Source organism: Alkalisalibacterium limincola (assembly GCF_008017755.1).
GTDB lineage: Bacteria > Pseudomonadota > Gammaproteobacteria > Xanthomonadales > Xanthomonadaceae > Alkalisalibacterium > Alkalisalibacterium limincola.
In genome coordinates this window covers 55,627-169,787 of record NZ_VRTS01000008.1, presented here as the reverse complement: position 1 = coordinate 169,787, position 114,161 = coordinate 55,627, and the positions used below count along the sequence as shown (strand labels likewise).

The 114,161-nt window shown below is 70.8% G+C and carries 91 protein-coding genes and 19 pseudogenes (2 of these 110 only partly in view); 39 read left to right on the top strand and 71 right to left on the bottom strand.

Features of this window, described 5'->3' with window-relative positions; all coding sequences use genetic code 11:
• On the top strand, positions 1-350 hold the end of the coding sequence (locus tag FU658_RS11820; protein WP_147892260.1) for an anhydro-N-acetylmuramic acid kinase. Its footprint begins 772 nt before the window's first position; the window shows 350 of its 1,122 coding nt (coding positions 773-1,122); its start codon lies off the left edge, out of view; its stop codon occupies positions 348-350.
• Positions 351-386: 36 nt separating this feature from the next.
• Here FU658_RS11820 and FU658_RS11815 read toward each other — a convergent pair whose 3' ends face one another.
• From FU658_RS11815 to FU658_RS11805, 3 genes are all read right to left on the bottom strand, one after another.
• Complete coding sequence (locus tag FU658_RS11815; RefSeq protein WP_147892259.1) at positions 387-644, bottom strand: hypothetical protein; 258 nt, start codon at positions 642-644, stop codon at positions 387-389.
• A gap of 71 nt (positions 645-715) precedes the next feature.
• Positions 716-2,083 (bottom strand): AmpG family muropeptide MFS transporter, encoded by a 1,368-nt coding sequence (locus FU658_RS11810; protein ID WP_147892258.1) that lies wholly within the window; start codon positions 2,081-2,083, stop codon positions 716-718.
• Positions 2,080-2,850, bottom strand: coding sequence for an exodeoxyribonuclease III (locus FU658_RS11805; RefSeq protein WP_147892257.1), 771 nt, complete (start codon positions 2,848-2,850; stop codon positions 2,080-2,082). Before FU658_RS11805 ends, FU658_RS11810 begins: the two co-directional genes overlap by 4 nt.
• A gap of 185 nt (positions 2,851-3,035) precedes the next feature.
• On the opposite strand from FU658_RS11805, the gene pyrE reads away from it, so the two are divergent.
• From pyrE to FU658_RS11790, 3 genes are read left to right on the top strand one after another with little or no spacing between them, the layout of a single operon-like run.
• A complete protein-coding gene (gene pyrE, locus FU658_RS11800; protein ID WP_147892256.1) occupies positions 3,036-3,686 on the top strand; it encodes an orotate phosphoribosyltransferase in 651 nt (216 codons plus the stop codon).
• Positions 3,687-3,725: 39 nt separating this feature from the next.
• Positions 3,726-4,226, top strand: a complete 501-nt coding sequence (locus FU658_RS11795) for a DUF4124 domain-containing protein (RefSeq protein WP_187266083.1) — start codon at positions 3,726-3,728, stop codon at positions 4,224-4,226.
• Positions 4,178-4,432, top strand: a complete 255-nt coding sequence (locus tag FU658_RS11790; RefSeq protein WP_147892254.1) for a hypothetical protein — start codon at positions 4,178-4,180, stop codon at positions 4,430-4,432. The genes FU658_RS11795 and FU658_RS11790 overlap by 49 nt, the downstream gene beginning before the upstream one ends.
• Positions 4,433-4,547: 115 nt before the next feature.
• Here FU658_RS11790 and FU658_RS11785 read toward each other — a convergent pair whose 3' ends face one another.
• Genes FU658_RS11785 through coaBC form a run of 3 tightly spaced genes read right to left on the bottom strand, consistent with a single transcriptional unit; the run spans position 4,548 to position 8,677 of the window.
• Complete coding sequence (locus FU658_RS11785) at positions 4,548-6,920, bottom strand: phosphomannomutase/phosphoglucomutase (RefSeq protein WP_255505574.1); 2,373 nt, start codon at positions 6,918-6,920, stop codon at positions 4,548-4,550.
• A gap of 48 nt (positions 6,921-6,968) precedes the next feature.
• Entirely contained in the window at positions 6,969-7,439 is a 471-nt protein-coding gene (dut, locus tag FU658_RS11780) for a dUTP diphosphatase (RefSeq protein ID WP_147892253.1), read from the bottom strand.
• On the bottom strand, positions 7,436-8,677 hold the full coding sequence (gene coaBC / locus FU658_RS11775; RefSeq protein WP_425477611.1) for a bifunctional phosphopantothenoylcysteine decarboxylase/phosphopantothenate--cysteine ligase CoaBC: 1,242 nt from the start codon (positions 8,675-8,677) through the stop codon (positions 7,436-7,438). The genes dut and coaBC overlap by 4 nt, the downstream gene beginning before the upstream one ends.
• A gap of 195 nt (positions 8,678-8,872) precedes the next feature.
• On the opposite strand from coaBC, the gene FU658_RS11770 reads away from it, so the two are divergent.
• From FU658_RS11770 to FU658_RS11755, 5 genes and pseudogenes are all read left to right on the top strand, one after another.
• Positions 8,873-10,996 (top strand): TonB-dependent receptor family protein, encoded by a 2,124-nt coding sequence (locus FU658_RS11770; RefSeq protein ID WP_147892251.1) that lies wholly within the window; start codon positions 8,873-8,875, stop codon positions 10,994-10,996.
• A gap of 152 nt (positions 10,997-11,148) precedes the next feature.
• A complete protein-coding gene (radC, locus tag FU658_RS11765; RefSeq protein ID WP_147892250.1) occupies positions 11,149-11,823 on the top strand; it encodes a RadC family protein in 675 nt (224 codons plus the stop codon).
• A gap of 77 nt (positions 11,824-11,900) precedes the next feature.
• Entirely contained in the window at positions 11,901-12,782 is an 882-nt protein-coding gene (gene argS, locus FU658_RS15460; RefSeq protein ID WP_255505573.1) for an arginine--tRNA ligase domain-containing protein, read from the top strand.
• A complete protein-coding gene (gene argS / locus FU658_RS11760; protein ID WP_255505577.1) occupies positions 12,761-13,660 on the top strand; it encodes an arginine--tRNA ligase domain-containing protein in 900 nt (299 codons plus the stop codon). The genes argS (FU658_RS15460) and argS (FU658_RS11760) overlap by 22 nt, the downstream gene beginning before the upstream one ends.
• Positions 13,660-14,291, top strand: a pseudogene (locus tag FU658_RS11755) (SPOR domain-containing protein). The gene argS (FU658_RS11760) and the pseudogene FU658_RS11755 overlap by 1 nt, the downstream one beginning before the upstream one ends.
• A gap of 32 nt (positions 14,292-14,323) precedes the next feature.
• On the opposite strand, the gene FU658_RS11750 reads toward FU658_RS11755, so the two are convergent.
• Entirely contained in the window at positions 14,324-15,184 is an 861-nt protein-coding gene (locus tag FU658_RS11750) for an NAD(P)-dependent oxidoreductase (RefSeq protein ID WP_222708438.1), read from the bottom strand.
• Between the two features lie 28 nt (positions 15,185-15,212).
• A pseudogene (speA, locus tag FU658_RS11745) lies at positions 15,213-17,115 on the bottom strand (arginine decarboxylase).
• Between the two features lie 148 nt (positions 17,116-17,263).
• On the opposite strand from speA, the gene speE reads away from it, so the two are divergent.
• The gene (gene speE, locus FU658_RS11740) at positions 17,264-18,118 is read left to right on the top strand and encodes a polyamine aminopropyltransferase (RefSeq protein ID WP_147892249.1); all 855 of its coding nucleotides are present in this window, start codon (positions 17,264-17,266) and stop codon (positions 18,116-18,118) included.
• Positions 18,119-18,157: 39 nt separating this feature from the next.
• Here the strand turns inward: speE and FU658_RS11735 are convergent, their stop codons facing one another.
• Positions 18,158-18,496, bottom strand: a complete 339-nt coding sequence (locus FU658_RS11735) for a P-II family nitrogen regulator (protein ID WP_147892248.1) — start codon at positions 18,494-18,496, stop codon at positions 18,158-18,160.
• A 136-nt stretch (positions 18,497-18,632) separates the two neighbouring features.
• On the opposite strand from FU658_RS11735, the gene ubiK reads away from it, so the two are divergent.
• Positions 18,633-18,890, top strand: coding sequence for a ubiquinone biosynthesis accessory factor UbiK (gene ubiK / locus FU658_RS11730; RefSeq protein ID WP_147892247.1), 258 nt, complete (start codon positions 18,633-18,635; stop codon positions 18,888-18,890).
• A gap of 96 nt (positions 18,891-18,986) precedes the next feature.
• On the top strand, positions 18,987-20,492 hold the full coding sequence (locus FU658_RS11725; protein ID WP_147892246.1) for a YifB family Mg chelatase-like AAA ATPase: 1,506 nt from the start codon (positions 18,987-18,989) through the stop codon (positions 20,490-20,492).
• A 50-nt stretch (positions 20,493-20,542) separates the two neighbouring features.
• Here the strand turns inward: FU658_RS11725 and mgtE are convergent, their stop codons facing one another.
• Complete coding sequence (gene mgtE, locus FU658_RS11720; protein ID WP_222708437.1) at positions 20,543-21,910, bottom strand: magnesium transporter; 1,368 nt, start codon at positions 21,908-21,910, stop codon at positions 20,543-20,545.
• A gap of 282 nt (positions 21,911-22,192) precedes the next feature.
• On the opposite strand from mgtE, the gene FU658_RS11715 reads away from it, so the two are divergent.
• Positions 22,193-23,983: a potassium/proton antiporter gene (locus tag FU658_RS11715; protein WP_147892245.1), complete on the top strand. Its 1,791-nt coding sequence runs from the start codon at positions 22,193-22,195 to the stop codon at positions 23,981-23,983.
• 13 nt (positions 23,984-23,996) lie between these two features.
• Here FU658_RS11715 and FU658_RS14515 read toward each other — a convergent pair whose 3' ends face one another.
• Together FU658_RS14515 and FU658_RS15455 are read right to left on the bottom strand one after the other, a co-directional pair.
• Complete coding sequence (locus tag FU658_RS14515; protein ID WP_255505570.1) at positions 23,997-24,281, bottom strand: nitroreductase family protein; 285 nt, start codon at positions 24,279-24,281, stop codon at positions 23,997-23,999.
• Between the two features lie 101 nt (positions 24,282-24,382).
• Positions 24,383-25,162, bottom strand: a pseudogene (locus tag FU658_RS15455) (putative peptide maturation dehydrogenase); the annotation flags it as partial.
• Positions 25,163-25,248: 86 nt separating this feature from the next.
• On the opposite strand from FU658_RS15455, the gene FU658_RS11705 reads away from it, so the two are divergent.
• Complete coding sequence (locus FU658_RS11705; protein WP_147892243.1) at positions 25,249-25,551, top strand: NHLP-related RiPP peptide; 303 nt, start codon at positions 25,249-25,251, stop codon at positions 25,549-25,551.
• On the opposite strand, the gene FU658_RS11700 is transcribed toward FU658_RS11705, so the two are convergent.
• On the bottom strand, positions 25,538-27,151 hold the full coding sequence (locus FU658_RS11700; protein ID WP_147892242.1) for a tetratricopeptide repeat protein: 1,614 nt from the start codon (positions 27,149-27,151) through the stop codon (positions 25,538-25,540). The genes FU658_RS11705 and FU658_RS11700 overlap by 14 nt on opposite strands.
• Positions 27,152-27,171: 20 nt before the next feature.
• Between FU658_RS11700 and FU658_RS14510 the strand changes: the two genes are divergently transcribed.
• Positions 27,172-27,363, top strand: coding sequence for a hypothetical protein (locus FU658_RS14510; protein WP_187266082.1), 192 nt, complete (start codon positions 27,172-27,174; stop codon positions 27,361-27,363).
• 933 nt (positions 27,364-28,296) lie between these two features.
• Here the strand turns inward: FU658_RS14510 and FU658_RS11690 are convergent.
• From FU658_RS11690 to aceB, 3 genes are all read right to left on the bottom strand, one after another.
• Complete coding sequence (locus tag FU658_RS11690; RefSeq protein ID WP_147892240.1) at positions 28,297-29,340, bottom strand: GGDEF domain-containing protein; 1,044 nt, start codon at positions 29,338-29,340, stop codon at positions 28,297-28,299.
• 95 nt (positions 29,341-29,435) lie between these two features.
• Complete coding sequence (aceA, locus tag FU658_RS11685) at positions 29,436-30,734, bottom strand: isocitrate lyase (RefSeq protein WP_147892239.1); 1,299 nt, start codon at positions 30,732-30,734, stop codon at positions 29,436-29,438.
• A 90-nt stretch (positions 30,735-30,824) separates the two neighbouring features.
• On the bottom strand, positions 30,825-32,426 hold the full coding sequence (gene aceB / locus FU658_RS11680) for a malate synthase A (RefSeq protein WP_255505569.1): 1,602 nt from the start codon (positions 32,424-32,426) through the stop codon (positions 30,825-30,827).
• 146 nt (positions 32,427-32,572) lie between these two features.
• Here aceB and FU658_RS11675 point away from each other — a divergent pair, with 146 nt between their 5' ends.
• On the top strand, positions 32,573-33,532 hold the full coding sequence (locus tag FU658_RS11675) for a LysR family transcriptional regulator (protein ID WP_147892237.1): 960 nt from the start codon (positions 32,573-32,575) through the stop codon (positions 33,530-33,532).
• Between the two features lie 6 nt (positions 33,533-33,538).
• On the opposite strand, the gene FU658_RS11670 is transcribed toward FU658_RS11675, so the two are convergent.
• From FU658_RS11670 to FU658_RS11660, 3 genes are read right to left on the bottom strand one after another with little or no spacing between them, the layout of a single operon-like run.
• Entirely contained in the window at positions 33,539-34,126 is a 588-nt protein-coding gene (locus FU658_RS11670; RefSeq protein WP_147892236.1) for a 1-acyl-sn-glycerol-3-phosphate acyltransferase, read from the bottom strand.
• Positions 34,127-34,552, bottom strand: coding sequence for an alternative ribosome rescue aminoacyl-tRNA hydrolase ArfB (arfB, locus tag FU658_RS11665; RefSeq protein WP_147892270.1), 426 nt, complete (start codon positions 34,550-34,552; stop codon positions 34,127-34,129).
• Positions 34,553-34,602: 50 nt separating this feature from the next.
• Entirely contained in the window at positions 34,603-35,316 is a 714-nt protein-coding gene (locus FU658_RS11660) for a pseudouridine synthase (RefSeq protein ID WP_147892235.1), read from the bottom strand.
• 157 nt (positions 35,317-35,473) lie between these two features.
• Here FU658_RS11660 and FU658_RS11655 point away from each other — a divergent pair, with 157 nt between their 5' ends.
• Positions 35,474-38,242, top strand: a complete 2,769-nt coding sequence (locus tag FU658_RS11655) for a M16 family metallopeptidase (protein ID WP_147892234.1) — start codon at positions 35,474-35,476, stop codon at positions 38,240-38,242.
• Between the two features lie 27 nt (positions 38,243-38,269).
• Here the strand turns inward: FU658_RS11655 and ubiB are convergent.
• Together ubiB and FU658_RS11645 are read right to left on the bottom strand one after the other, a co-directional pair.
• Positions 38,270-39,924 (bottom strand): annotated as a pseudogene (gene ubiB, locus FU658_RS11650) (ubiquinone biosynthesis regulatory protein kinase UbiB).
• Between the two features lie 274 nt (positions 39,925-40,198).
• A pseudogene (locus FU658_RS11645) lies at positions 40,199-40,368 on the bottom strand (DUF1328 domain-containing protein).
• A 198-nt stretch (positions 40,369-40,566) separates the two neighbouring features.
• Here FU658_RS11645 and FU658_RS11640 point away from each other — a divergent pair.
• The 3 genes from FU658_RS11640 to FU658_RS14505 all read left to right on the top strand — a co-directional run bounded on the left by FU658_RS11640 (position 40,567) and on the right by FU658_RS14505 (position 44,375).
• A complete protein-coding gene (locus FU658_RS11640; protein WP_147892233.1) occupies positions 40,567-41,949 on the top strand; it encodes a sigma-54-dependent transcriptional regulator in 1,383 nt (460 codons plus the stop codon).
• A complete protein-coding gene (locus FU658_RS11635) occupies positions 41,946-43,766 on the top strand; it encodes a sensor histidine kinase (RefSeq protein WP_147892232.1) in 1,821 nt (606 codons plus the stop codon). The genes FU658_RS11640 and FU658_RS11635 overlap by 4 nt, the downstream gene beginning before the upstream one ends.
• A gap of 183 nt (positions 43,767-43,949) precedes the next feature.
• Positions 43,950-44,375 carry a flotillin family protein gene (locus FU658_RS14505; protein WP_187266081.1) on the top strand — a complete coding sequence of 142 codons (426 nt, stop codon included), beginning with the start codon at positions 43,950-43,952 and terminating at the stop codon, positions 44,373-44,375.
• A gap of 61 nt (positions 44,376-44,436) precedes the next feature.
• Here FU658_RS14505 and FU658_RS11620 read toward each other — a convergent pair whose 3' ends face one another.
• From FU658_RS11620 to FU658_RS11595, 6 genes and pseudogenes are all read right to left on the bottom strand, one after another.
• Positions 44,437-45,075: a ubiquinone biosynthesis accessory factor UbiJ gene (locus FU658_RS11620; protein WP_147892229.1), complete on the bottom strand. Its 639-nt coding sequence runs from the start codon at positions 45,073-45,075 to the stop codon at positions 44,437-44,439.
• Between the two features lie 12 nt (positions 45,076-45,087).
• A pseudogene (gene oleD / locus FU658_RS11615) lies at positions 45,088-46,100 on the bottom strand (2-alkyl-3-oxoalkanoate reductase).
• Positions 46,097-47,758, bottom strand: a complete 1,662-nt coding sequence (gene oleC / locus FU658_RS11610) for an olefin beta-lactone synthetase (protein WP_147892228.1) — start codon at positions 47,756-47,758, stop codon at positions 46,097-46,099. Before oleC ends, oleD begins: the two are co-directional and overlap by 4 nt.
• 82 nt (positions 47,759-47,840) lie before the next feature.
• Complete coding sequence (locus tag FU658_RS11605) at positions 47,841-48,665, bottom strand: alpha/beta fold hydrolase (RefSeq protein WP_147892269.1); 825 nt, start codon at positions 48,663-48,665, stop codon at positions 47,841-47,843.
• An 82-nt stretch (positions 48,666-48,747) separates the two neighbouring features.
• Complete coding sequence (locus FU658_RS11600) at positions 48,748-49,773, bottom strand: 3-oxoacyl-ACP synthase III (RefSeq protein ID WP_147892268.1); 1,026 nt, start codon at positions 49,771-49,773, stop codon at positions 48,748-48,750.
• A 174-nt stretch (positions 49,774-49,947) separates the two neighbouring features.
• A pseudogene (locus tag FU658_RS11595) lies at positions 49,948-50,262 on the bottom strand (DUF4156 domain-containing protein); the annotation flags it as partial.
• A 130-nt stretch (positions 50,263-50,392) separates the two neighbouring features.
• On the opposite strand from FU658_RS11595, the gene trmL reads away from it, so the two are divergent.
• On the top strand, positions 50,393-50,866 hold the full coding sequence (trmL, locus tag FU658_RS11590; protein ID WP_147892226.1) for a tRNA (uridine(34)/cytosine(34)/5-carboxymethylaminomethyluridine(34)-2'-O)-methyltransferase TrmL: 474 nt from the start codon (positions 50,393-50,395) through the stop codon (positions 50,864-50,866).
• 7 nt (positions 50,867-50,873) lie between these two features.
• Here trmL and FU658_RS11585 read toward each other — a convergent pair whose 3' ends face one another.
• The 5 genes and pseudogenes from FU658_RS11585 to FU658_RS15445 form a co-directional block, all read right to left on the bottom strand.
• The gene (locus FU658_RS11585; protein ID WP_147892225.1) at positions 50,874-51,902 is read right to left on the bottom strand and encodes an NAD(P)H-dependent glycerol-3-phosphate dehydrogenase; all 1,029 of its coding nucleotides are present in this window, start codon (positions 51,900-51,902) and stop codon (positions 50,874-50,876) included.
• A gap of 8 nt (positions 51,903-51,910) precedes the next feature.
• Positions 51,911-52,432 carry a protein-export chaperone SecB gene (gene secB, locus FU658_RS11580; protein ID WP_147892224.1) on the bottom strand — a complete coding sequence of 174 codons (522 nt, stop codon included), beginning with the start codon at positions 52,430-52,432 and terminating at the stop codon, positions 51,911-51,913.
• A 164-nt stretch (positions 52,433-52,596) separates the two neighbouring features.
• A pseudogene (locus tag FU658_RS11575) lies at positions 52,597-52,979 on the bottom strand (rhodanese-like domain-containing protein); the annotation flags it as partial.
• A 627-nt stretch (positions 52,980-53,606) separates the two neighbouring features.
• A pseudogene (locus tag FU658_RS15450) lies at positions 53,607-54,059 on the bottom strand (YiiD C-terminal domain-containing protein); the annotation flags it as partial.
• Entirely contained in the window at positions 54,056-54,529 is a 474-nt protein-coding gene (locus tag FU658_RS15445) for a hypothetical protein (protein WP_255505568.1), read from the bottom strand. The pseudogene FU658_RS15450 and the gene FU658_RS15445, both read right to left, overlap by 4 nt.
• A 34-nt stretch (positions 54,530-54,563) precedes the next feature.
• Between FU658_RS15445 and FU658_RS15440 the strand changes: the two genes are divergently transcribed.
• Positions 54,564-54,869, top strand: a complete 306-nt coding sequence (locus FU658_RS15440; protein WP_255505567.1) for a uroporphyrinogen-III synthase — start codon at positions 54,564-54,566, stop codon at positions 54,867-54,869.
• 13 nt (positions 54,870-54,882) lie between these two features.
• Here FU658_RS15440 and FU658_RS15435 read toward each other — a convergent pair whose 3' ends face one another.
• Entirely contained in the window at positions 54,883-55,548 is a 666-nt protein-coding gene (locus tag FU658_RS15435; protein ID WP_255505566.1) for a hypothetical protein, read from the bottom strand.
• A gap of 77 nt (positions 55,549-55,625) precedes the next feature.
• Here FU658_RS15435 and FU658_RS11555 point away from each other — a divergent pair, with 77 nt between their 5' ends.
• The 4 genes from FU658_RS11555 to FU658_RS11545 are packed head-to-tail and all read left to right on the top strand — an operon-like array spanning position 55,626 to position 57,595.
• The gene (locus tag FU658_RS11555) at positions 55,626-55,952 is read left to right on the top strand and encodes a uroporphyrinogen-III C-methyltransferase (protein ID WP_187266080.1); all 327 of its coding nucleotides are present in this window, start codon (positions 55,626-55,628) and stop codon (positions 55,950-55,952) included.
• A complete protein-coding gene (locus FU658_RS11550; RefSeq protein WP_147892222.1) occupies positions 55,949-56,725 on the top strand; it encodes a heme biosynthesis protein HemY in 777 nt (258 codons plus the stop codon). The genes FU658_RS11555 and FU658_RS11550 overlap by 4 nt, the downstream gene beginning before the upstream one ends.
• Positions 56,668-57,219 carry a heme biosynthesis protein HemY gene (locus tag FU658_RS14500; protein WP_187266087.1) on the top strand — a complete coding sequence of 184 codons (552 nt, stop codon included), beginning with the start codon at positions 56,668-56,670 and terminating at the stop codon, positions 57,217-57,219. Before FU658_RS11550 ends, FU658_RS14500 begins: the two co-directional genes overlap by 58 nt.
• A 28-nt stretch (positions 57,220-57,247) precedes the next feature.
• On the top strand, positions 57,248-57,595 hold the full coding sequence (locus FU658_RS11545) for a ribonuclease E inhibitor RraB (protein WP_147892221.1): 348 nt from the start codon (positions 57,248-57,250) through the stop codon (positions 57,593-57,595).
• Positions 57,596-57,599: 4 nt separating this feature from the next.
• Here FU658_RS11545 and FU658_RS11540 read toward each other — a convergent pair.
• Positions 57,600-58,876, bottom strand: a pseudogene (locus tag FU658_RS11540) (acetyl-CoA C-acetyltransferase).
• A gap of 114 nt (positions 58,877-58,990) precedes the next feature.
• On the opposite strand from FU658_RS11540, the pseudogene FU658_RS11535 reads away from it, so the two are divergent.
• Positions 58,991-59,883: pseudogene (locus tag FU658_RS11535) on the top strand (hypothetical protein).
• 9 nt (positions 59,884-59,892) lie between these two features.
• On the opposite strand, the gene FU658_RS15430 reads toward FU658_RS11535, so the two are convergent.
• From FU658_RS15430 to FU658_RS11465, 14 genes and pseudogenes are all read right to left on the bottom strand, one after another.
• Positions 59,893-60,285, bottom strand: a complete 393-nt coding sequence (locus FU658_RS15430) for a GNAT family N-acetyltransferase (RefSeq protein ID WP_343195877.1) — start codon at positions 60,283-60,285, stop codon at positions 59,893-59,895.
• Positions 60,286-60,457: 172 nt separating this feature from the next.
• A pseudogene (locus FU658_RS15425) lies at positions 60,458-60,808 on the bottom strand (superoxide dismutase family protein); the annotation flags it as partial.
• Between the two features lie 279 nt (positions 60,809-61,087).
• Positions 61,088-62,494, bottom strand: a pseudogene (gene ntrC / locus FU658_RS11520) (nitrogen regulation protein NR(I)); the annotation flags it as partial.
• Positions 62,484-63,581 (bottom strand): two-component system sensor histidine kinase NtrB, encoded by a 1,098-nt coding sequence (locus FU658_RS11515; protein ID WP_147892220.1) that lies wholly within the window; start codon positions 63,579-63,581, stop codon positions 62,484-62,486. The gene FU658_RS11515 and the pseudogene ntrC, both read right to left, overlap by 11 nt.
• Positions 63,582-63,665: 84 nt before the next feature.
• A complete protein-coding gene (gene glnA / locus FU658_RS11510; protein WP_147892219.1) occupies positions 63,666-65,075 on the bottom strand; it encodes a type I glutamate--ammonia ligase in 1,410 nt (469 codons plus the stop codon).
• 172 nt (positions 65,076-65,247) lie between these two features.
• Positions 65,248-65,865: a YbhB/YbcL family Raf kinase inhibitor-like protein gene (locus tag FU658_RS11505; RefSeq protein WP_147892218.1), complete on the bottom strand. Its 618-nt coding sequence runs from the start codon at positions 65,863-65,865 to the stop codon at positions 65,248-65,250.
• 22 nt (positions 65,866-65,887) lie between these two features.
• Positions 65,888-67,930 (bottom strand): tetratricopeptide repeat protein, encoded by a 2,043-nt coding sequence (locus tag FU658_RS11500; protein WP_147892217.1) that lies wholly within the window; start codon positions 67,928-67,930, stop codon positions 65,888-65,890.
• A gap of 45 nt (positions 67,931-67,975) precedes the next feature.
• A complete protein-coding gene (locus tag FU658_RS11495; protein WP_147892216.1) occupies positions 67,976-68,959 on the bottom strand; it encodes a YheT family hydrolase in 984 nt (327 codons plus the stop codon).
• Positions 68,959-69,756, bottom strand: a complete 798-nt coding sequence (locus FU658_RS11490) for a lysophospholipid acyltransferase family protein (RefSeq protein ID WP_147892215.1) — start codon at positions 69,754-69,756, stop codon at positions 68,959-68,961. Before FU658_RS11490 ends, FU658_RS11495 begins: the two co-directional genes overlap by 1 nt.
• Positions 69,757-69,815: 59 nt before the next feature.
• Positions 69,816-70,265: a hotdog fold thioesterase gene (locus FU658_RS11485; RefSeq protein WP_147892214.1), complete on the bottom strand. Its 450-nt coding sequence runs from the start codon at positions 70,263-70,265 to the stop codon at positions 69,816-69,818.
• A gap of 52 nt (positions 70,266-70,317) precedes the next feature.
• A complete protein-coding gene (locus tag FU658_RS11480) occupies positions 70,318-72,240 on the bottom strand; it encodes a phospholipase D family protein (RefSeq protein ID WP_187266079.1) in 1,923 nt (640 codons plus the stop codon).
• Entirely contained in the window at positions 72,237-72,872 is a 636-nt protein-coding gene (locus tag FU658_RS11475) for a YceI family protein (protein WP_187266078.1), read from the bottom strand. The genes FU658_RS11480 and FU658_RS11475 overlap by 4 nt, the downstream gene beginning before the upstream one ends.
• Positions 72,873-72,892: 20 nt before the next feature.
• Complete coding sequence (locus FU658_RS11470; protein WP_147892212.1) at positions 72,893-73,372, bottom strand: SixA phosphatase family protein; 480 nt, start codon at positions 73,370-73,372, stop codon at positions 72,893-72,895.
• 92 nt (positions 73,373-73,464) lie between these two features.
• Positions 73,465-74,097 carry a ParA family protein gene (locus FU658_RS11465; RefSeq protein WP_147892211.1) on the bottom strand — a complete coding sequence of 211 codons (633 nt, stop codon included), beginning with the start codon at positions 74,095-74,097 and terminating at the stop codon, positions 73,465-73,467.
• Positions 74,098-74,262: 165 nt separating this feature from the next.
• Between FU658_RS11465 and gltB the strand changes: the two are divergent.
• The 6 genes and pseudogenes from gltB (at position 74,263) to FU658_RS11435 (ending at position 82,858) form a co-directional block, all read left to right on the top strand.
• A pseudogene (gene gltB, locus FU658_RS11460) lies at positions 74,263-78,769 on the top strand (glutamate synthase large subunit).
• Positions 78,766-80,184: an FAD-dependent oxidoreductase gene (locus FU658_RS11455; protein ID WP_425477610.1), complete on the top strand. Its 1,419-nt coding sequence runs from the start codon at positions 78,766-78,768 to the stop codon at positions 80,182-80,184. Before gltB ends, FU658_RS11455 begins: the two are co-directional and overlap by 4 nt.
• Positions 80,185-80,280: 96 nt before the next feature.
• Positions 80,281-80,601: a hypothetical protein gene (locus tag FU658_RS11450; RefSeq protein ID WP_147892209.1), complete on the top strand. Its 321-nt coding sequence runs from the start codon at positions 80,281-80,283 to the stop codon at positions 80,599-80,601.
• Positions 80,598-80,948 (top strand): hypothetical protein, encoded by a 351-nt coding sequence (locus FU658_RS11445; RefSeq protein WP_147892208.1) that lies wholly within the window; start codon positions 80,598-80,600, stop codon positions 80,946-80,948. The genes FU658_RS11450 and FU658_RS11445 overlap by 4 nt, the downstream gene beginning before the upstream one ends.
• Positions 80,949-81,020: 72 nt before the next feature.
• Entirely contained in the window at positions 81,021-82,502 is a 1,482-nt protein-coding gene (locus FU658_RS11440) for an AAA family ATPase (protein WP_147892207.1), read from the top strand.
• A gap of 14 nt (positions 82,503-82,516) precedes the next feature.
• Positions 82,517-82,858: a nuclear transport factor 2 family protein gene (locus tag FU658_RS11435; RefSeq protein WP_147892206.1), complete on the top strand. Its 342-nt coding sequence runs from the start codon at positions 82,517-82,519 to the stop codon at positions 82,856-82,858.
• Positions 82,859-82,904: 46 nt separating this feature from the next.
• Here FU658_RS11435 and FU658_RS11430 read toward each other — a convergent pair whose 3' ends face one another.
• The 8 genes and pseudogenes from FU658_RS11430 to FU658_RS11395 form a co-directional block, all read right to left on the bottom strand.
• Positions 82,905-84,008 carry a hypothetical protein gene (locus FU658_RS11430; protein WP_147892205.1) on the bottom strand — a complete coding sequence of 368 codons (1,104 nt, stop codon included), beginning with the start codon at positions 84,006-84,008 and terminating at the stop codon, positions 82,905-82,907.
• 65 nt (positions 84,009-84,073) lie between these two features.
• Positions 84,074-84,991 carry an AEC family transporter gene (locus FU658_RS11425; RefSeq protein WP_147892204.1) on the bottom strand — a complete coding sequence of 306 codons (918 nt, stop codon included), beginning with the start codon at positions 84,989-84,991 and terminating at the stop codon, positions 84,074-84,076.
• A gap of 255 nt (positions 84,992-85,246) precedes the next feature.
• Positions 85,247-87,291 (bottom strand): annotated as a pseudogene (locus FU658_RS11420) (S9 family peptidase).
• Between the two features lie 147 nt (positions 87,292-87,438).
• A pseudogene (gene ggt, locus FU658_RS11415) lies at positions 87,439-89,102 on the bottom strand (gamma-glutamyltransferase).
• Between the two features lie 136 nt (positions 89,103-89,238).
• The gene (locus tag FU658_RS11410) at positions 89,239-90,855 is read right to left on the bottom strand and encodes an ATP-binding protein (protein WP_147892203.1); all 1,617 of its coding nucleotides are present in this window, start codon (positions 90,853-90,855) and stop codon (positions 89,239-89,241) included.
• Positions 90,777-91,640, bottom strand: a complete 864-nt coding sequence (locus FU658_RS11405) for a HAMP domain-containing protein (protein WP_147892202.1) — start codon at positions 91,638-91,640, stop codon at positions 90,777-90,779. The genes FU658_RS11410 and FU658_RS11405 overlap by 79 nt, the downstream gene beginning before the upstream one ends.
• Before the next feature lie 45 nt (positions 91,641-91,685).
• Positions 91,686-92,882 (bottom strand): EAL domain-containing response regulator, encoded by a 1,197-nt coding sequence (locus tag FU658_RS11400; RefSeq protein WP_187266077.1) that lies wholly within the window; start codon positions 92,880-92,882, stop codon positions 91,686-91,688.
• A 108-nt stretch (positions 92,883-92,990) separates the two neighbouring features.
• Positions 92,991-93,647, bottom strand: coding sequence for a tetratricopeptide repeat protein (locus FU658_RS11395; protein ID WP_147892200.1), 657 nt, complete (start codon positions 93,645-93,647; stop codon positions 92,991-92,993).
• 291 nt (positions 93,648-93,938) lie between these two features.
• On the opposite strand from FU658_RS11395, the pseudogene FU658_RS11390 reads away from it, so the two are divergent.
• Positions 93,939-97,477: pseudogene (locus FU658_RS11390) on the top strand (indolepyruvate ferredoxin oxidoreductase family protein).
• 87 nt (positions 97,478-97,564) lie between these two features.
• Here FU658_RS11390 and FU658_RS11385 read toward each other — a convergent pair.
• Both FU658_RS11385 and FU658_RS11380 read right to left on the bottom strand, forming a co-directional pair.
• Complete coding sequence (locus FU658_RS11385; RefSeq protein WP_147892199.1) at positions 97,565-98,161, bottom strand: YceI family protein; 597 nt, start codon at positions 98,159-98,161, stop codon at positions 97,565-97,567.
• Between the two features lie 65 nt (positions 98,162-98,226).
• Positions 98,227-99,333 carry a GTP cyclohydrolase II gene (locus FU658_RS11380; RefSeq protein WP_147892198.1) on the bottom strand — a complete coding sequence of 369 codons (1,107 nt, stop codon included), beginning with the start codon at positions 99,331-99,333 and terminating at the stop codon, positions 98,227-98,229.
• 94 nt (positions 99,334-99,427) lie between these two features.
• On the opposite strand from FU658_RS11380, the gene FU658_RS11375 reads away from it, so the two are divergent.
• On the top strand, positions 99,428-100,216 hold the full coding sequence (locus FU658_RS11375; protein WP_147892197.1) for a RibD family protein: 789 nt from the start codon (positions 99,428-99,430) through the stop codon (positions 100,214-100,216).
• On the opposite strand, the gene FU658_RS11370 is transcribed toward FU658_RS11375, so the two are convergent.
• The 5 genes from FU658_RS11370 to FU658_RS11350 are packed head-to-tail and all read right to left on the bottom strand — an operon-like array spanning position 100,174 to position 104,428.
• Complete coding sequence (locus FU658_RS11370; RefSeq protein WP_147892196.1) at positions 100,174-101,151, bottom strand: lysylphosphatidylglycerol synthase transmembrane domain-containing protein; 978 nt, start codon at positions 101,149-101,151, stop codon at positions 100,174-100,176. The two genes, FU658_RS11375 and FU658_RS11370, sit on opposite strands and share 43 nt — an antisense overlap.
• Complete coding sequence (locus FU658_RS11365) at positions 101,148-101,963, bottom strand: class I SAM-dependent methyltransferase (RefSeq protein ID WP_147892195.1); 816 nt, start codon at positions 101,961-101,963, stop codon at positions 101,148-101,150. Before FU658_RS11365 ends, FU658_RS11370 begins: the two co-directional genes overlap by 4 nt.
• Positions 101,960-103,006 (bottom strand): glycosyltransferase family 4 protein, encoded by a 1,047-nt coding sequence (locus tag FU658_RS11360; RefSeq protein ID WP_147892194.1) that lies wholly within the window; start codon positions 103,004-103,006, stop codon positions 101,960-101,962. Before FU658_RS11360 ends, FU658_RS11365 begins: the two co-directional genes overlap by 4 nt.
• Entirely contained in the window at positions 103,003-103,407 is a 405-nt protein-coding gene (locus FU658_RS11355; protein WP_147892193.1) for a 6-pyruvoyl trahydropterin synthase family protein, read from the bottom strand. Before FU658_RS11355 ends, FU658_RS11360 begins: the two co-directional genes overlap by 4 nt.
• Before the next feature lie 16 nt (positions 103,408-103,423).
• The gene (locus tag FU658_RS11350) at positions 103,424-104,428 is read right to left on the bottom strand and encodes a zinc-dependent alcohol dehydrogenase (RefSeq protein WP_222708435.1); all 1,005 of its coding nucleotides are present in this window, start codon (positions 104,426-104,428) and stop codon (positions 103,424-103,426) included.
• A 31-nt stretch (positions 104,429-104,459) separates the two neighbouring features.
• Here FU658_RS11350 and FU658_RS11345 point away from each other — a divergent pair, with 31 nt between their 5' ends.
• Entirely contained in the window at positions 104,460-105,254 is a 795-nt protein-coding gene (locus tag FU658_RS11345) for a CDP-alcohol phosphatidyltransferase family protein (protein ID WP_147892192.1), read from the top strand.
• Here FU658_RS11345 and FU658_RS11340 read toward each other — a convergent pair.
• From FU658_RS11340 to FU658_RS11330, 4 genes and pseudogenes are all read right to left on the bottom strand, one after another.
• Positions 105,197-106,155: pseudogene (locus tag FU658_RS11340) on the bottom strand (PQQ-dependent sugar dehydrogenase). The gene FU658_RS11345 and the pseudogene FU658_RS11340 sit on opposite strands and share 58 nt — an antisense overlap.
• 479 nt (positions 106,156-106,634) lie before the next feature.
• A complete protein-coding gene (locus FU658_RS11335; RefSeq protein ID WP_147892191.1) occupies positions 106,635-106,838 on the bottom strand; it encodes a hypothetical protein in 204 nt (67 codons plus the stop codon).
• A gap of 114 nt (positions 106,839-106,952) precedes the next feature.
• Positions 106,953-107,354 carry a peptidoglycan-binding domain-containing protein gene (locus FU658_RS14830; protein WP_222708441.1) on the bottom strand — a complete coding sequence of 134 codons (402 nt, stop codon included), beginning with the start codon at positions 107,352-107,354 and terminating at the stop codon, positions 106,953-106,955.
• Positions 107,334-108,295 (bottom strand): annotated as a pseudogene (locus FU658_RS11330) (lytic murein transglycosylase); the annotation flags it as partial. The gene FU658_RS14830 and the pseudogene FU658_RS11330, both read right to left, overlap by 21 nt.
• 148 nt (positions 108,296-108,443) lie before the next feature.
• On the opposite strand from FU658_RS11330, the gene FU658_RS11325 reads away from it, so the two are divergent.
• Both FU658_RS11325 and FU658_RS11320 read left to right on the top strand, forming a co-directional pair.
• Positions 108,444-109,346, top strand: a complete 903-nt coding sequence (locus tag FU658_RS11325) for a Na/Pi cotransporter family protein (RefSeq protein ID WP_147892190.1) — start codon at positions 108,444-108,446, stop codon at positions 109,344-109,346.
• Positions 109,328-110,086, top strand: coding sequence for a Na/Pi cotransporter family protein (locus tag FU658_RS11320; protein ID WP_147892189.1), 759 nt, complete (start codon positions 109,328-109,330; stop codon positions 110,084-110,086). Before FU658_RS11325 ends, FU658_RS11320 begins: the two co-directional genes overlap by 19 nt.
• A 28-nt stretch (positions 110,087-110,114) precedes the next feature.
• On the opposite strand, the gene FU658_RS11315 is transcribed toward FU658_RS11320, so the two are convergent.
• Together FU658_RS11315 and dinG are read right to left on the bottom strand one after the other, a co-directional pair.
• The gene (locus tag FU658_RS11315) at positions 110,115-110,891 is read right to left on the bottom strand and encodes an SDR family NAD(P)-dependent oxidoreductase (RefSeq protein ID WP_147892188.1); all 777 of its coding nucleotides are present in this window, start codon (positions 110,889-110,891) and stop codon (positions 110,115-110,117) included.
• Positions 110,892-110,961: 70 nt separating this feature from the next.
• Entirely contained in the window at positions 110,962-113,118 is a 2,157-nt protein-coding gene (dinG, locus tag FU658_RS11310) for an ATP-dependent DNA helicase DinG (RefSeq protein WP_147892187.1), read from the bottom strand.
• A 168-nt stretch (positions 113,119-113,286) separates the two neighbouring features.
• Between dinG and FU658_RS11305 the strand changes: the two genes are divergently transcribed.
• Complete coding sequence (locus FU658_RS11305; RefSeq protein WP_187266076.1) at positions 113,287-113,721, top strand: I78 family peptidase inhibitor; 435 nt, start codon at positions 113,287-113,289, stop codon at positions 113,719-113,721.
• A gap of 43 nt (positions 113,722-113,764) precedes the next feature.
• Here FU658_RS11305 and FU658_RS11300 read toward each other — a convergent pair whose 3' ends face one another.
• Positions 113,765-114,157, bottom strand: coding sequence for a YchJ family protein (locus FU658_RS11300; protein WP_147892185.1), 393 nt, complete (start codon positions 114,155-114,157; stop codon positions 113,765-113,767).
• On the bottom strand, positions 114,144-114,161 hold the 3' end of the coding sequence (locus FU658_RS11295) for a DUF938 domain-containing protein (RefSeq protein ID WP_147892184.1). It continues 612 nt past the right edge of the window; only the last 18 of its 630 coding nucleotides appear in the window; the start codon falls outside the window, past its right edge; it ends in the stop codon at positions 114,144-114,146. The genes FU658_RS11300 and FU658_RS11295 overlap by 14 nt, the downstream gene beginning before the upstream one ends.

Sequence of the window (114,161 nt, the reverse complement as noted above, 5' to 3'; positions counted from 1 at the left end):
AGCAGGCCCTCGGGGACCGGCAGTTGGCCCCGCAGGACCTGCAGGCCACGCTGTGCGAGCTGAGCGCCGCGACGATTGCCGACGCGCTGCGCCGTGACCTCCCCGGCGCGCGCCAGCTGATCGCCTGCGGGGGTGGCGTGCACAACGTCGAGCTGATGCGGCGCCTGCAGGCCCGCCTGCCCGGCGTGGTCGTGGCGTCCTCGGCGGGACACGGCCTCGACCCGGACTACGTGGAAGCAATGGGCTTTGCCTGGCTGGCACGGCAGACCCTGGCAGGCTTGCCCGGCAACTGCCCCTCGGTCAGCGGCGCGCGCGGGCCGCGCATACTGGGCGCGATCCACCCGGCCTGAGCCGGCGTCCACTGCACACGGCAACCACGCCCCCGCTCAGTACGGGGAATCGTCCGGCAGGTCCTTGAAAGCCTCCATCGCCTCGATCAGCGCGCGCGACTCGGAGTCGTCCCACGACCCGCCAAGACGGGAAATATCGGCTGGATCGCGCATGGGTTCGGGGTCGACCATGCCCAGCGACTGCTTGATCAGGTGGATCATCGTGTCGTTGAGCGGCCAGCCACGCTCGCGCGCGAACGCCTTGATGCGTTCGGCCACGTGGATATCGATGTCGCGAATCAGAAAATCAGGCACGCGTGGAAACTCCGTCTTCCTGAAACTCCCCCTACGCCGAGCATAGCCTCACCCGGGCGCGGTGCACAGTTTCAATGCGCCGCGCGTTCAGCCCGTCTTTCGCGCAGCATCAGGTAGACGCACAGCACGACGGCCGGCACGCCGATCGCCGCGACGTAGATGAAGTACTGGAAGTAGCCGATCGAATCGACCACCATCCCGCTGAAACCCCCGAGGAACTTGCCCGGCAGCGTCATCAGCGAGCTGAACAGCGCGTACTGGGTGGCGGTGTAGGCGGTGGAGGTGAGGCTGGACAACCACGCGATGAACACCGCCATCGCCAGCCCGCCGCAGAAGTTGTCGCCGGAGATCGTGATGACCAGCATCCAGGGTTCCGGGCCCACCAGCGCCATCACCGAGAACAGGAGGTTGGTGCCGGCCGACAGCACCGCGCCCAGGAGCAGCACCTTCAGCAGGCCGTAGCGCACGACCAGCAAGCCGCCCAGGAGCCCACCGAGGATCGTCATGGCGACGCCGAAGATGCCGGCGATGTTGGCGATCTGGGCCTTGTCGAAGCCCAGTTGAAGGTAGAACGGATTGGCCATGGCCCCCATCGAGATGTCGCTGATGCGGTAGCTGGCCACCAGCATCAGCACCACCAGCGAATGCAGGCCGTAACGCTGGAAGAAGTCGACGAACGGGCAGACCACCGCGCCGATCAGCCACGCGATGGACATGCGCACGGGCCGTGGCAGGTGGGCGTTGCGCGCCAGGAAGTCCTGCGCGCGTTGTTCAAGGAACGCCGCATCGGAGCTGCGCTTCACGCTCGGCTCGGCGCTGAGCAGCGTCGCCACCACGCCGATGCCCATCAGCAGCGCCATGAGCAGGTAGACATCCTCCCAGGCCATGCGCACCGCCAGGTGCAGGGCGCCGGCACTGGCCACCAGCAGCGCGATGCGATAGCCGAAGACGTAGGTGGCCGACATCGCGGCCTGCTCCTCGACCGGCGCGGCCTCGATGCGCCAGGCATCGATCGCGATGTCCTGGGTGGCCGAACCGAACGCCACGACCAGCGCGAACAGCGCCATGCGCACCAGGTCCTGGGCCGGATCGGTGAAGGCCATGCCGGCCAGGCCGAGGATGATCAGGGCCTGTGCCAGCAGGATCCAGCTGCGTCGCTGGCCCAGCAGTCGCCCAAGGATCGGCAGTCGCACCTTGTCCACGATGGGCGACCAGAACACCTTGATCGAATAGGTGATGCCGACCCAGCTGAAGAAGCCGATGGCGCTGCGCGCCACACCAGCCTCGGTGAGCCAGGCGGTCAGCGTGGTGAACACCAGCAGGAACGGCAGGCCGGCCGAGAACCCCAGCGCGAACATCGCCGCGATCCGGGGGCGACCATAGGTGGCGAGCGCCCTGCCCCATCGGGTGGTCGCTGGCGCGGCGGCGGGTTCGGTCATTCCCGGTAGTCCACCACGTAGGGTGCGTGGTCGGACAGCTTGGGTTCGGGGTGGATCGCACAGTCGACGAGCCGATCACGCAGGCCGGGACTGACCACCTGGTAGTCGATGCGCCAGCCCACGTTCTTCGCCCGCGCCTGCCCGCGCTGGCTCCACCAGGTGTAGTCCTCGCCCTCGGGGCGCAGGTGGCGGTAGGAGTCCACCCAGCCGTGCTCGTGGAACAGCTTGTCGAGCCAGGCGCGCTCCTCGGGCAGGCAGCCGGAGTTCTTCTGGTTGGAGGTCCAGTTGCGGATGTCGCGGCGGGTGTGGACGATGTTCCAGTCGCCGCAGATCACGTAGTCGCGACCGCTGGCGAGCCACTGCTCGAGAATCGGCGTGATCCAGTCCATGCAGCGGAACTTGTAGCCCTGGCGCACCTCGCCGGAGGAACCGGACGGAAAGTACATCGAGATGACGCTCAGGTTGCCGAAGCGCGCCTCGATGAAGCGCCCCTCCTCGTCGAAGTCCTCCCAGCCCAGCCCGGTGATGATCTCGTCGGGCTCGCGCCGCGAGTAGATCGCCACGCCGCTGTAGCCCTTCTTCGTGGTCGCGTCGCGGAACCATGCGCCATAGCCGGCAGGCCGGTAGTCGGCGCCCTGCAACTGGTGTTCCTGGGCCTTGGTTTCCTGGATGCAGGCGATGTCCGCGTCCTGCTGGCCGAACCAGTCGAAGAAACCCTTCTTCGTCGCCGAGCGCAGGCCGTTGGCGTTGAAACTGACGATTCTCAAGAAAACACGATCCGTGGGTGGGGGAGGCAACGCCTGAGAGTATGCCAGCGCAGACCGGTCGCGCCGAGACCGGCGCCCCACCCCGACGCCGATCCCCACGGCCCGGAGTCGCGCCCGCGGGGGCGGTATCATCCCGGGCTCGCGTCCCGGCGCCGTCGCGCCGCCTGAAGAAGACGAACCCGCCCATGCTCCAGCCCCACCAGACCCGATTCCTCGACCTCGCCATCGCCCGGCGCGTGCTGCGCTTCGGCGAGTTCACGCTCAAGTCCGGGCGCACCAGCCCGTATTTCTTCAATGCCGGCCTGTTCGACTCCGGCGGCGCGCTCAAGACCCTCTCGGAGTGCTACGCCGATGCGCTGGACGCCTCGGGCCTGGCCTTCGACATGCTGTTCGGCCCGGCCTACAAGGGCATCCCGCTGGCCAGCGCGCTGGCGGTGGCGCTGGCCGCGCGTGGCCGCGACCTGCCGCTGGCCTACAACCGCAAGGAGGCCAAGGCGCATGGCGAGGGCGGCACCCTGGTCGGCGCGCCGCTGGCGGGCCGGGTGCTGATCGTGGATGACGTGATCACCGCCGGCACCGCGATACGCGAGTCGATCACGCTGATCCGCGAGGCCGGCGCACGCCCCTGCGGCGTGCTGATCGCACTCGACCGCCAGGAACGCGGCCAGACTGGCGCGCGCTCGGCGGCGCAGGAAGTGGCGGCCGAGTTCGGCCTGCCGGTGGTCGCGATCGCCGGGCTCTCCGACCTGCTCGACTACACCGACGGCCACGATGAACTGGCCGCGCACCGCCCGGCGCTTTTGTCGTATCGTGAGCGCTACGGCAGCAGCGAATGACCACAGGGGGCCAGTATGCGCATGCCAAACCTTCTACCCATGGCCGTCGCAGCCGTATTGGCCGGCGCGCTGGTTGCGCCCGAGGCTGACGCCCAGAAGCTGTACCGCTGGGTCGACGAGGACGGCAAGGTGCACTACAGCCAGTCGCTGCCGCCCGAGGCGGTGGACCGTGCGCGGCGCGAGCTCAGCGCGCGCAGCGGCATGACCACCGGCCAGGTGGAGCGTGCACTGACCGACGAGGAGCGCGCCGAGGCCGCGGCCGAAGCCGCGATCATGGACGCCAGCCGCAAGCTGGCCGAGGAGCGCGCCCAGCGCGACCAGGTGCTGACCGGCTCGTATTCCAGCGAAAGCGACCTGCAGCGGGCCTACGACGAACGCTTCTCGCTGGTCGATGAAACCCTGAAGGCCACCCGCATCGGCATCGACAGCCAGCGCCAGACGCTGGCGAGCCTGCTGGCGAGCGCGGCCGACCGCGAGCTGGGCGGCAGGCGGTGGATGCGCGCACCCAGGAGTCGATCCGCAAGACCTACGCCGACCTGAGCAGCCAGCAGACCCTGATGCAACGCCGCGAGGCCGAGCAGGCCGCACTGCGGGCCGAGTTTGACGAAACCCTGGCGCGCTATCGCGAGCTCAAGGGCGACGCGCCGGCGGGTCGGGCCGGCAACGGCGGTGGCGCAGAGGCTGCAGCCGATAGCGGTGAACGGACCGAGGCCAGCGACGGGACCGGCACTGCCTCGCAAGGCTGAGCCGGGGGCCTGCGCCCCCGCCCGCGAAACGGACTTGAAAAAACGAAGGCCGGACACCCACGGGTGCCCGGCCTTCGTTTTTGCGCAAGCCGATTCCCGGCCGCGAACTGCCGGGTCAGAACGGCAGGATCAACTCCGGATCGATCGCCAGCAGCTGCTCGCGGAACGCCGCCTGGATCCGTGACAGGGCTTCGGCGCTGTCCGCATCGAAGCGCAGCACCACCACCGGCGTGGTGTTGGAGGCGCGCACCAGGCCCCAGCCATCGGGCCAGTCGGCGCGGATGCCGTCGATCGTGGCGATGCGCGCGCCCTCGAACTTCGCCCGCTCGCGGAACTTCTCGATGAAGGCGTAGTGGTCACCCTCCTCCATCTCGATCTTCAACTCCGGCGTGCTGACGCCCTTGGGCAGCTCGGCGAAGATCTCCTCCGGCTCGCGACCGTCGGAAGCGATGATCTCCAGCAGGCGCGCAGCGGCGTAGATGCCGTCGTCGAAGCCGTACCAGCGCTCGCGGAAGAAGAAGTGGCCGCTCATCTCGCCGGCCAGCTCGGCTTCGGTTTCGCGCATCTTGGCCTTGATCAACGAGTGCCCGGTCTTCCACATGACCGGCGAACCGCCATGCCGCAGGATGTGCCCGGCCAGGTGGCCGGTGCACTTCACGTCGTAGATCACGCACGCGCCCGGGTTGCGCACCAGCACGTCCTGCGCGAACAGCATCAGCAGGCGATCGGGGTAGATGATCTCGCCCTGGCGGGTGACAACGCCCAGACGGTCGCCGTCTCCGTCGAAAGCCAGGCCCAGGTCGGCGTCCATGCGCTGGACCATGTTGATCAGGTCGGTCAGGTTGGCCGGGTCGCTCGGGTCGGGGTGGTGGTTCGGGAAGGTCCCGTCCACCTCGCAGAACAGCGGCACCACCTCGCAGCCGATCGCTTCCAGCACATCCGGCGCGATCGCGCCGGGCACGCCGTTGCCGCAGTCCACCACCACCTTGATGCGGCGTTCGATCTGGATGTCGCCGGCGATGCGCTCGATGTAGTCCGCAGCCACTTCACGCTCATGCCGCAAGCCCGTCTCGGCCGCCGTGTGCAGCCTGCCCGCGCTGATGCGCTCGTACAGGTCGGTGATCGTACCGCCGGACAGCGTTTCCCCGCCGACGACGATCTTGAAGCCGTTGTAGTCGGGCGGATTGTGGCTGCCGGTGACCGCCACGCAGGAGCCGGTGCGCAGGTGGAACGCGGCGAAATAGACCACCGGGGTGGCCGCCTCGCCGATGTCTGTGACGTTGCGCCCGGCCGCGCGCAGACCCTCGATCAGGCCGTCGACCATCTCCGGGCCGGAAAGCCGCCCATCGCGGCCGACGACGATGTCGGTCTGTTCGCGCTCGTGCATCAGCGTGCCGATCGCCTGGCCCAGCAGCACCGCCACGCCGCGGTCGAGCGTCTTGCCGACCACGCCGCGCACGTCGTAGGCGCGGAAGATGCTTCGATCCAGCGCCACGCCGCCGCGCTTCGCGGCCACCGGCTTCGGCCGCTGCGGCGCGTCGGCATCGGCATCGGCATCCGCCGCCACGGCATCCGGCGCCGCCTGGGGGCGCGGCTGCTTCAGCGCGTCGGCAAAGATGACCTCCTCTCCGCCGCCCTCCCCGGCCGCGTCGGCGGGAGTGGTCCGCGCCCCGCGCACGGTGCGCAGGCCGTGGAGGATCGCACCGATGCCCGCCAGCAACAGCAGGCCACCCAGGATGTATCCCATCGGCCGGTCCATGATGCCGCTGGTGACGACCGGGGCCGCTGCCGTGATGCGCATCGGCGTGCCCTGCAGCGGCTGGGCCCGCGCCTCGGAGAGCGCGGCCAGTTCGCCGTCCCCCGCCTCGCCGACCACGAAGCGGCCCTGCTTCAGGCCGAGGTAGCCGCCGCCCGGCACCCGCTCGCGAAGTTCGGCGATCAGCGTGTCGGCCGGGCTGCGCAGCAGCGCCACCGCCAGCACGCGGCCCTCGGCGATCACCGGCCCGGCCAGTCCCAACCAGGGCTGGCCGCCCTCGCGCAGCATCGCCACCTGCGAGTCGCCGCTGTTGAGCGAGCGCTCCAGCAAGGCCAGGCGGCCGAAGCCGAATTCGGCCAGGTCGCCCTCGAAGATCGGCGCGAAATCCACCGGATGGAACTCGACGACGCTGTTGGCCGGCGCGCCGGCCAGGAACGCGCGACGCGCTTCCTCCTCGTCGCCGGCTTCCAGCGCGCTGGCGATGCCGGGATCGGCGCGGCGCTGGCCGAACCGCTCGCGTTGCGCGCCGATTTGCGCCAGAAGCGCCGCGGAGGCCCGATCGCGCTGGGTCAGCACGCGTTCCTCGACGGCCTCGGCGCGGTCCTGCCGCCAGCCATCCCAGACCAGCACGGCGCCGAACACCAGCAGGATTGCCCCGAGCACCGGCAACAACCGGCCGACGTTCGCCGGCATCTTCGGCAGCTCCAGCGTGCCCTTCTTCTTCTCGCTCATTCCCCGTATCCCCTGTCTGCGTCGGCCATCCCGGCCGCCGTCATGCGATCAGCCTACGCCGGTGTGGCCAAAGCCACCTTCGCCGCGCGCGCTGGCATCGAACGCGTCCACCTGCGTGAACGCCACCCGGGCCACCGGCATGAACACCAGCTGCGCTATGCGATCCCCCGGCTGGATCGTATAGGCGCTGCCGCCCCGGTTCCAGCAGCTCACCATCAGCGGCCCCTGGTAGTCGGCGTCGATCAACCCGACCAGGTTGCCCAGCACCAGGCCGTGCTTGTGCCCCAGGCCCGACCTCGGAAGGATCGTGGCGCACAGGGACGGGTCGCCGATGTGGATCGCCATGCCGGTGGGCAGCAGTTGCGTCTCGCCCGGCGCCAGCGTCAGCGGCGCCTCGATCATCGCCCGCAGGTCCATGCCGGCCGAAGCGGCGGTGGCGTAGTCGGGAATCGGGAAGTCGCGACCCAGGCGCGGGTCGAGGATGCGCAGTTCGACCCGGCGGCCGGAATCTGGATTCATCGGGAACGCTTCTCCATGTGCTCGACGACCTCGTCCAGCAGCTCCTGCGCCAGACGGGTCTTGGGTGCGGGTCCGAACCGGCGCTCGCCGTCGGCCCAGATCAGTTCGATGCTGTTTTCGTCGGCCTCGAAGCCGCTGCCGGCCACGCCGACGCGGTTGGCGGCGATCAGGTCGAGGCCCTTGGCCTGCAGCTTGCCGCGCGCGTAGGCGGCCACCTCGTCGGTTTCGGCGGCGAAGCCGAGCAGGAAGGGGCGCGACTCGCGCGCGGCCACATCGGCCAGGATGTCGCGTGTGCGCACCAGCTCGACCGAACGGCTGGCTTCGGACTTCTTGAGCTTGTGGCTGCTGGTGTGCACCGGGGCGTAGTCCGCCACCGCGGCGGCGGCAATGAACAGGTCCTGCGCGTCGATGGCGGCCATGACGGCGTCGTGCATCTGCTGCGCGGAACGGACATCGATGCGCTGCACGCCCACCGGCGTCGGCAGCGCGACCGGCCCGGCGACCAGGGTCACCTCGGCGCCGTGCCGGCGGGCGGCGGCGGCGAGCGCGAAGCCCATCTTCCCCGAGCTGCGGTTGCCGATGAAGCGCACCGGGTCGATGTCCTCGAAGGTCGGGCCGGCGGTGACCAGCACGCGCTTGCCCGACAGGCGGCCTGCCGTGGCGGTGTCGCTGCCGCCCGGCGCCAGCGCCGCGACGATCGCGGTCGGCTCGCTCATCCGGCCCGGCCCGGTCTCGCCGCAGGCCTGGTCGCCGCTGTCGGGACCGATCACGCGCGCGCCGCGTTCGACCAGCGTGGCCAGGTTGGCCTGCGTGGCCGGGTGCGCCCACATGCGGTGGTTCATCGCCGGCGCCAGCAGCAGCGGGGCGGTCGTGGCCAGGCACAGCGTCGACAACAGGTCGTCGGCATGCCCCTGGGCCAGCCGCGCCAGCGTGTCGGCGCTGGCCGGGGCGATGACCACGGCGGTGGCCCAGCGGGCCAGCTCGATGTGCCCCATCGCCGCCTCGGCGGCCGCATCCCACAGGCTGTCGCGCACCGGATGCCCGGACACCGCCTGCAGCGTGGTCGCGGTGATGAAATGCGCCGCACCGGCGGTCATGACCACGCGCACCTGGGCACCGGCCTCGCGCAGGCGGCGCACCAGGTCGGCGGATTTGTAGGCGGCGATGCCGCCGGTGACGCCTAGCAGGATGCGCTGGTCGGCAAGCGGCAGGGGCACGGTGGATTCCTGGGCGGGCAAACGCCGCTAGCTTACCCGATGTCCCTTGGCGGTCCGGAGCCCCTGGCGGTGTCGTGGCGGGGATCACGCAGGCGGCCCGGCCCACGGGAATCCCGGCGACCCGTTGTAAATGCAAATGCGAACCAGTATCGTTCGCATTACTGGCGCAGTGGCGTTGCCCGCCCTGCGCCGAAACCGACCCATCCCGAGGACCCCATGAGCCGTTCCTGCACCTTCTCCCGTGCCAATCCCTTGAACCGCACCCCGCTGGCGCTTGCGCTGGGCCTGGCGCTGTCCGCCGTGGCCGGCCAGGCCCTGGCTGCTGCAGCCGCCGACGCAGAGGCCGATTCCGTGGTCCTGCCGCGCATCGAGGTGGTCGGCCAGTTCGAGGAGCACGAGATCCTGATCCCCGGCTCGGTGGAGGTCGTCACCGCCGAACAGATCGACCAGATCCAGCCGCGTTCCACCGAGGACGTGCTGCGCCGTGTCCCCGGCATCTTCATCAAGCGCGAGGAGGAAAGCGCGGTCGTCACCAACATCGGCGTGCGCGGACTGAGCGCGGGCGACTACCAGACGCTGGTGCTGGAGGACGGCGTGCCGATCCAGCCGGGCATCTTCGTGGGCAACAGCCGCTACTACAACCCGCGCATCCAGCGCATGGAAGGCGTCGAGGTGCTCAAGGGCGCCGCCTCGCTGCGCTACGGCCCCAACACCATCGGCGGCGTCATCAACTTCCTGACCCGCACCCCGGAGGACGGGGCGTCGGTGTCGGCGCGGATCGGCTCCTGGGACACCTACGAGGGCAGCGTCGAGCTGGGTGCCAGTTCGGCGTCGGGCGATGCGCGCTTCGGCCTGATCGCCACGCGTGCCGAGAGCGACGGTTTCATGGACAAGGGCCATGACATGACCGACGTGATGCTCAAGGCCGGCATGGCCCTTTCCGACTACCAGACGATCGGATTCAAGCTGGCCCACTACAAGAACAACGCGAACATCTCCTACCGGGGCATCTTCCCCGATGCCTATGCGGCGGGCGCACGCTTCAACCCGGCCCCGGACGACTTCTTCCTGACCGGCCGCACGTCCTTCGACGTCAACCACCACTGGGCGTTCAACGACAACGCGCGCCTGGAGACGCTGTTCTACGCCAGCCAGATGCATCGCGACTACTGGCGTTTCGCCCTCGTCGGCGGCGCCCCGACCACCACCAGCCCGGAGGGCTACACGGTCTGGAACTACGGCAACAACGTCAACGGCAACAACCGCGAGTTCACCCGCCTGGGCCTGGACACCCGCCTCACCCTGGCGCATGACGCCATCGGCATTCCCAGCGAGGCCGAGATCGGCCTGCGCCTGATGCAGGAGGACATGAAGGACGTCACCGTGCTGGCCGTGCGCGGCCGTCCGCGCACGCCAGACCCGGGTCGCGGCGGCATTTCCCAGGACCGGCTGGACTCCGGCGACAGCCTGGCGCTGTTCGCGCAGAACCGCTTCGACTTCAGCGAGCGCCTGTCGGTGACCGCGGGCCTGCGCGTGGAGAGCTACGAGCAGACCCGCAGGGACCGCCGCAGCACCGCCCCGGCCGACCGCTTCCGCAACACCGAGGTCATGCCGGGCCTGGGCGCGACCTTCGTCGTGAACCCGTCGGCCCAGATGTTCGGCAGCGTCTACCGTGCGTTCGCGCCGCCCTTGGTGGGCAGCGTGCTGGGCGCGGGCGACACGCCGACCGAGGCCGAGAAGTCGGTGAACATCGAGTTCGGCGTCCGCGGCAGCCACGGTGCGTGGGACTACTCGGCCACCGCGTTCCAGATGGATTTCTCCAACCAGGTCGATCCCGGCGTGTCCGGCATCCGCGCCCCCAACGAGGGCAGCGCGCTGCACCGTGGCCTGGAGGCCGGCTTGGGCTACGAGATCGGCCACGGCTTCCGGCTGGAGGGCAACTACACCTGGATCCCGACCGCGGAGTTCCGCGAGGACCGCCCGGGCGACGCGCTCGAGGGCAACCGCGTGCCGTACTCGCCGGAGCGGATGGCCAACCTGTCGCTGGCCTACCAGGCCGGCCCGCTCCAGGCCGCCCTGCTGTTCAACCATGTCAGCGAGCAGTTCGGTGACGGCATGAACCGGCGCGAGTTCACCACCGGCTCCACCGGGACGTGGGGCGGCCTGGTGCCGTCGTATTCCACGACCGACCTGACCGCGAGCTACGCGCTCAGCGAGCAGTTCAGCGTGTCGGGCGCGGTGAAGAACCTGACCGACGAACGCTATGTCGCAGGCCTGCGGCAGGGCCTCTACGTCGGGCCCGAGCGCAGCTTCGAACTGGGTCTGCGCTACACGTTCTAGGCCCCCGCGCGGCATGGCCCCGGGGCGTGGGGAAATGCCACCGCCCCGGGCCTGCCGCGACGTGTTCCTACGCACGCCGGGGTCGCTGGCCGACACGGCGTGCCGACGCCTGCCGAGTTCGCCGGACGCACGCGACCGGCACGCTTGGGGACATGAAACTTCGAGACTGGCCCTGCGAGGAACGCCCCCGCGAACGCCTGCTGCGCCACGGCGCCGCCACGCTGTCGGATGCCGAGCTGCTGGCGATCTTCCTGGGTTCGGGCAGCCGTGGCCACGATGCGGTCGCCCAGGCCCGCGGCGTGCTGGCCGAGCACGGCCCGTTGCGCGCGCTGCTGGACCGCCCGGCCCAGGCCCTGCTGGACCTCCCCGGACTGGGCCCGGCCAGCGCCTGCCGACTGCATGCCGCGCTGGAACTGGGCAACCGCCACCTGGCTGGCGCGCTGGAGCGCGGCGAGGCGCTGACCGACCCGGCCCGGGCCGGCGAGTACTTCGCCCGGCGGCTGCGCGGGCTGCCCCACGAGGTGTTCGCCTGCCTGTTCCTGGACACCCGGCACCGGGCGCTGGCGTTCGAGGAACTGTTCCGCGGCACGATCGACGGTGCCGAAGTGCACCCGCGCGAGGTGGTGCGGCGCTGCCTGGCGCACAACGCCGCGGCGGTCATCATCGGCCACAACCACCCCAGCGGGGTCAGCGAGCCCAGTGCGGCCGACCGCGCCGTCACCGCGCGGCTGCGCGAGGCCCTGGCGCTGGTCGACGTCCGGCTGCTCGACCACTTCGTGGTCGGCGATGGCGCGCCGTGCTCGATGGCCGCACGCGGCTGGCTCTGAGCCTGTTCAGGAATGATCGTACCGGCACCGGAAACGGAGTAAAATGCAGGGTTTTCCGCTGTCGGAACCCCAACGCTGTGAAAGAACTCCTGCGCGAACTGGTGGCCCAGGCGCTGCTTGACCTCAAGCGCGACGGCTTCATGCCGGCCGAGCTGACCCCGCCCGATTTCACGATCGAGCGGACCCGCTCGCGCGAGCACGGCGACTATGCCGCCAACATCGCGCTGTTGCTGGCCAAGCCGGTCGGCCGCAAGCCGCGCGAGATCGCCGAGGCGATCGTGTCGAAGCTGCTGAAGTCGCAGAGCGTGGACAAGGTCGACATCGCCGGCCCGGGCTTCATCAATTTCCACCTCAGCCAGGGCTGCCGCCTCGGCACGCTGCGCAGGGTGCTGGAGCTCAAGTCCGACTACGGGCGCGAACCCGAAGCCAGCCGCGACTCGGTGACCGTGGAGTTCGTCTCGGCCAACCCGACCGGCCCGCTGCACGTGGGCCACGGCCGCGGTGCGGCCTACGGGGCAAGCCTGGCCAACGTGCTGGAGGCCTACGGCCACACCGTGCAGCGCGAGTACTACGTCAACGATGCCGGCCGGCAGATGGACATCCTCGGCACAAGCGTGTGGCTGCGCTACCTGGAACTGTGTGGCGAGTCGCTGCGCTTCCCCGACAACGGTTACCGCGGCGAGTACGTCTACGAGATCGCCCGCGCGCTGCGCAGCGAGCACGGCGACCGCCTGCGCCACGCCGGCCGCGACGTCATGGCCGACCTGCCGGCCGACGCCGCCGACGGCGGCGACAAGGAAGTGCACATCGACGCGCTGACCGGGCGTGCCAAGCGCCTGCTCGGCGACGACTACCGGCTGGCCTTCGGTGCCGGCCTGGATTCGATCCTGGCCGACATCCGCGAGGACCTGGGCGAGTTCGGCGTGCACTTCGACAGCTGGTTCTCGGAGGCTCGCTGACCAGCGAGGGCTACGTCAAGCGTGCGATCGACACGCTGACCGAGGGCGGCCACCTGTACGAGCTCGATGGCGCGAAATGGTTCCGTGCCACCGCGCTGGGCGACGAGAAGGACCGCGTCGTGGTGCGCGAGAACGGCACCCCGACCTACTTCGCCTCCGACCTGGGCTACCTGCTGAGCAAGTTCGAGCGCGGCTTCGACCGGGCGCTGTACGTGTTCGGTGCCGACCACCACGGCTACATCGCGCGCCTGAAGGCCGCAGCCCAGGGCCTGGGCCTGGATCCCGAACGCATCGAGTTCCAGCTGGTGCAGTTCGCGGTGCTGTTCCGCGGCGGCGAGAAGATCCAGATGTCCACCCGCTCGGGCCAGTTCGTCACGCTGCGCGAGCTGCGCGAGGACGTCGGCAACGATGCGGCGCGCTTCTTCTACGTCATGCGCGGCAACGACCAGCACCTCGACTTCGACCTCGACCTGGCCAAGTCCAAGTCCAACGAGAACCCGGTGTACTACGTGCAGTACGCGCATGCGCGCATCTGCTCGGTGTTCCGCCAGCTCGAGGAGAAGGGCTGGACCTACAACCGCTCCGCCGCCGACGCCGCGCGCGCGCGCCTGGTCGAGCAGGGCGAATCCGACGTGCTCAATGCGCTGATGCGGTATCCCGAGGTGATCGAATCCGCGGCGCTCAACCGCGCGCCACAGCTGGTCGCCAGCTACCTGCGCGAGCTGTCCGCCGAGTTCCACAGCTTCTACAACACCCACCCGATCCTGGTGCCCGACGAGGAGCTGCGCCAGGCCCGCCTGGGCCTGTGCAAGGCGACCCGCCAGGTGCTGGCCAACGGGCTCGAGCTGCTGGGCGTGTCCGCGCCGGAGGCCATGTAGTGGCCGCGCGTCGGGGCAAGTCGCAGGCACGACGCAGCGGCCGCAGCGGCGGCGGCACGCCGGGCTGGGTGTGGATGCTGGCCGGCGTCGGCCTGGGCCTGGTCATCGCGATCGTCTTCATGATGCGCGACCGCATCGAGGTGCCCAGCGGCCCGCGCCCGAACCCGGGCGCACAGCGCCGGGCAGCACCGAGGAGCCGGTGGCGCAGGACCCCGCACCGCGCCGCCCGCGCTACGACTTCTACACCGTGCTGCCCGAGCGCGAGGTGGTCGTGCCCGACGCCGAGATCAGCGCCCAGGCGCAGGCCGAGCAGCAGGCCGAGCAACAGGCGCAGCAGCAGCCCGAGACGCCTGCCGCCACGCCGGCACCGGCACCGGCGCCCGCAGCGGCGGCGGAGCGTTTCGTGCTCCAGGCCGGCGCGTTCCGCTCCAGTTCCGACGCCGAATCACTGCGCGCACGCATCGCGCTCAGCGGCCTGGTGGCGCGGGTCGAGACGGCGCAGATCGATGGCGACACGGTCTATCGCGTCCGCATGGGCCCCTACACCAGCGCCAGCCAGCTCGAGTCGGCCAAGCAGCAGCTGGCCAGCAACGGCATCGAGGCCGTCGCGATCCGCGACCGCACGCAGTAGCTACTCGCCGGCGGCCGGGCCGCGATCGCGGCTCAGCCGCGCTTGAGCGTGATCAGCGCCGAGGTGTCGTCGTCGCCATGGCCGGCGTCGACCAGCGCCTGGTAGTCGGCGATGGCCTGCTCGATCACGCTGCTGCCCACGCCCGCCTCGCGGGCGATGCCGCGCACGATGTTGAGGTCCTTGAGCAGGTGCGCGCACTTGAAGCCCGGCGTGAACTCGCCGCGCAGCATCGTCGCGCCGCGCTTGTCGAGGAACCAGTTGCCCGCGGCACCGGCCGCCAGCGTCGGCAGCAGCGTGTCCGGGTCCAGCCCCAGCTTCTCGCCCAGCGCCAGGCCTTCGCAGACCGCTTCGTTGATGCCGGCCACCAGCACCTGGTTCACCGCCTTGGCCGCCTGCCCGCTGCCGCTGCCGCCCAGGTGGGCGATGCGCAGCGCATAGGCCTGCAGCGCCGGCCGGGCGCGCTCGATCGCTTCGGCCGACCCGCCGGCCATGACCGACAGCTTGCCGTTGCGCGCGCCTTCCACGCCGCCCGACACCGGCGCATCGATGAATTCGATGCCCCGCCCGGCCAGCAGTGCGGCGGCCTTGCGCGCGGTGTCGGTGGACACGGTGGAGTGGTCGACCACGAGGCTGCCCGGGCGCAGCACACCCGAAAGGGCCGCCACGTTCTCCATTACGTCCTCGTCGGCCGACACGCACAGCGCCACCAGGTCGCAGTCGGCGTAGTCCTCGGGGTGACAGGCGGGGCGGATGCCCAGTTCGGCCGCCAGCGCATCGGCCTTGGCCTGGGTGCGGTTGCCGACCACGCCCAGCAGCCCGGCCCGGTGCAGGTGGCCGGCCATCGGGCCACCCATCGCGCCCAGCCCGATGAATCCACAACGCATCGCGCTCATCGTCGAGTCTCCCTGCTCGTGGCCGAACTCAGCCCTGCGGCTCGTCGGCCAGGTAGGTGTAGCCGGTCAGGCCGGCTTCCAGCGCCTCGCGCAGGCGCCCCGCCTCGCTCTCGCCCAGGCCCGCCGCGCCGATCTTGCGGTCGTAGGTCTCGCGCAGCTTCGCCAGGTCGTAGCCCACGTAGTCGAGGATCACGTCGGTCGTGTCGCCGCGGCGAGTGCGCTCGAACACGAAGCCGCCCTCGCCCATGCGCACGTTGACCGCATCGGTGTCGCCGAAGAGGTTGTGGATGTCGCCCAGCGTGTCCTGGTAGGCACCGACCATGAAGAAGCCGATGCGGTAGCTCTCGCCAGGCTTCGGCGCATGCAGCGGCAGCGAGGAGTCCAGGTCGCCGCCTTCCACGTAGGCCTCGATCTGGCCGTCGGAATCGCAGGTCAGGTCGGCGATCGTGCCGCGGCGTTGCGGCTCCTCGTCGAGCCGCGCGATCGGCATGATCGGGAACACCTGGTCGATCGCCCACACGTCGGGCATCGATTCGAAGATCGAGAAATTGACGAAGTACTTGTCGACCAGGCGCTCGTTGAGCTCGTCGAGCACCGCGCGATGGCCCTTCTCCTGGTAGTCCAGGCGGCCGCGGACTGCCGTGGCGATCGCGTAGAACAGGTCATCGACCGCGGCGCGCTGGGCCAGGTCGAGCTGGCCGTTGGCGTACAGCGACTGCGCCTCGGCCTGGTAGTGCTGGGCCTCCTGGAACAGTTCCACCGGCGGGCGCGCATCGAGCGCGTCGTGGATCTCGCGCAGGTGGCGGATCACGGCCGGCTCGTCGGCCAGCTCATCATCGCCCACGGCCGGCACCGCGCCTTCCGGCGCCGGCTCGACCTCGGACACGTTGGCCACCAGCACCGCGTGGTGCGCGGTCAGCGCGCGACCGGACTCGGTCAGCACCCGCGGCGGGGTCAGGCCGTGCTCGGCACAGGCATCGGCGAGCGGCTGCACGATCGTCGTGGCGTACTGCAGCAGGCCATAGTTGATCGAGCAGGCGCCGCGCGAGCGGCTGCCCTCGTAGTCCACGCCGAGGCCGCCGCCGACGTCCATGTAGCGGATGTCGCAGCCCAGCCGCGACACCTCCACCAGGTAGCGCGTGGCCTCGCGCATGCCGCGGGTGAAGTCGCGCAGGTTGGAGATCTGCGAGCCCATGTGGAAGTGCAGCAGCTGCAGGCAGTCGGCCAGCCCGGCCTCGCGCAGCTGCTCGACCAGGGTCAGCAGCTGGCGCGGGGTGAGGCCGAACTTGGCCTTGTCGCCGCCGGAGTTCTGCCACTTGCCCGCGCCCAGGCTGGCCAGGCGCATGCGCACCCCCAGGCCGGGCTTCACGTCCAGCGCGCGCGCCTCCTCGATGACCAGCGCCAGCTCGGACGCCTTCTCGATGACGATGTAGGTTTCCAGGCCCAGTTTGCGGCCGATCAGCGCCAAGCGGATGTACTCGCGGTCCTTGTAGCCGTTGCACACCACCACGCCGCCGGGGCGCGAAAGCGCCAGCACCGCCATCAGGCTCGGGCTTGGAGCCGGCCTCCAGGCCGAAGCCCTCGCCGGCGTGCGCGGCCAGCTCGCCGGCCACGCCGAAGTGCTGGTTCACCTTGATCGGGTAGATCGCCGTGTAGCCGCCGACGTAGCCGATCTCGTCCATGGCCTGGGCGAACGCGCCCTGCAGGCGGCCCAGCCGGTGGCCGAGGATGTCGGCGAAGCGCAGCAGCAGCGGCAGCTGCATGCCCTGCGCCAGCGCCTGGTCGACCGCCGCGGGCAGCGCCAGCGCCGGGCCATCGGCCCCGCGCGGCAGCACCTGCACCTGGCCGGCCTCATCGATGTCGAAATAGCCCTCGCCCCAGTGCTCGATGGCATAGGTGCGGCGGGCGCGGTCGATCGACCACTCGCTCATGGTGCGGCTCGCTGGGAAACGGGCCGACCATTGTACTGCCGGGGGCCGCCAGCGTCCGTCCCGACGGCGAAAACGCCGATCCCGGCCCGGAAGGGGATTTCTTGTTGAAGTACAATGCGCGACCAAAACCCCCGTGTATGGAAGCGTCATGAGCAGCGAAGCCCCCTGGTACCACGAGAACTTCGAGATCACCGGATCCTCGATCGGTTTCCGCATCACGAAGAAGCTCGACGAGGTGCAGTCGGAGTTCCAGAAGATCGAGATCTTCCAGACCACCGACTGGGGCAACCTCATGGTGATCGACGGCGCGATCATGCTGACCACGCGCGACAACTTCCTCTACCACGAGATGATGTCGCACCCGACCCTGTTCACCCATTCCAATCCCAAGCGGGTGGTGATCATCGGCGGCGGCGACTGCGGCACGCTGCGCGAGGTGCTCAAGCACCGCGACGTGGAGTCGGCCACGCAGTGCGACATCGACGAGCAGGTCACCCGCATGGCCGAGAAGTACTTCCCGGAGTTGTGCGAGTCCAACGGCGATCCGCGCGCGGAGCTGCTGTTCGACGACGGCATCGCCTACATGAAGAACTGCCCGGCCGAGAGCGTCGACGTGGTCATCGTGGATTCCACCGACCCGGTCGGCCCGGCCGAGGGCCTGTTCAACCAGGCCTTCTACGCCAGCTGCCTGAAGGCGCTGCGCCCGGGCGGCATCCTGGTGCAGCAGTCGGAAAGCCCGCTGACCCACCTGGGCCTGATCCGCTCGATGCGCAATGCGATGAAGGGCGCGGGCTTCACCGCCTTCCGCACGCTGACCTTCCCGCAGCCGTGCTACCCGACCGGCTGGTGGAGCTGCACGATGGCGCGCAAGGGCGGCGAGCTCGACGGCTTCCGCGAGCGCGGCGCCGGCTCCAAGACCTTCGCCACGAAGTACTACTCCGCCGAGATCCACAAGTCGGCGCTGGTGCAGCCGCCGTTCGTGGCCGACGCGCTGGGCGGCTGAGCACGGCGGCGGGCGCCCGCGCCCGCCGACACGCCGCGGTTACAGCGCGTCGCTGTCCAGCTCGCCGGTGCGGATGCGCACCACGCGCTCGAGGTCGTAGACGAAGATCTTGCCGTCGCCGATCTTGCCGGTGGACCCGGCGTTCATGATCGCCTCGACGACGCGCTCGGACTGGTCGTCGTCGACGGCCACCTCCAGCTTGATCTTGGGCAGGAAGTCGACCACGTACTCGGCGCCGCGGTAGAGCTCGGTGTGGCCCTTCTGCCGGCCGAAGCCCTTGACCTCCGTGACGGTCAGCCCGTTCACCCCGGCCTCGCTGAGCGCCTCGCGCACGTCGTCGAGCTTGAACGGCTTGATGATCGCCATGATCATTTTCATCGTGTCGCTTCCCTGAACCGAATGCTGCGCCAGAGCATAACGCGCCCTCCGTCCAGCGTGGGCCGACGGGCCAGCGCGTAGAATGACAGGCCAGCGGCGCACCGCTGCCGCCCCGCTTCGTATCGAGGATCCCCCGATGATCGACCTCAAGGCCATCGACGACCTGGCCCGCCGCCTCAGCGACATGGTGCCGCCGAACGTGAAGGCCGCGCAGGCCGACCTGGAGAACAACTTCCGCGCCGCGCTGCAGACCGGGCTGGGCAAGCTCGACCTGGTCACGCGCGAGGAGTTCGAAGTACAGCGCGCGGTGCTGCTGCGCACCCGCGAGAAGCTCGAGGCGCTGGAGAAGACCGTGGCCGAGCTCGAGGCTGCGCGCGGCACGTCGGACACGTAGGCGCCGGCCACCTACACCCGGCAGCGGGATTCTCCGACTCCGCCGCGGCCCACGCGACGCCACACTTCGGGATCATTAGTCCCGGAACGCCCACGGATGAGCCTCGCGATCGTCCACAGCCGTGCCCGCCGCGGTGTCCAGGCGCCGGAAGTGCGCGTGGAAGTGCACCTGGCCGGCGGTCTGCCCTGCCTGTCGATCGTCGGCCTGCCCGAAGCCGCGGTGCGCGAGAGCAAGGACCGCGTACGCGCCGCGATCCAGTGCGCGCAGCTGGAGTTCCCGGCCCGGCGCATCACCGTGAACCTGGCGCCGGCCGACCTGAAGAAGCACGGCGGGCGCTTCGACCTGCCGATCGCGCTGGGCATCCTCGCCGCCAGCGGCCAGTTGCCGGTCGATTCGCTCAACGACGTCGAATGCATCGGCGAGCTGGCCCTGACCGGCGAGCTGCGCGAGGTCGACGGCGTGCTGCCGGCGGCGATCGCGTCGAGCCGTGCCGGGCGCCAGCTGCTGCTGCCGCTGGCGAATGCCGAAGAGGCGGCGCTGTACCCGAAGGCGCGGGCACTGGGCGCGCGCACGTTGTCCGAAGCGCTGGCCCACCTGTCGGGCAGGCGCCGCTTGGCGACCACCACGCGGGAAACCGATGCCGGGCATCGCGACACCACCATTCCCGACCTGTCCGACGTGCGCGGCCAGGCGCGGGCGCGGCGCGCGCTGGAGATCGCCGCCGCCGGCGCCCACCACCTGCTGCTGATCGGCAGCCCCGGCTGCGGCAAGACGATGCTGGCCTCGCGCCTGCCCGGCATCCTGCCCCCGGCCACGGAGGACGAGGCGATCGAGGCCGCTGCCGTCGCCTCGGTCAGCGGTCGCGGCCTGGATGTGTCGCGCTGGCGGCAGCGCCCCTTCAGGGCACCCCATCATGGCGCCAGCTCCGTGGCGCTGGTTGGGGGCGGCCCGGACCCGAAGCCCGGCGAGATCTCGCTCGCGCACCAGGGCGTCCTGTTCCTCGACGAGCTGCCCGAGTGGCACCGGCACACGCTGGAGGCGCTGCGCGAACCGCTGGAGTCGGGCCAGGTGACGATCTCGCGGGCCGCGCGCCAGGCCGAATTCCCGGCGCGCTTCCAGTTGGTGGCCGCGATGAACCCGTGCCCGTGCGGTTGGGCCGGGGACTCCTCGGGCCGCTGCAGCTGCACGCCCGACCAGGTGCAGCGCTACCGCGGGCGCCTCTCCGGCCCGCTGCTCGACCGCATCGACCTGCACGTCGATGTGCCGCGCATGACCGGCCACGAGATCAGCCCGGATGCGCCACGTGGCGAATCCTCGGCGGTGGTGCGGGAGCGCGTCGTTGCCGCCCGCGAACGCGCACTGCAGCGCTGCGGCGTGCTCAATGCGCGCATGGACCAGCGCCAGACCGAACAGCATTGCCGGCTGGCACCCGATGACCGGAAGCTTCTGGAGCAGGCGATGGACCGGCTCAATCTATCCGCCCGCGCGATCCACCGGATCCTGCGCAGCGCGCGCACCATCGCCGACCTCGATCACAGCGACGCGATCGCCACCGGCCACCTGGGCGAGGCGATCGGCTACCGGGTCATCGACCGCGGCTGAAGCTCAGGCCGCCGCCGGGCTGAGCATCGCCGCGGCGATGCCGAAATAGATCAGCACCCCGGCCACGTCGGCGATCGAGGTGACCAGCGGTCCGCTGGCGGTGGCCGGTCGAACTTCAGGCGGCTGAGCAGGAACGGCAGCGACATGCCGATCAGGCTGCCGACGATGACCACGACCACCATCGTCACCGACACCACCTGCGCCACGTCGACACCGCCACGCCATACGCCGATGCCGGCGATCGCGGCCGACATCGTCAGGCCCAGCAGCGCCGCGACCAGGAACTCGCGGCCCAGCATCCGCCCCCAGTCGCGCATCTGCACGTCGCCCGTCGCCATCGCGCGCACCATCAGCGTGGAGGCCTGGGCACCGGCGTTGCCGGAGCTGGCGATCAGCAGCGGCAGGAAGAACAGCAGCGTCAGGTGCGCCGCGATCGTGTCCTCGTAGGCGGCGATGCCTGCGCCGGAGAAGATGTTGGCGAACACCAGCAACACCAGCCAGGTGACGCGCATGCGGTACAGGCGCGGGATCGTCGCGTCGCGCACGCTGGCGCCCAGGTTGCCGATCGCACCACCGGCACGGTGGAAGTCCTCGGTCGCCTCGGCCTCGGCGACGTCCATCGCGTCGTCCGCGGTCAGGATGCCGACCAGCTTGTCGCCGCCGTTGAGGATCGGCAGCGCGATCAGGTCGTAGCGGGCGATCTTCTCGGCCGCCGACTCCTGGCTGTCCTCGACCCGGGCGGAGATCACATCGGACTCCATCAGGTCGGCCACGCGCGCCGTCGGCGGGGCCACGATCAGGTCGCGCAGCGACACCACGCCGATCACCCGGCGCTGGTCGTCGAGGATGAAGGCGCTGTAGATGGTCTCCTTGTCCGGCGCCACGCGGCGCAGCTCGTCCACCGCCTGGCGGGCGGTCAGGCCTTCGGGCAGCGAGGCGTACTCCGACGTCATCACCGCGCCGGCGGTGCCCTCGGGGTAGGACGACAGGCGGCGGATGTCCTCGCGCTCGGCGTGCGCCAGCGCCGGCAGCAGGCGGTCCTGCTCCACGGTGTCCAGGGCATTGAACAGGTCGGCGCGCTCGTCGGCCGACATCTCGCGCAGCAGCCGCGCCACCTCGCGCCGCTCCAGGCTGGCGACGTAGTCGGCCTGGGTCGACACCGGCAGGTGCCCGACCACCTCGGCGCGTTCCTCCAGGCCCAGCAGCGCCAGCGCGCGCGCCATCGACGGCAGCTCCAGCTCGGCCAGGATGTCGGCGATGTCGGCTTCCTGCACATGCGCGAACCATTCGCGCACGGCGTCGTCGCCGCCCTTCTCGAGCGCTTCGTGCAGGACATCGGCAGCGGCGGAAGCATCGAAGTCGGGCGCATCGGGGCGGCCGACCAGTTCCGCGTCGAGATTCTCGAGGATGTCGCTCATTGTCGTCTCCCGAGGGCGACACCGCGGGGGTGGCCGGGAGACGGACGGCCGGCTTTACGCGACCAGGGCGTTCCCAACCCGCCCACCGCGCATCACGCGCGTGGTCAGGGTGCAGTGGCAGGGTCTACTGGGAACGTCCATATGCGGTCGGTGCATGACCTGGAATGGCGCCCGGGATTGGGCGGGCGGGAGTCTATCGCCGGCGGCGTTGACGGTCAACGTGGGAACTGAACATTCACCGCGCCGGGCTATGATCAGGGGCCCCCGCCAAGGACGACACGTTTGGAAAGCCTGCAGATCGGCAACCTCTGGCTGTTGTTCGGCGCCGCCCTGGTGCTGGTCGGCATCGCCTCGAGCCTGCTGGCGCGGCGCTTTGGCGCGCCCCTGCTGCTGGTCTTCCTGTTCCTGGGCATGCTGCTGGGCGAGGACGGCCCGGGCGGCCTGGTCTGGGACAACTACGAACTCACCTACCTGGTCGGCTCGCTGGCGCTGGCGGTGATCCTGTTCGACGGCGGACTGCGCACGCGCCTGCGCGAGGTGCGCTCCTCGCTGGCGCCGGCCGGGCTTCTTGCCACCGTGGGCGTGCTGATCACCGCGGGCCTGACCGGACTGGCGGCCATCCCGCTGCTGGGCCTGGGTTGGGTCGAGGGCATGCTGCTGGGCGCGATCATCGCCTCGACCGACGCGGCGGCGGTGTTCTTCCTGCTGCGTGCCGGCGGCCTGCACCTGCAGCGCCGGGTCAGTTCGACGCTGGAAGTGGAGTCGGGCAGCAACGACCCGATCGCGGTCTTCCTGACCGTTGTGCTGACCGGCTGGCTGGCCGCCGATGGCGCGCACACCCTGGGTGATTTCGGCTGGCGGCTGCTGTCGCAGGCGGGGTTCGGCGTCACCATGGGCCTGGCCGGTGGCTGGCTGCTGGCGCTGGCGCTCAACCGGCTGGCACTGCCCGACGGCCTGCACCCGCTGCTGGCGGTTTCCGGTGCCATCCTGGTCTTCGCACTGACCAACCAGGTCGGCGGCAGCGGCTTCCTGGCCGTCTACCTGGCCGGCCTGATGGTCGGCAACCGGCCGGTGCGCGCGTTCGCCAGCGTCGTGTCGGTGCAGGACGCCGCCACCTGGCTGGCGCAGCTGGTGATGTTCCTGGTGCTGGGCCTGCTGGCCACGCCCTCGCAGCTGATCGAGGTGATGTGGCCGGCGCTGGGCCTGGCCGCCTTCCTGATGCTGGTGGCACGCCCGGCGGCCGTGGCGCTGTGCCTGTGGCCGTTCGCCTACCCGCGCCGCGAGGTGGCCTTCATCTCGTGGGTGGGCCTGCGCGGTGCGGTCGGCATCTTCCTGGCGTCGATCCCGATGCTGGCGCAGCTGCCCAATGCCGGCGTGTACTTCAACGTGGCCTTCGTCGTGGTGATCGTGTCGCTGGTGGTGCAGGGCTGGACGCTGAAGCCGGCCGCGGAATGGTTCCGCGTGGCGCTGCCGCGCCTGGACCCGCCCACGCGCCGGGTGGAGCTGGACCTTCCCGGCCAGCTGGAGCTGGAGATGGTGGGCTACCGGGTGGCGCCGGAGAGCGCCGTGCTGCGCGGCGCCCAGCTGCCCGGCTGGGCCCGTCCGGCGATGGTCGTGCGCGAGGGCAAGGTGCTGCAGGGCTCCGACGGCGGCGCGCTGCAGCCCGAGGATTACGCCTACTACCTGGCCCCGCCGGGCAGCGTGTACCGGCTGGACTGGCTGTTCGCGGAGCCGCGCGAAGCGCGCGAACTCGAGCGCGAGGTGTTCGGGGCCTTCACGCTGGCCGGCGACGTGCCGCTGGGCGAGCTGGCCAGCTTCTACGGGCTGGAGATTCCCGAGCGCTACGCCGACCAGACCGCAGCGCAGCTCTTCGCCCATCGCTTCGACGACCTGCCGCAGATCGGCGACGTGCTCAAGCTCGGCGAGGCCACGCTGGTGGTGCGCAGCATCGAGGAGGAGCAGGTGGGCCAGGTCGGCCTGAAGTTCGCGCCGGTGCCGCGGCTGCTGGGGAAGAAGCGGGGTGGCGTGAGCGCCAGGTTGCGCAGCCTGTGGCGGCGGCGCGGGCGCGACTGACCCGGACACGGGTTCACGAACCGACCAGGCCCTCGACGGTCAGTTCCGCATGGAGGGTCGTGGCCGCGCGCGGCCCGATGCCGCACACCGCGACCGCGCCTTCCGCCCCGGCGCGCAGGCCGAGGCTGCGGGTGATGCAATGCTCGTTGATCGCCCCGGTGATGAAGACCCCCAGGCCTTGCTCGGTGGCCGAGAGTGCGAACGTCTGGCCGAGGTGGCCGGCATCGAGCAGCGTGACGCGATAGGCCTTGGGGTGGTTGCGGTACTTCCACTGGTTGCGCTCGAAGCGCGCGACCATGACCACCAGCGCCGCCGCGTCGGCGAACCATTCCTGGCCGGCGACGAACTCCAGTGCCAGCGCACGCAGTCCGCGGGCGCCCGTGGCCCCACGCGGGCCAGTCGGTGCCGGATGCAGTCGTGGTGGTACAGGCCCGCGGGCAGGCCCGCCACGCGCTGGGCCAGCACGAAGGCCTCGATCGGATGCAGTCCGCCGCCGGACGGGCTGCCCTTCTTCAGCGCGAACGCGCCCGGGGCGACTTCGGACTGCCCGCGCGCGGCGAAGGTCTGGGCCAGCACCTGCGACAGGTCGGCCATCGACAGCGTCGCGTCCGCGTCGAAGTTGCGGCAGGTGGTGCGGCGAAGCAGCAGCGCGTCGAGTGCCTGCGCGTGTGCAGGCGGAAGGTCGACGCTCCCGTCGCGCGCTTCCCTGGTCGACACGCTGGGCGGTGCCGGACCCAGCGCTGCGAGTGAGCCACGGGTCTCCTGCCCCGGCCCCGGGATCGTGCTGTCGACGCCCTCCCAGCAGCCGCCCGCGTAGGCGACGGCCGCGGGCGTCCACCAGTTGGCCTGGCGCAATGCGTCGTCCGCCTCGCGCAGTCCGGCATGCGTCGCGTGGTCGCCGATCAGGATGCCGACCTCCAGCAACGTCGCCAGCGCATCGCCGGGATGCTGCGCCTGCAGGTGCGCCCAGGACATCCAATCGGTGACCGGCACGATGGCGAGCGCTTCGAGCTGACGGGCATCGAGGCCGACCCGCTCGCACAGGTGCGGCACCCAGGCCACCCACTCATGACCGGTCGTCATCTCGATGCGCCCCGCCAGCGCCGCTGCTGCATCGACACGACTGACCTCGCGCGGCTCGATCATCAGGTGTCGGCAGCGCCGGACGTTGGCCGGCATCGGGTTGGGGCTCAATTCCACACTCCACGCACGATTGGCACAGGCGTTAGACTCCGCGCTGGGGACCACCACGCAAGGGGAACAGTATGGAGAAGTGCCTGCCGGCGGACATCGCCGACAAACTGCTTGTGCGCCTGAGTGAAGACGACGCGTTCCGTGACACCTTCCGCCGCGATCCGCGCCAGGCACTGGCGCAACTGGGTTACGAGCCGGCTCGACAGGATGCGGACATCAGCGCCGAAGTCGTCCACGACGTGGATGGGCCGTGGGCCTGCCTGCACGGGGATGGCCTGCCGAGCAAGGAAGAGATCCAGCGGATGCGGGAGAAGCTGCAGCAGGAACTGACCGCGTCGATGAGCCAGAAGATCTTCCACGTCAGTTTGAGCTGAGTCGCGAATCCAGATCGTCGACCATAGCCTGGAGGTCAGGGACGGCCTCCAGGTCCGCCCACGCACTCTTGAATGCATCGAGCCACTCGCGCGCGTCCTCGCGTCGCCCGAGATCCAGGGACAACTCCGCGGCCCGGAGCTGGGCACGGTTGGCCTGGATGACGTTCTCAGGCCTCAGCATGTAGCCGATGTTCGATTCGGCATAGACCCGGCCTCGATTCTCCGCCAGCCACCGCATGTGGCCAAGCGCGGTTTCATGCCTGCCCGCGGCGGCCTGCGCCTCGCCCATCACGGCGTGCGCCAATGCGAGTTCCGAACCGTCGAAAATGCCCGCCAGCCGCCGTACGGCAGCTTCGGCATCCCCTTCAGCAAGATCAATCCGGGCCTCCACGACCTGCAGCAGCTGCGAGAGCACCGGCAGCGGCGAGGCTGCCACTTCGGATCGCGCCAGTTCGAGACCACGTCGCGCAAGCGCGATGTCATCGACCCGGACGGCCACGTAGGCGGCATACAGCAGCGCCATTGCGATCGCATCGCCCTCGGGGTGGAATTCTCCATGGAGCTGGCCGTGCGCCTGATCCATGAGCTCCCTGACCCGCGCCCTCCGTGCCGCATGGTCGTGGGGGTCGCGATCGACCGCCAGCTGTCCAGCCCAGCCCGCCCATTTGTACACGCCCGCCTCCGACACCGAGCTGGCTGCCAACGCGTCCGCGAAAGCCGGGAGCTCGCCCCAGCGACCTTCATCGATGGCCATCGAGAGCTCCAGGCCGCGCCTGGCGAGAAGATCCCCGGCGGTCCGTGCGGGCTCGGCATGCAACGTGGCTCGCGCCTCGTCGAACCTTCGTTGCGCGGCATAGCCACTCGCGGAAACTATCGACACGCCTCTGGAGTAGCCCAGCGAACTTGCCGATTCAAAGGCTTCCCTGGCCTCGTCGAAGCGACCCAGTCCCACGAGCGCTATGCCCTGCACGTATATCGATGAGCCCCTCGTCACGCTGCGGGGTGAGGACGCCCGCTCGGCGTACGCGAGTGAGTCCTCGAAGCGGTTGTTCCACCAACTGAACAAAGCAAGGTTGTGAGCGGCCGGATAATGGTCCGGATACAAGTCCGAGAACGCCTGCCAACGACGCGGGTAGTCCGGCTGCCTGCGGATCATCGCGGTCAGCGCCTCGAGTGCGAGCCGCTCGCGCTCGCTGAGGCGCTCGGGAAGCGCAGCCGCGCGGGAAAACCAGGCCAACGCCTCGGCGCGGTCGCCGTCCGTCAGACTCGAGCGACCCAATGACACCATCGCCATCGCGAACTCCGGATCGAGCGACAGCGCCTGCTCGTAGTGCAGCTTCGCGTCCGAATAGCGCCCTTCTCCATCGGCGGTGATTCCCAGCGAGTACGCGCGCAATGCATCGAGGCTGGGTGATGCCGCATCGGCGATGGGCTTGCTCGTGGCATCGATCTCCTGGACCGCCTCGCCGAGGCGGCCACGCAGTCGCGCGGCCACCGTGGTCATGGCCCGAAGACTGTCTTCCGGCCCGGCGCCGTCCTGATACTCGGAGAACACCGTGGCCCCGGTGGCGGGATCCACTACCTCGGCGCCGAGTCGCACGCGCCCCCCCGACCTCGGCGATGGTCGGCAACACCAGCGCGCGGGCGCCCTCGCGCAGCGCCACCTCGCTGCCCACCTGCCGGCTCAACGGCGAGTCGGGCTCGCGCGTCATCCGGGCCAGCACGTCGCGCACGCGCATTTCCGGCAGCACGTTGACGAAGCGCGACTGCTCCAGGCTGGTGCGCAGCGCGGTTTCCAGCGCGCCGTTGTAGCGCGGGTCGCCGGTGAGGTTCTCCAGCGAGCCGATCACCACCCAGTCGCGCTCGCCGAAGGCGATCGCATCGGGCGGGCGGAACAGCATCAGGCTCAGCGTGGCCACGCAGGCCACGACCAGCGCGGCGGTGGCCGACACCAGCAGGGGGCGGCGCCAGAACGGTCGGCGCGCGCGGCGGGACTTGCCACCTCCCAGTGGCGCCCCGCGCAGTTCGTTGCGGCTGCGGGCCACTTCGTGCACCCGGATCGGATCGCCAACGCCCTGCAGTTCGTAGGCGCCATGGTCGGCCCAGGCCAGCTGTGCCGGCGGCAGGTCCTCGTCGGCCGCGGGGGGCCGCGGCGTCGGCGCGCTGCGACAGGTTGCGCGCCACGTCCGACAGCAGCACCTGGCCGGGGCGGGCCAGGCTGGCCAGGCGCGCGGCGACCGGCTTGGCCAGGCCCTCGACGCTGACCGTCGTCGCCCCGGCCGCGGTGGCGTCGGCGTCGTTGCGCCAGATCAGTACTTCACCGAAATGGATGCCGACGCGGGCCTTGAGGTCCACGCCTTCCTTCTGGCCGAGCGCCGCCACCACCTGCTGGTACTCCAGCGCGAAACGCACGGCACCGGCGGGGCGTTCGAACAACACCAGGAAGCCGTCGGATTTGTCGATCTCGCGCCCGGCGTGGGCGCCCATCAGCTGCCGGGCCAGGCGGTCGTGGCTGCGCAGCAGGCCCGCGGCACGGGCGTCGCCGAGGGTCCGGAACAGGCCGGTGGAGTCCACCAGGTCGCACACCAGCACGGTACGCAGACGCGGACGGGGGTCGCGGCGCGTCGTTGCCTGTGGGGTGGAGGCTGTCTGGCTCATGGGTTCCGGTCGGCGCCGTGCCCGCGCACGGGCGGCCTTATCGGGAGAAACGCAGGATGCCCGCCGCGGGGGACGCTCACGTCGTGCTCATCGGCCCAACTTCCATGTGTCGCCCCCGGCCAGCTTGGCCTGGTACAGCGCGGCATCGGCGCGGCTGTAGGTGGCCGACCACGGCTCGCCGGGTCGGAAGAAGCATGCACCCACGCTCACGCCCAGGCGGATGTCGGCGCCGGCCTGGCCCAGCCGCAGGCTGCGCACCGCCGACACCAGCTGCACGGCCCGGTTGGCCAGGTCGCCGGCGTCGTCGCTGAGCGCGACCATCGCGAACTCGTCCCCGCCCAGGCGGCAGGGCAGTTCCATCGGCCCGCAGGCGGCGCGCACTTCCTCGGCCACCGCGCGCAGCGCGCTGTCGCCGGCCAGGTGCCCGCTCAGGTCGTTGACGCGCTTGAACTCGTCGATGTCCACCAACAGCAGTGCGCGGTTGGGTTCCCCCGCCGGCGGTTCGCCCATCTGCTCCAGGAAGCGGTACAGGCCGCGGCGGTTGGACAGGCCGGTCAATTCATCGGTGCTGACCAGCTGCTGGGCCAGGCTGAGTTCACTGCGGGTCTGGCGCAGGCTTTCCAGCGTCTGCATCAGGTCTTCGTTGCGGCGGCGCAGGCCCTGGATCAACTGCGTCTCGCTGGCGATCAGGTAGGCGAAGCAGCGGCGCATGAACTGCGCCATCGTCGTGGGCTCGTGCTCGAACAGGCGCTCGAACGCCTCCGGGTCGATGACCAGCAGTTCCGCATGGCTCTCCACCGTGGCGCTGGCCATGCGCGCGTGGTGGCCCATGAACAGGGCCAGTTCGCCGAAGGATTCGCGCGGCCCCAGCACCCGCTGGGTGATGCCGTCGCCGAAGTCCAGGCGCACCTGGCCGGAGACGATCACGTACATCTGGCGGCCCGACTGGCCGCGCTGGAACAGCACCTCGCCCGCCGCGATGCGGGTGCGCGCGCCGACCGCGCAGAACACCTCGAACTCACGGTCGGACAGGGCGCGCGAGCTGCTGCCCGGCACCCCCGTCAGTACAGGTTTGCGTACAACCTTCCCGGCCCCGGCCAGCTCAGTCGAGGCATCTTGCTGCAAGCTCATCAGGATGCGTCTCCCGGATCGTCCCGGGACTATAGAACGAAGCCGGGGCCGATGCACCGCACCGGCCCCGTCAAATGGTCGAAACCGGTGCCCGGTCAGGCCGCGCGTTCGGTCTCCTCGAACTGCTCCTCCTCGGTCGAGCCGTGCAGCGCGGAGAGCGAGCTCAGGCCGCCGGAGATGACCTGGTTGAGCTGGTCGAAATAGCCGGTGCCGACCTCGCGCTGGTGCTTGGCGGCGGTGTAGCCGTCCTTCTCGGCGGCGAACTCGGCCTCCTGCAGTTCCACGTAGGCCGACATCTGGCGGTCCTTGTAGCCCCGCGCCAGCTCGAACATCGAGTAGTTCAGGGCGTGGAAGCCGGCCAGCGTGATGAACTGGAACTTGTAGCCCATCTTCGCGATCGAGACCTGGAAGTCGGCGATCGTGGCCTCGTCGAGGTTCTTCTTCCAGTTGAAGCTGGGCGAGCAGTTGTAGGCCAGCATCTTGCCGGGGAACTTCGCGTGGATCGCTTCGGCGAACTGGCGGGCTTCCTCCAGGCTGGGGGTCGAGGTTTCGCACCAGATCAGGTCGGCGTAGGGCGCGTAGGCGAGGCCACGGGCGATCGCCTGGTCGATGCCGGCACGGCATTCGTAGAAACCCTCGACGGTGCGCTTGCCGTTGCAGAACTGCTGGTCGACCGGGTCGATGTCGGAGGTCAGCAGGTTCGCGCCCATCGCGTCGGTGCGCGCCACGATCAGCGTCGGCACGCCGGCCACGTCGGCGGCCAGGCGCGCGGCGGCCAGCTTCTGCACCGCCTCCTGGGTCGGCACCAGCACCTTGCCGCCCATGTGGCCGCACTTCTTCGCGCTGGCCAGCTGGTCCTCGAAGTGCACGCCGGCGGCACCGGCCTCGATCATGTGCTTCATCAGCTCGTAAGCATTGAGTACGCCGCCGAAGCCGGCCTCGGCATCAGCCACGATCGGCACCAGCCAGTCGATGTCGTCCTTGCCCTCGGCGTGGTGCAATTGATCCGCGCGCAGCAGCGTGTTGTTGATGCGGCGCACGACATTGGGCACCGAATCGACCGGGTACAGCGACTGGTCGGGGTACATGGAGCCTGCGGTGTTGGCGTCGGCCGCGACCTGCCAGCCGCTGAGGTAGATCGCGTTGAGCCCGGCCTTGACCTGCTGCATGGCCTGGTTGCCGGTCAGTGCGCCGAGCGCGTTGACGAACTCCATCTCGTGCAGCTGCTTCCACAGCCGCTCGGCGCCACGTCGGGCCAGCGAATGCTCCACGTGCACGGTGCCGCGCAGGCGCACCACGTCGGCGGCGGAGTACGGGCGGGTCACGCCGTCCCAGCGCGGGTCGCTCTTCCAGGACTGCTCGATCAGGTCTGCGGTGGGGAGTTGCGTGCTCATGGGCTTGGCCTCTTCTGGTTTCTGGGGTTGGAAATGTCGGGTGTCGCACTCACGGGCGGCGCAGCGCGCGCGTCGCAAGGAAGTCGTGGGCTACAGGTCTGGATACGCTTCAAGCGTGAGGAAATCGGCCATCGTGTCGGCGTGGGTCAGGCGGTCGAGCAGCGCGATCGCCTCGTCGATGCGCGAACCGCCAGGCAGCAGGGCGCGGTCGCCCAGGCGCGAGGGCAGCGCCAGCAGCGCGCGGTCGAACAGCGTGAAGTCGACCGGCGTGCCGTCGTCGAGGTGCTGGCCCTCGTGGTGCAGCCACTGCCACAGCTGCGCGCGGGCGATCTCGGCGGTGGCGGCATCCTCCATGAGGTGGTGGATCGGCACGCAGCCCTGGCCGTCGAGCCAGGCGGCCATGTAGCGCACGCACACCTCGACGTTGTTGTTGAAGCCGGCCTGCGTGATCGTGCCGCGGCACGGGGCGATCAGCGCGTCGCGGTCGGCGCGCACGTCATCGCGCGGCACGTGGTGCTGGTTCGGCGCGGGCATGTACTTGTCGAAGATCTCCAGCGCCACCGGGATCAGGGCCGGATGTGCGACCCAGGTGCCGTCGTGGCCGGCGCGCACCTCGCGCAGCTTGTCGGCGCGCACGCGCTCGATCGCCTTCTCGTTGGCGGCGTCGTCGCCGCTGATCGGGATCTGTGCCGCCATGCCGCCCATCGCATGCGCACCACGGCGGTGGCAGGTCTGGATCAGCAGCTCCGAATAGGCCTTCAGGAACGGCTGGTCCATGCCGACCTGGCCGCGCTCGGGCAGGACGCGGTCGGGGTGGGCGCGGAAGGTCTTGAGGTAGCTGAAGATGTAGTCCCAGCGCCCGCAGTTGAGCCCGACGATGCGGCAGCGCAGCGCGTGCAGGATCTCGTCCATCTCGAACACCGCCGGCAGCGTCTCGATCAGCACGGTCACCTTGATCGCGCCGATCGGCAGGCCGGTGCGCACTTCCAGGAAGGCCAGCACCTCCTCCCACAGCTGCGCCTCCTCCATGCACTGCAGCTTGGGCAGGTACAGGTAGGGCCCGCGGCTGTGGTGGTGCAGCTCGCTGCCGTTGAGCAGCACGAACAGCGCGGCATCGAACAGTCCGCCGGCGATCGGCTGGCCGTCCACCCGCACGTGCGCCTCGTCGAGGTGCCAGCCGCGCGGGCGCACGATCAGCGTGGCCAGGCCGGATTCGTTGAGCGCGTAGTGCTTGCCGTTGGGCGCGGTGTATTCGATCGTGCCGCGCACCGCGTCGCGCAGGTTCACCTGCCCGGCCAGCATGTTGTCCAGGCGCGGGCTCGAGGAGTCCTCGAAGTCGGCCATGAACACCCTGGCGCCGGAATTGAGCGCGTTGATGACCATCTTGCGCTCGACCGGGCCGGTGATCTCGACCCGGCGGTCGACCAGCGCATCGGGCAACGAGGCCACCCGCCAGTCGTCCTCGCGGATCGCGCGGGTGTCGGCGCGGAAGTCGGGCAACTCGCCGGCGTCGAAGCGCGCCTGGCGCTCGCGGCGGGCCGCGAGCAATTCCTGGCGGCGCGGGTCGAAGCGACGGTGGACTTCGGCCAGCAGCGCCAGCGCATCGGGGGAAAGCAGGTCGCGCTGCTCGGCATCGTCGATGGCGACGCTGAGCTGGACCGGGCCGGGCATGGCCATGCCTGAATCTGCCATTGTCATCTCCTGCAGGGGCATTGGGGTCACCTCTTGGGGTTACCGCCTTGGGAGATCGAAGCTGGACCTGTCACCCATATTTGACAAGGCAAATATGTGAATAGATAGTATTTGCTCTGCTTATAGCCCTTTGGTTTCAGTTTCTTATGAGCGCATCCGACGGCCGCTTCTACTACAAAGGGGATCGCCTGAAGCCCTTGCGGGCGGTTTGCCAGGTGGCCCGGCTGGGTTCGGTGTCGCGCGCGGCCGAGGCCCTGTACCTGAGCCAGCCGGCGGTGACGCTGCAGATCAAGGCGCTGGAGCGCGAGTACGGCATCCGGCTGTTCGAGCGCGTCGGCCGGCGCATGAGCCTGACCCGCGAAGGCGAGGCGCTGTACGAGCTGGCGCGCCCGCTGGTGGAGGGCATCGACGGCATCGATGCGGAGTTCCGCAGCCGCATGCGCGGCATCGAGGCCGGCGAACTGCGGGTGGCCGCGGGCAGCTCGACGATCCTCTACCTGCTGCCCGACCTGGTGCGTGAATTCAGCCAGCAGCACCCGGAGATCCAGCTGGCGCTGGAGAACGTGACCGGCCGCGACGGGCTGTCGATGCTGCGCTCGGATGCGGTGGACCTGGCCGTGGGCTCGATGCTCGACGTGCCCAACGACCTCGACTACGCGCCGGTGTACCGCTTCGACCCGCTGCTGATCATGCCGCTGGACCACCCGCTGGCCGGGCGCAGCGACATCGGCCTGGCCGACATCTCACCCTACGGGCTGATCCTGCCGCCGCGGCGCCTGACCACCTACCGACTGGTCGACCTGGTGTTCCATTCCAACCGCGTGCCCTACACGGTGGCGCTGGAGGTCGGCGGCTGGGAGGTGATCAAGCAGTACGTGGCGATGGGCCTGGGCATCTCGATCGTCACCGGCATCTGCATCAAGGACAGCGACCGCGAACGCCTGGCGGTGCACAACCTCGGCGAGTTCTTCCCGCAGCGCAGCTACGGCGTGGTGGTGCGCAAGGGCCGCGTGCTCAGCCCCGCGGCGCGCGCGTTCATCGACCTGGTCAAGCCCGGCCTGTTCGAGCGCCGCGATTACGACGACACCGGCCACTCCGGCCGCTGACCCGGCTCACACGCCGCGGTTCCGGCCCCGGTAGGGCCGGAACGACTCGCGCATGCGCAGCATGTCGGCCTCGGCGTCCTCGCCGAGTTCGAACATCCCGCCGACGCCGATCTCGCGCTCGGGATAGTGGATGTAGACCGCCAGCACCGGCACCCGCGCGGTCTTGGCGATACGCCAGAAACCGGTCTTCCAGCGCTCCACCGGCTTGCGCGTGCCCTCCGGGGCGATGCCCAGCCACATCGCGTCCTGGGCGTGGAACCGACGCGAGATGTCGCGCACCACCCCGCCGGGCGAACTGCGGTCGATCGGGATCGCACCCATCCGGCGCAGCAGCCAGCCCAGCGGGCCGACGCAGGCCTCCTTCTTGATCATGAAGTTCACGTGCACGCCCAGCGCCACCTTCGCGGCCAGGCCCCAGACCGCGTCCCAGCCGGAGGAGTGCGGCGCGAAGATGATCATGACCCGCTTCATGTCGGGCAGCTCGCCGACCACGCGCCAGCCGCCCAGGCGCATCACGAGGCGGCCGATCCAGCGGGTGAAGGCATTGCCGCCACGCGGCATCGACGGTGGCACCTCAGGCAGCAGTTCGGGCATTCAGTCGCGTTCCCATTGGCGTGAATCGCGGTGGCGCTTGATCTGGGCGCGCTCGCGCTTGGTGCTCAGGCGCCGCTCCTTCGACCCCCGGGTGGGCTTGGTCGCCACCCGCGCCTTGGGCGCGTGCGTGGCCGTCTCGATGATCGCGGCGAGGCGCTCGCGCGCATCCTCGCGGTTGCGGTCCTGGCTGCGGTAGCGCTGCGCGGAGATGACCAGCACGCCACGGTCGTTGAGGCGGCGGTCGCGCCGCGCCAGCAGCCGCAGCCGCACCGTCTCGGGCAGGCTGGGCGAGTTGAGCACGTCGAAGCGCAGCTCGACCGCGGTGGCCACCTTGTTGACGTTCTGGCCCCCGGGCCCGGCCGAGCGCACGAAGCGCTCGGTGAGCTCGTCATCGGGGATCGACAGTCGGGGCGTGATGCGCAGCATGCGGTCCGGCGTGGCGGGTGGATGGGGCATTGTACCGGCCCGCCCCCCGGCTACGGCGACCCCGGCGGCAGCGCCCAGCCGAAGCGGGCGAACACCTTGTCGAACTCGGCGTCCAGACCGGCCTCGACGCGCATCGCGTGGCCATCGCGCGGGTGCTCGAACTCCAGCCGCCAGGCGTGCAGCAGCATGCGGTGCACGCCCAGCTCGATGCGGAACTGGCGGTTGCGGCGGCCGTCGCCGTGGCTGGTGTCGCCGATGAGGTGGTGGCTGAGGTGCTTGAGGTGGCGGCGGATCTGGCGGAAGCGTCCGGTCAGCGGCGTGCACTGCAGCAGCGCGAAGCGCGAGGTATCGAAGCCGGCCAGCGGCAGCGGCAGCTCGCCGGTGGCCAGCGTGCGGTAGGCGGTCTGCGCGGGCTTCTTGAGCGGCTTGCCGGGCCCGCCGTCGAGGTCGTGGTCGATGAGGCCCTCGGCCGGCTCGGGCCAGCCGCGGCACACCGCCAGGTAGGTCTTGGTGACTTCGCGGCCCATGAACTGGCGACCCAGCGCGGCCGCGGTGTCGGGGTCGAAGCACAGCAACAGGCAGCCGCTGGTGGCGCGGTCGAGCCGGTGCACGAGGTGGATGCGGCGCTTGAAATGCTCGCGCAGCCGGTCGGCGAAGAACTCGGTTTCACCGCGTGCCAGCGCACTGTCGTGCACCATCAGGCCGGCGGGTTTGTCGACCACCGCCAGCGTGTCGTCTTCATGGAGGATGCGCATCGCCGGCATTGTCCCATGCGTGCCGGCCGCGGTGCGTGGGCGGCTGCGAACGTGGGCGCCGTGACCGATGGCGGTGGCGTGGCCCGGCGTGATGGGCGACCCTGCAACGTCAACAGCCGTGTCGCGCCGCGCGCGCGATGCACCGGAAATGTCCGCGGAGCCCCCCATGATCCACCGTCCCTGCCCCAGCCTCCTCACGCGCCTGTGCTCGGCCACCCTGCTGGCCGCCCTGCTGGTCCTCGCGCCGCTCGCCACCGCCCTTGCCGACACGCTGCCCGCCGGCGTGGAGCGCGGGCCCAGCGTCGAGGGCATCAGCGAGTACCGGCTCGACAACGGCCTGCGCGTGCTGCTGTTCCCCGACGAGAGCAAGCCGACGGTGACGGTGAACATCACCTACCTGGTCGGCTCGCGGCACGAGGGCTACGGCGAGACCGGCATGGCGCACCTGCTCGAGCACCTCGTGTTCAAGGGCACGCCGACGCACCCGGACATTCCCGGCGAAATGCGCCGCCGCGGCATCAGCTTCAACGGCACCACCTGGCTGGACCGCACCAACTACTTCGGCAGCTTCGCCGCCGGCGAGGACAACCTGGCCTGGCTGCTGCGGCTGGAGGCCGACCGGATGGTCAATTCGCACATCGCGCGCGCCGACCTCGACAGCGAGATGACCGTGGTGCGCAACGAGATGGAGGCCGGCGAGAACAGCCCGGTGCGGGTGCTGATCGAGCGCATCCTGTCGACCGCCTACCTGTGGCACAACTACGGCAACTCCACGATCGGCGCACGCGCGGACGTGGAGAACCAGCCGATCGAGCGCCTGCAGGACTTCTACCGCCGCCACTACCGCCCCGACAACGCGGTGCTGCTGGTGGCCGGCCGCATCGACGAGGCGCACACGCTGGCGCTGGTGCACGAGGCCTTCGGCCGTATCCCGGCACCCGACACCCCGATCCAGGCGACCTACACGCGCGAGCCGGTGCAGGACGGCGAGCGCGAGGTGACGGTGCGCCGCAGCGGCGAGACCCCGTATGCCGGCGTGTCCTACCACGTGCCGCCGGGCGCGCACGAGGACAGCGCCGCGCTGGCGGTGCTGGCCGAGGTGCTGTCGAACACGCCCAACGGCCGCCTGCACAAGGCGCTGGTCGAGCCGGGCGAGGCCAGCTGGGTGGCCAGTTTCGTCCCGGCGCTGGCCGAGCCCGGCTTCTTCATGCTGCTCGCGCAGCTGCCCGGCGACGGCGATGTGGATGCGTTCGCCACGCGCCTGGCGGGCCTGGTCGAGGGCACCACGGCAGAGGCGTTCACCGAGGAGGAACTCGAGGACGCGCGGCAGCGGCTGCTGCGTGGCGTGGAGAACACCTTCAACGACGCCAACCGGCTGGCCACGGCGATGTCGGAGACGATCGCGATGGGCGACTGGCGGCTGTTCTTCCTGCAGCGCGACCGGCTCGAGGCGGTCACGCTGCAGGACCTGGAGCGCGTGGCGCGCCACTACCTCAAGCCGGCCAACCGCACGCTGGGCCGCTTCATCCCGACCGAGCGCGCCGACCGGGTGGACATCGCCACCGAGGTGGACGTGGCGGGGCTGCTGGCCGACTACACCGGGCGCGAGGCGCTCAGCGCCGGAGAGGCCTTCGAACCCAGCCCGGAGAACGTGGACGCACGAACGCAGGTGCAGGCGCTGGCCAACGGCACGCAGCTGGCCCTGCTGCCCAAGCGCACCCGCGGCGAGACCGTGCAGGTGCGCATCCGCCTGCTGTGGGGCACGGAGGCGACGGCGACCGGCCGCGGCACGGTTGGCAGCTTCACCGCCTCGATGCTCAATCGCGGCACGCAGCAGCGCAGCCGCGCGCAGATCGCCCGCCGGCTCGATGCGCTGCGCTCGCAGGTGGCGATCAGCGGCGACGCCCAGGGGGTGACGCTGACGCTGTCGAGCCGCCGCGAGCACCTGGCCGATGCATTGGCGCTGGTCGAGGAGATGCTCAAGCAGCCGGCCTTCCCGGAGAGCGAGGTCGAGCAGCTCCGGGCCCAGTCGATCACCGGCATCCAGTCGCAGATGACCGAGCCCGACGCGGTCGCGTCGAACGCGATGTCGCGGCACTTCAATGCGCGCTTCGAGCGCGGGCACCCGCGCTACGTGCCGACCTTCCAGGAGAGCATCGAGGACGTGCGCGCGGTCGACGGCGCGGCGCTGGCCGATTTCCACCGCCGCTTCTACGGTGCCGGTACCGGCGAGGTGGTGGTGGTCGGCGACTTCGATGCCGATGCGGTGCGCCAACAGGCCGCGGACATCTTCGGCGACTGGACCGCGCCGGTGGCCTTCGAGCGCATCGCCGTGCCCTATCGGCCGATCCAACCGCTGACCCGGCAGATCGACACGCCGGACAAGGCCAACGCGATGGTGCTGCTGGGCTCGCGCCTGCCGATGACCGACTCGCACGAGGACTACCCTGCCCTGCTGGTGGGCAACTACATCTTCGGCGGCGGCTCGCTGAAGTCGCGCCTGGCCGACCGCATCCGCCAGGCGGAGGGTCTGAGCTACGGCGTCGGCGCCAGCCTCAGCGTGCACCCGATCGACGACAACGCCGCACTGACGGCCTACGCGCTGTCCGCACCGGAGAACGTGGCGCGGGTGCTGGCCGCGTTCGAGGAAGAGCGGCAGCGGCTGCTGGACGAGGGCGTGGAGGAAGGGGAGCTGCGCGATGCGGTCGACGGCCTGCTGCAGCTGCGCGCGCTGGGCCGCGCCGAGGACGCGAACCTGGCCGGCCAGATCTCCTCGAACCTGTACTTCGGGCGCACGATGGCCTGGAGTGCGGAGCAGGAGGCGGCGATCGCCGCACTGGACGTGGAGACGGTCAACGCCGCGCTGCGCCGGCACCTGGGCGAGGTCGAATTCTCGATCTTCAGCGCCGGCGATTTCCAGGCTGCCAGCGACTGAATCCCGCGCGGCGGGGCTGGGCCCGGCTCAGCCCCGCGGCCACGCCGCGATGAAGGCCGCCAGCGCGGCGCTGCCGCCCACCCAGGCCGGCCAGGTGAGGCCCAGCCAGCCCGGCGTGCCGACGCCCAGGCCCTGCAGCAGGGCCGCCGACAACAGCAGGCCGGCGCCGATCACCGCGAACACGGTGCGTCGCTGCCCCTGCCGCGAGACTTCCACGAGTTGCGCGATCTGCGCGGAGTGCATGTCCACGCGCGCTTCGCCCTCGACCTGGATGCGCAGCCATTCGCGCACCAGCCGCGGCATGTCCGGTGCGTGGGTCAGGATCTCCGGCAACCGGCGGCGGAACTGCGCGCGGATGTTCGCGCCGCTGTAGCGCTCGCGCAGGATGCGCTCCAGCACCGGGTGGGCCACCGACCATATGTCCAGCTTCGGGTCCAGCAGCCGGCCCACGCCCTCGATGTTGAGCAGCGTCTTCTGCAGCAGGATCAGTTGCGGCTGCAACGTCAGCTCGTAGCGCTGCGCGGTGCGGAACAGCTTGAACACCACCTCGCCCAGCGAGATCTCGCTCAGCGGCCGGGTGAAGTAGGGCTCGCACACCGCGCGCGTGGCGGCCTCGAGCTCTTCCAGGTTCACCGTGGCCGGCATCCACCCGGCCTCCACGTGCAGCTCGGCGATGCGCCGGTAGTCGCGCTTGAACATCGCCATGAAGTTCTCGGCCAGGTAGTACTGGTCGCGGTCGGCAGCTGGCCGACGATGCCGAAGTCCAGCGCCACCAGGCGCGGGTTGTCGCGTCGGGCCGGGTCAGGATCCACCCAGATGTTGCCGGCGTGCGCGTCGGCATGGAAGAAGTTGTCGCGGAACACCTGGGTGTAGAACACCCGCACGAAGCGCTCGGCCAGCCGCGGCCGGTTGATGCCGGCGGCATCGAGCGCGGCGATGTCGTCCGAGGCGATGCCGTGCACCCGCTCCAGCGTCAGCACGCGCTCGGCGGAGTGCGACCACAGCACCTCCGGCACGTACATCTCGTCCGAGCCGAGCCAGTTGCGCCGCAGCACGCTGGCATTCGCACCCTCGCGCTGCAGGTCCAGCTCGCCGTCCAGCGTCGCCTCGACCTGCTCGACCACGGCCAGCGGCCGGATGCGGTGGCCGCGCGGGTGGTGGCGCTGCACCAGTCCGGCCAGGCTGCGCAGCAGGCCGATGTCCTCGGCGATGCGGCGGCGGATGCCCGGGCGCAGCACCTTGACCACGACCTCGCGGCCGTCGTGCAGCGTGGCCGCGTGCACCTGGGCGATCGAGGCCGAGGCCAGCGGCGTGGTGTCGAAGCGGGCGAAGGCCTCGGCCAGGCTGCGGCCCAGCTGCTGCTCGACGATCGCCACCGCCTCTTCGCCCGGGAAGGGTTCGACCTGGTCGCGCAGGCGGGCCAGTTCGTCGGCCACTTCCGGCGGCAACAGGTCGCGGCGCGTCGAGAGCACCTGGCCGAACTTGACGAAGATCGGCCCCAGCGCCTGCAGCGCCAGGCGCACGCGCTCGCCTTCGGGCCGCCCCGGTTCGATGCGGCGCACCGGCACCAGTGCAAACGCGGCAGCAGGCAATGAACTGCGGCCGACGCCCTGCAGCAGTGCGTCGAGCCGGTAGCGGCGCGCCACGCGCAGGATCTGCCACAGGCGCGCCGCGCTGCGCAGGCTCATGCCGGACCTCCACCCTGACGGGGGAGCGCCGCGCTGGGGGCGGTCGTCGACACGTGGACGGTCGGGCCGGAGGGGTCTGGACGCATGGGCTTCGCTGGCGACGGGATCGGCGGGGAACCGACGAGGCGTCACTTTGCCACGCGGCCCCCCTAGGGCCAAGCGCGGCGCGGCCCCCTGCCCCGCCGGGAAAGGGCCGGGCCAAAAAAAACGCGCGCCCCGGAGGGCGCGCGTTGCCTTGACGTTGGCGGGTGTTGCGGTGTTGCTCTGATCAGACCCTGCCGCCCTTGCCGCGACCGAAGATCAGCGACAGGACGAACAGGACCAGGAACACGAAGAACAGGATCTGGGCGATGCCGGAGGCGGCGCGGCGATGCCGCCGAAGCCGAGAACGGCTGCAATGATCGCGATGACGAGGAAAACGATGGCGTAGTACAGCATGGGGAACTCCCTTTCGTGTTGGGTTGGCACCAACCATGCAGCAGAAACCATGCCAGCCAGCCCATCGGCCGGCTGGGAAAGGAAAATCAACGACTTGAAGCGAAAGCCTCCTGCACTACCCCGGTAAAACGCCCGAATTTGGATCGATGATCATGCACAATGCAACATCCCCGGCCACGACAACGGAACGTCCGCCCCATGAGTGAACACCACCCAGACCTCCCCGGCATCGACGGCGCCCGGGTGCTCATCGTCGATGACGAGCCGGCCATCCTGAGGACCTTCCGCTATTGCCTGGAGGACTCCGGCTACCGCGTCACCACGACCAGCAACAGTGAGCAGGCGCTCGATGCGCTCAACCGCGAAGTCTTCGACGTGTGCTTCCTGGACCTGCGCCTGGGCGACGAGTCCGGCCTGGAGCTGCTGCCGCAGATCAAGGCACTGGCGCCGTGGGTGCGCGTGGTCATCGCCACGGCGCACTCCTCGGTCGACTCCGCGGTGGACACGATGCGCGCCGGGGCCGCGGATTACCTGGTCAAGCCCTGCTCGCCCGACCAGCTGCGATTCGCCGCGGCCAAGCAGGTCGAGGCAAGGCAGATGGAGCTGCGCCTGCAGACGCTGGAGCGCGAAGCCGACTGTGGCCCGAAGGGCAACCTCGAGACCGACTCGCCGGTCATGGCGCGGGTGCTCGACGAGGCCCGGCGGGTCGCCGACACCAACGCCTCGGTGCTGATCCTGGGCGAGAGCGGCACCGGCAAGGGCGTGCTGGCCCGGGCGATCCACGAGTGGAGCCCGCGGCGGGACAAGAACTTCGCGACGATCAATTGCCCGTCGCTGTCCTCGGAACTGCTGGAAAGCGAGATGTTCGGCCATCGCAAGGGCGCCTTCACCGGCGCCACCGAAAGCACCCAGGGCCGGGTCGCGATCGCCGACGGCGGCACGCTGTTCATGGACGAGGTCGGCGACTTCCCCCTCGGCCTGCAGCCCAAGCTGCTGCGCTTCGTGCAGGACCGCGAGTACGAGCGCGTCGGCGACCCCGTCTCGCGCGTGGCCGATGTGCGCATCGTCGCGGCGACCAACCGCGACCTCGAGGAGATGGTCGCCAAGGGCGAGTTCCGCGAAGACCTGCTGTACCGGCTCAACGTCATCACCCTGACCCTGCCGCCGCTGCGCGAGCGTCCCGAGGATGTCCTCAACATCGCCACCGGTTGCCTGAAGGAGTTCGCCCGCAGCTACGGGCGCCCCGCGCGCGAGTTCACCGAGGCGGCGATCGGTCGCCTGCTGGCCTATCGCTGGCCGGGCAACGTGCGCGAGCTGCGCAACGTCATCGAGCGGGCGGCGATCCTGAGCCCGGACGAGCGCGTCGGCGTGAACCACCTCTCCATCACCGGCAGCGACACCGTGGCCAACACCGCCGGCGGGGTCATCCGCGTCGGCGCGCCGGTCAGCCTGGATGCGCTGGAGCGCATGCACATCGCGGCGGTGGTCGCCAACAGCGCGACGCTGGAAGCGGCCGCACGCACGCTGGGCATCGATTCCTCGACGCTGTACCGCAAGCGCAAGCAGTACGATCTTTCATGATGAAGCTGCGCGACCAGCTCCTGCTCTCCTTCAGTGCACTGGTGCTGGTCGCCGCGGTGGGCCTCGGGTTGGGCGTGGTCGTGGTGAAACAGCTCTCGCGGGTGTCCGAGGACATCGTCCAGGGCAACCTGGCCGCGATCGAGGCCAGTTCGCGGGTGCGCACGCTGGTCGGCACCCAGCATTCCGCGCTCAGCCGCTTCCTGCTCCACAACGGGCCCAACGCCCATGCAAGCCTGGTGCCGATGATGTCGCCCTTCGTCGAGGAGGCGCATACCCTGCTGGCCGACCTGCGCCGTCGCGCCACCACCGACGAGGAGTTGCTGGCGGTGGCCAGCAGCGAGCAGGCGCTGGCCGCGCTGGCCCAGCTGACCCTGGCCTACGATGGCGCCAGCGCCCAGGACAACCAGCTCGCCGGCCAGGAGCTGCTCGACGCACTGACCGAACTGCGCCTTGCCGCCCGCCTGCCCTACGAAAGCAATTTCGAGCAGCTGGTCTCGCGCAGCACGCGGGTTGCGACCGAAGCGCGCCAGCTCGGCGTCGCGCTGTCGCTGGTCGCTGCGGCGATGATCGTGCTGGGCATGCTGGCGGCGCTGCACCTGGCGCGGCGCCTGAGCCGGCCGCTGGAGGCGGTCGACGTCGCGCTGGCGCGCATCGGGCGCGGCGACTACGGCGCACGACTGGCACCGGCGCAGACCGAGGAGATCGACCGCCTCTCGCGCGGCTTCAACACGATGGCCGCTTCGCTCGAGCGCTTCCACGCGATGCGCCTGGACGAGATCGTGGCCGAGCGCCGGCGGCTCGACACCGTCATCGACTCGATCGACCAGGGCCTGGTGCTGATCGACGTGGAAGGGCGGATCGAGCGCATCAACCCCGTTGCCGGCCACCTGCTGGGCCTGGTGCCCCGGCACGCCGGCGGGCGCCCCGCGGCGGACGTCTTCGAGGGCTCGTCGTTGCCGGCACACATCGACGAGGCACTCAACCGGGCCGATGCCGAAGCGCGCCACGAGCATGCCGGCCGCGACCTGCACCGCATCATGGACGGGCATGAGGTCACGCTGGCCTGGTCCCTGACCCCCTACTGGCATGGCGACATGCGCGGCCTGCTGCTGATGCTGCGCGACATCAGCCAGGAACGCGCACTCGAGCGCATGCGCACGGAGTTCGTGCTTCGTGCCGCCCACGAGCTGCGCACGCCGGTCACGGGGATGCGCATGGCGGTGGGCCTGCTTCAGGACCGGCTCAAGCCGGCCCCGGACTCGCGCGAGGCGGAGTTGCTGGAGACGCTGGAAAGCGAGATGGCGCGAACGGTACGCCTGATCGCGAACCTGCTCGACCTGGCCCGGCTCTACAACCAGCGCCTGGACCTGATGCCGGCACCGATCACGCCCTCGGACCTGGTGGAGTGCGCCGCCGAGCGCTTCCGGGACCGCGCGCGCGAAGTGGACATCCGGCTGGAGACGGCGGTCGAGGCCGCGCTGCCCGAGGTGAATGCGGACCGCGACCAGATCGACCGGGTGCTCGACAACCTGTTGTCGAACGCGCTGCGCCATACCCCGCCCAAGGGCGTCGTGGCGGTGCGCGCGCACCGTCTCGGTGGACAGCTGGTGGTGGAGGTCAGCGACACCGGCGAAGGCCTGGACCGCAGCCAGCGCGAGCGCGTGTTCGAACCCTTCGTGCAGGTCGGCCGCGCCACCGGTGGCAGTGGCATCGGTCTGGCGATGAGCCGGGAAATCGCCGAGCAGCACGGCGGACGCCTGCGCGCGGAGACGGCGCGCGAGGGCGGATGCCGCTTCGTCCTGAGTCTTCCGTTGTGAGGAGGGAGGAAGTCACCGATGCAAATTGCATGGAATAGCGGTACAAAACGAGCAGCTTGCATGACACATGCAAGGACTCGATCACTCGCAGCACTATGAATCAATGACTTGGCAAGCCACGCCCACTGGCACGGGCTTTGCTTTGTACCCAGTGGAAACCTATCAATCGCAAGGAGTCGCCTAATGAATACCGCCACCCGCCTGAGTCTTTCGATCGCCCTCGCCCTCGGCCTGGCCGCCTGCACCCAGCAGACCCCGGAAGAGGCGCGCCAGGACGCCGCCGAGGACATCGCCGAGGCCCGCCAGGACGCGCGTGAGACCACGGCCGAAGCCCGCGCCGACGTGCGCGATGCCGCAACCGAGGGCCCGCGCGAAACGCGCCGCGCCACCGCCGACGCGGTCGAGGACACCGCCCAGGCGCGTTACGACGTGGAGATCGCCGAGATCGATGGCCGCTACGACGTCGCCAAGGCCGAGTGCGCGCAGATCGAGAACCGCGACGAGCGCCGCGCCTGCGACGACCGCGCCGAAGCCGAGCGTGATGCGGCCAAGGAAGCCGCCGAGCGCCGCAAGGAAGCCGCCGAAGCGCGCGCAGACCGCATCGACTGATCTGCACGCACCACGGCAGGATGCCCACGGGCCGGGAGCGCTGCTCCCGGCCGTTGTCGTTTCAGCGCGCCTCGCGCAGCCGTGCCACCCGCCGCGCCATCCGGTCGACATCGTCGCGAAGCTGGTCGACGGCCTCGTGGAAGATGTCCAGCTCGACCCCGGTGGCGATCTCGCCGCGTTCCTCGCCGACATAGTCGGCCAGGTCACGCGCCATGCCGCTGGCAAGACCGCGCCCCTGGCGCAGTGCGTCGCGCAGCGTGCGGGCCATCCGTGCACCGAGCACCTCGCCGAAGACGTCCGAGAAAGGCCGCTCCCAGTCGGGATCGAAGTCGCGTGCCAGCTTGCGCAAACGGCGCGCCAGTTCGGCGTCGCCACTCACGCGCAGGCTGCCCGGCGGCAGGCCCTCGCGCGGGCGGAACGCTTCGAACTGGCCCAACAGGCCGGCCAGCGTTCCACGCACCGACAGGTCCGCCTCCGGAGTATCGATCGCCGGACCCACCTGCAGGCGGCCTTCGCGGGCGGTGACCGCCAGCGCCAGCGGCGGGGCCACCAGGGCCAGCTCGATGCGACGGCCGTCCAGCGCGCGCAGGTCGTGGGCGGCATCGGGGTCGAGCGCCAGCAGGCGGTTGAGCACCTCCTGCAGCGCGCGCCCGGCGAGGGGCTTGAACGCATCCAGCGGCGAGGGGGTTCGTGCCGTCATGTCCGCGCCTCCTCAGGCCTGCGCCGGGGGACGCTGCGACTGCCACCATTCGGCCAGTCGCTGCAGCCCGGTGTCGATGCCCACCCGGGGACGGTAGCCGAGGTCTCGCTCGGCAGCGGAAATGTCGTAGAAGTGCGTGGTGGCCAGCTGCTCGGCCAGGAAGCGCGTCATCGGCGGCTCGCCCTTGAGCCGCAGCAGCGCCCAGGTCTTCTCCATCGCCGCGCCGGCGCCATAGGCGACGCGGTAGGGCACGCTGCGCATGACCTGGGGAGCACCGGCGGCGCACAGCAGCGCGTTGACGATGTCGCGCAGTTCCCGCGGCTCGCCGTTGGAGATGAAGTAGGCCCGTCCGGCGCAGGCGGCCTCGGGCCACAGGTGGTCGAAGGCGTCCAAGTGCGCGCGGGCGGCGTTGTCGATGTAGGTCGTGTCGACGCGGTTGTGGCCCCCGTCGATGAGGCGCAGGCGCCCGCTGCGCGCGCGCTCCACCAGGCGCGGCAGCAGCTGGTTGTCGCCGGGCCCCCAGATCAGGCGCGGGCGCAGCGCCACGGTGGCCAGCTCCGGGCCGTTCGCCGCCAGCACCGCGCGTTCGGCGATCGCCTTGGTCTCCGGGTACCAGGCCTTGAAGTTCTCGCCATAGGGCGTGTCGGCCTCGTTGCCACCGACCACGTCACGCCGGCCGGCGTGGGTGACGCTGGGGCTGGAGGTGTAGACCAGCTTGCGCACCCGGTGGGCCCGGCACGCCGACAGCACGTTTTCGGTGCCGACCACGTTGGGCTGCCAGTAGCTTTCGCGATCACCCCAGGCACCGGCCTTGGCGGCGTTGTGGAACACCGCCGCCTGCCCGGCGCAGGCCACGCCACCGCGGCGGCGTCGGCCAGGTCGCCCTGCAGCTGGCGCACGCCAAGCGCGTCGAGTTCGGGATAGTGGCCGCGGTTGAAGCTGGTCACCTCATAGCCGCGCGACACCAGCTGGGTGCAGATCGCCTGCCCCAGGAAGCCGCCCCCACCGGTCACCAGCACCTTCATGCGCCCACTCCCAGCTGTTTCGATGCCCAGGCCGCGAGCTTCTCGCGGCCGATCTTGGCGTTGTGTCGGATGTCCACCGGGAAACCCGGGTGGAACAGGATGCGTTCAACGCGTGCGGTGTGCGCGTGACGACCGCCGAGGTTGAACAGCTCGGCCTCGACGCGCTCGCGTGCGCCCCGGTCGGCATCGCTCGCCAGCTCGACGCACAGCACCGGCCGCTGCAGGCCCGCCGCGCCGACCCCGACCAGCGCGGTGCGCCGTACCTCGGGGTGGGTGTTGAACACCGGCTCGACCTGTTCGGTGTACAGGTCGCCGGCCCGGGTCTGCACGCGCTGGCTCTTGCGGCCGCAGAACCACAACCGGCCCTTCTCGTCGAACCAGCCCAGGTCGCCCATGCGGTGCACCACGCGGGTGCCACCCTCGGGCAGCGTCTCGCGGATCTTCGCCGCCGCGGTGGCCTCCGGACGGTGCAGGTAGCTGTCGGTGGCGCTCGGGCCGGCGACGGTGATCTCACCCACCTCGCCCGCCGGGACCGTGCGTGCGCGGGACCAGTCGGCGATCGGTGAATCCTCGATCGCGATGATGCGCACGTCGTTGCCCTGCACCGGCCAGCCCACGCAGGTGCCCTCGCCGGCCTCGGTGCGCGCACGCGTGGCCTCCAGCTCGCGCGCCTCGACCACCGCCACCGGCAGGCACTCGGTGGCGCCGTAGGGGGTCCAGAAATTCGCGTCCTCGGGCAGCAGCGCGCGGATCGCGCCCACCGTGTCCGGCGGTACCGGCGCGCCGGCGGACGTGACGCGGCGGATGCCCGGCAGGGGCTTGCCGTAGGCCGCCAGCACCTGCATGAGCGCCGGCGAACCGAACAGCTGGGTGACGCCGAAGCGCTCGATCGCGTCGTGCAGGCGCGCCGGGTCGGCCAGCGCCGGACGGGTCGGGTCCATGTCGGGAATGACGCTGGTCAGGCCCAGGGCCGGGTCGAACAACGCGAACGGCGGGAAGGTGGGCAGGTCGATGCCACCGGGCTCGATGCCGAAGGCCGTGCGCAGCAGCTCGACCTGGGCGACGAAGTGGCGGTGGCGGTAGACCACGCCCTTGGGCACCCCGGTCGAGCCGGACGTGAACAGGATCGCGGCGACATCCTCGCCATCGGTGGCGCTGAGTTGCGGTCCGGCATCGGCGCCGGCGGCCTCGATGTCGGCCAGCGTGCGACCGCCCCAGAACAGCCGGCGCCCGACCGTGACGACATCGCGCACGTGGCCGCGGCCCCAGCCCAGCACCACCCGTGCGGCCTGGGCCAGGGGAATGCCGATGAACGCGGTCGGCTCGGCTTCGGCCAGGCACTGCTTGAGCGCGCCACGATCGATGCCGGGGTCGATCAGGACCGGGATCGCGCCGGCCTTGAACAGCGCGAACATGACCAGGAAGAACTCCGGCGTCGGCCGCACCATGACCACGGTTCGCGTGCCGCGCGCGATGCCGTGCGTGGCCAGGCCGGCGGCGATCGCGTCGCTGCGCGCGTCGAGTTCGGCGTAGCTCAGGCTGACGTCGTAGGCGGCCATCGTGCCGCGCCGCCGCCCGGGGCAGCGGATCGCGATGCGATCGGGCGCTTGCGCGGCCAGCCGCGGCAGTGCCGCGGCGATGTTGCAGGTCTCGGGCATCCGCACATTGTACCGACAGCGGCCGGTGCGTCCCGTGCCGGTGGTGCCGGTCCGCGTCGGGCCGGACCGGGTGCGCGATCGATCAGGTGCGGTCGAGGAAGCCGCGGATCGCCGGCACCAGCACGTCGGCCTTGTCCTCGAGCACGTAGTGCCCGGCGTCCTCGAAGGCGTGCACCTCTGCCTGGGGCAGCGCGCGGGTGAAGCCGTCGAGGAAGTGGCGGTCGAACACGAAGTCCTTCAGGCCCCAGCCGATGAAGGCGGGCCGGTCGGCGTACTCGGGCAGCTTTTGCCCGGCGCGCTCGACCAGCGACCAGGCGCGGTCACGCTCCGACAGCGGGATGTCCTGCACGAAGCGCGACGTGGCGATGCGGTTCTTCCAGCTGTCGTACGGTGCCAGGTAGGCGCGGCGCACCGCGTCGGGCATCGGCTTCTCGACTCCGAAGCGCGCCGCACCCCAGGCGAAGGCATTGAAGCCGCGGATCACCAGCGTGCCCAGCTCGTACTCGCGACCGATCTTGAGCTGCCAGGGCATCGGCTTCTCCGCCGGCAGCGGGAAGGCGGCCGTGTTGAGGACCACCAGCCGCTTGATCTGGGCGCTGTGCTCGAGCCCCCAGCCGAAGCCGATCATGCCGCCCCAGTCGTGCACCGCAAGCGTCAGCTCGCGCACGCCCAGGTGCTCGACCAGGCGGGCGAGGTCCTGCACGCGCCACTTCAGCGTGTAGGTGTAGCGCTGCTTGCGGTCGTGCGGCTTGTCCGACAGGCCCATGCCGACGTGGTCGGGCACGATGCAGCGGTAGCGGTCGCCCAGGCCCAGCACCAGCTTGCGCCAGTAGTAGCTCCACGACGGGTTGCCATGCAGCATCAGCACGACGGGGCCGTCTTCCGGGCCCTCGTCGAGGTAGCTCATGTGGATCCCGTCGCCGCGGTCGAAGCGCTTCGGGGTGAACGGATAGTCCGGGAAGTTCGAGGTGTCGATCACGACCGGCCGCTTACCAGACGACTTCGGCCATCGAGCAGTTCAGGCCCGAGCCGATGCCCATCAGGCCCACCCGGGTGCCCTTCTTCAGGCGGCCGAGCTCGTTGAGCTTCGACAGCGTGATCGGCACCGAGGCCGGGCCGATGTTGCCGTGCTGCGGGAACACCGTGTGCACCCGCGCCGGGTCGATGTTGAGCAGTTCGCAGAAGGACGCGGTGTGCACCTTGGAGATCTGGTGGATGACGAACTCGTCGATCTCGTCCGCCGCCCAGCCCAGCGCGGCGCGCGCGGCCTGGAAGGTCTTGCCGGCCAGCTTCAGGCCCTCGACCAGCAGCGACTTGGTGTCCGTGACCATGCGGTCCATGTTGCCGCGGCACAGGTGCGAGAACTCGGTGGCCGCGCGGGTCACGCTGCCGCGGAACTGGTGGCCGTGGGGCAGCAGCTCGCTGCGGCCCAGCACCATCGCCGCCGCGCCCGAACCCAGCGTCAGCGACGCGAACTCGTTGCGGAACTGCTCCGGCGTGGCGTCCTCGCGCAGCAGGCGCTCGATCGTTCGCTCGGTCACTTCATTGGAGGACTCGCCGTTGACCACCAGCGCGTACTCGATGTCGCCGCGCTCGATCATCCGCGCGGCGATGTCCATGCCGTTGAGGAAGGCCAGGCAGGCATTGCCGACGTCGAAGTTCTGGCAGGTGTCGGACAGGCCCAGGCGACCGTGCACGATCGAGGCCGTCGACGGCTCGAGGTAGTCGCGGCTGACCGAGGTGTTGATCAGGATGCCGATGTGCTCGTGGGCCACGCGCGACTCGGCCAGCGCCTTCTGCGCGGCCAGCGTGGCGCCGTGCGACGGGAAGCGCTCGCCCTCGGCGTCGCCCCACACGCGGCGCTCCATGATGCCGGCGACGTCCTCGAGCAGGTTCGCGCGGATGCCGAAGCGCTCCAGCGTCGGCCGCAGGCGGTCGTTGATCTCGCGGGAGCTCAGCACGACCGGCGCGTCGACATGGGCGACGCTGGCGATGGAGACGTTCTGGTACAGCATGGGCGGGCTCGGCATGATGGTAAACCGTGGAACGCTACCGGCTCGGGCCCGGCACCGCAAGTTGGGTGTTCAGCTGCCGGGGCCTTACTCGATCCGGAACACCTCGACGCCGTCCTCGTTCTGCTCCACCGGCTCGGCGTCGCGACGGGTCGCCGCCGCCGGCACCGCGCCGCCGCAGCGATACGCCAGGAAGCGCTGCTGGCCGCGGCTGGGCTCGCCCTTGGCCTGAACCGTGTCGGCCTGCAGGCCAAGCGCCTCGTTGCGCGCCAGGGTCTCCAGCTCGTCGCGCACCTTGAGGTCGTTGCGCGAGACCGGGCCGACGCCATCCTTCACGGCGACGGCCACTTCACCGCGGCGCTCGCAGCCGGACAGGTCGACATCGGCGGCGGCCACGCGGATCTGCCGCGCCTGCGGTTCGAGCTTCACCCAGGTGCAGGCGGTGGCTGTCACGGACAGCAGCAACACGGAGAACACGGCGATCTTGCGCATCGAAACACTCCTGGCGGAAAGGCCGCGGCCCGCGGCCGCACCAGCGGATTGTCGCCGCGAATGCCACACAGGACCAGAGCCGGGACGGCGACGGTAGGCCGGGGTTCATCGCAGCGGCGATAATGCCGCCATGTTCAATGTCGTGCTGTTCCAACCCGAGATCCCGCCCAACACCGGCAACGTGATCCGCCTGTGCGCGAACACGGGTGCCACGCTGCACCTGGTCGAGCCGCTGGGTTTCGCGCTCGACGATGCGCGGCTGCGCCGTGCCGGGCTCGACTACCACGAGTACGCGCGGGTCCGGGTGCACGCTTCGCTGGAGGCCTGCCTGGCCTCGCTGGACGCCCCCCGGGTGTTCGCGCTGTCGACGCGTGGCCGGCGCCACTACGGCGAAGTCGCCTACCGGGCCGGGGACACCTTCGTGTTCGGCCCGGAAACCCGGGGCCTGCCGCAGGAGCTCATCGAGTCGCTGCCCGAACAGGCGCGCGTGCGCCTGCCGATGTGCGTCGGCAGCCGCAGCCTGAACCTGTCCAATGCGGTGGCGGTGGTGGTGTTCGAAGCCTGGCGGCAGCTGGGCTGGCCGGGCGCGGTGTCGCCGGACTGAGGGCGGCTCAGCCGCCCATCCAGTGCGAGGGAAATTCCGGCTTCTGGTCGCGCGCCAGCAGCATCTGCACGCCCTCCACGGGGGTGATTTCCTCGTGCAGCACGCGCTGCACCAGGGCCGAGATCGGCAGGTCCAGGCCGTGGCGCGTGGCCAGGCGCATGACCTCGTCGGCGGTCTGGATGCTCTCGACCACCTGGCCGATCGCCGCGACCGCGTCGGCCAGCTTCTCGCCGCGCCCCAGCGCCAGGCCCAGGCGGCGGTTGCGCGAGAGGTCGCCGGTGCAGGTCAGCACCAGGTCACCCAGGCCCGAGAGCCCCATCAGGGTTTCCGAACGCCCGCCCAGCGCCTTGTTCAGGCGCAGCATCTCGTTGAGCCCCCGGGTGATCAGGCCGGCCCGGGCGTTGAGGCCCAGCTGCATGCCGTCGGCCACGCCGGTGGCCACGGCCAGCACGTTCTTCATCGCGCCGCCCAGCTCCGCACCCAGCATGTCGTTGCCGGTATAGGCGCGGAAACTGTCGCCGTGCAGCGCCTCGGCCACCTGCTGGGCGAAGTCCTCGGCGGTGGAGTGCACCGTCACCGCCGTCGGCAGCCCCTGGGCCACCTCCTTGGCGAAGGACGGTCCGGTCACCACGGCCAGCGGCACGTCCGGCCCCAGCAGTTCCTGCGCGACCTCGTGCAGGAAGCGGCCCGAGCCCGGCTCGAAGCCCTTGGTCGCCCAAGCCACGCCGGCCGCCTGCGGCCGCAACGGGGCGAGTGCCTGGATGGTCTCGGTGAATGCGTGGCTGGGCACGACCACCAGCACCAGCTCGGCGTCGGCCACTGCCTCGGCCAGGTCGGTGGTGGCACGCAGGCCCTCGGGCAGCGCGACGCCGGCGAGGTAGCGCGGGTTCTCGTGGTCGCGGTTGATCGCCTCGACCTGGGCCGCGTCGCGGCCCCACAGCGTGGTCGGCAAGCCATTGCGGGCCGCCTGGGCGGCCAATGCCGTTCCCCAGGAGCCCGCGCCCAGCACCACCACGCGCGGGTGGGAGTCGCTCATGCCGGGTTTCAGGCGTTGCCGGCCGGCGGCTGCTGGGCCTGGTCACCCTGCGCCTGCGCCTCGGCGCGGCGGCGCAGCTGGTCGGCGTAGAGCTGGTCGAAGTTGATCGGCTGCAACAGGAACGGCGGGAAGCCACCGGCCTGGATCAGGTCGGAGATCATCTGGCGGCCGTAGGGGAACAGCATGTTCGGGCAGTAGCTGCCCAGCATCATGTCCAGGTTGCGCGCGTCGAAACCCTTGAGCACGAACAGGCCGGCCTGCTGCAGCTCGACCAGGTAGATGCTCTTGTCCTCGACCTTGCAGTCCAGGGTCAGGGTCAGCACGACCTCGAACTGGTCGTCGGCGACCTTGTTGACCTTCTGGTTGAGGTTGAGGGCCAGCTGCGGCTGCGCCTGCTCATTGAACGAGGCCGGGGTGTTGGGGGCCTCGAAGGAGACGTCCTTGACGTAGATCTTCTGGACGTTGAACTGGGCCTGGGGCTGCTCGGCGTTGGCTGCGCCGCCGGCGCCGTTGGTGTTTTCGTCGGCCATGATGACTCCGAATCTGGATGGTGAGGGGTGACCGGACATGATCCCACGCCGGACATGACGGGGCTACCCGGGCAGGTTCTGCGCCCGGATGCCCGGAATTCAGGCCTTGGCGATCTTTCCGGGCTTGTCGGGCTTCTCGCCGCGCTCGCGGCCCTTGTCGCGGCCTTGGCCAGCGGCAGGTCGGCCTGCTGCCAGGCGGCCACGCCACCTTCGAGCGCGTGGACCTGCTTGAAACCGGCCGCGACCAGGCGCTTGGCGGCGTTGCCGGAGGTGATGCCGTTCCGGCACACCACCGCCACCGGCAGTTCGCGCGCCTTCGCGAGCTGCTTGGACTCCGGATCGAACTGGCTCATCGGCACGTGCGCGAACCGATGATGTGCCCCTTCTCGTAATCCGCCGCGGGGCTCACATCGATGACCAGCGCATCCTCGCGGTTGATCAGCTCGGTCAGCCGCGCCGGGCTGACCGCCTTGTAGCCGCGGGTGGCGCTCTTGAATTCGTTCACCACGATGGCCACGGTCAGGCCCAGCAGCGCCAGCAGCAGCATGAGGTTCCACGGGCTGGCGCCGGCAAACGACGAGAGTTGATCGAAAAACACCGGGACGGACTCCACTTCAGGGCACAACGTGAGGGCCGGGGATTGTCTCCCAGCGGGCGCAGCGGCGCAAAAGCGGATCGCGGCGCGACCGGCGGCCGGGAGCGGCGGGACTCAGTCGGCGGTGATGTCGGGCAGGCCGTTGACCAGCCACCAGCGCCTGGCTTCGGGGTCCAGGCGCCAGATCTCGGTATGGCGCAGCGTGCGCTCGCGCTGGGTGTGGCGGTTGACCAGGCTGATCTCGACTCGCGCTGGATGCGCTCGGCGGAAATCGCGGTGGCGCGCTGGACCTGATAGCCCTTCACGTCCACCTGGCGGTAGCGCTCCAGCTCCAGCGCGGTGGGCGGCGAGGCCTCGCGATGCAGCGGGTCGACGAAGTCCAGCGCCTGCTCGAAACCGCTCCAGCGCAGCGTGCCGGCGTAGTTGTAGAAGGTGTCGTCGGGCGTCGGCGCGCGCGGGTTGCCGGCACAGGCGACCAGCAGCACGACGGCCGCGGCGAGGAAAAGGCGCAGGAGGGATCTGGTCATGCCCGGATTCTTGCCCATGCCGGCGGCGGGCGCCACCTTCACGCGGCGCGGCGCGCGGGGTCATGATCGCGTAGCGGCCGACCAGGGTGCAGGCGGGGCCGCCGTCGGGCAGGCGCACGCAGGCCTCCAGCGACACCCGGGCGCGCCCGCGCTCGGCGAACGTCGCGACCACCTCGTCCCAGGACTGGCCCTGCGCCAGGCGTGCCTCGGCCACCAGGTCGTCGTACAGCGGCGCCAGGTAGCGCACCTCGCTGTCGGCCACGAAGACGTCCGGCGCGTGCCCGGCGCGGCCCATGCGCAACGTCGCCAGGCCCCAGCCGGCCAGGGTCATGAGGCCACACAGGCTGCCGCCGAACGCGCAGGCCTTGTCGTTGACGTTGGCCGCCAGCGGCGCACGCAGGCGCAGCACCTCGCCGTCGAAATCCAGCACCTGCACGCCCATGGCATGTACCGGGGGCATGGCGTCGTAGTGGCGGGCAAGCGCGCTGAGCGCGGCATCGGTCATGGCAAGTCTCGAATCGGCTGTGACAAGCTGCCGGCATGGATGCGCACGCCATGCCACAGCAGCTCCCCGAATGGTACGTGATCTCGCTGCGTCCCCAGGGTGAACACCTCCCGCTGCGCCGCCAGGCCCGCGCCTGCGGCGCGGCCGTGTTCGCCTGCTCGCCCCTGCGCCTGCAGGCCGTGGCCAGCCCGGGACTCGACGCGGCACTGGCCTGCCCGCGCGTGGTGTTCACCAGTCCGGCCGCGGTGCGCTTCGCGGTGCAGGCCCACGGCCGCCTCGGGACCGGCGCAGGCCAGGACTGGCTGGCGGTGGGTGCCGGCACCGCCCGCGCCCTGCAGCACGCCGGCGTGGACACGGTGCTCTCGCCCACGCGCATGCACGCCGAAGGCCTGCTCGACCTGCCGGCGCTCACTGCGGTGGCCGGCCTCGACGTGGGCCTGGTGACCGCGCCGGGGGGGCCGCGGCCTCATCGAGGCGGTCCTGCGCGATCGCGGTGCCCGGGTGGTGCGCGCGGACGTGTATCGGCGCGAGCGCGTCGACATCCGGCGCAGCCGGTTCGCCGCCCTGCAGCGCCTGGCCACGCCCTGCGTGCTGCTGGTCACCAGCGGCGAGGCGCTGGCGGCCTTCCTCGACCAGGTGCCGGCCGCGCTGGCCCTGCGCCTGGCCGCCGGGCCGGTGGTCGTGTCCAGCGAACGGCTGGAGGTGCTGGTGCGCGAAGCCGGCTTCGCCCGCGTCTCGCGCGCGGCCAGCGCGCAGCCCGCCGACCTGCTCGCCGCGGCCGCGCATGCCGTGGACCGGGGCTTCGGGTAGCATTCGCAGCATGTCAGACCAGCCCAGCGAATCCACCCCGGAGCCGGGGCCCTCCGCTTCCCCGGCCCGCCCGGCCCGGAAGCCACGCCGCATCGGCGGCCTCGTGTTCGTGCTGCTCGTGCTCGCCGCGGTGGCGGTGGCAGCCTGGCAGCTCTCTCCACGGCTGCAGGAGTACTTCATCGCCCCGGCCGACACCGTGGCCGAGGTCGACCCGGTCGAGCAGCGCCTGTCCGCGCTGGAAACCGAACTGGAGGCGGCACGCCAGGCCCTGCGCCAGGTGGAGCGCCGCATCGGCGACAACGCCTCGAACCAGCGGGTGCTGCGCGAGGAAGTGCTCGGCATGGGCGAGCGCGCGGCGCTGCTCGAGCAGTCGGTCGCACAGATCAACGACAGTGCGCCGCGCGTGGATGTGCCGCTGCGCCTGGACGAAGTGGAACTGTTGCTGCACATGGGCCAGCAACGGCTGCAACTGGCCAACGACCGCACCGGCGCGCTGCGCGCCTACGTGCTGGCCAACCAGCTGCTGGGCGGCCTCGACGACCCGGCCTACATCAGCCTGCGCCAGAGCCTGGGCCAGGAGCTCGGCGCCCTGCGCGCGCTCGACGAAGATCCGCGCGACCTCGCCCTGGGTGGCCTGGACGCCTTCGAGGCCGGCCTGGCCGGTTTGCGCCCGCGCCATGATGGCGAGCGCCCGAGCCCGGCGATACGCCCGAGGCGCGCAGCGGCGCGGCCCGCCTGTTCGGGCAGCTGGTGCACGTGCGGCGAAGCGACGCCGAGGTGTTCCTGCCGCCGCAGCATCGCCAGCTGGGTGCGACGGTGCTGCAGATGGAGCTCGCGCTGGCGCGGGGTGCCGCGGAGCGCCGCGACCACGCCGCGTTCGCCGCGGCGGTCGACCGCATCGATGCCTGGCTGCCGCGCCTGTACGTGGAGAATTCGGCGCTGCGTGAGCGCCGCGACGCGCTGCAACGCCTGGCCGAGCGCCCGCTGTCGCTGGAACTGCCGGTGCTCGGCACCACGCTGGAGCAACTGCGGGCGCTGCGCGCGGCACGCAGCGGCGCGGGTGCCGGAGGCGCGGCCGGATGAAGTTGTTCCATTCCCTGCTGGTGCTGCTGGTGCTCAGCCTGGCGGGCGCGCTGGCCTGGGCGCTCGCGGTGGCCGATCCCGGCCAGGTGTTCATCCGCTACCGCGGCTGGGACATCGAGACCAGCGTGCCGTACGGAATGCTGCTGCTGGGCCTGGCCGTGCTGGCGCTGTGGCTGGTGGCCAAGGCCCTGCTGATGCCGCTGCGCGCCTGGCGCCGTCACCGCCATCGGCTCACCCGCAGCCGCCTGGTGGATGGGCTGCTGGCGTTGCACGAAGGCCGCTGGGTGCGTGCGGAGACCCTGCTGCGGCGGGTCGCCGACCAGCCGCGCCTGCGGGTGCCTGCGCTGATCGGCGCCTCGCGCGCGGCGGACGGTCGCGGGGATGCCACCGGCGCCGACGCGCGCCTGGCCGAACTCGACGCCTCGCCACTCAAGCCCGCCGAACGCAGCGCGGTCGATCTGGCGGCGGCCGACCGCGCCTTCGCCCAGGGCGACCCGGCCCACGCCCTGCAACGCCTGGACGCCGCACAGGCCCGCGGCACGCTGCCACCCCGCGCACTGCGACTGCGCGCGGAACTGCTGCTGGCGCTGCAGCGCCCGGCCGAAGCCGTCGCGATGCTGCCGTCGATCCGCGCGGCGAAGGCGCCACCGCGCAGGAGTTGCCGCGACTGGAGGCCCGACTGCACGCCGCCGCGCTGGCCACGGCCAGCGACAGCGTGGCCCTGCGCGAGCAGTGGTCGTCGCTGTCCGGCCCGCTGCGGCAGCAACCGGTGATCGTCACCGCCTATGCCCACCGCGCCGCGGCGCTGGGCCTGGAGGACGCCGCGCTGGATGCGGTGCGCGAAGCGATCGGCGCGTCATGGTCGGAAGACATCGTGCTGTTGTTCGGCCTGCTGCCGGCACCGCGCGAGGACCGGCGCCTGGCCCTGGCCGAGGCGTGGCTGGAAGCCCATCCGTCCAGTCCGGCCCTGCTGGTGACGCTGGGCCGGCTGTGCCGCAACCAGTCGCTGTGGGGCAAGGCCGAGGACTACCTGCATCGCGCCATCGCGCAGGGCGCGGGCAGCGAGGCCTGGGAAGCGCTTGGCCATGTGCTGGCCGCCCAGGGTGACGACGCGCGTTCACGTATCAGCTACGCCAACGCCCTGCGGGTGGCCCGCGCCGAAGCGGTGATGGAGTTGCCAGGGCGCGGCCTGCGCCAGAAGATCCTCGACGAGGCCGTGGCCGAGGAACGCGACGAACACGGCCTGCCCCGCCTGCCCCTGCCCTGACCCCCCCGCTGGAGACCGGAAGCCTCCAATGATCACAATCGAAGACATCAAGACCCTGTTCGACGACCTGCGTGCGGACAGTGAATGGAACGTCGATGGCCCGCTGACCTGGGGCTACTACTTCACCGACACCGACTCCGAGCGGCTGCAGCCGTTGTCGGCGCACCTGTGCGAGAACGGCTACCACTTCGTGGAGCTCTACGCGACCGAGGACAACCGGCGCTACTTCCTGCACCTGGAGCGGGTCGAGCGGCTGCGGCCGGAGACGGTGCTCAACCGGCACCGCTCGATGGAGGAGAAGGCCGCGGAGTTCGGCGTGGAGGCCTTCGACGGGCTCGATGTCGACGGACCGCCGCCCCCGCCGGCGAAGACCTGAACCGCTAGCGCTCCAGGATCGCCGCCACGCCCATGCCGCCGGCGGTGCACACCGAGATCAGCGCGCGGCCACCGCCCTTCTCCTTGAGCAGCTTCGCCGCGGTGGCGATGATCCGCGCACCGGTGGCCGCGAACGGGTGGCCCAGGGCCAGCGAGGAGCCCACGACGTTCATGCGCTCGCGGTCGATGCTGCCCAGCGCACCGTCGAGGCCGAGTTTGTCGCGGCAGAAGCTTTCCGACTCCCAGGCCTTGAGCGTGCACAGCACCTGCGCGGCGAACGCCTCGTGGATCTCGTAGAAGTCGAAGTCCTGCAGGGTCAGGCCGTTGCGTTGCAGCAGCTGCGCCACCGCCCAGGCCGGCGCCATGAGCAGGCCCTCGCCATGGACGAAGTCGACCGCGGCCACCTGTGAATCGACCAGCCAGGCCAGCGGTTCGTGGCCACGCTCGCGGGCCCAGTCCTCGCTGGCCAGCAGCGCGGCCGAAGCCCCGTCGGTGAGCGGCGTCGAGTTGCCGGCGGTCAGCGTGCCCTGGCCGGACTGGCGGTCGAAGGCCGGCTTGAGCGTAGCCAGCTTCTCGGCCGAGGTGTCGGCACGCAGGATGTTGTCGCGGTCCATGCCGCGGAACGGGATCACCAGGTCGGCGTAGAAGCCGCGCTCGTAGGCGGCGGCGGCCTTGTGGTGGGACGCCGCGGCCAGTTCGTCCTGCGCCTGGCGCCCGATCGCCCACTCCTTGGCCATCATTTCGCAATGCTGGCCCATCGACTTGCCGGTGCGCGGTTCGCCGACACCGGGGAACTCGGGCACCAGTTCGCGCGGGCGGAAGCCGCGGAATGCACCGAGCCGCTCGCCGCCGCTGCGCGCACGGTTGGCGTCGAGCAGGCGGCGACGGAAGGCCTTGGACACCGCGATCGGCACGTCGGAGGTGGTGTCGGACCCGCCACCGACGCCGGCCTCGATCTGGCCCAGCGCGATCTTGTTCGCCACCGCGATGACCGTGTCGAGGCTGGTGCCGCAGGCGCGCTGCATGGTCAGTCCGGGCGTGGCCGGCGACAGCCCCGAGGACAGCGTGGCCTCGCGGCCCAGGTTCCAGTCGGCGGCGTGCTTGAGCACCGCCCCCAGCGCCACCTCGCCCAGCACCTGGCGGTGCAGCCCGTAGCGCTCGACCAGCGCACCCAGCGTGCGGATCGACATGCCGAGGTTGCGACGTCGGCATAGGCGGTGTTGTTGCGGCAGAAGGGGATGCGGACTCCCCCGAGGACAGCGACGGGACGCACGGCTCGCATGGGTGGATCGACCTCGTGGTTGGGCGCCGGCCCTCATGGCCGACACGGCATAATGGCTTCAGTGTAGACCCGGCCACGCGAGCTTCCAAACCGTGGCGTATTGGAGCCCCGAGGATGTCCCAGCGCGAAGCCCACCCCGCACCCCGCTGCCTAGGCGCACTCGCGCTGGAGCTCACCCCCGGCACGATTGCCGGGCAACTGGCCCTGCCGCAGGTCGAGGCCAGCGCGCTGGCGGGCCTGGTGGCGCGCGACCTGGCCGGCTTCGTCCCGGAGGTGCAGTCGCTCGATCTCGCCGTGCTCGGCGCGCACTTCGACCCGGTCGAACTGCTGCGCCCGGGCTGGCCGCTGCACGACGAGCTGGCCGAGCTGGTGTCCGGCGCCCCCCGGTCGCCGCGACGCCAGCCGGGTCATCGCGTTCGGCAGCCACGAGGGCCGCCTTCCCGCGGCCCTGTCCCCGGACGAGAACTACGTGGGGGGGTGCGCTGCGGCTGCTGCCGTTCGTGCTGACCGGCGACCACGACAGCGTCGAGGCCGTCGGCGAAGCGCTGGAGTCGACCCTGCTCGACACCGGCATGGCGCACGCCGACACGGCACTGTCCGCCCAGGAGGGCTTCGCCGCCCAGGTCGAGCACGCCCGCTACCTGACCGTGCACGACCTGTGCGCGATGATCGCGATGCAGTACGAGCACGTCGGCCTGGCGCCGCTGTGGCCGGTGATCGAGGCGGCCCTGCTGGCTCCGGGTTCGGAGGCCTGGCTGGATGCGCCACCCGAGCCGCTGGTGCGCTACAGCCACGGTGCGGTGCGCGTGGCGATGATGGACATCGATGCCTGGGCGGAAGCGGGATTCGCGCCCGCGGGCGTGGAGGCCGCACAGCTGCCGCAGGCCTTCGAACAGTTTTCCCGGCGCCAGCGCCAGTTCGCGGCACTGCTTCAGGCGCACGGCATCCGACTCACCTTCGACCACGCACCGGCCGGCAAGGACCCGCGCGACGTCCTGCGTGATTGAGGGCGGCGCTCAGCGCGGCAGCGGCTGCTCGAACATCAGGTAGCCCGCATCCCCCATGCCCAGCGCGGCGTAGGTGGCCTGGGCGGCGATGTTCTCCTTCTCGACGTACAGCCGCAGGCCACACGCGCCCTCGGCGGCCCGCGCCTGCGCCTGCACATGCGCGTACAGCGCGCGGTAGACACCACGGCGCCGGTGCCCGGGGTCGACGTAGACGCTCTGGATCCACCACCAGTCCGCGCAGCGCCAGTCGCTCCACTCGTAGGTGAGCATCAGCGTGCCGACCGGGATGTCGCCCTCGCAGGCGACGAAGTAGCGACCCCGCCGGGGCTCGTCGAGCGCGGCCTGGATGCCGCGGCCGACCACGGCCGGGTCGAGCCGCTTGCGCTCGGTCTCCCAGGCCATCGCACAGGCCCACTCGACCATCCGCGCGACGTCGTCGGGCGACGCCGCGCGGACATGCAGCCCCTCGGGCATCAGTGGTCGTGCATCTCGATGACGCCGCAGGCCACGCGGGCGCGGCATCACCGGTGGGCTGGGTCTCGTAGTCGTCGGGCTGCACGTGCACGATCACCGCCTTGCCATCGATGTCCAGCGGCCCGCCGGTACCCAGCTCGAGCCCCGTCAGCAGCATGTCGACCTCGGCCAGGCCATTGGCACCGACCTCGAGGTTGTCCATGTCGCCGGCGTGGAACTCGCCCTGGCTGCGGCGGCCGTGCTCGTGGTCCTCGGGATTGAAGTGGCCACCGGCACTGGTGGCGTCGGGTGCGGAGCAGTCGCCGGTCTCGTGGATGTGGAAGCCATGCTCGCCACCGGGCTCAAGCCCGGTCACCGACCCGGTCAGGCGGATGCCGCCGTCCTCGAGGACGAACAGCAAGGTGCCGCCGACATCGTGACCCTCGGTTGCCGAGAGCACCGCCTCGGCCATCGTCATGCCGGCCATGTCGTGGTCGGACATCGTCGCGTCGTGGTGCATGGCATGGTCGGCATCGGGTGCCGCCGGTGCCGCCGGCTGCGTGGCGGGGGCCGGGGCGGGCGCGGGCGCATCGGCCTGGCGGTCGGCACGGTCGTCGCCGCAGGCAGCCAGCGCCAGCGTGATCGCGGCGGCCAGGCACAGTTGGATCGACTTCATCACCATTCTCCTTGTGTGGTCGGGGTGGTACCCGCCGATCCTAGCAGTCCGGCCGGCGAGCGAGGTGTGATCAGCTCTTCCGGCGCGCCGCGCGGCCAGCTTCCGGGTCAGCGTGTTGCGGCCCAGGCCGAGCCGGCGCGCGGCCTGCTGGCGGTGGCCACCGGTGTGCGCCAGCGCGACATCCAGCAAGGTGCGTTCCATCGCGTCGACGGCCGTGGCGTGCAGCCCCTGCTCGCCCGCCTCGAGGCGCGCGCGTGTCCACTCCGCCAGTGCCGTCGTCCAGGCGGGCGCAGACCCGGGCGGCGTCGCCGGTGCGCCTGCGTCGAGGCCGAGGTCCAGCGGCCGGATCGTATCCCCCGGCGCCATCGCGGCGAGTCGCCAGCACAGGTTCTCCAGTTCGCGCACGTTGCCGGGCCAGTCGTGCGCCTGCAGGCGCGCCAGCGCATCGCGACCCAGCCGCTTCGGCGTGCCACCAAGCTGGCGCGCCGCCAGGTCGAGGAATCGCGCGGCCAGCGGCGCGATGTCGCCACGGCGTTCGCGCAGCGGCGGCAGCCGCAGGCGCACCACGTCGAGCCGGTGCAGCAGGTCGGCGCGAAAGCGTCCCTCGCCGACGGCGCGCTCCAGGTCCTGGTGGGTGGCCGCCACGACGCGCACGTCGACGCGCAGCAGGCTGCGCCCGCCGACACGGAAGAACTCGCCCTCGGCCAGCACGCGCAGCAGCCGCGTCTGCAGGGCGGCCGGCATGTCGCCGATCTCGTCGAGGAACAGGGTGCCGCCATCGGCCTGCTCGAAGCGCCCGACCTGGCGCCGTGCGGCACCGGTGAAGGCGCCGGCTTCATGGCCGAACAGCTCGCTTTCCAGCAGCTCGGCGGGAATGGCCGCGGTGTTGAGCGCGACGAACGGGCCGCCGCTGCGCGGCGACTCGCGATGCAGCGCGCGTGCGACGAGCTCCTTGCCGGTGCCGGTCTCCCCGGTCACCAGCACGTTCAGCGGCACCTGGGCCAGGCGGCCGATCGCGCGGAACAGTTCGGCCATCGCCGGCGAATCACCGACCATGTCCCCCGAAGCGCCCGTCACCTGGTCCGCGACGGGGGCCGCGGCCGCCTCGTCGCGCACCAGCGCGCGGGCGGCCACTCCGACCGCCTCGTCGAGGTCGAAGGGCTTGGAGAGGAATTCGTGGGCGCCGCCGCGGAAGGCGCCGGCGGTCGAGCCCACGTCGGTGTAGGCGGACATGACCACCACCGGCAGTTGCGGATGCCGCAGCTTCAGGCCGTCGAGGAAACCCAGCCCATCCAGGCCGGGCATGCGCACGTCGGTGTAGACCAGGTCGGGAACCGCGTCGGCGTCGAGCTGCGCCAGCGCGTCGGCGGCACTGGCGAAGGCGGCCACCTCGTAGCCGGCCTCGCGCAAGGCCTGGGCCAGCACGAAGCGCACGCTGGCGTCGTCGTCGACCACCCACACCCGGATCGATTCAGCCGGCATGGGCCGCCTCCCCTGCCGCATCGCGTGGCGCCGCTTCGTCGGAACCCGGTTCCGGTGGAGCGGGTTCCAGTGCCGGCAGCAGCAGCGTGAACACGGTATGCCCGGGGCGCGAACGGTAGCCCAGGCTGCCACCATGCTCGCGCGCCACCTGCTGGGCCAGCGGCAGGCCCAGGCCGGTGCCCTCGGCACGACCGGTCACCAGCGGCAGGAAGATCCGTTCGGCCAGCGATTCCGGCACGCCGCGCCCGTCGTCGATGATCTCCACGCGCAGCGCCAGCCGGTGGGTGGTGTCGCCGATCAGGACATTGCGCTCCGCCCGGGTGCGCAGGGTCACGCTGCCGGCGCCGGACTCCAGCGCGTTGTGCACCAGGTTCCACAGCGCCTGGACCAGCCGGTCGGGGTCGGCGTCGAACTCCGGCAGGCTCGGGTCGTAGTCGCGCTCCAGCCGGATCGCCCAGCCGGCCTCGGCGTCGGCCAGCTGGCGCACGCGTTCGAGCACGGCGTGGATGTTGGTGGGCTGCAGCGGGTTGGGGGCCTGTGGGTTGAGCAGGCGCTCGACCAGCGCGGCCAGGCGCTCGACCTCGGCACTGATCAGGCCGATGAGCTGGTGGTCGTCACCCTCGTCGCCACGCGCCTGGGCGCGCCGGGCCAGCAGCTGGGCCGCCCCCTTGATGCCGGCGAGCGGATTGCGCACCTCGTGCGCCAGGCCCTTGAGTGCCGCCGACAGAGCCGCCGGCAGCAGCGTGGCCGGGTCCTCCCCGGGGAATTCGTCGGCGGGATGGACCTCGACCTGCACCCGGTCGCCCTCGCGCAGCAGCCACAGGTCGGCGAAGCGCTCGGATCCGTCGCCGCCGCGCACGCAGGCGCGGCGCACGCGAAGTGGTTCGGCCCCGTCGGCCACCCGCGCCATCAGCGCCGCCACCCGCCCGTGCTCGCCATCGAGCTCGGCCAGCGGCATGCCGACCAGGCGGCGTGCACTCATGCCCAGCCAGCGTGCCGCGGCCGGGTTGCAGCCGGCGACGCGCTCGTCGTCGGCCAGCCACAGCAGTGGCGTGGCCAGGGACTCGAGGCTCGGGGACGGATTCATTGCACCATTGTAGTGCAGTCGGGGGCGGGCCCGGGCGGGTCACCGGGGCGCGCAAGCGCACCCCGGGACCGGACCGCGGGTGGATCAGTTCGCGTAGTACATCTGGAACTCGAGCGGGTGCACCGCGGCGCGGAACTTGCTGACCTCGGCCATCTTCAGTTCGATGTAGGCGTCGATGAAGTCGTCGCTCATCACGCCGCCGGCCTTGAGGAAATCACGGTCGCGGTCGAGCGCGTCCAGGGCCATGTCCAGCGAATGGCACACGGTGGGCACGCCCTTGGCTTCTTCCGGCGGCAGGTCGTAGAGGTTCTTGTCCATCGCCTCGCCCGGATCGATCTTGTTCTTGATGCCGTCCAGGCCGGCCATCAGCAGCGCGGTGAAGGTCAGGTAGCCCGACTGCATCGGATCCGGGAAGCGCATCTCCACGCGTCGCGCCTTCGGGTTGGACACATAGGGGATGCGGCAGCTGGCCGAGCGGTTGCGCGCGGAGTAGGCCAGCATGACCGGCGCCTCGAAGCCCGGCACCAGCCGCTTGTAGCTGTTGGTGGAGGCGTTGGAGAACGCGTTGATGGCGTGGGCGTGCTTGAAGATGCCGCCGATGTACCACAGCGCGGTCTGGCTCAGGCCACCGTACTCGTCACCGGTGAACAGGTTGTTGCCGCCCTTGGCCAGCGACTGGTGCACGTGCATGCCCGACCCGTTGTCACCGACCAGCGGCTTGGGCATGAAGGTCGCGGTCTTGCCATTGCGGAACGCGACGTTGTGCACGATGTACTTGAGCCACTGCAGCTCGTCGGCCTTCTTCACCAGCGAGTTGAACTTCACGCCGATCTCGCACTGGCCCGCGTTCGCGACCTCGTGGTGGTGGATCTCGACCTCCTGGCCGACCAGGGCGAGCGTCTTGCACATCTCCGCGCGCAGGTCCTGCAGCGAGTCGGTCGGCGGCACGGGGAAGTAGCCGCCCTTGACGCCCGGGCGGTAGCCGGCATTCGCGCCGCCGTACTTTTCGCTGGTCGACCAGGCCGCTTCCTCGGAGTTGATCTCGAAGAAGGCCTTGCCCATGTCGTTGGCCCAGCGCACCGAATCGAACACGAAGAACTCGGGCTCCGGCCCGAAGAAGGCCTGCTCGGCGATGCCCGACGACTTCAGGAACGCCTCCGCGCGACGCGCGACCGAGCGCGGGCAGCGACCATAGGCCTGCATCGTGGCCGGATCGAGCACGTCGCAGATCATGACCAGGGTCGGGTCGGCGTAGAACGGGTCGAGGATGGCGGTGGACGGATCCGGCATCAGCACCATGTCGGAGTCGTTGATGCCCTTCCAGCCGGAGATCGAGGAGCCGTCGAACATCTTGCCGTCCTCGAACAGGCCGGGTTCGAAGATGCTGACCGGGTAGCTCACGTGCTGGTGGATGCCACGCATGTCGATGAAACGCAGGTCGATGAACTCGACGTCGTGGTCCTTGATCAGCTTTTCAACGTGCTCGTAACTCATGGAAGAACGCTCCGGGGTGGGAAGGGAATCCCGGAGGTTTACGCAAGGGTCGTGCCAATAAGGGCAAAGCCCGCGATTGCGGGCTTTGCGGTCCACGGGGGGAAGCTGCGCTCCCTGATCTGCACACTTTGGGTGCAATCCTCCAGCCTGACTGCACCACCATGGTGCAGGCTCAGCGCTTCAGCGAATACGTCCCCATCAGCGTCGCCTCGTCGAGGACGTGGCCCTGGATCGCCGACAGCACGTCGCCGCCGGTGAACTTCTCCGGCAGCGACAGCGCGTCGGTGTCGAGTGCGAACAGGCGGAAGAAGTAGCGGTGCTCCAGCGCATCGTTGAACGGCGGGCAGGGGCCGTCGTAGCCGAAATAGTCGCCGCCCATGTCGGCGTCGCCCTCGAACCAGCCGGTGTAGTCGTTGAGGCCCTGGCGGGTTCCCGCGGGACCGGGCGGGTCCTTCTTGCCGCGCGGGGTGACCCCTTCGCTGCAGCTGCCCGCCGCGATTTCACCAGCGCGCGCGGCAAGCCCCACCATGACCCAGTGGGTGAAGTGGCCGCGCGGCTGGTCCGCCGGCACCTCGCGGTCGGGCTTGTTCACCGTGTCCGGCACCGTCGGCACGTCCGGGTCGACGCACATCAGCACCAGGCTCTTCGCGGCCTCGGGCACGCCATCCCAGGCCAGGTGCGGATTGCGGTTGTCCGACAGCGCGATCGGCTCGTCGCCGCCGGGCTTGCCGAACGCGAACTCGGCCGGGATCGCGCCAAGATGCTTGAAGCTGCTGCTGCTCAGTCGCATGGTGATCCTCCTGTTGGAGCGCCTAGAAGCCCAGGCGTTGCGCCAGCGGGGCCAGGCTGGCGAAAACGTCGCCGAGTTCGCCCTCGTAACGACGCCAGTGTCCGGCAGGGAAGCGGGCCGGATGGCCGCCCCGGCCCCCATCCGTGTCGGGCATGGCCCCCAGTGCGTCCGGATCGATGCCGATGAAGCCCGACAACGCATCCCGCGCGTCGGCCTCGTTGGCCTCGTCCAGTCGCAATACCAGGGTGGTGTCGGCGCGGCTCTCGAGGCGCTCGGCCAACGGCGTTAGCACGGCCGCAAGCCACTGCGCCGCGGACTGCGCGCCGGGGAAGGCGTACTGCTGGACACTGCCGAACACCCACCAGTTCAGCAGCAGGTCGCGCGGATCGCGCACGACCGCCAGCAAGCGGGCGCCGGGCAGGCCGGCGTCGATGGCACGGTTCCAGTGCGGCATCCAGTCGACCACCTGTGCGGGGTCGAGGCCATAGTCGTTCACGCCCGCGATCCAGCGCGGCAGGTCGCCGTCGACCGGGCCCAGTTCCGGACGCCCGGTGTTGAAGCCGTCCGGGCGCGGCCCTGCACCAAACCGGTCATCGACGAGGGTGACCGCGTCGTTGGCCCGCAGCAGTTCCACGACCTGCATGACGCGGCTGCCGGGGAGTCCCCACAGCAGGCGCGGCTGCACACCCGCTTCGCCGCCGGAAGCCAGGGCGAAATCGCTGCCCGGATCGTCCAGGGCCGGGGGCAGTGCAGCCGGCACCGGCTCGCGCGCCATCGCCGACCAGGCTTCGACCGCCGCGGCGCCGTCCTCGCTCCGGTCCGCGGCCAGTCCGCGCCAGCGCCACAGTTCCCGGCGCAGCATCGGGTTCGTGCGCGACTCCAGCAACGTGGCGGCACGCTCGCCGGCGCGCGCCGGATCGCTGCGCAACAGCGCGCGGATCTTCACCAGCTGGGCACCGTCGAGCTCGGCGTCCTTGTCCAGCGCCTTGTCGGCCGCGGCTTCGGCACGCTCCAGTTCGCCTGCGGCCTCGAAGCGCATCGCCTGGTGCTGCTGCACTTCCGCCGACTCCGGGCAGGCCAGGATCCAGCGGTCGACGATCTCGCCGGGATCGTCGCCCAGCTGCGCCGCCATGCCCATGCGCACCCGCCACAGCAGATCGCTGTCGCTGCGCGCGGCAAGCAGTTCCTCGATCAGGACGCAGGCCGCGCCGGCGCGCTGGTGCTGGGCAAAGCCGGTGAGCACCGCTTCGAGCAGGCGCGGGTTGAGCTGCGCGGACAGCAGCAGGTCACGGTAGCCGGCCACGGCCTCGTCGACCCGGCCCAGTTCGAGCGCCAGCGACGCGCGCTGGGCAATCGCCCACGGGTCGCGGCGGCCTTCGCACAGCGTGTCCACTTCGCCCAGCGCCTCTTCCAGGTGCCCCTGCCGGCGCAGCGCCGTCACCAGCGCCCAGCGGATGCGGCGCGACTGGCCATCGGCCTGGAGCGCACGGCGCAGGGTCTGCTCGGCGAAGGCATTGCGGCCCGACTGCAGGTGCAGCAGGCCCAGCGACGACAGGGCGGTGGGATCCTCGGGCAGCTTCTCGACCGCCTGGGTCAGCAGGCGCAGCGCCTGGTCGGCCTCGCCCTTGGCCTGGGCCAGGTTGCCGCGCGCCAGCAGGGTGAGCGGATGCTCGGCCGACACCAGTTCGGCCAGGTTGACCAGCCGCGAGGCCTCGTCGATCTCGCCACGGGCCAGCGCCATGTGCGCCAGTGCGACATAGGCCGGGAGGTGGTTCGGGTCGGCCTCGACCGCGGCCGAGGCAGCGGCCAGCGCGGCATCGAGCTGGCCCGAAGCCATCGACAGGGAAGCCAACGCCATGTGCAGATCGCCCCGCCCCGGGTCCCGGGCCAACGCCTGCTCGAGGCTGGCGCGGGCACCGTCCGCATCGCCCAGGCCCATGCGGGCCAAGCCTTGCACCTGCAGCGCGTCGACGTCACCCGGCTCGTTCTTCAGGATGGCTTCGGCCGCCTCGGCGGCGGCAGCGTGGTCTCCGCGCCGCAGCGCCTGGATCGCGTTCTCAAGCATGGTTTACTCGGGACTGGGTTGAATCCGCCATTGTATCCCGCCCGCTCAGGCCTGCCCCCGCGACAGGTGGTGGGCCACCCAGCGCTCGGCGAAACCTCCAAGCCGCGGGCCCTCGATGAACCCGCAGTGGCCCCCGTGGGGCGCGATCTGGATGCGTGCACACGCCGGCAGGACCAGCTCCCCGAACGAGGCCACCGGAATCACCGGATCGTCGCGCGAGGTCAGGATGTCGGCCGGGACGGCCAGGCCCGAGAGGCGGTCGCCGGCGATGCAGTACCCGTCGAGGTAGTTCTCCAGGCTGCCGAAGTCGGTGTAGCGCTGCACCAGCCAGCCGGTCAGGCCGCGCATGTCCTGGCGCAGGACGGTGTCGTCGAAGGCGTGCATGTCCGGGAACAGCTCGCGTTTGCGGCGCAGGGAGCCGCGCCACTTGCGCAGGAAATAGGCCTGGTAGATCCACAGCGACTTCTCCAGCGCGTCCAGTCCGACCGCCGGATCGATGACCGGGCACACCGCGGCCACCCGGGCCACCCGCACGCCCATGCCGGGGCCACGCAGGCCCACGCGCAATGCGAAATTGCCCCCCAGCGAATGCCCGGCCAGCATGACCGGTGCCCGTGCGATGGACTCCGACACCTCGCCGACCGCTTCGATGACTTCGTCGAGGCGGCAGGAATGGAAGATCTCCGGATTCAGGTGGTGGGTCTGGCCGTGGTCGCGGAAGTTGAGCCGGAACACCTCGACGCCGGACTCCAGCAGCCGGGCGGCCGTGTGCAGCATGTAGCCCGATTCGCTGCTGCCCTCCCAGCCATGCAGGAGCACCGCCAGACCCTGCGCCTGGTGCCCCGGGACGTGGCTGTGGAAGCCCTGCAGGCGCGCGCCGTCGACATCGATGACGTGTTCGCGCGTCACCGCGCCGGTGGCCGCCAGGCGTGCACGGCCGCGGCGGCGACGCAGCGAGCTCGAACTCAGCACCGACTGCAGGTGCGGGTCGCGCAGCCAGCGCGGTGGCAGGAACTCCTCGCCGCGCATCAGCCCACCATCGCCTCGGCGATGCGCTGGCGGCAGGCCTCGGCCATGCGCCGCCGGCCGTCCTCGCTGGCCGGCACGGGGTCGAGGAAGTGCACCTCGGCCACGCGACCGGGCTCGCCGAGGATGCGCAGGAAGTTCTGCAGGAAGTTCTCGCCCGGCTGGAACGCGATGACCGTCTGCGCGTCACCGCCGCGCCCGTAGCGCAGGGCCACCGGCTGCGCCGGCACGCCGGCCAGCACGGCCGGCTGGAAGATGCGGGCATGGAACTTGCCGATCTCATGCCCCGTGCTGGTGCGCCCTTCCGGGAACACGCCCACGGCACGACCGGACTGCAGCCGCTCCACCATCTGGTGCATCACGCCATGCAGCGAGTCGTTGCTGCCGCGGTGGTGGTAGATCGTTTCCCCGCGCGAGGCAAGCCACCCGACGAAGGGCCAGCGGCTGATCTCGGACTTGGCGACGAAGCCCATCATGCGCTGGCTGTGCATCAGCTCGATGTCCATCCAGCTGACATGGTTGGCGACGAACAGCACTGCTCCCGGCAGGGGCTCGCCGATGCGGTGCACGCGGAAGCCGAACACCCGCATCAGCACCTGCGACCACCAGCGGATCATGCGGTGGGCCCAGCTTTCGCCCGCGGCGGTGCGGCGCCTGGCCAGGAACGGCAGCGTGATCACCAGCAGGGTCACCGGCAGCGACACCAGCAGGTGCAGCAGCAGCAGCGGCAGCCGGTAGGCGTAGCGCAGCGGCCGCATCCAGTCACGGCCGGTCGCGGTGTCGGGGGAAGTGTCGGGCATCGCCCTCATTGTGCCCAAACCCGGGCGATCACGGGAACCGGCCACGCCGGAACGCGCGCTCAGCTGCCCGTCCGGTTGCGCTCCACTACCGCGATGGTCAGGCGCGAGACGCACACCAGGCGGTCCTGGTCGTCGGTGATGCGGATGTCCCAGACCTGCGTGCTGCGGCCGATGTGGATCGCGCTGGCGGTGCCGCTGACTTCGCCCGAGGTCACCGCTCGCACGTGGTTGGCATTGATCTCCAGGCCCACCGCGATGTGGGTGCGCGGGTCCAGGCACAGGTTCGCCGCCACCGACCCGAGCGTCTCCGCCAGCGCCACCGAGGCCCCGCCATGCAGCAGGCCGTAGGGCTGGCGGGTGCGCTCGTCGACCGGCATCGTGCCGCTGAGCGAGTCGTGGCCGATGCCGGTGATCTCGATGCCCAGGCGCTCGATCAGCGTGCCGGCGCGGTCGGCATTGATGCGCTCCAGGCTGGCGCCGGGACGGAACGGGGACGGGCTCGCGGCCATGGGGACACCCGGATCGGAGGGGTCGCCAGTTTACGGCCTGCCCGGTGCCGCGCTACAGGATCGGCGCCAACCCGGCGCCGAACGCGGTCATGAAGCGCGTGTAGAGGCCCTTGAACGGCACGTCGACCTCCGGGAACTGGCCGACGCTGCGCCAGCACTCGTGGAAGCGCGGGTCGTCCTCGGGTACCGGGTCGCAGCCCTCGACCAGTTCATAGCTGGCCGCGTAGCGGAACGGCCAGATGTCGAACACCGGCAGCATCTCGAACAGCTTGCCGATCGAGTAGTCCAGGCCCGAGAAGATCGGCGGCTTCTGCCGGCGCGCGATGAGCCAGCTGTTCTCCGGCGCCATGTCGCGCCGGATCTCGTCGGCCAGCAGCCGGGCGAAGCGTGCGTCGTGCACGATCACCGCGTTCTCGGTATTGAAGTTGTCCGAGCGCGGGTCGAAGTTGTGGGTGCCGACCACGCCGATGCGCTCGTCGACCACCAGCGACTTGGAGTGCATGCTGACCCGGACGCCGGCGCGCTCGAGCGGCAGCGGACCCTCGCGCATCGCGCTGGGGGTCGGCCCGGAGCCGGCGGTGCCGGACGCGCCGAGGCTGCCGGAGCCGGCGGAGGCCGGGGTCGGGCTGCCGCGCCGGGTGCTGGTCTCGCTGGGCAGGCGGCCGTCGATCTCGGGCAGTTCGGCCAGGGCCCCGGTGGCCTCGAGGTCGATCGGCGCATCGGCCGGGTAGGGCCGGTATTCATGGATCGTGAAGCCGAGTTCGCGCAGGTAGGTGCGCTTGTACTTGTGCGAGAGCGCATACACCGGCCAGGCATCGGTCGAGGCCAGGCTGTTGGTCGACACCAGCACCCGGGGCGCGCCGGGACGCCTGTTGAGCTCGCGGAAGCTGCGCCGGGCCTCGCGCGAGAGGACGAGGTAGGGCGTCTGCAGCAACACCTCCTCCTCCGCATCGAGCACCAGGTCGCGCAGTTTCGCGGTGATTTCCTCGTAGACCGGGTCGCTGCCGCGTTCGTGCTTCTCGGGCGGGTCCACCAGGTAGTCGACCCGGCCGACCATCAGGCCCGGGTCGATGAGCTGCGCGCGCACCTCGTCCGCATCCGAAGCCTGCTGCGAAACCAGCTCGACGCGCTCGCTGCGGCTGTTGAGCTTGAGCGGCAGCTGGATCGGCGCACCTTCGTTGGCCAGCAGCCGCCGCGCGACATCGTGCAGGCGGGCCACCGGGACCGCCCGCTCGTGCTCCCAGAACATGTCGAAGCCCTCGCGCATCTCGCGACCGATGGGCCCGGCGACGAGGATGTCGCGGTCGCGGTAGTTGAAGGCCGGATCCCAGTCGTAATAGCTGTTGGTGTAGTTGCGCCCGCCGGTAATGCCGATCAGGCCGTCGGCCAGCACCAGCTTGGTGTGCATGCGCTGGTTGATCTGGCGGAAGCAGCACACGATGCCGGCGGCGAACTGCAGCGGGGAGGTGCTGGCCTGCTGGAAGGTCGGGTTGTACAGCCTGAGCTCGAAGTTCTCGTGGGCACTGGCCAGCGCGGCCAGCAGCGCGACGTCGTCGACGCTGAACAGCTGGTCGAGCAACACCCGCACGCGGATGCCGCGGCGTGCGGCCTGCAGCAGTTCGGCCAGCACGAAGAAGCCGGCGTCGTCCTCGCCGAAGATGAAGGTCTGCAGCTCCAGCGATTCGCGTGCGGCGCGGATGACGTGCGCCCGCGCCAGCATCGCCTCCTCGCCGCCCTCGAGCAGCAGCACGTGGTGCAGCGGCGCCTCGGGCGTGCTCTGGAACACCGCGGCCTCGGCCAGCTCATACAGGGCGGAAGGCTGGGCGCAGCGGTCCGGCAACAGGCAGTCGCTGGCCTGGGGCCGCGACTGCGCCGCCATCGTCTCGGCGGCATCCAGGCGCTCGGGCGGCAGGTGCCGGCACGCCGAGAGCAGTACCAGCAGCGCCAGCAGGGCCAGCCGGGCGTGTCGGCTCACGGGGCGCCATCCGGGTCGGCCAGCATGACCTCGAAGCGCAGCTCGACGCGGTCCTGCACCGCCACGCGGTGGGCGTCCATGCCGAACTTGGCGCGGCTCACGCGCCCCTCCACGATGATCGGGCACTCGTGTCCGGGCCGCGCGCAGGCCGCCGGACGCATGTCGAAGGCCACCCGCGCGGTCGTGCCACGCAGGCTCAGGTCGCCCGGCAACTGGCCACCCTGGATGGCCAGCGCCGGCGCGAACGGGTCGGAGACGAACACGATGACCGGATAGTTCTCGATGTCGAAGAACTCATCCGAGGCGGCCCATTCGGTCATGCGCTGGCGGCCGCCGACCTCGACGCTGGCGGACTCGACCTCCACCTCGACCCGGCGCCACCCCCCCTCCAGCGCGGCGACGATCCCGTGGAAGCGGTCGAAGCTGCCCTCCACGCGAGACAGCCAGCGCATGCGCACCGCGAAGCCCACCCGGGACCGCAATGGGTCGATCAACGCGTCGGTGTCTGGCAATTCGATCTCCACGTCGGCAGGCGCCAGGTCAGGCGGCATCGGTGCCTCCGACTCGGGGGCGGCCATTGCAGCGGGCGCGGCCAGCGCCAGGCCCAGCACCAGTCCGACCCGGCCGGCCATGCCCCCCATCGGCACCGCGCTCAGGGCGACCAGAAGGCGGCGAGTCGTCCCGCCCCGGGCTCGAGGCTGGTGTCGGAGGCGGGAAGCTCGACCACGGCGATGCCGCCGGGCGGCATGCCACGGTAATCGCCGGTCTGCCCGCTGGTCAGCAGGGCGGCCAGCTGCTCGAAGCCCGGATTGTGCCCGACCAGCATCACGCAGCCGGCATCACGGTGCGACTCGGCCACTTCGATCAGCTCGCCCGGGGTGGCCTCGTAGATGCGCTCGTCGAACTTCGCAGCGGGGCTGCCAAGCGCCTGCTCGACGCGTTCGAGCGTCTGCCGGGTGCGCAGCGCGGTCGAACACACCACCCGGTCGGGGACCAGGTCCTGGGCCACCAGCCAGGCGGCGGCGGCGATGGCCTCGGCCTCGCCGGTCGCCGACAGCGGCCGTTCCAGGTCGGGCTGGCCGTTGCGCGGGGACTCCGCATGGGCGTGGCGGAACAGGATCAGACGGTGCATTCGCGACACTCCTCGGGCAGTGGGTGGGTGGCGGTGCGCGGCCGCCAGCCACTGCCGCAGCCTGGCGTCCGGTTCGCGAGGCCGAGGTGAACTCAGCCTTGCCGCTTGAGCCAGCGCAGCAAGCCCTTCCAGTCGTCCTGATGTTGCCGCACTTGTACGGAATGGTAGTCGAACAGGCTCTTGCCGAGGCCGACCAGCAGCACATAGGCCTGGGTGTCGCGCAGCGCGGCCTTGACCGGGTAGGGCCAGGCCTTGAGCTGCTCGAGCGCCTGCTGCGAGGCATTGGTCCAGGGCTTGAGCCGGTTCGCCACCAGCGCCACCGGCAGGTCCCCGGACGCGACGCGCGGGTGGGCCGCGAGCGAGTTCAGGAAGGGCACCGTGGCCTCGATGTCGATGACCGAGGGCAGCACCGGCACGACGACCGCGTGGGCGAGCTCGAGGAAGCCGTCGAGATGCTGGCCCATCGCACCGGCGGCCGCATCGATCACCACGCGTTCGCTGTCGTCGGGCACGTGCTGCACCCACTGCCTTCGGCGGCCATCCACCGGCAGCACGGCGGCCTCGGAATCGGCGCGGCGTTCACACCAGCGCGTCGAGGACGCCTGCGGGTCGGCATCGACCAGCACCGTGCGCCTTCCCTTCACCGAGTAGTACCCGGCCAGGTTCGTGGCCACCGTCGTCTTTCCACAGCCGCCTTTCGAGCTGGCCACCAGTACCGTTCGCATGCTGAGCCTCCGGGAACGCGACCAGCGAACTGTACACCGCGGGCCATGGGGCGGGGCAGCGCTCCATACTTGGTCGAATTGCGGCATTGCAACAAGATGTGGTCTAGTCGAGAAGGCGTGGCCGCCATGGCCGCCACGCGATCCCGGCAATGCAGTGGAGGGCCGATGCCGCATCGACCAGCTCAGGGGCTGACTGTCTCCGGCGCCAGCGGCGGCGGGCTTTACCGTGCGGCCTACGAGCACGACAGCTGCGGCTTCGGACTGATCGCGCGCCTCGACGACCGCGCCGAGCGGCGCATCGTCGATGGCGCGCTGGATTCGCTGGCGCGGCTCAACCACCGCGGCGCGGTGGCCGCCGACGGCCTCAGCGGCGACGGCTGCGGCATCCTGCTGCGGCGCCCGACCGGGTGGCTGCGCAGCTGTGCGCGCGAATCCGGCATCAGCCTGGGACAGCGCTTCGGCAGCGGCCTGGTCTTCCTGCCCCGGGACGCGGAACAGGCCCGCGCCGCGCGTGCGGCGATCGGGGCGGCGCTCGACGCCAGTGGCGTGGATGCCCTGGGCTGGCGCGAGGTGGCGACCGACGCCTCGGTGTGCGGCGCGGCCGCACAGGCGACGCTGCCGCGCATCGAACAGCTTTTTGCCAGCCCGCGCGAAACCGGGCGCGGCGACCTCGCCGTCGAACGCGCACTGTTCATCGCCCGGCGTCGGGCGCAGTCGGCGCTGGCTGCCTGGCCCGGGGCCTACCTGGTCGGGCTGTCCTCGGAGGTGTTCGGCTTCAAGGGCATGGTGCTGCCCGAGAACCTGGCCCGGTTCTATCCCGACCTCGCCTCGCCGGAACTGATCGCCAGCGCGGCGCTGTTCCACCAGCGCTTCTCGACCAACACCGCGCCGCAGTGGTCGCTGGCGCAGCCGTTCCGCGGCCTGGCCCACAACGGGGAGATCAACACGATCGCCGGCAACCGCGCCTGGGCGCAGGCGCGGCGGAGCTCGTGGAAGCCCGAGGGCTTCGACCTGTCGGAGTTCGAGGAAGCGGTCGGCCTGCATGGCTCGGACTCCCAGAGCCTGGACGAGATGTTCGAGATCCTGCGCCTGGGGGGCATGGACGCGCTCAAGGCGATGCGCATCCTGGTGCCGCCAGCGGCGCATTCGCTGGAGCACTCCGACCCCGACCTCGCCGCGTTCTACGAGTACTACGCGCTGAGCACCGAACCCTGGGACGGCCCGGCCGGCATCGTGTTCCTGGACGGCCAGCACGCCGGCTGCTCGCTCGACCGCAACGGCCTGCGCCCGGCGCGCTGGGCGCTGGGTGCCGAAGGCCACCTGGTGGTCGCCTCGGAAGCCGGCGTGTGGATGCCGCCCGGTGGCGTGCTGCGCAAGGGCAGGCTGGGGCCGGGCGAAATGCTGGCCATCGATTTCCGTCGTGGCGAGCTGCTCGAATCCGCCGCGATCGACCGCATCAATGCCGCGCGCGCACCGTACAAGCGCTGGCTCAAGGCCGGGGTGCGCTATCTCGACGCCGCGCTGATCGACCCGGCGCTGGCCGCCGAGCCGTTCGAGCCCGACCAGCTGCTCGCCTTCCAGAAGCGCTTCGGACTCTCGCGCGAGGAGCGCGAGCAGGTGCTCAGGCCGCTGGTGGAAAGCGAGGCCGAAGGCATCGGCTCGATGGGCGACGACATTCCCACGCCGGTGCTGTCCACCCGCGTACGACCGTTGTACGACCACTTCCGCCAGGCCTTCGCCCAGGTCACCAACCCGCCGATCGACCCGATCCGCGAGCAGGTGGTGATGTCGCTGGCGACCCAGGTCGGCGCCGAGGGCGACATCTTCCATGACGGCCCGGAACACGCCCGGCAGGTGCTGATCAACTCGCCGGTGCTGTCGCAACGCAAGCTGCGCCAGCTGCTGGCGCTGGACCGCTTCGCCGACGCGAACGTGCGCATCGACCTGTACCAGCGCGCAGGCGAGGACCTGCGCGGGGCGCTCGCGCGCATCTGCGACGAGGCCGCGGCCGCGGTACGCGACGGCGCCGTCATCGTGCTGCTGTCCGACCGCTACCCCGACGCGGCACAACCGGCGGTGCACGCCTTGCTGGCCACCGGCGCGGTGCACGGCCACCTGGTACGCGAGGGCCTGCGCTGCGCCTGCAACCTGATCATCGAGACCGGCACCGCGCGCGACCCGCACCACTTCGCCTGCCTGATCGGCTTCGGCGCCACCGCGGTCTACCCCTACCTGGCCTACCAGACGATCTTCGGCCTGGGCCGCGAGGGCCTGCTCGACCTGGCCCGCCGCGGCCACGAGGGCGAGCAGCTGGAACTGGGCCGCAGCTACCGCCGGGGCATCCGCAAGGGCCTGCTCAAGATCATGTCGAAGATGGGCATCTCGACGATCGCCAGCTACCGCGGTGCGCAGCTGTTCGAGATCATCGGCCTGGGCGACGAGGTGGTCGAGGCCTGCTTCCGCGGCACGCCCAGCCGCATCGGCGGCGCCGGCTTCGCCGAGCTCGAGGACGACGCCCGCTGGCTGGCCGCGCGCGCTGCCGACGCCCAGGCCGCGCTGGAACCGGGCGGCCTGTTGAAATTCATGTTCGGCGGCGAATACCACATGTACCACCCGGGCGTGGTGCATGCGCTGCAGACCGCGGTGCGCAGCGGCGATCCGGCGCACTGGCGCGCCTACGCCGACCAGGTCAACCAGCGCCCGGCCTCGGCCCTGCGCGACCTGCTTCAACTGCGACTGGCCGAAACGCCGCTGGAACTCGACGAGGTCGAGCCGATCGAGGCGATCCTGCCGCGCTTCGATTCCGCCGGCATGAGCCTGGGCGCGCTGTCGCCGGAGGCCCACGAGGCGCTGGCGGTCGCGATGAACCGGCTCGGCGGGCGATCGAACTCCGGCGAGGGCGGCGAGGACCCGGCGCGCCATGGCACCGAAAGGCGTTCCAAGATCAAGCAGGTCGCCTCGGGTCGCTTCGGCGTCACGCCGGAGTACCTGGTCAACGCCGAGGTGCTGCAGATCAAGATCGCCCAGGGCGCCAAGCCCGGCGAGGGCGGCCAGCTGCCGGGGCACAAGGTCGACGCGACGATCGCGCGCTTGCGCTACGCCCGCCCCGGCATCGGCCTGATCTCGCCGCCGCCGCACCACGACATCTACTCGATCGAGGACCTGGCGCAGCTGATCTTCGACCTCAAGCAGGTCAATCCGGACGCGCTGGTGTCGGTGAAGCTGGTGGCGCATGCCGGCGTCGGCACGATCGCCGCGGGCGTGGCCAAGGCCTACGCCGACCTGATCACGATCTCCGGCCACGACGGCGGCACCGGCGCCAGCCCGCTCAGTTCGATCCGCTACGCCGGCGGGCCGTGGGAGCTGGGCCTGGCCGAGGCGCAGCAGACGCTGCGCCGCAACGGCCTGCGCCACCGCATCCGGCTGCAGACCGACGGTGGCCTCAAGACCGGCCTGGACGTGATCAAGGCGGCCATCCTCGGCGCGGAGAGCTTCGGCTTCGGCACCGCACCGATGATCGCGCTGGGCTGCAAGTACCTGCGCATCTGCCACCTCAACAACTGCGCCACCGGCGTGGCGACCCAGGACAAGCGCCTGCGCGAGAACCACTTCGACGGCCCGCCCGAACGCGCGGTGCGCTTCTTCCGCTTCGTCGCGCAGGAAACCCGGGAGTGGCTGGCGAAGCTGGGTGTGCGCCGCATGGAGGACCTCATCGGCCGCACCGACCTGCTGGAGGTGTTGCCGGGCACCACCCGCCGCCAGAACCGCCTGGACCTGTCGCCGCTTTTGTCCGACGACGCCGGGGAGCACCAGGACGCCCACCACCGCTTCTGCATCGAGACGCGCAATGCGCCGCGCGATTCCGGGCGGCTGGGACGACAGCTGCTGGAGGACGCCGCCGATGCGGTCGAGCGCGGCGTGTCGGTGCGACTGGACTACGACATCCACAACCACGACCGCAGCGTCGGCGCGCGCGCGTCGGGCGCGATCGCCAAGCGCTGGGGCAACCTCGGCATGCCCGGCACGGTACAGGCGCGCTTCTCCGGCTCGGCCGGCCAGAGCTTCGGCGCGTTCAATGCCGGCGGCCTGGAACTGGAGCTGGTCGGCGAGGCCAACGACGGTGTCGGCAAGGGCATGGCCGGCGGCCGGCTGGTGCTGCGGCCACCCGAGCGCGCGCCCTACTCGGCGCGCAAGACGGTGATCATGGGCAATGCCTGCCTGTACGGCGCGACCGGTGGCGAGCTCTACGCCGCCGGCACGGCGGGCGAGCGTTTCGCGGTGCGACTCCGGCGCCACCGCCGTCATCGAGGGCGCCGGCGACCACTGCTGCGAATACATGACCGGCGGCGTGGTCGCGGTGCTGGGCCGCACCGGCCTGAACTTCGGTGCCGGGTTGACCGGCGGCTTCGGCTACGTGCTCGACCTGGAGCGCGACTTCGTCGACCGCTACAACCACGAGCTCATCGACATCCACCGCATGTCCACCGAGGGCATGGAGCAGTACGTGCAGCACCTGCGCGCGCTGCTGGGCGAGCACCAGCGCCACAGCGGCAGTGCCTGGGCCGGCGAGCTGCTCGATGAGTTCCGCGACTTCCTCGGCAAGTTCTGGCTGGTCAAGCCGCGAGCGGCCTCGCTCGACTCGCTGATCGAAACCCTGCGCGAGGCTGCGTGATGGGCAAGAACGTCTACCAGTTCCTCGACCTGCCACGGAAGATGCCCAAGGAAGTCCCGGTGCGGGTGCGGGTGCTTGGCTGGGGCGAGATCTACGGTCAGTTCGAGGCCGACGAGGCCGCGGCGCAGTCCGCGCGCTGCATCGAGTGCGGCAACCCGTACTGCGAGTGGAAGTGCCCGGTGCACAACTACATCCCGAACTGGCTCAAGCTGGTCGACGAGGGCCGTCTGTTCGAGGCCGCCGACCTGGCCCACGAGACCAATCCGCTGCCCGAGATCTGTGGCCGCGTGTGTCCGCAGGACCGACTGTGCGAAGGCGACTGCACGCTCAACGACGGTTTCGGCGCGGTGACCATCGGCGCGGTCGAGAAGTACATCGTCGACGAGGCGGTCAAGCAGGGCTGGCGCCCGGACCTGTCCAAGGTTGTCGCCACCGGGCGCAAGGTCGCGGTCATCGGGGCCGGCCCGGCCGGCCTGGCCTGCGCCGACCGCCTGGCACGGCATGGCATCCAGGCGCACGTGTTCGACCGCAACGAGGAGATCGGCGGCCTGCTGACCTTCGGCATTCCCCCGTTCAAGCTGGAAAAGGAGGTGGTGGCCACGCGCCGGCGCCTGCTCGAGCACATGGGCGTGCAGTTCCACCTCGGCGTCGAGGTGGACGAAGCGAAGTGGAACGAGCTGCTGGCCGGCCACGACGCGGTGTTCCTCGGCACCGGCACCTACGCCGCGGTCGATGGCGGCCTGCCGGGGCTGGAACTCGACGGCGTGCACCATGCCCTGCCCTACCTGATCGGCAACGTGCGCCAGGTGCTGGGCACCACGCGGCCTGGCGAGGTGCCGCTGGCGCTCGCCGGCAAGCGCGTGGTGGTGCTGGGTGGAGGCGACACCGCGATGGACTGCGTGCGCACCGCGATCCGCCTGGAGGCGGCCTCGGTGACCTGCGCCTACCGCCGCGACGAGGACTCGATGCCGGGCTCGCGCCGCGAGGTCGGCAACGCCCGCGACGAGGGCGTCGAGTTCCTGTTCAACCGCCAGCCGCTGGCCATCGAAGGCGCGGACGGCCGGGTGGTGGGCGTGCGCATGGTGCACACGCAGCTGGGCGAGCCGGGTGCCGATGGCCGACGGCGGGCCGAAGCGGTGCCCGACAGCGAGTACGTGCTGGACGCCGACGTGGTCATCATCGCGTTCGGCTACCGTCCCGATCCTCCGGCCTGGCTGGCCGCGGCGGGCGTGACGCTGCACGAGGACGGCCGGGTGCAACCGCTGGCGGGCGAGTTCGCCGGACAGACCACGCAGCCCAAGGTGTTCGCCGGCGGCGACAACGTGCGCGGCGCCGACCTGGTGGTCACCGCGGTCTTCGACGGGCGCGAGGCAGGCGATGCGATCGCGCGGATGCTGGCGCGCGAGGGTGGCTGAACCGCCGCCATCGGGCACATGCCGCCGGATATGCAGGCTCGCTAGACTGGTGGCTTACACGGATCGCGGCCGCAAGTGGCCGCCGCAGGAGCAGCGATGAAATTCCAGGCCCTACTTCCGATTTCCCTCGTTCCGGCCCTGGCAGTGGCCCTGGTCGCCTGTGGCCCCGCCCAGGACCCGCAGCCTGCCGCCTCGCCGGACCCGGTCGAGGATCACGCCCAGCCTGATACCGCCACCGGCGACACTGGCGAGACCGCCCTGCGTGAGCCGGCCGATCGGGCCACCGACCCGCGCGAGCCGCGAGGCGGCGAGCCGGAGCGCGCTTCCCAGACGCCGGCGGCGGCAGCGGGTGGCGGCTTCGCCGAAGGCCACCCGGTGCCCGACGCGCGCGTCCGCTGCTGGGCGAATGGATGGTGACCGGCCACCGTTTCGGTGCGGTCGCCGCGATGGACGACGCGGCAGCGGCAAGGTTGCATGGCCGCGAGGTGTCCTTCGGCGATTCCCATGCCAACAGCGGTGCCGACAGCTGCGCCGCGCCGCGCTACCGCGTCGAGCAGCGCAATGTCGTCGAGAGCCTGCTGGTGGACCACCGCACCACCCCGGCGGCGCTGGGCCTGGACCAGGCCACCGACGCCCAGGTCACGGTCATCGACGTGGAGTGCGCGACGCCCTGGGTCACGCTGGGCAGCCGCCTCCTGGTGCTGCCCGACGGGCTGGTGCTGGCCCCGTGGGACGGGGTGTTCTTCGAACTCCAGCCGCGCTGAGCCGGGCGGGGCCGCACCCGGGCAAGCGGGCGGCTGGTATCGTTCGCTCTTCCCGACTTGCCGACCCGTCCCATGAGCGAACTGCAGGACCTCAGCGCGCTGGTGCGCGCAGCCACGCCGTTGATCGTCATCGAGACGCAGGACGAAAGCCGCGTCGTCGACCTGTTCCGGCACGTGATGATGCATGTGTGGCGACCGATGTTCCGCTGGTCGATCACCGAGGGCCTGCGGCGCTTCGACATCGATGGCGAGGATTGCGCCAACGTCGCGCCGGATGCCTCGACCACGCTGCGCAGCATCCGCGAGGCACAGGCGCGCGGCGTGTACGTGCTGTTCGACTTCCATCCCTATGTCGGCTATGCGACCAACCAGCGCATGCTGCGCGAGATCATGCAGCGCCGCGACTGCGCCGCGCACACGGTGGTGATGGTGGCGCCGAAGGTGGAGCTGCCGGCGGAACTGGAGTCCGAGGCGGTGCGGTTCCGCCTGCGCCTGCCGGATGAGGCGGCGTTGCTGAAGATGGTCCGCGACGAGGCCAGCGTCTACCAGCGCGAGAACGGCGGGCGCCGGGTCGAGAAGGACCCCGAGGCGCTCACCGCGCTGGTGCGCAACCTGCGCGGCCTGAGCCTGACCGAGGCGCGGCGCATCGCCCGCCAGTTGATCTTCAAGGACGGCGCGATCGGCCAGCACGACCTGCCGGAACTGGCCAAGCTCAAGTTCGAGCTGCTCAACCAGAGCGGCCACCTGCACTTCGAATACGACACCGCCAGCTTCGGCGAGGTCGCCGGGGTGCGCCGGCTGCGCCGCTGGATCGACCAGCGCCGGGCGGTGTTCCTGTCCGATTCACCGCCGCCGGGCCTGGATCCGCCCAAGGGCATCCTGCTGCTGGGCGTGCAGGGCTGCGGCAAGTCGCTGGCGGCCAAGGCGGTGGCCGGGGTGTTCGGCATCCCGCTGGTGCGGCTGGACTTCGGCACCCTGTACAACAAGTACCACGGGGAAACCGAGAAGAACCTGCGCGAGGCGCTGGCCGCCGCCGAGCAGGTGGCGCCGTGCGTGCTGTGGATGGACGAGATAGAGAAGGGCATCGCCGGCGGCGACAACGACGGCGGTGTCTCGCGCCGCGTGCTGGGCTACCTGCTCACCTGGATGGCCGAACGCAAGTCGCAGGTGTTCATGGTCGCGACCGCGAACCAGGTCAAGGACCTGCCGCCGGAACTGCTGCGCAAGGGCCGCTTCGATGAGATCTTCTTCGTCGACCTGCCCGATGCGACCGCCCGCGCCGAGATTTTCCGTATCCACCTTGAGAAGCGCCAGATCGACTGGGGCGGTTTCTCGCTGATCACGCTGGCGGACGCCGCCGAGGGCTTCTCCGGGGCCGAGATCGAGCAGGCGGTGGTGGGCGCGCTGTACGCCGCGCACGCCGCTGGCGCGTCGGTGGACGAGGCGATGGTGCTGGAGGAGATCCAGGGCACGCGGCCGCTGAGCGTGCTGATGTCGGAACAGGTGCAGGGCCTGCGGCAGTGGGCGGCATCCAGGACGGTACCCGCGGACTGAGGAGCGGCCAGGGCATGGACACAGCACCGGCAGACGTCGTGCAGCGGCAACTCGAGGCATACAACGCGCACGACATCGACGCCTTCGTGGCGTGCTTCGCGCCCGACATCCGCATCTTCCGGATGCCTTCCGCGGCCCCGACCCTTCGCGGCATCGAGGCGTTCCGCGAGCATTACGCCAAGCACCGCTTCAACATCCCTGGGCTGCACGCCGTCGTGCTGCAACGCATGAGCATGGGCAACAAGGTGGTCGACCACGAGCGCGTCACCGGCCTGGGCGATCACCCGGTCGAGGTGGCCGTCGTCTACGAGGTCGAGGACGGCCTGATCCAGAAGGCCTGGTTCTACTCCGGCTGAGGGTCCGCGGCCGGGCCGTGCGATGCGGGTCCGCGTTCGTGCGCAGTCACCGTTTGCCGTCGTCGTCGAGCAGTTGCCGGGCCTCCTCGCTCTCCGGGAGCCATCCGTCGGGTGGCACGGTGGCGACGCCCCGACGCTGCATGAGCTCCACCAGCGCCTGGTACTCGCCACGCTCGCGCCAGGCACGAAGGTGGTCTGGGTCGTGCTGAGTGGACATCGCCGTGATCAACGGTGTTCCTGCCTCGTAGATCCACCAGGTCGTCCGCAGGCGGGCCTTCGCATCCTCCGCTTCGGGCGCGCCGCTGCGCAGGTGCAGCAGGGCCCGGTCGGAGATCATTCGCTGGAGCAGGGTGGGCTTTTCGCTGGCCATCGTCGTGAAGATGGCCAGGCACTGGCGGCGGCGCATCTCGCCAACGGCCTCGCCCTGCCCGGATATGCCACAGGCGGCCATCGGAAACTGGTAGCCGGGCACCGCGTGGGCCGCGATGCGCGCCAGGACGGACAGGGCGACCACCTGGTCGACGAAGGCATCGGGGTCTATCTCGACATGGCGCCCATACGCCTGGGCCACCTGCTCTCCCGCTTCGGGAAAATCGATCGTTTCCCAGGCGGTCCAGACGAGCTCGCCGATCTCGTGTTCAAAGCTGTAGGACGGAGCTTCGGCGGCAGCCTGCAGGTGGGTCTCGACCGCCGCCCCGTCGCCGACGGCCTGGGCCACCTGGGCCAACCACAGGTGCGACGCGGCGTGCGAGCCCGCGACGGTCGCCAGCCGCTCGCGCGAGGCCGGCGAGCCACACAGCGCCAGACCGGAATCGGTGGGACAGTTGGCCAGCTTCCAGGCCACGAGGGGATCGTCCGGACCCACCCGCGCCGCGCGCTCCAGCAACGCCCACGCACGCGCCTTCTCGGCGGCGAGCTCGGTTTCCGGATCCTCGCGCAGCGGGAACATCGGGTGCACCAGATGCATCGCCATCAGCAGCGAGCGCGGATCCTCCCGCGAGGCCAGCGCCTCGTAACGCGCGTGTTGCGCCGCATTGGCCGCATGCATCCATGCCAGCAGCTCCGGATCATCGATCCCGGGCTGCGCCGATGCGGGTCCCGGCACCACGACGGCGATGGCGAGCACCACATGTACGAATAGGGTCTTCAAGTCCCGGCCTCCCTGCGCAAAGAGGTCAGGATATCGCACCCGCATGCACCCCCCCGCGACACCCCTCAGCCGAGCAGCGCCATCAGGCCGCGGCTCCACAGCGGCAGCGACACCAGCGAAAGGAGGATCCCGTAGCCGACCATCGCCGCCGCCAGCTGCGGCGCCAGCCGGTGCGAGATCGCCAGCGCTGCAGCGGTGATCATCGGTGGCATCGCGGCCTCCAGCACGGTGGCCTGCGCGGCGATCCCCGACAGCCCCAGCGGCCACGCCAGGGCCAGGGCAAGCAGCGGCATCAGCACCAGCTTCAGGCCCAGTCCCACGGCCAGCGGCCGCAGCTCCTCGCGCGGCATCCGCAACCGGATCGTCAGGCCGATCGCCAGCACGACCAGCGGCAGCAGCGCATCGGCCAGCCGCTGCAGCCCACCGGCGATCCACGACGGCGGCTCCGCCGGCATCAGCGTCAGTGCGAACACCAGCGTCAGCAGCGGCGGGAACTTCACGATGCGAAGCGCCATCTCCCGCACCGTCGGCTCGCGGTCCCCGCCATAGCGCGCCAGCACGTACAGGCCGAACGTGGACAGGATGATGAAGCTGCCGAACTGGTCGTAGATGACCGCATAGGGCAGCGCCTGCTCGCCGAGCAGGGCCTGTATCAGGGGGTAGCCGAGGAAGCTGGTGTTGCCCAGCGCGACGGTCAGCAACAGCACCGCATGTTGCGCGCGCGAGAACCCGAAGGCCTTGGACGCCAGCCCCACCAGCAGCACGGTCGCCGCGAGCAGCAGCCACGGCACCGCCACCACCGCCAGCACCGACCACGCCAGTTCCAGCTGCGGCGCATGCAGCAGGATCGCCGCCGGCAGGCACACGTACAGCACGACCTTGTTGAGCACCTCGGCCGCATCCGCGCCAAAGACGCCCAGCCGCTGGAACACCATCCCCAGCGCCAGCATGGCAAGAATCAGCGCAAACGCATCAATGGCGATGACGGCCTCCGGTAGGAACGTGCAGGCCCCAGATTATCCCCGACCGCACACCGCCTTTCCCTCCCCACCCGACCAAAGTCCCGTAGGGCCGCCGTGGGGGTTTGGGTCGGGGCGATTCAGGAAAACTGCCCACAGGGCAGTTTTCCAGCCCAGATCCACCCCCACGGCGGCCCCTCCGAAACCTGAAAGCCGCGCAAAGAAAGACCCCGGTGAAGCACGCTTCACCGGGGTCTGCAAAACCAACGCGATCGCGAATCAGCCGCGTGCGTCCAACGCCTCCTTGATCGCCGGCAGCTCGTCCAGGCCGGCCTCGATCTGCAGCGTCGCACCGTCGAAGTCCGAACCGACCGGCTGCACGCGCCCGCCCAGGCACTCGCCCAGGAACGCCTCGGTCACCGCATTGAAGCTCAGGCGGTTCTGCGGACGGGCGAAGCCGTGACCTTCGTCGGGATACAGCACGTAGGTCACCGGGATCTCGCGCTCCTGCATCGCCGTGACGATCTGGTCGCTCTCGGCCTGCTTCACGCGCGGGTCGTTCGCACCCTGGCCGATCAGCAGCGGACGCTGGATGTTCTCCACGTGGGTCAATGGCGAACGCTCGATCAGCAGCGCGCGGCCCTCCTCGGTGTCCAGGTCGCCGACGCGGCTGGCGAACATCGCCTTCATCGGCGCCCAGTAGGGCGGAATCGACTCCAGCAGCGTGACCAGGTTGGACGGACCGACGATGTCCACGCCGCAGGCGAACACGTCCGGCGTCATCGTCAGACCGGCCAGCGTGGCGTAGCCGCCGTAGCTGCCGCCCATGATCGCCACCTTGTCGGACTCGGTGATGCCCTGCGCCACGGCCCACTCGACCGCGTCGATCAGGTCGTCGTGCATCGCGCGGCCCCACTGCAGGTCGCCGGCATTCGTGAACGCCTTGCCGAAGCCGGTCGAACCACGGAAGTTCACCGACAGCACCGCGTAGCCACGGTTGGCCAGCCACTGGTGGGTGCCGTTGAGCCCATAGGTGTCGCGTGCCCACGGGCCACCGTGCACCAGCAGCACCATCGGCGAGGCCTGCGTCGCGCGGCCGTCGCCGTCCGGATCGGCGGCACGCGGCAGCGTGTAGTAGCTCACCAGCTCCAGCCCGTCGCGCGCCGGGATCACCACGTCGTGCATCGGCTGCAACGGCAGCCCGGCCAGGGCCGACGCGTGTCGAACCACTCCGTCGTCTCACCGCTGTCGCGGTCGAACAGGAAGTACTTCGCCGAATCGTCCGATGCGGTCAGCACGACCACCCAGCGGCGGTTGTCGTCGGTCTGAGAGGCGATCGTGATCTCGCCATCGCCCAGTGCCTTGAGCTTCTCGTAGTCGGCCTTCATCGCATCGTCGAGGAAATGCCACTGGTTGCGCCGGTAGTTGACCGACACCGCCCTCACTTCGCCGGTGGCGGGATCGGTCAACACGCCACCGATATCCGCCCGGGCGTCCTCGTGCACCAGCGTCGCCTCGCCCGAGTCGAGGTCGCGCGCGTACAGCGCTCCGGTGTCGCGATCGCGGCTGTCGATCAGGTACAGCGTCCGCCCGTCCTCGGTGAAGCCCGACAGCGCCGTGGTCATCGAGTCGACCTGGTCGACCTTGAGGTCCTCCACCCAGCCCTCGTCGGTGGCGCGGTAGTACTGCATGCCGCCGTCCGGGGTGGCCCGGCTGGCGTAGCGCACCGCGTAGTCGCTGTCGGCGACGAAGCCGGCGAACTCGTTGTTCTCGAACACCAGCGTCATCTCGCCGGTGCGCACGTTCACCCGGTGCAGGTCGAAGTACTGCGGATTGCGGTTGTTGAGCTGCACCAGCACCTCGTCGGGGTGCTTGCGGCTCATGCCGGCCGGCATCGCCCGTGCCCCCGGGAAGGGCGTGAGGTTGCGCTCCTCGCCGGTCTCGATGTTCACCGCGAACAGGTGGAAGTTCTCGTCGCCCCCCTCGTCCTGCAGGTAGACCAGGTGGTCGGTGGCATGGCTGAAGGCGAACATGCGGATGCCGCGCAGCGCGTCGCTGGTCACCGCGCGGGCGTCATCGGGTGCCGAAGCCGGCGCGACCCACACATTGAGCACGCCATCGACCGGCGCCAGGTAGCCCAGCCACTTGCCGTCCGGGCTGATCTGGCCGCTGGCGCGCTCGGGGTTTCCGAACAGCACGGTGCGCTCGATCAGCGCCGGCTCCGCCTCGGCGGCCGTCGCCGGCGTCGTGGTGGTCTGGGACGCCTCGGTGCCACAGGCGGCGAGGCCCAGGCACAGCAGGGCCAGTGAAAGGGGTCGCAGCAACATGGGGTTTCCTCCCTGGAGCGGATGCAACGGACGGCCGGCCGTCGTGGCCGGCCCGCGGACAGTCCCTCATGCTACGCCTGCGCGGCCGGGACTCCCGTGCCACAGGTCATGGCGGGCACGCGCGTGCGGCGCGTCCCACCAGGCTCAGTAGCCGGCGGCGTGTCCGTCCTTGCGGCTTTCCGAGGCCCCGACGTAGACGCCGTTCGCGGCGTCCAGCGCGATCGCCTGGTAGCCGCCGAACGGGCCGACCGCGGTCTGGATGCGGTGTCCCATCTTGGTCAGCTCGCGGAACGTCTCGTAGGGAAAGCCCGACTCCAGGTTCAGCACGCCGCCGTCGGCCATCTCCACCACCTGCCCGGCCGGTTCGGTGGAACCGTCGTGGTGGATGCGCGGCGCATCGCCGGCCTCCTGCAGGTTCATGCCGAAGTCGACCAGGTTCATGACGATCTGGACATGGCCCTGCGGCTGCATCGCGCCACCCATCAGCCCGAAGCTGACCCACGGCGCCCCGTCGCGGGTGATGAAGGCCGGGATGATCGTGTGGAACGGTCGCTTGGCCGGTTCGAAGACGTTGGGATGCCCCTCGCGCAGCACGAACTGCTCGCCTCGGTTCTGCAGGATGAAGCCCAGGCCGGGCGGGGTCATGCCGCTGCCATCCCGCGGTAGTTGGACTGGATCAGGCTGACCATCATGCCGCTGGCATCGGCGGTGGTGAGGTAGATCGTGTCGCCCTGGTTGAGGTTGGCACCGGCATCCACGGCGCGCGCGGCACGTGCGGGGTCGATCAGCGCACGGCGCTGCGCCGCGTATTCCTTGCTGATCAGGCGCTCGACCGGCGCCGGGTGGAATGCCGGGTCGGCGTAGTAGCGCGCGCGGTCGGCGAAGGCCAGCTTCTTGGCCTCCACGAACAGGTGCACGTGCTCGGCCGAACCGAATTCGATCTGCGAGAAGTCGTAACCCTCCAGGATCTGCAGCATCTGCAGCGCGGCGATGCCCTGGCCGTTGGGCGGGATTTCCCACACGTCGACGCCGCGGTAGTTCACGCTGACCGGGTCGACCCATTCGCCCTGGTGCGCGGCCATGTCCTCGTAGGACAGGAAGCCACCGTTGGCCTGCATGTACTCGCCGATCGTGCGCGCGATGTCGCCGCTGTAGAACGCGTCGCGTCCGCCCTCGGCGAGCTGCTGCAGCGTGTCGGCCAGGCCGGGGTTTCGCCACATCTCGCCCTTGGCCGGCGCACGCCCGTCGACGGAGAACTGCTCCAGGAAGCCCGGGTACTGCCCCAGCACCGGGATGCTGCGTTCCCAGTAGTAGGCGATGAGCTCGTGCACGGGGTGCCCGTTTCGCGCGTAGCGGATGGTCGGCGCCAGCACATCGGCCATCGGCATGCGGCCGAAGCGCTCGTGCAGCGCGAACCAGCCGTCCACCGTGCCCGGCACCGTGACCGGCAGCGGACCGCGTTGCGGGACGTCGGTGTAGCCATTGTCCTGGAACCACTGCAGGGACAGCGCGGACGGCGAGCGACCCGATCCGTTGTAGCCGTGCAGCTTGCCGGTCTCGGGGTCCCAGACGATCGCGAACAGGTCGCCGCCGATGCCGTTTCCGGTCGGCTCCATGAGCCCGAGCGCGGCGTTGGCCGCGATCGCGGCGTCCATCGCCGTGCCGCCGGCCTTCATGATGTCCAGCGCGATCTGCGTGGCAAGCGGGTGCGAGGTGGCCGCCATCGCCTCGGGTGCGATGACCTCGGAACGGGTCGCGAAATCGCGTCCGGTGATCCGGTCAGCCATGGCGGGAGCCACCATCGCCATGGACAGACCCAGGCCCACCCCGGCCAGGAACACGCGCTTGCATGCAGCCATTGCTCATCACCCCACTCTCGCCTTGGACAAGACGCCAGCCTAGCGCGGCGGGAGCGATGCTGCGCGTGAACCCGACAGGGCCCGACTAACCGGACGCCGGCGAGCTCCTGTCGCGGCGCCTGCGCAGCTCGTGCTCGAGTCCCGCCAGCGCGGTGGCGACGGCCGTGATGCCGGCCAGGATGTCCGCCCACGGACCCTCCCGGGCGGCTGCTTCCAATCGCTCCGCCTCCTGCGCCATTTCCCCCGCCGCGACCAGCCGGGCCGCCCCCTTCATCCGGTGCGCCGAGCGCGCCACCCGCTCTCGATCGCCGGCATCGCGGGCGCGCTCGAGGTCGGCCAGGTCCTCGTGGCACGCGGCCAGGAATTCGGTCACCACGGCCGCGTCCGCGCCACCGCCCACGTAGTCCGCCATCAGCGCGGGATCGAGGGTGTCGGTGTCATCGATGTCCTCGAGCCCTTCCTGCCCGGGCGCGGATTCAAGATGCGGCAACCAGCGATGCATGCGCTCCGACAGCGTCGCGATCGACACCGGCTTGGCCAGGTAGTCGTCCATGCCCGCCGCCAGGCAGCGCTCGGCCTCGCCCTTGAGCGCGGCGGCGGTCAGGGCGATGACCGGGGTCCGCTCGCGGCCCTCGTTCGCTTCCGCCATGCGGATCTCCCGTGCCAGCTCGTAGCCGTTCATGCGCGGCATGTGCACGTCGGTCAGCACCAGCGCGAACCGACCGGTACGCCACAGGGCCAGGCCTTCGTCGCCATCATTGGCCGATTGCGTGGCGAAACCGGCCAGGGCCAGTTGCCGGGCGATGACCAGGCGGTTGGTCGGATGGTCGTCGACCAGCAGCACGAGGCTGCGCTCGCGCTCGGCGGTGGCGACGTCCGGCATGTCGCGGGGAACGAATCGGCGCGAGAAGCGCTGCAGGCGACCTTCACCGGCGGGCAAGGCAACCGCGGGCTGATCGCTGGTGCGGGCCTCGAATTCGAAGCGCATCCGGGTGCCCTGCCCGGCCACGCTCTCCATCTCGACCTGGCCCCCCATCAACCCCGCCAGGCGCCTGCAGATCGCCAAGCCCAGCCCGGTGCCGGGGCGCCGGGTACCGGCAGGGCCCTCCTGGGCCTGGGTGAACGCGTCGAACAGGCTCGCCTGGGCCTCGGCCGCGACGCCGATGCCGGTGTCCTCCACGCGCAACCGGACGCGTTGGGTGCCCTCCTGGGGCGGCTCGCTTTCCAGCACCACGTCGACATTGCCGGCATCGGTGAACTTGATCGCGTTCGACACCAGGTTCGCCAGGACCTGGCGCACCCGCAACGGATCGATCTCGTGGGTCGGCGCCAGCCCCGGCGCCACGCGGCAGTCCAGCACCAGGCCCTTGCTGGACGCGGCCCCCTGGAAGTTGGCCACGGTGGAGCGGACCAGCGCGGCCAGGTCGGTGCGCTGGATGTGCAGGGTCAGCCGGCCGGCCTCGATCTTGGAGAAGTCGAGGATGTCGCCGAGGATCTGCAACAGTCCCTCGGCCGACTGCTCGATGACATTGACGCAGCGCCGCTGCTCGCCATCCAGCCGCGACTGGCTCAACACGTCCAGCATCCCGACCACGCCGATCATCGGGGTGCGGATCTCATGGCTCATCGTGGCCAGGAAGTCGCTCTTGGCCAGGTTGGCGGCCTGGGCCCGGGCCTCGCTGTCGCGCAACTGTCGCAGCATCTCTTCGTTGCGAAGCACTGCCGGGCCAGGGTCTGCTCGTTGTCGTGCACCGAGTGGCGCATCTCCAGCAGGGTTTCCTGCACCCGGCCCAGTTCGCCATGGGGCGTATACGCAGGTGGGGAGTCGAGGTCGCCGTGCTTCACGCCCAGTGCGAGGCTGTTGAGGCTTTCCACGCCACGATAGATGTTGCGCAGGGTGCGCGAGCCCAGCAGCGCCACCAGCACCAATGCCACCAGCGACAGGCTGATGCGCAGCACGCTGGCGCGGCGACTGGCCGTCGCCTGCTGCCGCACGATGTCGTCGACACGGGAGAGTTCCATCTCCGACAGCGTGTTGAGCGCGTACAGCACCGGTTGCAACGAGGGGAAAAGCTGCGTGTCGGCGAACTGCTCCAGCGCCACCTCGTCGCGGCTCTCGAGGATGTCCTGCAGGCGCAGCACCGTGGCGCGTGCCAGCCCACGCTGTGCCTGGGCCAGCGCGAGGAACTGCCCGGACGCCTGGTCCCCCGCCACCACCTCCAGGGCCTCCCAGCGCGCAGCGATGTCGGCCGCGGCCGTGTCGACCACCCGTTCGGCCACGTCCCAGCCCATCAGCCGGTTCCGCACCTGGAAGGTGGTCCCGCCGATGCGCAGCGTATAGGCATCCGACAGCGCCTTGGCGTGCGCCAGGGTGGCGAAGGACTGGACGTTGAGTTGCTCGAGCACCGCCTGCTGCCTGCGCTGCATCAACTCGTCGACGACGATCACGGTGCTGGCGGTAAGCATCACCAGGCCGAACAACACCATCAATTGCGCGCGGATTCCCGATAGGCGTCGGGGCCAGCGCATCGCTCAGGCCCCGGGCCGGCGCCAGTCGGCCACGACCGAGGGCAGCTCGGAGGCGGGAACGGGCCGGCCGATCAGGTAGCCCTGGGCCAGTCCGCAGCCGCAACGCGCCAGCAGCTCCCATTCCTCGGCGGTCTCCACGCCCTCGCCGACGATGCGCAGGTCGAGTTTGCGCGCCAGGTCGATGCTGGCCTCGATCACGGCTTTCTTTCGTGCCACGCCCGGGGCGCCGGTGACGAAACCGCGGTCGATCTTGAGCTCGGTGAACGGCACGTGCGACAGGCGCGAAAGCGAGGCATAACCGGTACCGAAATCATCGATCGACAGGCCAAAGCCCTTCAGCCTCAAGCGGGCCAGCACCGACAGCGAGGTCGGGCTGCCGCAGATCACCGAACCCTCGGTGATCTCCAGGACCACCGACGCCGGGTCGACGCCTTCGCCACGCACGATCGCCTCGAGGCGGTCCGCCGTAGCCGCATCACCCAGGCACAACGCCGAGATGTTGACCGCCAGCTTGAGGTCCAGGCCATCACGAACCCAGGCTTCGCGATGGCGGCAGCTTCGCGCCAGCATCTGTTCGGTGAACGCGTCGATCAGCCCATGCTGCTCCAGCAGCGGGATGAAGCGCAGCGGCTCGATCATCCCACCGTCCTGCTGCGGCCAGCGTGCCAGCATCTCGACAGCGACGATCTTGCCGTTGCGCAGCTCCGCCTGCGGCTGGAACCAGGGCTGGAACGCTTCGGCATCGATGGCCTCGCGCAGCATGTCGACGCTCACGAGCGCCTCGGCGGGCGACGCGCCGCCGGCGGCAACGGCGTGGAAATTCGACAGCACCGCGGCCAGCTTGCCGGCGCTCAGGGGCTTCTCGACGCTGCCGAGCACCTGCAATCCCGAAGACTGGGCGATCAGTTCCACGGTGCCGATGAGCGCGGAGTCCATCGCACTGGCGACGACGATCGAATGCGCCAGTCGGCGGTCGGCCAGGTGGCCGATGAATTCGACCCCGTCCATTCCGGGCAGGTCGAGGTCGACGATGACGATGTCGGCCACGGGCTGCAGCGATTCGAGTTGCTCCAGGGCCGCGTGCCCGTTCGCAGCCTCGTGCACACGGGTCAACCCGAGGTCGGCCAGCAGCCTCAGCGCCATTCGGCGCTGGAAACCGTGGTCCTCCACGACCATCACGCACAGACCCTGCAATGCCATCGACGCCCCCTGTCCGGCCACCCGCATTGTCCATTTCACCGGCGTGACGCCGATGTTGCTTGGCCCGAGTCTATCCCGACCGGGGCGCCCGCTGCCCGGCGGCTTCTCCTAGCGCGCGGACTGCCATTGGTTGTGGATCGAGAGGATCGCCAGGCGGTCGTTGGGCCGCCAGTCCCTCGTCGTCGCCTCGACCGCCGCGTCCGTCTCCCACAGGGCGGGTTCCTCGCGCACCGCGATGTCGAAGAATGCGACCGCAGGCTCGCGTGCGCCCAGCGACCACAGCGCGATCGCGTAGGTCGACGGGACCCAGTTCGGGTTGCCGCCATGCAGCTGGGCGGACGTGCGCCAGTGCTCCAGCGCGCCGGCATGGTCGCCGCTGGCATGCAGCGCCCAGCCGTAGGACCAGTGGGCGTAGCGCCTTTCTGCCGAGCCGTCCTCGCCTGAAGCCAGCGCACGGTCGTAGTCGCGCTGGCCCCGGGAGCGCTGGCCCTGCAATGTGTAGAACAGGCCGCGCTGGGCCAGCGGCACGGGGTTGTTGCGACCGCGACGGACGCCCTGGTTGAGCGTCGCCTCCAGGTCCGGCGTCGACGGGTCCATGTCGGGATAGATGGCACCGGCCGGGTCGTGGTCGGAATAGGACGCGGCCGGCGTGGGCAGGTCCAGCGTCTGCGCGGCGGCGGGAATCGCCAGCCATGCAGCGGCCAATGCAAGCAGCGCAGCAGCGCACGGAGCGCCGACGCGAGAGCGTGTCAGACGGATCTTCACCTTCGTTGTCCCCTGTTTACCGCCCGGGGCGCATGCGGCGCGGCCCGGATCCTTCCAACGTATTCCCGAGGCACGGAGCGTTCAAGCGCACTTCCGGGCAGACCACCGCGGATGGCGCCAAATGTGACGCCCATCACACTTTTCAGGCGGCTGGAGGGGGCCCGCGCTGGCCCGGGACGGCTGCAAAACGCGCCAGCGCCGCGCCAATGCTAAAATTCGCGGTCTTTGTCCCCGCGACCGGCGCCCTGCCAGGGTGCCGCCGCAGTCGTTCCCGCAAGCCAGGACCCCACCATGGCCGTTCCCGCCGATCAGTTCACGATGCCGCTCGCCGATCCCGAATACACCCTGGATCACAAATATACCCGCGAGTCGGGTCGCATCTACCTTTCCGGCGTGCAGGCGCTGGTGCGCCTGCGCTGATGCAGCAGATGCGCGACCGTGCCGCCGGCCTGGACACCGCCGGCTTCATCTCCGGCTACCGCGGCAGCCCGCTGGGCGGCTTCGACCTGGAGCTGTGGCGCGCCAAGAAGCACCTGGCCGCCTCGCGCATCGAGTTCAGCCCCGGCCTCAACGAGGACCTCGGCGCGACGATGGTCTGGGGCAGCCAGCAGACCGGCCTGTTCCCGGGCGCCAAGCACGATGGCGTTTTCGCGATGTGGTACGGCAAGGGCCCGGGCGTGGACCGCAGCGGCGACGTGTTCAAGCACGGCAACGCCGCCGGCACCGCGCCCCACGGCGGCGTGCTGGCGCTGGCCGCCGACGACCACGCCTGCCGCAGCTCGACGCTGCCGCACGGCTCCGAGCAGGAGTTCGAGTCGGCGATGATGCCGGTGCTCAACCCGGCCGGCGTGCAGGACATCCTCGACATGGGCCTGCTGGGCTGGGCGATGAGCCGCTACACCGGCCGCTGGGTCGGCTTCAAGACGATCGCCGAGACGGTGGAGTCCTCGGCCTCGGTCAACGTCAATCCGCACCAGCTCGACATCCTGCTGCCGGAGGACTTCGAGCTGCCGCCGGGCGGCCTCAACATCCGCTGGCCGGACCCGCCGATGGACCAGGAGCTGCGCCTGCACCAGTACGCGATGCAGGCCGCGCAGGCGTTCGCACGCATCAACAAGCTCGACAAGATCATCTTCGATTCGCCGAAGGCCCGGCTGGGCATCGTCACCACCGGCAAGAGCTACCTCGACGTGCTTCAGGCGCTGGAGTACCTGGGCCTGGACCACCGCGCCTGCGAGGACATCGGCATCCGCGTGTACAAGGTCGGCATGACCTGGCCGCTGGAGCCCACCGGCATCCGCGCCTTCATGGAGGGCCTGGAGGACGTGGTGGTGGTGGAGGAGAAGCGCGCCTTCATCGAGTCGCAGATCAAGCAGTACATGTTCAACTGGGAGCACCGCCCCAGCGTGGTCGGCAAGTACGACGAGTCCGGCGAATGGATCCTGCCCTCGACCTCGGAGCTGACCCCGGCGCGCATCGCCCGCGTGATCGCCAAGCGGCTGGCGCGCTTCCACACCTCGGAGCGCATCGAGCAGCAGCTGGAGTTCCTGAAGGCCAAGGAGGCCGAGCTGGCGCTGCCGCGCGCGAACTTCCCGCGCGTGCCGCACTACTGCTCGGGCTGCCCGCACAACACCTCGACCAACGTGCCGGAAGGCTCGCGCGCGCTTGGCGGCATCGGCTGCCACTACATGGTCACCTGGATGGACCGCCGCACCGACACCTTCACCCACATGGGTGGCGAGGGCGTGAGCTGGTGCGGCCAGGCCGCCTTCACCGATACCGAGCACGTGTTCCAGAACCTCGGCGACGGCACCTACTTCCATTCCGGCTCGCTGGCGATCCGCCAGGCGATCGCCGCCAAGGTCAACATCACCTACAAGATCCTCTACAACGACGCTGTGGCGATGACCGGCGGCCAGCCGGTCGAGGGCGGCACGCTGACCGTGCCTCAGATCGCGCACCAGATGCGCTCCGAAGGCGTCGAGAAGATCGTCGTGGTCTCCGACGACATCGAGAAGTGGTCGGACGCGTCGGTGTTCCCGTCGGGTGTGGAGTTCGAGCACCGCGACGACCTCGACGCGGTGCAAAAGCGCCTGCGTGAGGTGAAGGGCACCTCGATCCTGATCTACGACCAGGTCTGCGCCACCGAGAAGCGTCGCCGCCGCAAGCGCGGCAAGATGGAGGACCCGGCCAAGCGCGTGGTGATCAACTCACTCGTCTGCGAGGGCTGCGGCGACTGCGGCGTCAAGAGCTTCTGCGTGTCGGTACTGCCGAAGGAGACCGAGTACGGCCGCAAGCGCAGCATCGACCAGTCCAACTGCAACAAGGACTACAGCTGCGTGAAGGGCTTCTGCCCCAGCTTCGTCACCGTCAAGGGCGGCGGGCTGAGGAAGAAGAAGGGCGCGGCCGCGGGCGACATCGCCGCGCGCCTGGATGCGCTGCCGATGCCGCAGTTCAAGTCCGACCTGGACCGGCCGTGGAACATCCTGATCACCGGCGTCGGCGGCACCGGCGTGGTGACCATCGGTGCGCTGCTGGGCATGGCCGGCCACCTCGAGGGCCGTGGCGCCAGCGTGCTCGACCAGACCGGACTGGCGCAGAAGGGTGGCGCGGTCACGACGCACATCCGCATCGCGAAGGACCCGGCCGACATCCACGCCGTGCGCATCGCCGCCGGCGAGGCCGACCTGGTGCTGGGCTGCGACATGGTCGTGGTCAACGACTACTGGGCGCTGTCGAAGGTCCGCACCGGCCGCACCGAGGTGGTCATCAACACCTACGAGGCGATGCCCGGTCCGTTCACGACCAAGCCGGACATGCAGTTCCCTGCCGCCGGCATCGTCGAGGCGATCAAGCTGGCACTGGCCGGCAACGACCCGGTGCAGGTGAACGCGACGAAGATCGCCACCGCGCTGCTGGGTGACGCGATCGCGTCGAACCTGTTCATGCTCGGCGTGGCCTGGCAGCGCGGTCTGGTGCCGCTGAGCCTGGAGTCGATCACCCGCGCGGTGCAGCTCAACGGTGCGGCGGTCGAGATGAACCTCAAAGCGTTCGCATGGGGCCGCCTGGCCGCCATCGACCTGGACGCGGTCGAGACCGCTGCCGGCCTGCGCGAGCCGGCCGGTGACTTGGTCGAGCTGCCGCTGGACGACGAGCGCCTGTCGGGCTCGCTCGAGGAGCTGATCGCGCGTCGGGTGAAGTTCCTGACCGGCTACCAGAACGCCGCCTACGCCAAGCGCTACACCGACCTCGTGGAGAGCGTTCGCTCGGCCGAGTCGGCGAAGGCACCGGGTTCGACCGCGCTGACCGAGGCCGTGGCGCGCTACTACTTCAAGCTCCTGGCCTACAAGGACGAGTACGAGGTGGCACGCCTGTACACCGACAGCGACTTCCTGAAGAAGATCGAGCAGCAGTTCGAGGGCGACTACAAGGTGCACCTCAACCTCGCCCCGCCGCTGCTGGCGAAGCGTGATGCCGACGGCCACCTGGTCAAGCGCGAGTACGGCCCGTGGATGCTCAAGGCCTTCGGCGTGCTGGCGAAGTTCCGCGGCCTGCGCGGCACCGCCTTCGACATCTTCGGCCGCACCGAAGAGCGGAAGATGGAGCGCGCGCTGATCGAGCAGTACCGCGGCGACATCGAGCGGCTGCTCGCCGAGCTGGACCCGGCACGCCTGGACATCGCGGTGAAGATCGCCTCGGTGCCCGAGCAGGTGCGCGGCTACGGCCACGTAAAGGAAGCGCACGTTGAGCGCGCGAAGGCGCTGCGCGAGGAGTTGCTGGCGGCGTGGGCGGATCCCGCGGCCCAGGCTCGCGAGGCTTCGGCCGCCTGAGCAGGTTGCGGGAGGGGCTTGCAGCCCCGAATCCACGACGAAGGGGCCGGCCATGCCGGCCCCTTTCTTTTCGCGCGGCTGATCGGATCAATCCTGCCGGATCGCCTCGAACTCGATGATCAGTTCCACTTCGTCGCCGACCCAGCCCTGTTCCAACCCGTAGTCGATGCCGAAGTCGCTGCGCGAGAGAACCCCGCGCAGCGAGCCGCCCAGCACCACGTCGTCGTTGAACGGGCTTTCCGCCTCCTGGTTCAGGCGCGCCTGCAGGGTGATCGGTCGCGTGGTGCCGCGGATCGTGAGGCGACCATCGAGTTCGCCGCGGCCGATCGCGTCCAGGCGCAATTCGCCGGCCCGGAATTCGATGACCGGATGGCTGCGCGCGTCGAGGAAGTCGCTGCCACGCACGTGGCGATCGCGGCGGCGGTCGTCGCTGGCCACGCTGTTGGTGCCGATGCGCACGTGTCCGGCGGACAGCTGCCGCGTGTCGGGGTCGTAGGTGATTTCGCCCTGCACCGAAGTGAAGCGGCCAAGCACGCGGGCGAAGCCGGCGTGGTCGACCAGGAACGCGACCACCAGGTGCTCGGGGTCGAGCACGTACTCGCGGGGCTCGGCGGCAGCCGGGGCGGTCGCCAGCCAGGATCCGGCCAGCAACCCGGCACACGCCAGGGCATGGAGGCGGTTCATCGCGATGCTCCGTTCGGGCCTGAGCCCAGTGGAACCCAGGGCCCATTCGCCGCGCGTGAAGCGGACTACTCGCCGCGATCGAGCAGGTCGTCGAGCAGGTGCCCGGAGCGCTGAGCCTTGGTGGCCATGTAGCGGCGGTTGTGGTCGTTGAGCGTGCCGAAGATCGCCAGCTGCCCGGCCACGTCGATGCCGGCCTGGCGCAGCGCGTCGACCTTGCGCGGGTTGTTGGTCAGCAGCGTGATGCGCGGCACCTGCAACTGGCGCAGCATCTCCGCGGCAATGCTGAAGTCGCGCTGGTCGTCGGGAAAACCCAGGGCGTGGTTGGCGGCCACGGTGTCGAGGCCCGCGTCCTGGCGCGTATAGGCGCGCAGTTTGTTGGCCAGGCCGATGCCGCGTCCCTCCTGTGCCAGGTAAAGCAGGATGCCGCCGCCCATGTCCTCGATCCGGCCCACGCTGCCGCGCAGCTGCTCGCCGCAGTCGCAGCGCAGGCTGCCGAATATGTCGCCGGTCAGGCAGGAGGAATGCAGCCGCACCGGCACCGGGTCGGGCCACGACGCCTGGTCACCGATCAGGATCGCAACGTGCTCGTCGAGCCCGTTGCCCTCGCGGAACAGCACGAAGCGGGTCTGCTTGGCCAGCGCCAGCGGCACGTCGGCCTGGCTGATCGGACGCAGTTCGATCGCACCCGGGCGGCCCGGGTCGGCCACCTCGGCCAGCGGCAGCTCCAGCACCGAAGCATCGGCCAGCATCGCCGCCAGCGCCGCACCCGGCTGCGACGCGAGTTCGAACACCAGGACCGCCGGCAGCAGGCGGCCGCTGCGTGCCAGGGTGACGGCCCCGGCCTCGAGCGCATTGGCGACGCGCGGTTGTGCCCGTGGCCGGCGATCCACCGGATCACTCAGCCCCGCCAGACCCTGCAACAGGCCGTATTCGTCGGGCTCCACCTCGACGGCTACCGCGTGTTCTGGATCCCGGGCCAGGCCCAGCGAGACCGCGCGCTGGCCACTGAGCACGATCCGCGCCGGTCCCTGCGCCAGGGCCGCCAGCGCCTCGGCGTCGAAGCGATGCAGCGCTTCGGTCGAGGCGACCAGCACGGACTGGTCGTCGTCATGCAACCGCAGGGGCTGGCCACGGCGAAGGTCGAATAGGGCTCGCTCGGCGCGATCGCGCATGGGGGCTTCCGTTTGCAGGGTCCACGGTCGAGGCTTCACGATGCCTGTTCGGCCTCTTGCGTATCAATGGGGCCGAGACTAACCGAGGGCAAGTATGCCAATGGTGATCGACATCGCCGCTGCATGGGACGGATTGTTGCAGTGGCGCCAGGAGGGGAGCCTCCCCGAGCATCTGTCCGGTCCGCCGATGACGGCCGCCGCCGAGCAGCTGTTGTCGCTGTACCGGCCGCTGCTGGAAGGTCCGTCGCGCCAGGCCGTGGCGCAGATGGCGCAGAGCCTGGACGGCTACATCGCCACCGCCGTGGGCGACTCGTGCTTCGTCACCGGCGAGGAGGACCGCACCCACCTGCATCGGCTGCGCGCGCTGTGCGACGCGGTCGTGGTCGGCGCCGGCACGGCGGTCACCGACGACCCGCGGCTGACCGTGCGCCACGTGCCCGGTCCGAGCCCGGCCCGGGTGGTGATCGACCCGCACGCCCGCGTGCCACCGGAGGCCGGGGTATTCACCGATGGCCGGGCACCGACGCTGTGGCTGGTCGGGCCCGGCAACGTCCCCGACACGCCGACCGGCGTCGAGCGGATCGAACTGCCGGTGGACGGGAACGACGGGTTCGAGCCGGCGAGGATCCTCGATGCGCTGGCCGATCGAGGCCTCGGGCGGGTGCTGGTCGAAGGCGGCGGCATCACCGTGTCCCGCTTCATCACCGCCGGGGTGCTGTCGCGGCTTTACCTGACGGTGGCACCGCTGGTGATCGGATCGGGGCGCGCGGGGTCGACCTGCCGGCCTGCCCGCGCCTTCGCGACGCACTGCGACCCCCCGGTGCGCCGCTTCACCCTGGGTCAGGACACCCTGTTCGAACTCGACCTGGGCGAGGACGGCTGATCGGCGTCCGGCCCCGCCTGCCCATCCGCCCGTCGGGGTCGGTGGCGCCGCGGGCCGGGCCAGGCCAGCACCAGCAGCGCGGGCAGGCTGCACGCCAGCGCCAGCACGCCATACCCCAGCGCGGCGGCCACGCCCTGTGCGGCCGGCAGTCCCGCCGCCGCCCAGGCCAGCGCCGCGGCCCCCTCGCGCAAACCCAGGCCGCCGAAACCCAAGGGGATGGACATCGCCAGCAGGCTGACCAGCATCAGTGGCACCAGCGTGGCCAGTGGCGCGGTGGTGCCGGTGGCCCGGGCGGCCAGCACGAACACGGCCAGGTAGGCGGCCAGCAGCGCCAGCGACAACGCGGTCATCGCCAGCAGCGCACGCGGACGCGACAGCACCCGGGCACGCAGAACGCCCAGTCCCTGGCGCAGGCGCAGCACCCGGCGCAACCGCCACCCCAGGCTGGCCAGCAGGCCCGCCGCGCAGGCGAGGATCACCACACCCTGCACAAGCCCACCCGCCACCAGCCGCTGCCACAGCACGGGCTGCAGCAGCAACGCCACCAGGCACGCCGCCAGCAGCACCGCCTGCCCCACCGCGCGCTCCAGCGCGACACTGCCGCTGCTGCGGTGCAGTCCGCCCGGTTCGTGGCGAAGCCGCCAGGCACGCGTCGCATCGCCGGACACGCCGCCGGGCAGGACCTGGTTGAGCAACGTCGACAGGTAGGTTTCGCGCAGGGCCAGGCCGAGCGGCAGCCGCTGCTCCAGGCGCCGGGCGACGATCCGCCAGCGCGCCGTGGCCAGCGCCACCTGCAACCCCGTCAACGCCAGTGCCGCCAGCACCACCGGTGGTTCGAAGACGCGCCAGACCGAGCGCCAGGCCTCCTGGTCCATCCAGGCCAGCAGCGCCGCCAGCAGCAGCACCGACACCAGGGCCCGAAGCACGCCGTTCATGCCCGCCGCACGGGATCCGGTGGGAGGGCCAGCAGGTCGACGTGGCCGACTTCGACCTGCAGCCGACCCTCGTCCAGAGCCCGCACATGGGCCTGCCGCGCCGACGCGAAGTCCGCCTGCCGTGACGCACCTGCATCGATCGCGGCAGAAATCCAGCCGTCCAGCCACTCGCCGGCCAGCGACGCATCGGCGGCCGCGAGTCGCCAAGGGGTGGCCACTTCGACCACCGAATAGCCTGCGGCGCGCAGCGCGGTCGCAGCCGCTCCCGAGGCATCCGGACCCAGCAGCGCCCTGCCATCCACGCTGCGCCGCTGGTGGGCATTGAAGGCGTGGCCGAGCGCGGCATCGTCACGATGCGCCGGCGACAGCCGCACCCGGCCGTTCACGCTCAGCGCGAATAGGGCGGCACAGCCCCGCGTCGTGATCGCATCCACCAGCTGCTGCAGCTGCGCCAGGTCGAGCAGGTCGAGCAGGGCCGAACCGGTGACGACGTCGGTACCGCCCAGATCCCCGGCGTCGACCGAGGACAGGTCGCGGCACTGGGCCACCAGCGGGATGCCTTCCGGCACCCGGGTGACGGCATGGGCCAGCAACGCGCCATCGACGTCGAGCAGCCGCCAGCGCTGCTGCGGGCCCAGGCGGGGTGCCAGGTAGCGCAGGTTCGAGCCGGCGCCACACCCCAGGTCGAGCACCCGGACGGTACCGCGCTGCCGGCACCAGCGCGCGAGGCGACCGGCCAGAAGGTCCGACCGGCTGCGGTGGTCGGCTGCCTCGCGCAGCGCCAGCCAGGCCTCGGGAAATGCGCCGCTCATGATCCGACCTCATGCAGCAGGGTGTCGAGGCGGCCGGCCTGCCGCGGCCAGTCATGCAACAGCCCGCGTTGCCGGCGTGCGCCCTGCCGCAATCGCAGGCGCAGGCCTGCATCGTCGAGCCAGCGCGACAACGCCTCCGACAGTGCCTGGGCGTTGCCGGGGGCCACCAGCAGCGCGGCATCGGGGGAGACGGTTTCCGGGATCGCCCCGGCGCGGGTCGACACGATCGGCAGGCCGCGCGCCAGCGCTTCGGTGAGCACCATGCCGTAGGTCTCGAAGCGGGAGGGCAGGACCAGCAGATCGGAAGACTGGAAGGCCGATTCCAGATCGGCTCCTGCGCAGGGTCCGCAGATACCGATGCGCGACGACAGGCCGAGGGATCCGATCCGTTGCCGGAGCTCGTCCACGAACCCGGGAGCATGCGCCAATGGACCGACCAACCGGCACTGCCACTCGCGCGCGGCCAGCAGGCCCAGCGCCTCGACGAGCACGTCCTGGCCCTTGCGTGGCGTCAACGCGGCCACGCACAGCAGGCGGGTGCCATCGCCGGCCGGGGCCTCGGCCGCGGGATCGACGCCGGGCTCGACCACCCAGGTACGGCCGGCCGACACGCCCAGCGCCTGCAGTTCGCGCGCGGAGAAATCGCTGGTGGCCAGCACCCGGAACGCGTGTGCCAGCGCCGCGCGCTCCAGGCCTTCCAGGCGGCGCGCCTCGTCGGGCTGCAGCCCGCTCTCCTCGGCCAGCGGCAGGTGCAGCACCGGCACCAGGCGCAGGCGCCGGGCCTGCGCCTGCGCCACCGCGGGTGCCGCCGAGTACACCAGTCCGTCGACCAGCACGGTGGACCCGTCCGGGATCGACGCCAGCACGCCCGCGTAGCGCACCTGTGCGTCGGCCGACGGGCTTGGCCAGTCGCCATCGACGCGGTGCAGTGCGACGTCCCGGCCCCGCGCGCGCAGCGCCATGGACAGGCGCAGGTTGTAGCGGCTTCCGCCCGTAGGGGCGTCCACCGGGCCCGGGTGCACCAGGTGCAGGGCCGGGCTCACGGGGCGAGCTCGTCCTCGAACGTCGCCCAGGCCAGGTGCGATTCGCCCAGGCGCACGGCCAGGCGCTCGATGCCGCGCCCGGAGTCGCCCAACGCACCCTCGGCGATCGCCCGCGCGATGCGGCCGTGGATGGCGTGCGCCATGAACTCGGTGGTCGTGTTCTTCCCGGCGAACTCCGGATGCTCGTCGAGGTTGGTGTAGTTGAGTGGCGCCAGCGTCGCGCGCACCAGCTCGCCCGCGCGGCCGATGTCCACGACCAGGCCGTCGGCATCCAGCGTGCGCCGCTTGAAGGTCACGTCCACGACATAGGTCGCGCCGTGCAGCTTGCGCGCCGGCCCGAAGACCTCGCCACGGAAACTGTGGGCGATCATGATGTGCTCGCGCACGCTCAGGCTGTACATCGGCGTCCTCCTCGGGTCATTTCGGGTAGCGCACGCGATGGCACAGACCACCGCTCGCGGCGGCCAGCGCCGCGAGCGTGCGCGGCAGGTCGTCGAACGCCGACTCGGCATCGATCAGCGCGTCGAGTTCGGCGGCGCGCAGCAGGTCCAGGGCCAGGTCGAGCCGCCGCGCATGGCTCCAGCGACGGCGCCGCGCCGGCGCGACCGCACCGACCTGGCTGCTGCGCAGGTGCAGGCGCCGCGAGTGGAAGTCCTCGCCCAGTGCCAGCGTGGCGGTGCGCTGGCCGAACCAGCTCAGCTCGATCACCTCGGCCTCCTCGCCGGCCAGCTGCAGGGCCTGCTGCAGGCCCGCCTCGCTGGCACTGGCGTGGATGACCAGGTCGCATCCGCCGCGGGCCTGCGCGGGCGCGGCGAAGGCCACGCCCAATGCCGCGGCCAGCCCGGACCGGTCGGGATTGATGTCGATGAGCTGCACGGCCACGCCGGGGTGGCGAGCGAGCAGCCAGGCCACCAGTGCACCGACCACGCCGGCGCCGATCACGGCGATCCGGTCGCCGACCCGCGGTGCGGCGTCCCAGCACGCGTTGATCGCGGTCTCCATGTTCGCGGCCAGCACCGCGCGTTCCGCGGGCACGCCCTCGGGGAGCGGCCGCAGTGCATCGGCCGGGACCACGTAACGGTCCTGGTGGGGATGCAGGCAGAACACGACGCGCCCTTCCAGCGAGGCCGGACCCTGCTCGACGATGCCGACGCTGCTGTAGCCGTACTTCACCGGGCCGGGGAAGTCCCCTTCCTGGAACGGCGCCCGCATCGCCTGGTACTGGCCCGGTGGCACCTGGCCCTGGAACACCAGCGCTTCGGTGCCGCGGCTGATGCCGGAGTAGAGCGCTCGCACCCGGGCCTGGCCCGCGCCGACCGCAGGCAGGGCCTGGCGCTCGATCACGGCGTGGCCGGGTCGGCTGATCCACAGTGCGCGTGCCTGGTCGATGGGACCTCTCCCTGGTTGGGGGTGCTCATGCACCTTAGACACCCGTCTGCGCTAGTGTCGTGAAATGAGCACAACGCGCCAGCGCGCGGCAGTCAAGCTGCGCCACGTACCCGGCCCCGCGCCCGTCGCGGACCTGGCCTGGGGGGCGCTCGCACTGGCCGCGGCGGGCTGGGCGCTGGCAGCGGCCCTGCCACTGGATGTTCCGGCGCTGGCGGCGGGTGCCGCAGCCTATGTGCTGGTCGCGGTTTTGGTAGCGGCACGGGCGCCCAGCGGGGAAGGCCGGGGTGCGCGCCTGGGCGCAGCCAACCGGGTCACGCTGGTCCGCGCCACATTGGGCTGCGTGCTGGCGATGCTGGCGCTCGGGGCGGCGACGTCGGCCGCGGCGCAGTGGACGATGATCGCGGTCGCCACGCTGGCCCTGTCGCTGGACGGCGTCGACGGCGCGCTGGCCCGGCGACTGGGGCAGCAAAGCCGTTTCGGCGCCCGCTTCGACATGGAGACCGACGCCGCCGTGTTGCTGGTGCTCAGCCTGGCCGTGGTGCTGTCGGGCAAGCTCGGCCCGTGGGTCCTGGCGATCGGCGCGATGCGCTACGCCTTCGTGGCCGCCGGCCGCGTGTGGCCGGCCCTGCGCGCCGACCTGCCGCCCAGCCTGGCCCGGCGCGTGGTCTGCGTGGTCCAGGGCATCGCGCTGTGCGTGGCGCTCGGGCCGATCGTTCCGTCCTGGCTGGCGGCCATCGCCGTCGCTATCGCGTTGCTGCTGCTGCTTGCATCCTTCGCCCGCGATACGGCCTGGCTGCTGCGTCACTCGGCCGGAAGCACCCGCAGGACCCGGCCGTCGGATGCATCGGTGAGGAGGTAGAGCGCGCCATCCGGGCCCATGCGGACGTCGCGGATGCGTTCACGAGCTCGGTGAAAAGGGCCTCTTCGGACACCGGGCGACCGCCGGCCAGCATCACCCGCACCACCTTCTTCGCCGCGAGCGCCGACACGAACAGGCTGCCGCGCCACTCCGGGAACAGGTCACCGGTGTAGAGCGCCATGCCCGATGGCGCGATCGACGGTGTCCACACCCAGTTCGGGCCGGTCATGCCATCGAACTCGGCGAACGGCGTGATCAACGCGCCGTTGTAGTCCACGCCATCGGTCAGCAACGGCCAGCCGTAGTTGTGGCCGGCACGCACCAGGTTGATTTCGTCGCCACCTCGTGGACCGTGCTCATGCGACCACAGGCGGTTGTTGCTCGCGTCGTACACCAGGCCCTGGACGTTGCGGTGGCCGTAGCTGTAGATCTCGGGCAACGCACCGCTGCGGCCGACGAAGGGATTGTCGTCGGGCACGCTGCCGTCGGTATGGATGCGGACCAGGGTGCCGATGTGGCTGTCGAGCCGCTGGGCGTCCTCGCGATAGTCGAAGCCATCGCCCAGTCCCATGACCAGGGTGCCATCGGCCAGGAACGCGATGCGCCCGCCATAGTGGGCGTCGCCGGTCTTCCCGGGCCAGGCGGTGAACAGGGTCTGCACGTCCTCGAGGCGGTCCCCGGCCCAGCGTCCGCGCACCAGCGTGGCGTGGTTGCTGCGGGCGTGGCCGGTGGCCAGGGACAGGTAGATGTACTGGTTCCGGGCGAAGTCGGGGTCGAGCGCCACTTCGAACAGGCCGGCCTGTCCGGAGACGAAGGCTTCCGGGACCCCTTCGACGGGTGCCTCGCGCAGGCCCTCGGGCCCCAGGATGCGCAGCCGGCCGGCACGCTCGGTGACCAGCATGCGCCCGTCGGGCAGGAACGCGATCGACCAGGGATGATCGAGCCCCTCGGCCAGCGTCTGTACGCGGTACCCGCCAGCCGCGGCGGTGGCTGGGATGGCCACGCCCAGCACGAGGGTGGCAAGCAGGCAGGCGGTCCAACGGCTCATGCGGGCTCCTCGGCGGTCACCGGCGCCCACGATAGCAGGCCGTGCGTGCGTGGGCCCGCGTTGCATGGCGGCTCGTTTTCCCCGACCCTGTGCCGCGGGGCCCGCCGGGGAAGCAGGCCCCTCGTCCCGAGCGAGGAAGGATCTGCGATGAAGCGAGCATCCTGGCTATGCCTGCTGGGCGCCTACGTGGCCGCGGTGGCGTTCGCCACGGTCTGGGGATCGGTCTTCCAGACCCAGCACACGCTGCATCGCCTGGCCGGGCTGGGCGTGGAAATCGACACGGGCACGCGCGTATCGGCCACGCTACGCGACCTGGTCGGCTTCGCACCGGCCTACGCGGCCATCGTCGCGGCGACGCTGCTGGTGGTGTTCGCCATCGCCGGGCTGCTCAGCCGGCTGACCCCGCAAGTGCACCACACGCTGCACGCGCTGGGCGCGGGCGTGGGCGTGGCCGTCGCGATCCGGCTCATCGACTCGCTCGCCCCGATGCCGACGCTGATTTCCTCGACGCGCAGCCCCATCGGACTGCTGGTCATGGCGATCGGCGCCCTGCTGGCCGGCGCGCTCTACGCCTGGATCACGCGACCCCGCTTCGACCCGGGGATCGAAACGGGGGCACTGAGTGACATCCGGCACGATCGAGTCCGCCCTCAGTTGCCGTGGGCAGCGCCACCGGCGGGTGAACGCCCCTCCGGCGCCTCCTCGATCGCAGGGTCCTCATGGGCCGCGGCGGGCTCCAGTCGCAGCGCATCGAGGATCTTCATCCCCGCCCGGCCACTGACCTCGTGCCCCAGGCGCTCCTGCTCGAGCTTGACCGCCTCGCGGCTGCGCGCGCCGATGATGCCGTCCACCGCGCCGATGTCGTGGCCGCGATCGAGCAGCAACTGCTGCAGCTCGCGGCGCTGCACGCGCGAGATCGGCGGGTCGTCGGTCGGCCACGCGGCCTGGATGCCGGGGCCACCGGCAATCTGGTCGGACAGCAGCGCGATCGCCAGCGCGTAGTTCACCGAGGGGTTGTAGGAGAAGATCGCGTCGAAGTTGCGGAACGTCATGAAGGCCGGCCGTCGACGCCGGCCGGCAGGATGATCGCCGCCTGCCTTGCACCCGGCGCATCGGCACCCTCCAGCGCACTGCCATCGACGCGGCGCACGCCGCGCGCGGCCCAGGTCGACACCGGCTGCTTGCTGCGGCGCTCGGCGCTGTCGGCGTTGAAGCCCCGCGGCACGGTCACCTCGAAGCCCCAGGGCTCGCCGGTGCGCCAGTTGGACTGCTTGAGGTAGTTCGCCGTGGAGGCGAGCGCGTCGGGCACCGAGCCGATCAGGTCGCGGCGGCCGTCGCCGTCGAAGTCGACCGCGATGCGCTGGAAGGTCGAGGGCATGAACTGGGTGTGGCCGAACGCGCCGGCCCAGGAGCCGACCAGGTCCTCGGCGGCGATGTGGCCGTCCTGGACGATGCGCAGCGTGGTCATGAACTCGCCGCGGAAGAACGGCTGCCGGCGGCCGAAGCACGACAGCGTCGACAGCGAGGTCAGCAAGGGTCGGTTGCCGTAATTCTGGCCGTAGTTGCTCTCCACGCCCCACACCGACAGCACCACGTGGCGCGGCACGCCGTACTCGGCCTCGATGCGCTCGAGCAGACCGGCGTGGCGCAGGGCCATCATCTGTCCGGCGAGCACGCGCTCCTCGTCGACCAGCCCGGCCAGGTAGTCCCAGACCGGCGCGCGGAACTCGGGCTGGTGGTTGAGCAGGTCGATCACGCTCATGTCCGGCTCGAGCCCGGCGGTGAGCTCGTCGAAGGTGGCGCGCTGCACGCCGCGCCCGGCGGCATCGCTGCGCAGGCCCTGCAGGCAGCTGCGGAAACCGGCGAGGTCGACGGCGTCCTCGGCCGCCGGCGCCTCCGACTGCGCCCGGGCCTGGCCGGGAAGCTGGGACCCAAGCGCCAGGGCCAGGGCCAGGCCCAACGGAAGTGCTTTCTCGATCGCGGTCGACGCCATGGATACCACCGGAGCTTGGGGGAGCCCCATGCTAGCAACGCCGGCTTGCCGCGCCCTGACCGGAGGGGTCACGATCACGCCATGGTTCGGGTGGCGTTCACCCGGGCCAGCCGGGGGGCCGCGGCACGGCCCATGACGGGGGGACCGGATGGACCTGGGCAGCCTGCTGAACTTTGCCGGTGGCATCGGCCTGTTCCTGCTGGGCATGCGGCTGATGAGCGACGGCCTCAAGGTCGCCGCCGGCCCGGCGCTGCGCGGCCTGCTGGCCACCGCGACGCGAAGCTCGTGGCGCGGCGTCGGCTCCGGCGTGCTGATCACCTCGCTGGTGCAGTCCTCCAGCGCGGTGATCTTCGCCACGATCGGCTTCGTCAACGCCGGGCTGCTGAACCTGGGCCAGGCGGTGTGGGTGATCTTCGGCGCCAACGTCGGCACCACGCTGACCTCGTGGATCGTGGCGCTGGTCGGATTCAACATCGACCTGCAGGCGCTGGCGATGCCGGCCATCGCCGCCGGCATGGGCCTGTGGATCCTCGGCAAGGGGCGCCGCAGCGCGCTGGGCCAGGCCCTGGTCGGGTTCGGCATCTTCTTCCTCGGCCTGGACGTGCTCAAGGACAGCTTCGCCGGGCTGGGCGATACGTTCGAGATCGACGGCTGGGTGCGCGACGGCGCGGTCGGCATCGCGGTGTTCGCACTGGTCGGTGCGGTGCTGACCGTGCTGATGCAGTCCTCCAGCGCCACGCTGGCGGTCACGCTGACTGCGGCGGCCGGCGGCGTGCTGCCCCTAACGGCGGCCGCCGCGATGGTGATCGGGGCCAAGGTCGGCACCACGTCCACGGCCCTGTTCGCGGTGTTCGGCGCCACGCCGGCGGCCAAGCGCGCCGCCGCTTCCCATGTGGCCTTCAACCTGGTCACCGCGCTGGTCGCGCTGCCGGCGCTGCCATGGATCCTGGCGGGCTCGCAATGGCTGGCCGATGCATTGGGCTTCGCCAGCCAGCCGGCGACGATCCTGGCGGTCTTCCACACGATGACCGCGTGGTGGGCCTGGTGTTGATGTGGCCGCTGGCCGGGCGCCTGGTGGCGCAGCTGGAACGCCGCTTCGGTGCCGGCGAGGCCGACGAGGGACAACCCCGCCACCTCGACCGCCACGTGGTCGGCACCCCGCGCCTGGCGATCGACGCGATGGACATGGAACTGCGCCGGATTGCCGGCATGGCCCACCGCATGGCGCGCCACGCGCTGAGCAGCGAGGTCCAGGACCAGCGGCTGCAGCGCGAGCGTGGAACGCTGGACCAGCTCAGCGAGGCGGTCATCGGCTACGCCGGCAACGTGCCGGGCGCAGGCGATGCGGTGGTCGACGCGGCGCTGCCGGCGGTGGTGCGCGTGGCGCAGTACTACCGTGGCATGGCCGAGCGCGCCGAGGAACTGGGCCGGGCACCCCTGCCGCCGCAGATCGACGACCGGCACCAGGCCCTGCTCGGTGCCCTGCACCAGGCCGGCCACCGGGTGCTGCTGGCCAGCGAACCGCTGGCCGGGGAACCGATCGACCTGGAGGCCCTGGCTGCGAACGCAGAGGCCTTCGAGACGCTGTACCAGCAGACCAAGGGCGACCTGCTCCGCGCCGGTGGCCGCGGCGAGATCGGCCCGGCCGCGCTGGTGCGGGTGCTCGACCGGGCCAGCTTCCTGCGCCGCATCCTCGACCAGGCGGTCAAGGCGGCGCGCCACCTGGAGACCCTGGAAGTGGGTGGGGGCGCGTCACCGTTGGCCGGTGCCATCGAGCCGGCTCCGGAGTGAGCCGGGCCGATCTTCGCCGGGCCGATCCTCACCAGGGGATGTCGGTGCCGTCCCAGGCGATGAAGCGGCCGTTGTCGCCGGCGTCGAGCCCGGCAACGATGTCGAGCAGCTGGCGCGCCGCGCGGTCGGGCGTGAACAGCTTGCCCTCGGGCACCCCGGCCTTGAACGGTGCCGACAGCGCGGTATCGACCGTGCCGGGATGCAGCAGCACGCAGGCGGCGGCCGGATTGATGCGGCGCATCTCCACCGACAGCGTCTTCCACAGCTGGTTCTGCGCCGCCTTCGAGGCCCGATAGGCATACCAGCCGCCCAGGGCGTTGTCGCCGATCGAACCCACGCGGGCGGAGATCGAGGCCAGGACCGCGGGCCGTGCGTGGCGCAGCGCCGGCTGCAGCGCGCGGGCCAGCAGGATCGGGGCGAAGGCATTGAGCGCGAACACCCGTTGCAGTGCATCGATGCCGACCTGGGACAGCGATTTCTCCGGTCGAACCCCGTCGGCATGCAGCATCCCGGCGCAACTGAGCAACAGGTGCAGCTGCCCGAGCGACGCGGTGGCCTGGCGACCGAAGGCCTCGATCGCCGCGGCATCGGCGAGGTCGACGTCGTGCAGCTGCAGGCGCGCATCGCGGCCGGCAAGCGCGACGAGTTCGGGGCTCCTGCTGGCCTGGCGCGCGACCGCCAGCACCGTGCCGACGCCGGTGGTGTCCAGCAGCTGGCCCACGGCCGCCAGGCCGATGCCGCGGCTGGCGCCGGTGACCAGCACGTTCGCATCGCCGTCGAGATCGCCCACCGGTCCTGTGTGCATCGCTGTCCCCTGGAAGCAGGACGCCAGCATTGCAGCGCGCACTTGAAGACCAGGCGAAGCCGCCCCGCGCTCAGCCCGCGGCGATGACCCGGTGGAACGGCGGCAGCGCGCGCATCATGCCGGCGCCATAGCGCTTGGCCACCAGCCGCCGGTCGAGGATGACGATGCGGCCACGGTCGTCCTCGTTGCGGATCAGCCGGCCGCAGTACTGGATCAGCGTGCGCGTCGCATTGGGCACGGACACCTCGACGAAGGCATTGCGTCCGTTCGCCTCCAGCCATTCGGCATAGGTCGCGTCGACCGGGTCGGTGGGCACCGAGAACGGCAGCTGGGTGATGACCACCGTCTCGCACAGCTTGCCGGGCAGGTCGACGCCTTCGCCGAAACTGGCCAGGCCGAACAGCGTGCTGCCCTCGCCCGCCTCGATCGCCGCGCGGTGCCCCTCCAGCAGGGCCGGCTTGGACTGCTGGCCCTGCGCGCGCACCTGGGCGCGGCGCGAGGACGGCAGCTGCTCCAGCGCGGCCTTGAGCTTGCGCCGCGAGGTGAACAGCACCAGGTTGCCCGCCTCCCAGTCCAGGCCCTGCAACAACCACTCGACCACCTCGGCGACATGGGCGTCGTTGTCGTTGGGCAACGCGCGCATCGCCGGCACTTCCAGCCGCGCCTGCGCGGGCAGGTCGAACGGGCTGGGCAGGCTGACCAGCTCGGTGTGCCCGGGCAGCCCGGTCTGTCCGGCCAGCGCGCGGAAATCGCCACCGGCGCTGAGCGTGGCCGAGGTCAGCACGACGCCGCCGGCCTGCTGCCACAGCACCTTGCGCAACAGCCCGGCGGCCGACACCGCCGAGGCGTGGCAGACCAGGCCGCCGTCGCGCGACAGGCCCAGCCAGCGCGCGGTCGGCGGGCTGCCCTCGGGGTCGTCGGTCGACCACAGCCACCACAGCGCGTGCTGGCGCTCGATGCGTTCGCGAGCCAGGCCGAAGTCGCGCACCAGCAGTTCGTGCTGGCCGCCCGGCGTGTCGGCCGCATCCAGCACCGCCTTGGTCGCGGCGATCAGCCAGCGCACCAGCGCGCTGCTGGATTCGCGCAGCGCGGTCGCCCGCAGGCGCCAGTCCCCGGGCAGTTCGCCCAGCGGCGCGCGCCAGGTCGGCGTGTCCTCGTCGGCCTCCGGCACCCAGGCCAGGTTGATCGCCTCGTCGATGTGCTCGAGGTCGTCGGCGTAGTCGGCGCAGACCGTCTCGATCGCGTCGACTTCAAGCCGTCCGATGCGGTCGCGGTCGACCAGCGCGTAGGCCATCGCCACCTGCTGGCGCAGCCGCGCAATGCGACGCCGCGCATCGGACAGGTGCAGCTCGGCGCTGCCACGATCGATCGCCTTGGCGGCGAGGTGGTGGGCCTCGTCGAACACGTACAGGCAGTCCGGCGGTGCCGGCAGCAGCACGCCGCCGGTCGCGTCCTCGTCGCCCTTGCCGGCCAGCAGCAGGTCGGCCAGCACCAGGTCCTGGTTGGCGACGATGATGCGTGCCTCGCGCAGCTGGTTGCGCGCCAGCACGAAAGGGCACTGGGTGATCCAGGGACAGCGCCGGTTGGCGCAGCCGCCGGCGCTGGTGGTGATCAGCGAGCGCGTCTCGTCGTGGATCGGCAGGGGCGGGGCGTCGATGTCGCCGTCCCATTGCCCGGTATTGATCGCCTGCAGCAGTTCGGCCACGTCCTCGGCCTCGCCCGGCAGCGGCCGTCGCGGCCAGGCCGCGACCGCGGCCGGCTCGCCGAGCGCCAGGCCTTCCTGCGGCGAGTCGTCGCCACGGCCGAGTTCGTGCAGGTTGCGCACGCAGGCGTAGCGCTGGCGGCCCTTGGCCAGCACCACCTCGGCGTCCAGTCCGGCGACCTCGAGGAACTGCGGGATGTCGCGCGTCACCAGTTGCTGTTGCAGCGCCACGGTGGCGGTGGCGATGACCAGCTGTTTCTTGCGCGCCTGCGCCAGCACCAGGCCGGGGATCAGGTAGGCCATCGACTTGCCGGTGCCGGTCGGCGCCTCGATGACGGCCGCGCCGCCAGGCCGGGAGAACGCACGCGCCACCGCGGCGATCATGCGCCCCTGGCTGGCGCGCACGCGGTAACCCGGCAGCGCGTCCTTCAGGCGCGCGTAGGCGGCGCGGATAGCATCCTTGTGCTCGTCGCTCAGGCCCGCGGGTGCGGTGGCGGTTTCGTCGGGGGTGGGGGATTCGCTCACGGCTTCAAGGGGGTCCGGCCAGCCGGCCCGCACGGCAGCGCCCTGCGGCAGCCTGCCGCCGCGCCGGGGGGCGTGTCCGCTTCCTGAACACGCGGGCGCGCAACGGTGGACAGGCTCCGGGGACGCGGCGATGCTGGCCCGGTGATGTCATTCATGGAGGAGGGATGCATGGTACGCGCAACGCTGTTTGTTCTGGTGGCCATGGGCCTGGCCGGGTGCAGCCCGGACCGCGAGGACACCCTGCCCCACGAGGTGCCCGAGGCCGCGGCACCGGCACCGGCCGGAAGTGCCCTGCCGCCACCGACGATGGATTCAGAGCCCTCGCAACGGCCACGCCCCGGGGCTGCCGGCCAGGAGGGGGCCGCCCTGGGCGGAATGCCCGAATACGCGGAGAACGGCATGGGCTGTGATGAGAGCAAGGCGCAATGGATCATCGGCGAGGAAGCGAGCCAGGAGCTGCTGGACCGCGCCGCCGCCGATGCCGGGGCCGAAGTGGCCCGCTACATCCGCCACGACGAGATGGTGACGATGGAGTACCACGCCTCGCGCCTGAACGTGATGCTCGACGAGCAGGGCCGCGCCGCCAGCGTCCGCTGCGGCTGAGCCGCGTCGAAAGCCACGCCGGCCCGGACCCGGGCGGCGTGGCTCAGTGGTGTTCACCGTCGAGGTAGTACCAGCGCCCGCCCAGGCGCTGGAAGCGGCTGCGTTCGTGGATGCGCGCCGCCGGGGCGCCCCCCACCCGGAAGCGGGCGATGAATTCGACCTCCGCCAGGTCGGCGCCGGTGTGCCGATGGTGCCTGATCGACAGGCCCAGCCAGCGGGTACGCTGCCCGGGCGGATCCTCGAGCTCCAGCGATTCCGGCCGGGTGTCCGGGTGCCAGGTCATGAGCAGGTAATCGCGATCCTTGAGTACGTAGGCGCTGTAGCGCGAGCGCATCAGCGCCTCGGCGTCGGGTGCCGCGGTGCCGGCGTGGAGCGGGCCGCAGCACTCCGCAAGGACCCGGCTGCTGCCGCACGGGCAGGGATCAGTGGCCACCATGGGC

Bases quoted from the DNA above. Each gene is read 5' to 3' on its own strand.
- FU658_RS11810 (WP_147892258.1), bottom strand. From the start codon at position 2,083: ATGACCGAACCCGCCGCCGCGCCAGCGACCACCCGATGGGGCAGGGCG.
- pyrE (WP_147892256.1), top strand. From the start codon at position 3,036: ATGCTCCAGCCCCACCAGACCCGATTCCTCGACCTCGCCATCGCCCGG.
- FU658_RS11795 (WP_187266083.1), top strand. From the start codon at position 3,726: ATGGCCGTCGCAGCCGTATTGGCCGGCGCGCTGGTTGCGCCCGAGGCT.
- FU658_RS11785 (WP_255505574.1), bottom strand. From the start codon at position 6,920: ATGAGCGAGAAGAAGAAGGGCACGCTGGAGCTGCCGAAGATGCCGGCG.
- dut (WP_147892253.1), bottom strand. From the start codon at position 7,439: ATGAATCCAGATTCCGGCCGCCGGGTCGAACTGCGCATCCTCGACCCG.
- FU658_RS11770 (WP_147892251.1), top strand. From the start codon at position 8,873: ATGAGCCGTTCCTGCACCTTCTCCCGTGCCAATCCCTTGAACCGCACC.
- radC (WP_147892250.1), top strand. From the start codon at position 11,149: ATGAAACTTCGAGACTGGCCCTGCGAGGAACGCCCCCGCGAACGCCTG.
- FU658_RS11750 (WP_222708438.1), bottom strand. From the start codon at position 15,184: ATGAGCGCGATGCGTTGTGGATTCATCGGGCTGGGCGCGATGGGTGGC.
- speE (WP_147892249.1), top strand. From the start codon at position 17,264: ATGAGCAGCGAAGCCCCCTGGTACCACGAGAACTTCGAGATCACCGGA.
- FU658_RS11735 (WP_147892248.1), bottom strand. From the start codon at position 18,496: ATGAAAATGATCATGGCGATCATCAAGCCGTTCAAGCTCGACGACGTG.
- ubiK (WP_147892247.1), top strand. From the start codon at position 18,633: ATGATCGACCTCAAGGCCATCGACGACCTGGCCCGCCGCCTCAGCGAC.
- FU658_RS11725 (WP_147892246.1), top strand. From the start codon at position 18,987: ATGAGCCTCGCGATCGTCCACAGCCGTGCCCGCCGCGGTGTCCAGGCG.
- mgtE (WP_222708437.1), bottom strand. From the start codon at position 21,910: ATGAGCGACATCCTCGAGAATCTCGACGCGGAACTGGTCGGCCGCCCC.
- FU658_RS14515 (WP_255505570.1), bottom strand. From the start codon at position 24,281: ATGGTCGCGCGCTTCGAGCGCAACCAGTGGAAGTACCGCAACCACCCC.
- FU658_RS11705 (WP_147892243.1), top strand. From the start codon at position 25,249: ATGGAGAAGTGCCTGCCGGCGGACATCGCCGACAAACTGCTTGTGCGC.
- FU658_RS14510 (WP_187266082.1), top strand. From the start codon at position 27,172: ATGGTCGGCAACACCAGCGCGCGGGCGCCCTCGCGCAGCGCCACCTCG.
- FU658_RS11690 (WP_147892240.1), bottom strand. From the start codon at position 29,340: ATGAGCTTGCAGCAAGATGCCTCGACTGAGCTGGCCGGGGCCGGGAAG.
- aceA (WP_147892239.1), bottom strand. From the start codon at position 30,734: ATGAGCACGCAACTCCCCACCGCAGACCTGATCGAGCAGTCCTGGAAG.
- aceB (WP_255505569.1), bottom strand. From the start codon at position 32,426: ATGGCAGATTCAGGCATGGCCATGCCCGGCCCGGTCCAGCTCAGCGTC.
- FU658_RS11675 (WP_147892237.1), top strand. From the start codon at position 32,573: ATGAGCGCATCCGACGGCCGCTTCTACTACAAAGGGGATCGCCTGAAG.
- FU658_RS11670 (WP_147892236.1), bottom strand. From the start codon at position 34,126: ATGCCCGAACTGCTGCCTGAGGTGCCACCGTCGATGCCGCGTGGCGGC.
- arfB (WP_147892270.1), bottom strand. From the start codon at position 34,552: ATGCTGCGCATCACGCCCCGACTGTCGATCCCCGATGACGAGCTCACC.
- FU658_RS11660 (WP_147892235.1), bottom strand. From the start codon at position 35,316: ATGCCGGCGATGCGCATCCTCCATGAAGACGACACGCTGGCGGTGGTC.
- FU658_RS11655 (WP_147892234.1), top strand. From the start codon at position 35,474: ATGATCCACCGTCCCTGCCCCAGCCTCCTCACGCGCCTGTGCTCGGCC.
- FU658_RS11640 (WP_147892233.1), top strand. From the start codon at position 40,567: ATGAGTGAACACCACCCAGACCTCCCCGGCATCGACGGCGCCCGGGTG.
- FU658_RS11635 (WP_147892232.1), top strand. From the start codon at position 41,946: ATGATGAAGCTGCGCGACCAGCTCCTGCTCTCCTTCAGTGCACTGGTG.
- FU658_RS14505 (WP_187266081.1), top strand. From the start codon at position 43,950: ATGAATACCGCCACCCGCCTGAGTCTTTCGATCGCCCTCGCCCTCGGC.
- FU658_RS11620 (WP_147892229.1), bottom strand. From the start codon at position 45,075: ATGACGGCACGAACCCCCTCGCCGCTGGATGCGTTCAAGCCCCTCGCC.
- oleC (WP_147892228.1), bottom strand. From the start codon at position 47,758: ATGCCCGAGACCTGCAACATCGCCGCGGCACTGCCGCGGCTGGCCGCG.
- FU658_RS11605 (WP_147892269.1), bottom strand. From the start codon at position 48,665: ATGAGCTACCTCGACGAGGGCCCGGAAGACGGCCCCGTCGTGCTGATG.
- FU658_RS11600 (WP_147892268.1), bottom strand. From the start codon at position 49,773: ATGCTGTACCAGAACGTCTCCATCGCCAGCGTCGCCCATGTCGACGCG.
- trmL (WP_147892226.1), top strand. From the start codon at position 50,393: ATGTTCAATGTCGTGCTGTTCCAACCCGAGATCCCGCCCAACACCGGC.
- FU658_RS11585 (WP_147892225.1), bottom strand. From the start codon at position 51,902: ATGAGCGACTCCCACCCGCGCGTGGTGGTGCTGGGCGCGGGCTCCTGG.
- secB (WP_147892224.1), bottom strand. From the start codon at position 52,432: ATGGCCGACGAAAACACCAACGGCGCCGGCGGCGCAGCCAACGCCGAG.
- FU658_RS15445 (WP_255505568.1), bottom strand. From the start codon at position 54,529: ATGAGGCCGCGGCCCCCCCGGCGCGGTCACCAGGCCCACGTCGAGGCC.
- FU658_RS15435 (WP_255505566.1), bottom strand. From the start codon at position 55,548: ATGGCGCGGGCGCAAACCGGCCAGGCCGGCCTCGAAGGCGTCCAGGCC.
- FU658_RS11550 (WP_147892222.1), top strand. From the start codon at position 55,949: ATGAAGTTGTTCCATTCCCTGCTGGTGCTGCTGGTGCTCAGCCTGGCG.
- FU658_RS11545 (WP_147892221.1), top strand. From the start codon at position 57,248: ATGATCACAATCGAAGACATCAAGACCCTGTTCGACGACCTGCGTGCG.
- FU658_RS15430 (WP_343195877.1), bottom strand. From the start codon at position 60,285: ATGGCCTGGGAGACCGAGCGCAAGCGGCTCGACCCGGCCGTGGTCGGC.
- FU658_RS11515 (WP_147892220.1), bottom strand. From the start codon at position 63,581: ATGAATCCGTCCCCGAGCCTCGAGTCCCTGGCCACGCCACTGCTGTGG.
- glnA (WP_147892219.1), bottom strand. From the start codon at position 65,075: ATGAGTTACGAGCACGTTGAAAAGCTGATCAAGGACCACGACGTCGAG.
- FU658_RS11505 (WP_147892218.1), bottom strand. From the start codon at position 65,865: ATGCGACTGAGCAGCAGCAGCTTCAAGCATCTTGGCGCGATCCCGGCC.
- FU658_RS11500 (WP_147892217.1), bottom strand. From the start codon at position 67,930: ATGCTTGAGAACGCGATCCAGGCGCTGCGGCGCGGAGACCACGCTGCC.
- FU658_RS11495 (WP_147892216.1), bottom strand. From the start codon at position 68,959: ATGCGCGGCGAGGAGTTCCTGCCACCGCGCTGGCTGCGCGACCCGCAC.
- FU658_RS11490 (WP_147892215.1), bottom strand. From the start codon at position 69,756: ATGCCCGACACTTCCCCCGACACCGCGACCGGCCGTGACTGGATGCGG.
- FU658_RS11485 (WP_147892214.1), bottom strand. From the start codon at position 70,265: ATGGCCGCGAGCCCGTCCCCGTTCCGTCCCGGCGCCAGCCTGGAGCGC.
- FU658_RS11475 (WP_187266078.1), bottom strand. From the start codon at position 72,872: ATGGCCGGCCGGGTCGGACTGGTGCTGGGCCTGGCGCTGGCCGCGCCC.
- FU658_RS11470 (WP_147892212.1), bottom strand. From the start codon at position 73,372: ATGCACCGTCTGATCCTGTTCCGCCACGCCCATGCGGAGTCCCCGCGC.
- FU658_RS11465 (WP_147892211.1), bottom strand. From the start codon at position 74,097: ATGCGAACGGTACTGGTGGCCAGCTCGAAAGGCGGCTGTGGAAAGACG.
- FU658_RS11450 (WP_147892209.1), top strand. From the start codon at position 80,281: ATGAAATTCCAGGCCCTACTTCCGATTTCCCTCGTTCCGGCCCTGGCA.
- FU658_RS11440 (WP_147892207.1), top strand. From the start codon at position 81,021: ATGAGCGAACTGCAGGACCTCAGCGCGCTGGTGCGCGCAGCCACGCCG.
- FU658_RS11435 (WP_147892206.1), top strand. From the start codon at position 82,517: ATGGACACAGCACCGGCAGACGTCGTGCAGCGGCAACTCGAGGCATAC.
- FU658_RS11410 (WP_147892203.1), bottom strand. From the start codon at position 90,855: ATGCTGCGACAGTTGCGCGACAGCGAGGCCCGGGCCCAGGCCGCCAAC.
- FU658_RS11405 (WP_147892202.1), bottom strand. From the start codon at position 91,640: ATGGTGTTGTTCGGCCTGGTGATGCTTACCGCCAGCACCGTGATCGTC.
- FU658_RS11400 (WP_187266077.1), bottom strand. From the start codon at position 92,882: ATGGCATTGCAGGGTCTGTGCGTGATGGTCGTGGAGGACCACGGTTTC.
- FU658_RS11385 (WP_147892199.1), bottom strand. From the start codon at position 98,161: ATGAACCGCCTCCATGCCCTGGCGTGTGCCGGGTTGCTGGCCGGATCC.
- FU658_RS11380 (WP_147892198.1), bottom strand. From the start codon at position 99,333: ATGCGCGATCGCGCCGAGCGAGCCCTATTCGACCTTCGCCGTGGCCAG.
- FU658_RS11375 (WP_147892197.1), top strand. From the start codon at position 99,428: ATGCCAATGGTGATCGACATCGCCGCTGCATGGGACGGATTGTTGCAG.
- FU658_RS11370 (WP_147892196.1), bottom strand. From the start codon at position 101,151: ATGAACGGCGTGCTTCGGGCCCTGGTGTCGGTGCTGCTGCTGGCGGCG.
- FU658_RS11365 (WP_147892195.1), bottom strand. From the start codon at position 101,963: ATGAGCGGCGCATTTCCCGAGGCCTGGCTGGCGCTGCGCGAGGCAGCC.
- FU658_RS11355 (WP_147892193.1), bottom strand. From the start codon at position 103,407: ATGTACAGCCTGAGCGTGCGCGAGCACATCATGATCGCCCACAGTTTC.
- FU658_RS11345 (WP_147892192.1), top strand. From the start codon at position 104,460: ATGAGCACAACGCGCCAGCGCGCGGCAGTCAAGCTGCGCCACGTACCC.
- FU658_RS11335 (WP_147892191.1), bottom strand. From the start codon at position 106,838: ATGACCAGCAGTCCGATGGGGCTGCGCGTCGAGGAAATCAGCGTCGGC.
- FU658_RS14830 (WP_222708441.1), bottom strand. From the start codon at position 107,354: ATGACGTTCCGCAACTTCGACGCGATCTTCTCCTACAACCCCTCGGTG.
- FU658_RS11325 (WP_147892190.1), top strand. From the start codon at position 108,444: ATGGACCTGGGCAGCCTGCTGAACTTTGCCGGTGGCATCGGCCTGTTC.
- FU658_RS11315 (WP_147892188.1), bottom strand. From the start codon at position 110,891: ATGCACACAGGACCGGTGGGCGATCTCGACGGCGATGCGAACGTGCTG.
- FU658_RS11305 (WP_187266076.1), top strand. From the start codon at position 113,287: ATGGTACGCGCAACGCTGTTTGTTCTGGTGGCCATGGGCCTGGCCGGG.
- FU658_RS11300 (WP_147892185.1), bottom strand. From the start codon at position 114,157: ATGGTGGCCACTGATCCCTGCCCGTGCGGCAGCAGCCGGGTCCTTGCG.